107 protein-coding genes, 8 tRNA genes, 1 other RNA gene and 1 pseudogene (2 of these 117 running past the window's edge) are annotated in these 110,478 nt (G+C 71.7%); 61 read left to right on the top strand and 56 right to left on the bottom strand.

The annotated features are described in order from the left end of the window. Nucleotides 1–334 carry the 3' portion of an ATP-binding protein gene (locus tag ACF09C_RS09325; RefSeq protein ID WP_362414712.1) on the top strand. 113 nt of this gene lie to the left of the window's left edge, so 334 of the gene's 447 nt are visible here — the last part of the coding sequence; its start codon lies beyond the left edge, outside the window; the stop codon is at nt 332–334. 167 nt (nt 335–501) lie between these two features. Here ACF09C_RS09325 and ACF09C_RS09320 read toward each other — a convergent pair whose 3' ends face one another. Both ACF09C_RS09320 and ACF09C_RS09315 read right to left on the bottom strand, forming a co-directional pair. After that, complete coding sequence (locus ACF09C_RS09320; RefSeq protein WP_392090604.1) at nt 502–1,959, bottom strand: aminopeptidase P family protein; 1,458 nt, start codon at nt 1,957–1,959, stop codon at nt 502–504. 147 nt (nt 1,960–2,106) lie between these two features. Next, the gene (locus ACF09C_RS09315; RefSeq protein WP_392091374.1) at nt 2,107–3,768 is read right to left on the bottom strand and encodes a PP2C family protein-serine/threonine phosphatase; all 1,662 of its coding nucleotides are present in this window, start codon (nt 3,766–3,768) and stop codon (nt 2,107–2,109) included. Nucleotides 3,769–4,150: 382 nt separating this feature from the next. On the opposite strand from ACF09C_RS09315, the gene ACF09C_RS09310 reads away from it, so the two are divergent. Next, nucleotides 4,151–4,831, top strand: a complete 681-nt coding sequence (locus ACF09C_RS09310; RefSeq protein ID WP_392090601.1) for a bifunctional DNA primase/polymerase — start codon at nt 4,151–4,153, stop codon at nt 4,829–4,831. A 1,167-nt stretch (nt 4,832–5,998) separates the two neighbouring features. Here the strand turns inward: ACF09C_RS09310 and ACF09C_RS09305 are convergent. The 3 genes from ACF09C_RS09305 to ACF09C_RS09295 form a co-directional block, all read right to left on the bottom strand. Beyond that, entirely contained in the window at nt 5,999–6,967 is a 969-nt protein-coding gene (locus ACF09C_RS09305; RefSeq protein ID WP_392090599.1) for a DUF5926 family protein, read from the bottom strand. Between the two features lie 283 nt (nt 6,968–7,250). Continuing rightward, entirely contained in the window at nt 7,251–7,853 is a 603-nt protein-coding gene (locus ACF09C_RS09300) for an ATP-binding protein (RefSeq protein WP_392090596.1), read from the bottom strand. A gap of 128 nt (nt 7,854–7,981) precedes the next feature. Next, entirely contained in the window at nt 7,982–8,815 is an 834-nt protein-coding gene (locus tag ACF09C_RS09295) for a glycerophosphodiester phosphodiesterase (protein WP_392090594.1), read from the bottom strand. A gap of 185 nt (nt 8,816–9,000) precedes the next feature. Here ACF09C_RS09295 and ACF09C_RS09290 point away from each other — a divergent pair, with 185 nt between their 5' ends. From ACF09C_RS09290 to ACF09C_RS09280, 3 genes are all read left to right on the top strand, one after another. Beyond that, nucleotides 9,001–10,509 carry a S1C family serine protease gene (locus ACF09C_RS09290; protein ID WP_392090592.1) on the top strand — a complete coding sequence of 503 codons (1,509 nt, stop codon included), beginning with the start codon at nt 9,001–9,003 and terminating at the stop codon, nt 10,507–10,509. Between the two features lie 46 nt (nt 10,510–10,555). Continuing rightward, nucleotides 10,556–10,643, top strand: a tRNA-Ser gene (locus ACF09C_RS09285). Nucleotides 10,644–10,833: 190 nt separating this feature from the next. Next, entirely contained in the window at nt 10,834–11,229 is a 396-nt protein-coding gene (locus tag ACF09C_RS09280) for a DUF5958 family protein (RefSeq protein WP_392090590.1), read from the top strand. 502 nt (nt 11,230–11,731) lie between these two features. Here ACF09C_RS09280 and ACF09C_RS09275 read toward each other — a convergent pair. Next, nucleotides 11,732–12,544: a protein phosphatase 2C domain-containing protein gene (locus tag ACF09C_RS09275; RefSeq protein ID WP_392090587.1), complete on the bottom strand. Its 813-nt coding sequence runs from the start codon at nt 12,542–12,544 to the stop codon at nt 11,732–11,734. A gap of 1 nt (nt 12,545) precedes the next feature. Then, nucleotides 12,546–13,382 (bottom strand): sigma-70 family RNA polymerase sigma factor, encoded by an 837-nt coding sequence (locus tag ACF09C_RS09270; RefSeq protein ID WP_392090585.1) that lies wholly within the window; start codon nt 13,380–13,382, stop codon nt 12,546–12,548. 166 nt (nt 13,383–13,548) lie between these two features. On the opposite strand from ACF09C_RS09270, the gene ACF09C_RS09265 reads away from it, so the two are divergent. The 12 genes from ACF09C_RS09265 to ACF09C_RS09210 all read left to right on the top strand — a co-directional run bounded on the left by ACF09C_RS09265 (nt 13,549) and on the right by ACF09C_RS09210 (nt 20,778). Next, on the top strand, nt 13,549–13,878 hold the full coding sequence (locus ACF09C_RS09265; protein ID WP_392090582.1) for a hypothetical protein: 330 nt from the start codon (nt 13,549–13,551) through the stop codon (nt 13,876–13,878). Nucleotides 13,879–13,967: 89 nt separating this feature from the next. Next, nucleotides 13,968–15,242 (top strand): FtsK/SpoIIIE domain-containing protein, encoded by a 1,275-nt coding sequence (locus tag ACF09C_RS09260; RefSeq protein WP_392091372.1) that lies wholly within the window; start codon nt 13,968–13,970, stop codon nt 15,240–15,242. Nucleotides 15,243–15,549: 307 nt separating this feature from the next. Continuing rightward, the gene (locus ACF09C_RS09255; RefSeq protein WP_392090580.1) at nt 15,550–16,245 is read left to right on the top strand and encodes a DUF2637 domain-containing protein; all 696 of its coding nucleotides are present in this window, start codon (nt 15,550–15,552) and stop codon (nt 16,243–16,245) included. A gap of 19 nt (nt 16,246–16,264) precedes the next feature. After that, nucleotides 16,265–16,441 (top strand): hypothetical protein, encoded by a 177-nt coding sequence (locus ACF09C_RS09250; RefSeq protein ID WP_392090578.1) that lies wholly within the window; start codon nt 16,265–16,267, stop codon nt 16,439–16,441. A 3-nt stretch (nt 16,442–16,444) separates the two neighbouring features. Continuing rightward, complete coding sequence (locus ACF09C_RS09245; RefSeq protein ID WP_392090575.1) at nt 16,445–16,636, top strand: mobile element transfer protein; 192 nt, start codon at nt 16,445–16,447, stop codon at nt 16,634–16,636. 20 nt (nt 16,637–16,656) lie between these two features. Next, nucleotides 16,657–16,815: a hypothetical protein gene (locus ACF09C_RS09240; protein WP_392090574.1), complete on the top strand. Its 159-nt coding sequence runs from the start codon at nt 16,657–16,659 to the stop codon at nt 16,813–16,815. 12 nt (nt 16,816–16,827) lie between these two features. Beyond that, a complete protein-coding gene (locus tag ACF09C_RS09235; protein WP_392090571.1) occupies nt 16,828–17,148 on the top strand; it encodes a SpdD-like protein in 321 nt (106 codons plus the stop codon). A gap of 5 nt (nt 17,149–17,153) precedes the next feature. Then, nucleotides 17,154–17,702: a GGDEF domain-containing protein gene (locus tag ACF09C_RS09230; protein ID WP_392091371.1), complete on the top strand. Its 549-nt coding sequence runs from the start codon at nt 17,154–17,156 to the stop codon at nt 17,700–17,702. A gap of 94 nt (nt 17,703–17,796) precedes the next feature. After that, nucleotides 17,797–17,976: a hypothetical protein gene (locus ACF09C_RS09225; protein WP_392090569.1), complete on the top strand. Its 180-nt coding sequence runs from the start codon at nt 17,797–17,799 to the stop codon at nt 17,974–17,976. 5 nt (nt 17,977–17,981) lie between these two features. After that, nucleotides 17,982–19,388 (top strand): replication initiator protein RepSA, encoded by a 1,407-nt coding sequence (gene repSA, locus ACF09C_RS09220; protein WP_392090566.1) that lies wholly within the window; start codon nt 17,982–17,984, stop codon nt 19,386–19,388. Continuing rightward, nucleotides 19,382–19,600 carry an excisionase family DNA-binding protein gene (locus tag ACF09C_RS09215; RefSeq protein WP_392090564.1) on the top strand — a complete coding sequence of 73 codons (219 nt, stop codon included), beginning with the start codon at nt 19,382–19,384 and terminating at the stop codon, nt 19,598–19,600. Before repSA ends, ACF09C_RS09215 begins: the two co-directional genes overlap by 7 nt. Further along, nucleotides 19,600–20,778, top strand: coding sequence for a tyrosine-type recombinase/integrase (locus ACF09C_RS09210; RefSeq protein ID WP_392090561.1), 1,179 nt, complete (start codon nt 19,600–19,602; stop codon nt 20,776–20,778). Before ACF09C_RS09215 ends, ACF09C_RS09210 begins: the two co-directional genes overlap by 1 nt. 231 nt (nt 20,779–21,009) lie before the next feature. Here the strand turns inward: ACF09C_RS09210 and ACF09C_RS09205 are convergent, their stop codons facing one another. After that, a complete protein-coding gene (locus tag ACF09C_RS09205) occupies nt 21,010–21,942 on the bottom strand; it encodes a bifunctional DNA primase/polymerase (RefSeq protein ID WP_392090558.1) in 933 nt (310 codons plus the stop codon). Nucleotides 21,943–22,297: 355 nt separating this feature from the next. Here ACF09C_RS09205 and ACF09C_RS09200 point away from each other — a divergent pair, with 355 nt between their 5' ends. The 8 genes from ACF09C_RS09200 to ACF09C_RS09165 all read left to right on the top strand — a co-directional run bounded on the left by ACF09C_RS09200 (nt 22,298) and on the right by ACF09C_RS09165 (nt 30,291). Continuing rightward, entirely contained in the window at nt 22,298–22,606 is a 309-nt protein-coding gene (locus tag ACF09C_RS09200; RefSeq protein WP_362414762.1) for a hypothetical protein, read from the top strand. 200 nt (nt 22,607–22,806) lie between these two features. After that, complete coding sequence (locus ACF09C_RS09195) at nt 22,807–23,973, top strand: acyl-CoA dehydrogenase family protein (protein WP_392090555.1); 1,167 nt, start codon at nt 22,807–22,809, stop codon at nt 23,971–23,973. Continuing rightward, nucleotides 23,970–24,983 (top strand): bifunctional MaoC family dehydratase N-terminal/OB-fold nucleic acid binding domain-containing protein, encoded by a 1,014-nt coding sequence (locus tag ACF09C_RS09190; protein ID WP_392090553.1) that lies wholly within the window; start codon nt 23,970–23,972, stop codon nt 24,981–24,983. The genes ACF09C_RS09195 and ACF09C_RS09190 overlap by 4 nt, the downstream gene beginning before the upstream one ends. Before the next feature lies 1 nt (nt 24,984). Then, nucleotides 24,985–26,085 carry an acyl-CoA dehydrogenase family protein gene (locus ACF09C_RS09185; RefSeq protein ID WP_392090551.1) on the top strand — a complete coding sequence of 367 codons (1,101 nt, stop codon included), beginning with the start codon at nt 24,985–24,987 and terminating at the stop codon, nt 26,083–26,085. 68 nt (nt 26,086–26,153) lie between these two features. Then, the gene (locus ACF09C_RS09180) at nt 26,154–26,564 is read left to right on the top strand and encodes a MaoC/PaaZ C-terminal domain-containing protein (RefSeq protein ID WP_392091369.1); all 411 of its coding nucleotides are present in this window, start codon (nt 26,154–26,156) and stop codon (nt 26,562–26,564) included. Further along, a complete protein-coding gene (locus ACF09C_RS09175; protein ID WP_392090549.1) occupies nt 26,561–27,730 on the top strand; it encodes a lipid-transfer protein in 1,170 nt (389 codons plus the stop codon). Before ACF09C_RS09180 ends, ACF09C_RS09175 begins: the two co-directional genes overlap by 4 nt. A gap of 142 nt (nt 27,731–27,872) precedes the next feature. Further along, nucleotides 27,873–28,421 carry a SigE family RNA polymerase sigma factor gene (locus tag ACF09C_RS09170; protein WP_362005166.1) on the top strand — a complete coding sequence of 183 codons (549 nt, stop codon included), beginning with the start codon at nt 27,873–27,875 and terminating at the stop codon, nt 28,419–28,421. A gap of 223 nt (nt 28,422–28,644) precedes the next feature. Further along, nucleotides 28,645–30,291 carry a long-chain fatty acid--CoA ligase gene (locus tag ACF09C_RS09165; protein WP_392090545.1) on the top strand — a complete coding sequence of 549 codons (1,647 nt, stop codon included), beginning with the start codon at nt 28,645–28,647 and terminating at the stop codon, nt 30,289–30,291. A gap of 63 nt (nt 30,292–30,354) precedes the next feature. Here ACF09C_RS09165 and ACF09C_RS09160 read toward each other — a convergent pair whose 3' ends face one another. Continuing rightward, nucleotides 30,355–34,128 (bottom strand): PAS domain-containing protein, encoded by a 3,774-nt coding sequence (locus tag ACF09C_RS09160; RefSeq protein WP_392090543.1) that lies wholly within the window; start codon nt 34,126–34,128, stop codon nt 30,355–30,357. A gap of 183 nt (nt 34,129–34,311) precedes the next feature. Beyond that, on the bottom strand, nt 34,312–34,749 hold the full coding sequence (locus ACF09C_RS09155) for an SSI family serine proteinase inhibitor (protein WP_392090541.1): 438 nt from the start codon (nt 34,747–34,749) through the stop codon (nt 34,312–34,314). Nucleotides 34,750–34,969: 220 nt separating this feature from the next. Between ACF09C_RS09155 and ACF09C_RS09150 the strand changes: the two genes are divergently transcribed. Together ACF09C_RS09150 and ACF09C_RS09145 are read left to right on the top strand one after the other, a co-directional pair. Next, nucleotides 34,970–35,060 (top strand) — tRNA-Ser (locus tag ACF09C_RS09150). Between the two features lie 288 nt (nt 35,061–35,348). Further along, a tRNA-Arg gene (locus ACF09C_RS09145) sits at nt 35,349–35,421 on the top strand. Here the strand turns inward: ACF09C_RS09145 and ACF09C_RS09140 are convergent. Further along, nucleotides 35,380–35,625 (bottom strand): annotated as a pseudogene (locus tag ACF09C_RS09140) (hypothetical protein); the annotation flags it as partial. The gene ACF09C_RS09145 and the pseudogene ACF09C_RS09140 sit on opposite strands and share 42 nt — an antisense overlap. Before the next feature lie 156 nt (nt 35,626–35,781). Here ACF09C_RS09140 and ACF09C_RS09135 point away from each other — a divergent pair. After that, on the top strand, nt 35,782–36,576 hold the full coding sequence (locus ACF09C_RS09135) for a Bro-N domain-containing protein (protein ID WP_392090539.1): 795 nt from the start codon (nt 35,782–35,784) through the stop codon (nt 36,574–36,576). Here the strand turns inward: ACF09C_RS09135 and ACF09C_RS09130 are convergent. Continuing rightward, nucleotides 36,561–37,028 (bottom strand): hypothetical protein, encoded by a 468-nt coding sequence (locus ACF09C_RS09130; RefSeq protein ID WP_392090537.1) that lies wholly within the window; start codon nt 37,026–37,028, stop codon nt 36,561–36,563. The genes ACF09C_RS09135 and ACF09C_RS09130 overlap by 16 nt on opposite strands. A 55-nt stretch (nt 37,029–37,083) precedes the next feature. Between ACF09C_RS09130 and ACF09C_RS09125 the strand changes: the two genes are divergently transcribed. The 9 genes from ACF09C_RS09125 (at nt 37,084) to ACF09C_RS09085 (ending at nt 47,774) form a co-directional block, all read left to right on the top strand. After that, nucleotides 37,084–37,938 carry a DUF2797 domain-containing protein gene (locus ACF09C_RS09125; protein ID WP_392090535.1) on the top strand — a complete coding sequence of 285 codons (855 nt, stop codon included), beginning with the start codon at nt 37,084–37,086 and terminating at the stop codon, nt 37,936–37,938. A gap of 95 nt (nt 37,939–38,033) precedes the next feature. Beyond that, nucleotides 38,034–38,372 (top strand): antibiotic biosynthesis monooxygenase family protein, encoded by a 339-nt coding sequence (locus ACF09C_RS09120; protein ID WP_392090533.1) that lies wholly within the window; start codon nt 38,034–38,036, stop codon nt 38,370–38,372. 73 nt (nt 38,373–38,445) lie between these two features. After that, nucleotides 38,446–39,276 carry an amidohydrolase family protein gene (locus ACF09C_RS09115; RefSeq protein ID WP_392091368.1) on the top strand — a complete coding sequence of 277 codons (831 nt, stop codon included), beginning with the start codon at nt 38,446–38,448 and terminating at the stop codon, nt 39,274–39,276. A gap of 74 nt (nt 39,277–39,350) precedes the next feature. Continuing rightward, entirely contained in the window at nt 39,351–40,091 is a 741-nt protein-coding gene (locus ACF09C_RS09110; RefSeq protein WP_392090531.1) for a response regulator transcription factor, read from the top strand. Between the two features lie 285 nt (nt 40,092–40,376). Further along, the gene (locus tag ACF09C_RS09105; RefSeq protein WP_392090529.1) at nt 40,377–41,741 is read left to right on the top strand and encodes a sensor histidine kinase; all 1,365 of its coding nucleotides are present in this window, start codon (nt 40,377–40,379) and stop codon (nt 41,739–41,741) included. An 82-nt stretch (nt 41,742–41,823) separates the two neighbouring features. Further along, entirely contained in the window at nt 41,824–43,125 is a 1,302-nt protein-coding gene (locus ACF09C_RS09100; RefSeq protein WP_392090527.1) for a glycosyltransferase, read from the top strand. Further along, on the top strand, nt 43,122–45,296 hold the full coding sequence (locus tag ACF09C_RS09095; RefSeq protein ID WP_392090525.1) for an ArnT family glycosyltransferase: 2,175 nt from the start codon (nt 43,122–43,124) through the stop codon (nt 45,294–45,296). The genes ACF09C_RS09100 and ACF09C_RS09095 overlap by 4 nt, the downstream gene beginning before the upstream one ends. An 87-nt stretch (nt 45,297–45,383) precedes the next feature. Continuing rightward, nucleotides 45,384–46,934, top strand: a complete 1,551-nt coding sequence (locus ACF09C_RS09090) for an MFS transporter (protein WP_392090523.1) — start codon at nt 45,384–45,386, stop codon at nt 46,932–46,934. Between the two features lie 57 nt (nt 46,935–46,991). Further along, a complete protein-coding gene (locus ACF09C_RS09085; protein ID WP_392091367.1) occupies nt 46,992–47,774 on the top strand; it encodes a TetR/AcrR family transcriptional regulator in 783 nt (260 codons plus the stop codon). 97 nt (nt 47,775–47,871) lie between these two features. On the opposite strand, the gene ACF09C_RS09080 is transcribed toward ACF09C_RS09085, so the two are convergent. Next, entirely contained in the window at nt 47,872–49,461 is a 1,590-nt protein-coding gene (locus ACF09C_RS09080) for an MDR family MFS transporter (RefSeq protein WP_392090521.1), read from the bottom strand. 34 nt (nt 49,462–49,495) lie between these two features. Continuing rightward, entirely contained in the window at nt 49,496–49,954 is a 459-nt protein-coding gene (locus ACF09C_RS09075) for a MarR family winged helix-turn-helix transcriptional regulator (RefSeq protein WP_392090519.1), read from the bottom strand. A 222-nt stretch (nt 49,955–50,176) separates the two neighbouring features. On the opposite strand from ACF09C_RS09075, the gene ACF09C_RS09070 reads away from it, so the two are divergent. Continuing rightward, a complete protein-coding gene (locus ACF09C_RS09070) occupies nt 50,177–50,410 on the top strand; it encodes a hypothetical protein (protein ID WP_392090517.1) in 234 nt (77 codons plus the stop codon). Nucleotides 50,411–51,015: 605 nt separating this feature from the next. On the opposite strand, the gene ACF09C_RS09065 is transcribed toward ACF09C_RS09070, so the two are convergent. After that, complete coding sequence (locus ACF09C_RS09065; RefSeq protein ID WP_392090515.1) at nt 51,016–51,675, bottom strand: class I SAM-dependent methyltransferase; 660 nt, start codon at nt 51,673–51,675, stop codon at nt 51,016–51,018. 72 nt (nt 51,676–51,747) lie between these two features. Between ACF09C_RS09065 and ACF09C_RS09060 the strand changes: the two genes are divergently transcribed. Together ACF09C_RS09060 and ACF09C_RS09055 are read left to right on the top strand one after the other, a co-directional pair. Continuing rightward, nucleotides 51,748–52,830 carry a PP2C family protein-serine/threonine phosphatase gene (locus ACF09C_RS09060; RefSeq protein ID WP_392090513.1) on the top strand — a complete coding sequence of 361 codons (1,083 nt, stop codon included), beginning with the start codon at nt 51,748–51,750 and terminating at the stop codon, nt 52,828–52,830. Between the two features lie 82 nt (nt 52,831–52,912). Next, nucleotides 52,913–53,251 carry a DoxX family protein gene (locus tag ACF09C_RS09055; RefSeq protein ID WP_392090511.1) on the top strand — a complete coding sequence of 113 codons (339 nt, stop codon included), beginning with the start codon at nt 52,913–52,915 and terminating at the stop codon, nt 53,249–53,251. A gap of 9 nt (nt 53,252–53,260) precedes the next feature. Here ACF09C_RS09055 and ACF09C_RS09050 read toward each other — a convergent pair whose 3' ends face one another. The 11 genes from ACF09C_RS09050 to ACF09C_RS09000 form a co-directional block, all read right to left on the bottom strand. Next, nucleotides 53,261–53,650, bottom strand: coding sequence for a hypothetical protein (locus ACF09C_RS09050; RefSeq protein ID WP_392091366.1), 390 nt, complete (start codon nt 53,648–53,650; stop codon nt 53,261–53,263). A 5-nt stretch (nt 53,651–53,655) separates the two neighbouring features. Next, the gene (locus ACF09C_RS09045) at nt 53,656–53,778 is read right to left on the bottom strand and encodes a DUF397 domain-containing protein (RefSeq protein ID WP_392090509.1); all 123 of its coding nucleotides are present in this window, start codon (nt 53,776–53,778) and stop codon (nt 53,656–53,658) included. Between the two features lie 141 nt (nt 53,779–53,919). Beyond that, nucleotides 53,920–54,678 carry a hypothetical protein gene (locus ACF09C_RS09040; RefSeq protein WP_392090507.1) on the bottom strand — a complete coding sequence of 253 codons (759 nt, stop codon included), beginning with the start codon at nt 54,676–54,678 and terminating at the stop codon, nt 53,920–53,922. A gap of 65 nt (nt 54,679–54,743) precedes the next feature. Beyond that, complete coding sequence (locus tag ACF09C_RS09035) at nt 54,744–55,670, bottom strand: RNA polymerase sigma factor SigF (RefSeq protein WP_392090504.1); 927 nt, start codon at nt 55,668–55,670, stop codon at nt 54,744–54,746. A gap of 235 nt (nt 55,671–55,905) precedes the next feature. Then, complete coding sequence (locus tag ACF09C_RS09030) at nt 55,906–56,811, bottom strand: RNA polymerase sigma factor SigF (protein ID WP_392090501.1); 906 nt, start codon at nt 56,809–56,811, stop codon at nt 55,906–55,908. Nucleotides 56,812–57,035: 224 nt separating this feature from the next. After that, nucleotides 57,036–57,329 carry a Dabb family protein gene (locus ACF09C_RS09025; protein WP_392090498.1) on the bottom strand — a complete coding sequence of 98 codons (294 nt, stop codon included), beginning with the start codon at nt 57,327–57,329 and terminating at the stop codon, nt 57,036–57,038. 23 nt (nt 57,330–57,352) lie between these two features. After that, nucleotides 57,353–57,517 (bottom strand): hypothetical protein, encoded by a 165-nt coding sequence (locus tag ACF09C_RS09020; protein WP_175439350.1) that lies wholly within the window; start codon nt 57,515–57,517, stop codon nt 57,353–57,355. Nucleotides 57,518–57,949: 432 nt separating this feature from the next. Beyond that, nucleotides 57,950–58,034 (bottom strand) — tRNA-Ser (locus tag ACF09C_RS09015). 67 nt (nt 58,035–58,101) lie between these two features. Continuing rightward, a complete protein-coding gene (tadA, locus tag ACF09C_RS09010) occupies nt 58,102–58,530 on the bottom strand; it encodes a tRNA adenosine(34) deaminase TadA (protein WP_392091365.1) in 429 nt (142 codons plus the stop codon). A 95-nt stretch (nt 58,531–58,625) separates the two neighbouring features. Next, a complete protein-coding gene (locus ACF09C_RS09005; protein ID WP_392090495.1) occupies nt 58,626–59,156 on the bottom strand; it encodes a hypothetical protein in 531 nt (176 codons plus the stop codon). A gap of 229 nt (nt 59,157–59,385) precedes the next feature. Next, nucleotides 59,386–59,583 carry a hypothetical protein gene (locus tag ACF09C_RS09000; protein ID WP_392090493.1) on the bottom strand — a complete coding sequence of 66 codons (198 nt, stop codon included), beginning with the start codon at nt 59,581–59,583 and terminating at the stop codon, nt 59,386–59,388. Between the two features lie 86 nt (nt 59,584–59,669). Here ACF09C_RS09000 and upp point away from each other — a divergent pair, with 86 nt between their 5' ends. Further along, on the top strand, nt 59,670–60,305 hold the full coding sequence (gene upp / locus ACF09C_RS08995; RefSeq protein ID WP_361435637.1) for a uracil phosphoribosyltransferase: 636 nt from the start codon (nt 59,670–59,672) through the stop codon (nt 60,303–60,305). A gap of 22 nt (nt 60,306–60,327) precedes the next feature. Here the strand turns inward: upp and ACF09C_RS08990 are convergent, their stop codons facing one another. Together ACF09C_RS08990 and ACF09C_RS08985 are read right to left on the bottom strand one after the other, a co-directional pair. Next, nucleotides 60,328–60,966, bottom strand: coding sequence for a LytR C-terminal domain-containing protein (locus tag ACF09C_RS08990; RefSeq protein WP_392090490.1), 639 nt, complete (start codon nt 60,964–60,966; stop codon nt 60,328–60,330). Between the two features lie 156 nt (nt 60,967–61,122). Further along, nucleotides 61,123–61,419 carry a type II toxin-antitoxin system VapB family antitoxin gene (locus ACF09C_RS08985; protein ID WP_009067182.1) on the bottom strand — a complete coding sequence of 99 codons (297 nt, stop codon included), beginning with the start codon at nt 61,417–61,419 and terminating at the stop codon, nt 61,123–61,125. A 98-nt stretch (nt 61,420–61,517) separates the two neighbouring features. Between ACF09C_RS08985 and ACF09C_RS08980 the strand changes: the two genes are divergently transcribed. Next, the gene (locus ACF09C_RS08980; RefSeq protein ID WP_392090487.1) at nt 61,518–63,086 is read left to right on the top strand and encodes a helicase HerA-like domain-containing protein; all 1,569 of its coding nucleotides are present in this window, start codon (nt 61,518–61,520) and stop codon (nt 63,084–63,086) included. Between the two features lie 122 nt (nt 63,087–63,208). On the opposite strand, the gene ACF09C_RS08975 is transcribed toward ACF09C_RS08980, so the two are convergent. From ACF09C_RS08975 to ACF09C_RS08955, 5 genes are all read right to left on the bottom strand, one after another. Beyond that, entirely contained in the window at nt 63,209–64,771 is a 1,563-nt protein-coding gene (locus ACF09C_RS08975) for a M28 family metallopeptidase (protein WP_392090484.1), read from the bottom strand. Nucleotides 64,772–64,886: 115 nt separating this feature from the next. Beyond that, nucleotides 64,887–65,498, bottom strand: coding sequence for an HhH-GPD-type base excision DNA repair protein (locus ACF09C_RS08970; protein WP_392090481.1), 612 nt, complete (start codon nt 65,496–65,498; stop codon nt 64,887–64,889). Between the two features lie 114 nt (nt 65,499–65,612). Next, on the bottom strand, nt 65,613–66,578 hold the full coding sequence (gene pip / locus ACF09C_RS08965; protein ID WP_392090479.1) for a prolyl aminopeptidase: 966 nt from the start codon (nt 66,576–66,578) through the stop codon (nt 65,613–65,615). Nucleotides 66,579–66,588: 10 nt separating this feature from the next. Beyond that, nucleotides 66,589–67,167 carry an RBBP9/YdeN family alpha/beta hydrolase gene (locus ACF09C_RS08960; RefSeq protein WP_392090476.1) on the bottom strand — a complete coding sequence of 193 codons (579 nt, stop codon included), beginning with the start codon at nt 67,165–67,167 and terminating at the stop codon, nt 66,589–66,591. An 83-nt stretch (nt 67,168–67,250) separates the two neighbouring features. Beyond that, the gene (locus ACF09C_RS08955; RefSeq protein ID WP_392090473.1) at nt 67,251–69,521 is read right to left on the bottom strand and encodes an ATP-binding cassette domain-containing protein; all 2,271 of its coding nucleotides are present in this window, start codon (nt 69,519–69,521) and stop codon (nt 67,251–67,253) included. Between the two features lie 110 nt (nt 69,522–69,631). Here ACF09C_RS08955 and ACF09C_RS08950 point away from each other — a divergent pair, with 110 nt between their 5' ends. Continuing rightward, the gene (locus ACF09C_RS08950) at nt 69,632–70,582 is read left to right on the top strand and encodes a TetR/AcrR family transcriptional regulator C-terminal domain-containing protein (protein ID WP_392090471.1); all 951 of its coding nucleotides are present in this window, start codon (nt 69,632–69,634) and stop codon (nt 70,580–70,582) included. Here ACF09C_RS08950 and ACF09C_RS08945 read toward each other — a convergent pair. Continuing rightward, a complete protein-coding gene (locus tag ACF09C_RS08945; RefSeq protein ID WP_392091363.1) occupies nt 70,554–71,189 on the bottom strand; it encodes a TetR/AcrR family transcriptional regulator in 636 nt (211 codons plus the stop codon). The two genes, ACF09C_RS08950 and ACF09C_RS08945, sit on opposite strands and share 29 nt — an antisense overlap. A gap of 225 nt (nt 71,190–71,414) precedes the next feature. Here ACF09C_RS08945 and ACF09C_RS08940 point away from each other — a divergent pair, with 225 nt between their 5' ends. The 3 genes from ACF09C_RS08940 (at nt 71,415) to wrbA (ending at nt 74,460) form a co-directional block, all read left to right on the top strand. Then, nucleotides 71,415–72,632 carry an NAD(P)/FAD-dependent oxidoreductase gene (locus tag ACF09C_RS08940; RefSeq protein WP_392090468.1) on the top strand — a complete coding sequence of 406 codons (1,218 nt, stop codon included), beginning with the start codon at nt 71,415–71,417 and terminating at the stop codon, nt 72,630–72,632. Nucleotides 72,633–72,830: 198 nt separating this feature from the next. After that, a complete protein-coding gene (locus tag ACF09C_RS08935; protein WP_392091362.1) occupies nt 72,831–73,730 on the top strand; it encodes an RNA polymerase sigma-70 factor in 900 nt (299 codons plus the stop codon). Nucleotides 73,731–73,851: 121 nt separating this feature from the next. Next, nucleotides 73,852–74,460, top strand: coding sequence for an NAD(P)H:quinone oxidoreductase (wrbA, locus tag ACF09C_RS08930; RefSeq protein ID WP_392090465.1), 609 nt, complete (start codon nt 73,852–73,854; stop codon nt 74,458–74,460). Between the two features lie 100 nt (nt 74,461–74,560). On the opposite strand, the gene ACF09C_RS08925 is transcribed toward wrbA, so the two are convergent. From ACF09C_RS08925 to ACF09C_RS08910, 4 genes are all read right to left on the bottom strand, one after another. Beyond that, the gene (locus ACF09C_RS08925; protein ID WP_392090462.1) at nt 74,561–75,775 is read right to left on the bottom strand and encodes an RNA polymerase sigma factor; all 1,215 of its coding nucleotides are present in this window, start codon (nt 75,773–75,775) and stop codon (nt 74,561–74,563) included. 2 nt (nt 75,776–75,777) lie between these two features. Further along, nucleotides 75,778–76,215 carry a YciI family protein gene (locus ACF09C_RS08920; protein WP_392090459.1) on the bottom strand — a complete coding sequence of 146 codons (438 nt, stop codon included), beginning with the start codon at nt 76,213–76,215 and terminating at the stop codon, nt 75,778–75,780. Between the two features lie 245 nt (nt 76,216–76,460). Continuing rightward, complete coding sequence (locus tag ACF09C_RS08915; protein WP_392090456.1) at nt 76,461–77,666, bottom strand: winged helix DNA-binding domain-containing protein; 1,206 nt, start codon at nt 77,664–77,666, stop codon at nt 76,461–76,463. A gap of 27 nt (nt 77,667–77,693) precedes the next feature. Beyond that, complete coding sequence (locus ACF09C_RS08910; RefSeq protein ID WP_392090454.1) at nt 77,694–78,422, bottom strand: MerR family transcriptional regulator; 729 nt, start codon at nt 78,420–78,422, stop codon at nt 77,694–77,696. Nucleotides 78,423–78,477: 55 nt separating this feature from the next. Here ACF09C_RS08910 and ACF09C_RS08905 point away from each other — a divergent pair, with 55 nt between their 5' ends. Then, complete coding sequence (locus tag ACF09C_RS08905; RefSeq protein ID WP_392090451.1) at nt 78,478–78,792, top strand: hypothetical protein; 315 nt, start codon at nt 78,478–78,480, stop codon at nt 78,790–78,792. A 68-nt stretch (nt 78,793–78,860) separates the two neighbouring features. Here the strand turns inward: ACF09C_RS08905 and ACF09C_RS08900 are convergent, their stop codons facing one another. The 4 genes from ACF09C_RS08900 to ACF09C_RS08885 form a co-directional block, all read right to left on the bottom strand. Then, nucleotides 78,861–81,143: an FtsX-like permease family protein gene (locus ACF09C_RS08900; RefSeq protein WP_392090448.1), complete on the bottom strand. Its 2,283-nt coding sequence runs from the start codon at nt 81,141–81,143 to the stop codon at nt 78,861–78,863. Next, entirely contained in the window at nt 81,140–81,799 is a 660-nt protein-coding gene (locus tag ACF09C_RS08895; protein ID WP_392090445.1) for an ABC transporter ATP-binding protein, read from the bottom strand. Before ACF09C_RS08895 ends, ACF09C_RS08900 begins: the two co-directional genes overlap by 4 nt. Nucleotides 81,800–81,864: 65 nt before the next feature. Next, nucleotides 81,865–82,197 (bottom strand): hypothetical protein, encoded by a 333-nt coding sequence (locus ACF09C_RS08890; protein ID WP_392090442.1) that lies wholly within the window; start codon nt 82,195–82,197, stop codon nt 81,865–81,867. A gap of 329 nt (nt 82,198–82,526) precedes the next feature. Beyond that, entirely contained in the window at nt 82,527–84,035 is a 1,509-nt protein-coding gene (locus ACF09C_RS08885) for an MFS transporter (RefSeq protein ID WP_392090440.1), read from the bottom strand. A gap of 139 nt (nt 84,036–84,174) precedes the next feature. On the opposite strand from ACF09C_RS08885, the gene ACF09C_RS08880 reads away from it, so the two are divergent. Beyond that, on the top strand, nt 84,175–84,993 hold the full coding sequence (locus ACF09C_RS08880; RefSeq protein ID WP_392090437.1) for a TetR/AcrR family transcriptional regulator C-terminal domain-containing protein: 819 nt from the start codon (nt 84,175–84,177) through the stop codon (nt 84,991–84,993). A gap of 235 nt (nt 84,994–85,228) precedes the next feature. On the opposite strand, the gene ACF09C_RS08875 is transcribed toward ACF09C_RS08880, so the two are convergent. The 4 genes from ACF09C_RS08875 to ACF09C_RS08860 form a co-directional block, all read right to left on the bottom strand. After that, on the bottom strand, nt 85,229–85,651 hold the full coding sequence (locus ACF09C_RS08875) for a PIN domain nuclease (RefSeq protein ID WP_392090435.1): 423 nt from the start codon (nt 85,649–85,651) through the stop codon (nt 85,229–85,231). Continuing rightward, nucleotides 85,648–85,863: a type II toxin-antitoxin system VapB family antitoxin gene (locus tag ACF09C_RS08870; protein WP_285527918.1), complete on the bottom strand. Its 216-nt coding sequence runs from the start codon at nt 85,861–85,863 to the stop codon at nt 85,648–85,650. The genes ACF09C_RS08875 and ACF09C_RS08870 overlap by 4 nt, the downstream gene beginning before the upstream one ends. A gap of 94 nt (nt 85,864–85,957) precedes the next feature. Continuing rightward, nucleotides 85,958–88,378 carry a helicase C-terminal domain-containing protein gene (locus ACF09C_RS08865; RefSeq protein ID WP_392090432.1) on the bottom strand — a complete coding sequence of 807 codons (2,421 nt, stop codon included), beginning with the start codon at nt 88,376–88,378 and terminating at the stop codon, nt 85,958–85,960. A 280-nt stretch (nt 88,379–88,658) separates the two neighbouring features. Beyond that, nucleotides 88,659–88,743: transfer RNA gene (locus ACF09C_RS08860), tRNA-Ser, on the bottom strand. Between the two features lie 119 nt (nt 88,744–88,862). Between ACF09C_RS08860 and ffs the strand changes: the two genes are divergently transcribed. The 6 genes from ffs (at nt 88,863) to ACF09C_RS08830 (ending at nt 97,395) form a co-directional block, all read left to right on the top strand. After that, nucleotides 88,863–88,961, top strand: an RNA gene (gene ffs / locus ACF09C_RS08855) — signal recognition particle sRNA small type. Nucleotides 88,962–89,015: 54 nt separating this feature from the next. Beyond that, entirely contained in the window at nt 89,016–91,166 is a 2,151-nt protein-coding gene (locus tag ACF09C_RS08850) for a DNA polymerase III subunit gamma and tau (RefSeq protein ID WP_392090429.1), read from the top strand. Nucleotides 91,167–91,227: 61 nt separating this feature from the next. Next, complete coding sequence (gene purD, locus ACF09C_RS08845) at nt 91,228–92,478, top strand: phosphoribosylamine--glycine ligase (RefSeq protein WP_392090426.1); 1,251 nt, start codon at nt 91,228–91,230, stop codon at nt 92,476–92,478. A 217-nt stretch (nt 92,479–92,695) separates the two neighbouring features. Then, nucleotides 92,696–94,624 (top strand): hypothetical protein, encoded by a 1,929-nt coding sequence (locus ACF09C_RS08840; RefSeq protein ID WP_392090424.1) that lies wholly within the window; start codon nt 92,696–92,698, stop codon nt 94,622–94,624. A gap of 294 nt (nt 94,625–94,918) precedes the next feature. Further along, nucleotides 94,919–96,379, top strand: coding sequence for a N,N-dimethylformamidase beta subunit family domain-containing protein (locus tag ACF09C_RS08835; RefSeq protein WP_362426228.1), 1,461 nt, complete (start codon nt 94,919–94,921; stop codon nt 96,377–96,379). 104 nt (nt 96,380–96,483) lie between these two features. Continuing rightward, entirely contained in the window at nt 96,484–97,395 is a 912-nt protein-coding gene (locus ACF09C_RS08830) for a phosphoribosylaminoimidazolesuccinocarboxamide synthase (RefSeq protein ID WP_392090420.1), read from the top strand. Between the two features lie 50 nt (nt 97,396–97,445). Here the strand turns inward: ACF09C_RS08830 and ACF09C_RS08825 are convergent. The 8 genes from ACF09C_RS08825 to ACF09C_RS08790 all read right to left on the bottom strand — a co-directional run bounded on the left by ACF09C_RS08825 (nt 97,446) and on the right by ACF09C_RS08790 (nt 101,980). Next, nucleotides 97,446–97,518: transfer RNA gene (locus ACF09C_RS08825), tRNA-Gly, on the bottom strand. 22 nt (nt 97,519–97,540) lie between these two features. Beyond that, the gene (locus ACF09C_RS08820) at nt 97,541–98,149 is read right to left on the bottom strand and encodes a response regulator transcription factor (RefSeq protein ID WP_362426234.1); all 609 of its coding nucleotides are present in this window, start codon (nt 98,147–98,149) and stop codon (nt 97,541–97,543) included. After that, nucleotides 98,146–99,378, bottom strand: a complete 1,233-nt coding sequence (locus tag ACF09C_RS08815; RefSeq protein WP_392090417.1) for a sensor histidine kinase — start codon at nt 99,376–99,378, stop codon at nt 98,146–98,148. The genes ACF09C_RS08820 and ACF09C_RS08815 overlap by 4 nt, the downstream gene beginning before the upstream one ends. Nucleotides 99,379–99,397: 19 nt before the next feature. Beyond that, nucleotides 99,398–100,162, bottom strand: coding sequence for an ABC transporter permease (locus tag ACF09C_RS08810; RefSeq protein ID WP_392090413.1), 765 nt, complete (start codon nt 100,160–100,162; stop codon nt 99,398–99,400). Further along, nucleotides 100,159–101,094, bottom strand: coding sequence for an ABC transporter ATP-binding protein (locus ACF09C_RS08805; protein WP_392090410.1), 936 nt, complete (start codon nt 101,092–101,094; stop codon nt 100,159–100,161). Before ACF09C_RS08805 ends, ACF09C_RS08810 begins: the two co-directional genes overlap by 4 nt. A gap of 185 nt (nt 101,095–101,279) precedes the next feature. Next, nucleotides 101,280–101,352, bottom strand: a tRNA-Gly gene (locus tag ACF09C_RS08800). Nucleotides 101,353–101,432: 80 nt separating this feature from the next. Beyond that, nucleotides 101,433–101,504, bottom strand: a tRNA-Gly gene (locus ACF09C_RS08795). 122 nt (nt 101,505–101,626) lie between these two features. After that, nucleotides 101,627–101,980 (bottom strand): Lsr2 family protein, encoded by a 354-nt coding sequence (locus tag ACF09C_RS08790; RefSeq protein ID WP_392090407.1) that lies wholly within the window; start codon nt 101,978–101,980, stop codon nt 101,627–101,629. A gap of 333 nt (nt 101,981–102,313) precedes the next feature. Here ACF09C_RS08790 and purS point away from each other — a divergent pair, with 333 nt between their 5' ends. The 5 genes from purS to ACF09C_RS08765 all read left to right on the top strand — a co-directional run bounded on the left by purS (nt 102,314) and on the right by ACF09C_RS08765 (nt 106,998). After that, nucleotides 102,314–102,583: a phosphoribosylformylglycinamidine synthase subunit PurS gene (purS, locus tag ACF09C_RS08785; protein ID WP_260230829.1), complete on the top strand. Its 270-nt coding sequence runs from the start codon at nt 102,314–102,316 to the stop codon at nt 102,581–102,583. Beyond that, nucleotides 102,580–103,260 (top strand): phosphoribosylformylglycinamidine synthase subunit PurQ, encoded by a 681-nt coding sequence (purQ, locus tag ACF09C_RS08780; protein WP_392090404.1) that lies wholly within the window; start codon nt 102,580–102,582, stop codon nt 103,258–103,260. The genes purS and purQ overlap by 4 nt, the downstream gene beginning before the upstream one ends. After that, nucleotides 103,260–105,509 (top strand): phosphoribosylformylglycinamidine synthase subunit PurL, encoded by a 2,250-nt coding sequence (purL, locus tag ACF09C_RS08775; protein ID WP_392090401.1) that lies wholly within the window; start codon nt 103,260–103,262, stop codon nt 105,507–105,509. The genes purQ and purL overlap by 1 nt, the downstream gene beginning before the upstream one ends. 114 nt (nt 105,510–105,623) lie before the next feature. After that, complete coding sequence (locus ACF09C_RS08770) at nt 105,624–106,130, top strand: ArsR/SmtB family transcription factor (protein WP_392090399.1); 507 nt, start codon at nt 105,624–105,626, stop codon at nt 106,128–106,130. Nucleotides 106,131–106,161: 31 nt separating this feature from the next. Further along, nucleotides 106,162–106,998: a M23 family metallopeptidase gene (locus tag ACF09C_RS08765; protein ID WP_392090396.1), complete on the top strand. Its 837-nt coding sequence runs from the start codon at nt 106,162–106,164 to the stop codon at nt 106,996–106,998. On the opposite strand, the gene ACF09C_RS08760 is transcribed toward ACF09C_RS08765, so the two are convergent. After that, nucleotides 106,995–107,399: a nuclear transport factor 2 family protein gene (locus ACF09C_RS08760; RefSeq protein WP_392090394.1), complete on the bottom strand. Its 405-nt coding sequence runs from the start codon at nt 107,397–107,399 to the stop codon at nt 106,995–106,997. The two genes, ACF09C_RS08765 and ACF09C_RS08760, sit on opposite strands and share 4 nt — an antisense overlap. Nucleotides 107,400–107,492: 93 nt before the next feature. Between ACF09C_RS08760 and ACF09C_RS08755 the strand changes: the two genes are divergently transcribed. Continuing rightward, nucleotides 107,493–108,281: a sterol carrier family protein gene (locus ACF09C_RS08755; RefSeq protein WP_392090391.1), complete on the top strand. Its 789-nt coding sequence runs from the start codon at nt 107,493–107,495 to the stop codon at nt 108,279–108,281. A gap of 83 nt (nt 108,282–108,364) precedes the next feature. Then, nucleotides 108,365–109,198, top strand: coding sequence for an META domain-containing protein (locus ACF09C_RS08750; RefSeq protein WP_392090388.1), 834 nt, complete (start codon nt 108,365–108,367; stop codon nt 109,196–109,198). Here the strand turns inward: ACF09C_RS08750 and ACF09C_RS08745 are convergent. Further along, nucleotides 109,195–110,478 carry the 3' portion of a sulfatase-like hydrolase/transferase gene (locus ACF09C_RS08745; RefSeq protein WP_392090386.1) on the bottom strand. The gene runs 138 nt beyond the window's last position, so 1,284 of the gene's 1,422 nt are visible here — the last part of the coding sequence; its start codon lies beyond the right edge, outside the window — the gene reads right to left on this strand; the stop codon is at nt 109,195–109,197. The two genes, ACF09C_RS08750 and ACF09C_RS08745, sit on opposite strands and share 4 nt — an antisense overlap.

The raw sequence follows: 110,478 nt of genomic DNA, 5'->3' as shown, positions 1-110,478 counted from the left end.
CGACCTGTCGGTGGCCCTGACCGAGGCGTGTGCCAACGCCGTTGAGCACGGCGGAGACACCGGTTCCGGCCCGGCGTCGGAGGCGTACCGGGTCACGGCCTATCTGGACGGCGAGACCTGTCGTATCGAGGTGGCGGACGCGGGACCGGGCTTCGCCGGTGTGGCGCGCCCCGCTGCCGCCGTCCCTTCGGACGCGGAGAGCGGCCGCGGGCTGCGGCTGATCGAGGAGCTCGCGGACCACGTCCACTTCGGCCGTACGGGCCGAGGCGGGGCGCTGGTCAGCTTCGACAAGATCGTGAAGTGGCGCGCGGACGCGCCGCTGGCGCTGACCTGAAGCGCTGCGGAGCACGCTCGTGCAGGTGTGCAGGTGTGCAGGTGCGTAGGTGCGTGGGTGTGTAGGCGCGTGGACGTGTTCGTGTGTGCGCGTGTACGGGAAGGGCCCCCGCCGACCGTCGTCGGTGGGGGCCCTTCCCGTGGGGCGTCGTGCGCGAGCGTCCTGGCTCAGCCCTTCAGGCCGGCCATCCACGCCTCGACCTCGTCGGCGCGGCGCGGCAGCGAGTCGGAGAGGTTCCGGTTGCCGTCCTCGGTGACGAGGATGTCGTCCTCGATCCGGACGCCGATGCCCCGGTACTCCTCCGGCACGCTCAGGTCGTCGGCCTGGAAGTAGAGCCCCGGCTCTACGGTCAGGCACATGCCCGGCTCGAGCGTCGTGTCGACGTAGGCCTCGGTGCGCGCGGCGGCGCAGTCGTGGACGTCCATGCCGAGCATGTGGCCGGTGCCGTGCAGGGTCCAGCGGCGCTGCAGGCTGAGCTCGAGGACGCGGTCCACGGGGCCCTCGATGAGGCCCCACTCGACGAGCTTCTCGGCGAGCACGCGCTGGGCGGCGTCGTGGAAGTCGCGGTAGGCGGCGCCCGGCTTGACCGCCGCGATGCCCGCTTCCTGCGCCTCGTACACGGCGTCGTAGATCTTGCGCTGGATGTCGGTGTAGCGGCCGTTGATCGGCAGCGTGCGGGTCACGTCGGCGGTGTACAGCTCGGTGGTCTCTACGCCGGCGTCGAGGAGCAGCAGGTCACCGGAGCGGACCGGGCCGTTGTTGCGCACCCAGTGCAGGGTGGTGGCGTGCGGTCCCGCGGCGCAGATGGAGCCGTAGCCGACGTCGTTGCCCTCGACGCGGGCGCGCAGGAAGAACGTCCCCTCGATGTAGCGCTCGCTCGTCGCCTCCGCCTTGTCGAGGACCTTGACGACGTCCTCGAAGCCGCGGGCGGTCGAGTCGCAGGCCTTCTGTAGTTCGGCGATCTCGAACTCGTCCTTGACGAGACGGGCCTCGGAGAGGAAGACGCGCAGCTCTTCGTCGCGCTCGGCGGTGACCTTGTCGGTCAGCGCGGCCTCGATGCCGGCGTCGTGACCGCGCACGGCGCGGACCGGTCCGGTGGCCTCCTTGAGGGCGGCGGCCAGCTCGCGGACGTCCTTGGCGGGGACGCCGAGGAGCTGCTCGGCCTCGGTCAGGGAGTGCCGGCGGCCGACCCACAGCTCGCCCTGGCCGTCGAGCCAGAACTCGCCGTTCTCGCGGTTGGAGCGCGGCAGCAGGTAGATCGTCGCCCGGTGGCCGGTCTTCGTGGGCTCCAGGACGAGGACGCCGTCCTCGGTCTGGTCGCCGGTGAGGTAGGCGTACTCGGTCGAGGCGCGGAAGCTGTACTCGGTGTCGTTCGAGCGCGTCTTCAGGTTGCCCGCGGGGATCACCAGGCGCTCGCCGGGGAAGCGCGCGGACAGCGCGGCGCGACGGGCGGCGGTGTGCGCGGCCTGGGCGATCGGCCGCAGGTCGTGCAGCTCGGTGTCGGCCCAGCCGGACTTCATGTTCTCGGCGAGCTCGTCGGACACGCCCTGGTAAAGGCCGTTCTTGCGCTGCTTGATCGGCTCTTCGGTCTCGTCCGGGGTTTCCGGGGTGAGCTCGTCTGCCACGGGGGGTCTCCTTCGGTACGACGTTGAACCCAGTCCATCGTACGGTCGTACGGGAAAAGGCCCAGGGCCGGAAGACCCGTCACCGCAGCGTCACGCACCGCTCACTGACGTGGCTGACGTGGCTGACGTGTGCGAGATGGTCCTGTCTCAGTCGAAGCGGGCCGCGAGCAGGACCACGTCCTCTCCGTCGACGTCCGGGGCGGCGTCGCCGCCGCCCAGTCCCTCGGGCACCAACGTGCGCAGGATGTGGTCGGCGACGGCCCCAGGGTCTGAACGGTCCGCCTTCGGGACGCTCGCGGCGGCGGCGTGCAGCCGGGCGAAGGCCCGGTCCATGGGGTCGCCGGTCCGGCGGAGCAGTCCGTCGGTGTAGAGCAGCACCGTTTCTCCGGGGGCGGGGGCGATCTCGACGCTCGGCGCCTCCCAGCAGGCGAGCATGCCGAGCGGTGCCGAGAGTGAGGTCTCGACGAACTCGGTCCGGTGCTCGCCGATGATCAGCGGCGGGGTGTGGCCCGCCCCTGCGAGGACGAGCTTGCGCTGCTTGGGCTCGGAGTACGCGAAGAGCGCGGTGGCCGAGCGGGCCGGCTCGGTCAGCCGGAGCAGGAGTTCCAGGTCGGACAGGACGGCGACCGGGTCCTCCCCCTCCATGACCGCGTACGCCCGCAGGGAGGCGCGCAGCCGGCCCATCGCGGCGAGCGCGCTCGGGCCGGTCCCGGAGACGGAGCCGACGGCGAGGCCCAGGGCACCCTCGGGCAGCGGCAGGGCGTCGTACCAGTCGCCACCGCCCTGGGGGCCGGTGCGGTGGCGGGCGGCGAGCTGGACGCCGGGGACGCGGGGGAGGCGGCTGGGCAGCAACTCCTCGGCGACAGTGGCGACCTGGACGCGGGCGCGCTCGAGATCCAGGAGGCGGGCGAGGTGCTCGGTGGCGTAGCGGCCGTAGAGACCGACGAGATCGCGCTGGCGCTCGACGGGTTCGGCGGGCTCGTCGTAGAGCCAGACGACGGCCCCGAGCTTGCCTGCGGCCTCGGTGGCGAGGGGGAGCGCGTAGCTGGCGGCGTAGCCGAGCCGGGCGGCGACCTCGCGGTGACGCGGGTCGAGCTCGGGCTCGCTGAGCAGGTCGGGGACGGCGATGGGGTCGGGGATGGTGATCGAGCCGGGGGCGGCAGCCGTACCGGAGGGGATGCCGACAGTGGCACCGGTAGCGGAACCGGGGCGGGCCTCGGCGGTGCCGGCGGTGGCCAGTGGGTCGGCGGGGGCGGCCGGCGACCTCGGCGCGGCCGGTTCCGGGAGGCCGTCGAGGATGCGGCCGTAGGAGGTGACGCTGCGCGGAACCGTCTCGATCGTGCCGAGTTCGGCGTGGGCGAGCCCGAGCCCGATGGTGGACGCGGGGCCGCGTCCGTCGGCGGGTTCGAAGACCGCCATGCCGCGGCGCGCGCCGACGAGGGCGGCTCCGGCGCGCAGTACCTCGCGCAGTGCTTCGTCGAGCGACCCGGTCTTGATCAGGCGCTCGGTGAGTTCGTGGAGGGTGGTGAGGTCGGAGACCCAGCCGGCCAGCCGGTCCTGGATCAGCGCGCCGGGGATGCCCGGAAGGGCCGCCGAGGAGGGGTTCACGGGCGGGGCGGGCGCGGTAGTGTGCGCGGGCGAGGGAACCGTGGAATCGATTCCAGCCACTTTCGGCAGGTGTGGGGCGCTCATGTCGGACGGCTTTCCGACGGGTGCGTTTCGCTCAATAGCATCGCAAACCCCCATGTCAATCTGCGCCGCTAGCAATGCATCCACATGTACACGCACAAGAGGAGCGATGTCCAGCATTGTCCCCACGGGACTTGTGGTGTCCGTGGGGTTTGGCAGAAGGGTTGAAGTGCAGGCCAAGTTGGCTGAAAATTGCCCCCTCGGTGCACCATTTGCGGTCGACTGGCGTCGTTTGAAAGCGCGTTGATTTGAACGTGATGGGTACGTAATCGGTGATGGCCAGGGGCAGTTGGAACAGCCCCGGAACCTGGCAGGGTGCCTGGGCGTCCTCACCGCCGCAGGCCGCGCCCCCTCTAGTGGACGACGAGCCTCAGCTCGGCCCCTCCCGCCCCACCGCACGGGGTGGTGACCCGCCGACCTTGTACGCGCTGCTACGCACGGTGAAGTGATCTGCACATGGTGTGATGTGGATTCGGCGTTCAACGGAAAGGAACGAGCGCTCATGCGCGAGATCCTCGGAAGGCGACGCAGGTTCCGGCTTCGGCGCAGGGAAAGGACCGTCCAGCTCGACGCGGCGCTCGTCTGCGCCACCGAGTGGGGCTGGCCCGTCCTGCCGGGTGTCGGGCTCAAGGCGACGACCCGTACGTCCAGAGGGGCCGGCTGCGCCTGCCCCGACCCCGGGTGCGCCGTCCCCGGCGCGCACCCCTTCGACCCAGGACTGCTCGCGGCCACCACCGACGAGCGCATGGTCCGCTGGTGGTGGACCCGGCGCCCGGACGCCCCGGTCGTCCTGGCCACCGGAGGCGGCGCGCCCTGCGCGGTCAGCCTCCCGGCGGTCGCGGGGGCACGTGCCCTGACCGCCCTCGACGCGATGGGCATGCGGCTCGGTCCGGTGGTGGCGACGCCCACCCGCTGGTCGCTGCTGGTCGCCCCGTACGGGCTCGAACAGCTCGGCGACCTGCTGTACGCGAAGGACAGCGTGCCCAGTTCGCTGCGGTTCCACGGCGAGGGCGGCTATCTGCTGCTGCCTCCGTCGGTCGCGGGGACGGGCCAGGTGCGCTGGGAACGCGCCCCGCTGGAAGGCTCCGCCCGGCCCTGGCTGCCGGACGTGGAGGCGGTCGTGGACGCCCTGGTCGAGGCGAGCACGGGCGCGCCCGGGGGCGGCAGCAGACTCTCGTACTGACGGGGCGCTGGGGTGTTCGGCCTCATCCTGACGGGGTGCTGGGGCGTTCGGCCTCACCCATACGGGTGTGAGGCCGCCCGACTTGTGCGGGAAACGGGCGCGCGGCGCGCGATGCGCCGCCGGTCCGCCGATATCTTCGGCGGACCGTTCACGAAGCGTCGTAGCCAGCCGGGCAGGTGGGTCCCATGAATCTCCGCATGATCGGGCTCGGGGCCGTCGTGGCGTGTGCCACGCTCCTGCCGCTCGTCGCCCTCGCCGGCCCGGCGTCGGGCCCCGGAGGCGACGGTGACTCCACGTCGCGGGCGGGTGGTGGCGAGGGCGGACGTGCGGACGGCTCTCTGCTGCCGGGCCTCGGTGTCGGCGGGTCGGCGGCCGGGGCGGAGCGGGGACAGCAGGCGGGATCGGACTCCGGCACGGACCCCGGGGCGGCCCCTGGCGCGGACCGCGGTGCGGCATCCGGTTCGGCATCGGGCGCGGAGGCGGGGGTGCAGGCGGGCGAAGAGGCCGGCGTACGGGACGGATCGGGGGGCGCACGGGATTCCGCGCCCCCGAGCGCGCTCCTGGGCGCCCCCGGGGCTTCCTCCCCGGATCCCGCCCGCAGCGCGCACTGTGGCCCGGAACTGACCTCTCCGGACGGGATCGAGGCGCAGACCTGTGTGCTCACGGAGGGCCCGGACACCTGGGGACGTACGTACTACCGCAACGCCGGCGGTCAGCGGCTCGACGCGGTACTCACCCTGATGGGGCCTGCCGGGCGGACCGTACAAGTGCGATGTGCCGTTGTCGCGCGGGATGAACCGGGGGTGTGCGAGACGCCCAGGGAGCGTGCGCGGGGCGCGGTCTCGGCATATTCGGCCGTCGCGGAATTCGCGGGTGCGGGAGAGGGATCAAGCACGCCTCTGCTGCTCCGGGCCGGAAGCAACACGGCCGGTGCGGGCGGAAGTTGAGATTCCGGATAACTCCGTCCGGGCATGAGAAGACCCGATCGCTGGCGACGGGGGATGCACCAGCGACCGGGCTTCTAGAACGGTAACAAGAGATCTGCGGTTCGCAAATTCGATCTCGGTTATTCGGACAGGGATTTACCTGACCGCACAGGGAGTTGTGGCGGATGTCACCGACTGGTCGGTCTGTCAGTCCACACCGTCACCACACGCACCACGCGTATCAGCTGAGCGTGACCTGGCGGTTGGTGAGACCGCCGCGCGCCCGCCGCTCCTCGGGGGTGAGCGGAGCGTCGGAGGCCAGCGCCGCTGCCAGCCGCTCGGCGAACTCGGCAGCGGGCTTCTCGCAGTCCTCGGCACTCATCGACGTCGGCAGGTCCCAGACCGGGACCATGAGGCCGTGGGCCCGGAAGGAGCCGACGAGACGGGTGTTCTCGCCCAGGGAGGACGTGCCGGCGGCCTGCAGCCGGGCGAGCGCGTCGAGGAGCTTCTCCTCGGGGTGCGGCATGACCCAGCGCAGGTGGTTCTTGTCCGGGGTCTCGCACCAGTACGAGGAGTCCACGCCGGTCAGCTTGACCGTGGGGATCGCGGCGGCGTTGGCGCGCTCCAGGGAGGCGGTGACCTCGGGGTTGGAGTTGTCGGCGGACTCCGGAATCCAGAATTCGAAGCCCGTGTGCACGACCGGCGAGAAATCGCTGTTCGGGGCGAGCAGATCCTGTAGGCGGGGCCCGTCGGCCGGCACGCGGCGCGGGGTGACCGGGGAGCCCGGCTCCGTCTCCAGGGCGCGCAGCAGCGTGTCGGCGAGGTCGCGGGCGAGGTCGCCGGAGGAGGAGTCGTTCTGGAGGGCGAGGAGGACGGAGCCGTCGTCGCGGCGGAGCGCGGGCCATGCCATGGGCAGCACGGTCGCGAGCGTCACGGACGGGACGCCCTCGGGGAGGCCGTCCTTCAGCGTGAGCGGAACGGTGGCGGCGGGCACCAGCTCGCGCAGCGCGACCCAGTCGCACTCGCCGGGCAGCCCCTCGAAGGGGCGCTGGACCAGCTCGGTCACGGCGTGCGCGGCGGCCCGCCCGTGGCACGCCTTGTAGCGGCGGCCCGACCCGCAGGGGCACGGCTCGCGCGCACCGACGACCGGGATCTCCCCGTTCGTGACCTGTGCCTTGGCGGCCTTCGTCTGGGGGCGCTTCTTGGCCATGGTGTGGCTTCTCCCGATCGCGGCAGTGCTGTGGTGCAGGGCCGCACGTGGTGCACGGCTCTGTGTCGGGCGAGCCTAGCCGTACGGGACTGCCGAGGGGCTCAAGCGGGCACGTTCACCGCCCGGGAGCACGGCCTACGCGCCGGGGGCGCGGTCCACGGGCCGAGGGGCACGGCCCACGCACCGGGGAGCACGGCCTACGCGCCGAACGGGGCGCGCCCCGAGGCCGTCGTCCGGGATCGTGGCGCGCGATGCCGTCCCGGCCCGCCGATCCGGGGTGGTCTCAATCCAGGTCGTCGTACGCGTCCAGGAACTCGAAGCCCGAGCCGCCGCCGACCCGCGCGGCGAAGTCCTCGCGGCGATGGCCCTCAGTGACCAGCACCCAGACCGTCACCTCGCCGGACGCGCTGTCGCGCACCCCCCAGTCCTGGGCCAGGGCGCTGATGATGTTCAGCCCGCGCCCGCCGCGCGCGGTGACCGAGGGCGTCGACGGAACGGGCCGGGTCGGACCACCGCCGTCCGTCACCTCCACCGTCAGCCCACCGGACGGATCGACGCGCCAGGCCGCGCGGACGTCTCCGTCGCCCACGTCGGCCCGCCCCAGCGGTCTGCCGTGCCGGCAGGCATTGCTGAGCAGTTCGGAAAGGATCAGTACCGCGTCGTCGACGACCGACTCGGACATCCCGCTGCGGATCAACTGCTCCCGCATACGGTGTCTCGCTTCACCCACGCCCGCAGGGCCATGGGGTACGGCCATGCTCGACGACGTGGGCACCTCCTGTGCCACCACCAACGCCACCCCCGAGACCTCCTTTGCCCCACGCCACGGTGTGGATGCCCCAATGGCCTGGACCGGAAACCGCCCCATGAGCGTGTGGTGACGCACTCGTGACGATCGAGTACGGACCGAACGCGCCGGTGCACTCCCTGTAAGTCAGGAGACGGGTGGGGTGGAGGGGGCGGAAGGGGCCGGCGAAGAGGCCGGCGAGGGGACGGGGAAGGGACGGAGAGGGGTCAAAGACGGCCCAACTGGGACAGCACCTGCTGCGGCCGGTTGGTGATGATCGCGTCGACGCCGAGCCGCACACAGAGTTCGACGTCCTCCGGCTCGTCCACCGTCCATACATGGACCTGATGTCCGGCCTTCTGGAGGCGGAGGATCACGGCCGGGTGGTGGCGGACGATCCGGATCGACGGTCCGGCGATCACCGCACCCGCCGGCAGCCTGCCGTCGCGCAGCCGAGGGGTGACGAACTGCGAGAGCGAGACGGTGGGCAGCGTCGGCGCGGCGGCTGCGATCCGGTGCAGGGAGCGCGCCGAGAAGCTCATGACCCGTACGGGAGACTCCTCCGTGCTCGCGGGCTCCGCCAGTCCGAACCGCTTGAGCAGGTGCAGCAGCCGTTCCTCGACCTGGCCCGCCCAGCGGGTGGGGTGCTTGGTCTCGATGGCCAGCTCGACGCGGCGCCCGGCGTCGGAGACCAGCTCCAGGAGGCGTTCGAGGGTCAGTACGGAGGTGAGGCCGGGGTCCTTCCAGTCCGGGCTCTCGCCCGCCTCCTCGCGCCCCTTCCACGTGCCGAAGTCGAGGGCGGCGAGGTCGGCGAGCTCCAGGGCGGAGACGGCGCCGCGGCCGTTGGAGGTGCGGTCGACGCGCCGGTCGTGGACGCAGACGAGGTGGCCGTCGGCGGTGAGCCGGACATCGCACTCAAGGGCGTCGGCGCCGTACTCGATGGCCTTCACATAGGCGGCGAGCGTGTGCTCGGGGGCTTCTTCGGAGGCCCCGCGGTGGGCGACCACCTGGACGGGGGTGGAGTTCGGGTGCGGCCGAGGGTGCTGCCGTGCGTGGGTCACCGCGTCATGGTGCCATTGGCGGAGCGGGCTCACGGGGTCGCGTCCGTTCTGTCCGTAAATAAAGAATGGGACGCAGACGCACAGCTCCGCCTTACAGTGGCCTGACGTCCCGTGGGAAAAGCTGTTCGCAGCACCTTGCGAGGCATCCACCCACGCAGTGAACCGCAGTGAACGAGGAGAGAGCCGTGAGCACCGAGAACGAGGGCACCGAGGTTCCGGCGGACCCGAGTGCCCCGTCCGTCCCTCCCGCCCCTCCTACGCCCCCGGCGCCCACCGCGCCGCCCACCGCGCCCACCGCGCCCGCGGCGGACGTCCCGAGGTCGGATCAGCCGACGCAGGTGCAGCCGCAGGTCCACGCCCAGGCGCAGGCTGACGCGCAGCCGCAGCCGCAGGGGCAGGGGCAGGCTCACGCTCAGGCGCCGGAGCCGGCGGCGGCTCAGGCTCACGCACCGGCTGCTGCTGCGGCCGGTGCCGGTGCCGGGGGCTGGCCCCCGCCGCCCCCGGCCGTGCCGGCCTGGGGCGCGTCGGTCCCGCCCGTCCCGGAGCCCGCCGCTCCGCGCAAGCGGACCGGCGGCCTGGTGGCGGCGGTCCTCGTGGCGGCTCTCGTGGCCGGCGGTGTGGGCGGCGGCATCGGCTACTGGGCGGCCGAGCGCGGCGACGACGGCATCAGCTCGACGACGGTCTCCGCGGGCGACTCCCCGGCGTCCTTCAAGCGCGACCCGGGCACGGTCGCCGCGGTGGCCAACAAGGCGCTCCCGAGCGTGGTGACCATCCAGGCGAAGTCCGGTGGCAGCGGCGGTGGTGACAGCGAGGGCGAGGGCGGCACCGGCACCGGCTTCGTCTATGACAAGGAAGGCCACATCGTCACCAACAACCACGTGGTGGCGTCGGCGGCGGAGGGCGGCACGCTCTCGGCGACGTTCTCGAACGGCAAGACGTACGACGCGGAGGTCGTCGGCCGGGCGGAGGGCTACGACGTGGCGGTCCTGAAGCTGAAGAAGGCGCCGGACGGGCTGACTCCGCTCCCGCTGGGCGACTCGGACAAGGTGGCTGTGGGCGACTCGACGATCGCGATCGGCGCTCCCTTCGGCCTGTCCAACACGGTGACGACGGGCATCATCAGTGCCAAGAACCGCCCGGTCGCCTCGGGCGACGGCTCCGGCGGCAACAACTCGTACATGAGCGCCCTGCAGACGGACGCCTCGATCAACCCGGGCAACTCCGGCGGCCCGCTCCTCGACGCGAGCGGCGCGGTGATCGGCATCAACTCGGCGATCCAGTCGACGGGCAACGGCTTCGGCCAGTCCCAGGCGGGCTCGATCGGCCTCGGCTTCGCCATCCCGGTCAACCAGGCCAGGAACGTGGCCGAGCAGCTGATCAAGACGGGCAAGCCGGTGTACCCGGTGATCGGCGCGACGGTGAACATGACCGACAAGGGCGCGGGCGCCACGATCGCCCAGGAGGGCGCGGGCGGGACTCCGGCGATCACCCCGAACGGCCCGGCGGCGAAGGCGGGCCTCAAGCCCGGCGACGTGATCACGGCGCTCGGCGACCGCCAGATCGACAGCGGCCCGACGCTGATCAGCGAGATCTGGACCCACAAGTCCGGCGACACGATCAAGCTCACCTACGAGCGCGACGGCAAGCCGACCACGACCACAGTCACCCTCGGCGAACGCACGGGCGACAACTGACCGGCTAGGCTGTCCCCCGCGCCACCCCGAACGGGACCCGGCGCGGGGTGGGTTGCCCGAGCGGCCTAAGGGAACGGTCTTGAAAACCGTCGTGGCGCGAGTCACCGTGGGTTCAAATCCCACACCCACCGCCAGGCGAAACGGCCTCTGACCAGGATCAATGGTCAGGGGCCGTCAGCGTGTCTGGCCCCATGATTGCCTGGTGTTCCCCGTGGTTTCCCGCTCGTTCGGGCACGCAAGGGGCACGCGGGGCACCCAAAAACGGTGCTACTCGCTGGTGCCCACGGGGGTACCGTCGGCCTGGTCGCACGGGAGGGGAAGGCTGTGCTGTACGCGCACGAGGTGATCCTGAACGAACTCGCACAAGGTCTCAGATCGACAGCTGAGGGGGTCGAGTGGTTCGAGAACCTGTCAGAGGACGACAAGCGCAAGGCCGTGCATGCTCTGGTGCTCTTCTGCGGTCAGGCTCGCGCTCGTGAGGACGATGTCCCAGAGAGCATCGCGCGCTCTGGCATTCGCCCCACTCACACGCCCGCGGTCATGCTTACGAAGTGGCGCTTCGGGATGGCGCAACTTCCGGAATACGAACTCACGAAGTCATTTCGCCTGCTTGTCGCCCTCTTCAGCATCGCCGATAGCCGTAGGCGGGCGCTGTACTGCGTCGACGGATGCGGTCATGAGTGGCACAACTTGTCAGCTCAGCCACAAGATCCGACCTAGGGCGTTGCCACAGGCCGTCACCTGCGAAGACGCCCGAACGACGCGCTCCTCAGCCACGAGGAAACTGGTACCGACGCGGAGCGACCACACCGGCCCCCGCCACATCGCGGCAGCAGCTGCTCCACGCCCGCCCATTCCCGGCAGTGCGGTCGCCTCACGCTCCCGTCATCCGCGACGGCGGGGGCACGGCGCCTCGCCCTACTCGGCCCCGACAGTCGGCCGGCCATGCGCAAGAGGCCACCCCTCCCTCGCCGCTGGCTGTCTTTGGATCGCCCGTCTTGGCCGCAGTCGGCAGCGCTCGTGGCTACGCGTGCCATGTGACGGTTGCCGTGCTTGAAGGCCTGCTTTCCCATCAACCCAAGCTGTCAGGCGTGCGGACGGCGCCCGGGCTGGAGCGGGGCGCAGACAGGAGCGCAGGCCCGGGCGACGGGCCGCGCGCGCCGCGCCGTGCGCGGCGGGTGCCTTGATGAGGTAGAGAAACCTGTAACAGCTCCCCGCTCTCCTACGGGCAGATGTACGCGATCGTGGCGTCGTCGTACTGCTTGCTCCGGGGCCATCGGCTGAGATCGGGGTCGGATCGCTCCGCTTCGCGGACCTGCCGGATCACATTTTCGGGGCCGTTGCGGGCGAGTAGATCCAGACAGCCCCGCCAGTCCGTCGCGTGGAACGTGGTCACGAGTCTCGCGGCGCCATCGGTCAGCAGCGCTGCTGCCTGGACATCGGATGCGCCCTCGACACCGGTGAAAGCCTGGCTTGCTGCTGCCGGGTCGGCCGCTGCCACCCAGTACCCGCCGGGCGTGTTGCGCAGACTGCGCTCCGCACTGACGAGTGCCTGATGAGCTGCTCTCTGCGCTGCTGATCCGGGAGCGGTGCCTGCGAGAGCTTCGCGGGCGTGCGGCGCCACGAGGGCAAGACGATCGTCTGTAGTAGCCGTGACGATGCCGTGGTTGTCCACGAGGAGCGTGCAGTCTCCCAGGACCAGCCACTCGAAGACACCACGCCGTACCCGGGCGATCGCAACCGTCGCGGATGGCGAGAGTGGATCATCGACAGCGCAGGTATCCCGGTGCAGACCAGCCGTGGACTCGATGGCAGTCGCAAGACAGTCGGCGAGCGGAGACTCCTGTCGGGCGACCTCGTAGTGGAGGCGGGTGCCCAGCTCCTGTACGTACCAGGCGACCCCGTGTTTGCATCCGGACTCCATGCCGAGCGCCATGCCGGCACCGTCCAGGACCACGACCACAGCGGGGCTGGACAGTACAAAGTCCTCGTTGGGCCCATGCGGCCGCGAGCTACTGACCTGGCGAACGAGCACGTTAAGCCGTTTCGTGGATCAAGACATCGCTCAGGGCCCGGCTGCCGGTGATCGCCTTGGTGCTCGGCTCGTAGTCGGCGGTGACCACCATGGAGAACGGAGCGGTACCAGCCTCCTTGTAGATGCTGGCGATGTTCTCGGCGAGGAAGTGGGCCACACCCAACGAGCCCACGGCGTGAACCCCCGCGATCAGGAGGAACGTCCCCCGCCCGTCCGGCCTCGGCAACCGGCCGAGATAGGCGATGTCCGTGGGCGTCGGGTCTTCTGGGCTGTCGGTGGGTGAGGTGTGAACGGTGCCGCTGCTCCGCTCGATCAGAGCCCAACGACCATCGGGCAGGGTCTCGAAAGCCAACTGAGGGTCGTTGCCCAGTGCTTCGGCGGTGACAGGCGACGTCTTGGGTCCGCAGACGACGATGAGGTCGTCGCGGTTGAGGTCGATCTCGCCTGACGTCGGGATGTAGCCCAGGTCTCCTTCGAGCTGGAGCTGATGTGCCAGTCCGAGCAGCTTCTGACCCGTGGAGCTGTCTTCGAGCGCCACGTAGTCCCGCTCTCCCGGCCGCATGGGGACGAGTACCTGTACGTCCTGCGTGCCAAGGAACGCTCGCTCCGGCGGCGGGCCAGCATCACGGAGCTGTGCCACGCGTGCCCGGCTGACGCCCATCAACTTCGCTACGTCCGCCATCGAGTGCCCGTGATCACGGAGCCAAGCGATGCTCTCCTTGCGCATGCGCGAGGTCTCGACAACGGCGGCCTGGAGCTCCCCCATCAGGTCCACTGCGGCCTTCACGCGAAGCGCGTGATCTTGCATGGCGGCGACGCGCCGCACTTCGTCAATCACGGCGGACACCTCGCGAAAGCGGACGGGGGACTGTCTTCATACCCAACATGCTAAGGGGGGCTTGACACCTCGCACCAGTCGCGTGCATCTTAGGTGGTAACCCCCCCTTAACGGAGTGGGGGTTCGACGCTCGGGCTGTTAAGCCCCCCTTACCGGGAGAGTGGACATGCCGTCCTTCAAGATCGACCTTTCGACTGCCGTGGTGTTCGTCGCGACCGCCCCGACTCCGAAGCTCGTGAGCAAGCAGACCGGTGAGCGCGCGATGGATCGGGAGACCGGTGCCGGTCTGTCCACGGTGGGTCTGCTGATCTCGGACGAGGGGGAGGGCAACCTCTACCAGGTGACCGTTCCGGAGACCGGTCTCCCCGAGGGGCTGGCGCCGGGTATGCCGGTGTCGGTGATCGGGCTGAAGGCGCGGGACTGGGAGAACACGTTCAACGGCCAGACGCGGCACGGCATCTCGTTCCGTGCGGTCGCCCTCACGGTCGGGGTCTAGCCGTGGACTGGACCGCCTTAACCGTAACGCTGGCGCTGGTCGCCTCGGTCGCGCTGCTGCTGCGGTGGCAGCGTCCGGCCTGGTACTGGATGACCTTCGGCATCCTCTTCGCGGTGGTCCGGGTACTGGTCCGGTACTCGTCAGTCATGGACGCGTGCGGGTTGACGGTCCCGCCGTCCCGCTTCCGCCTCGCGCTCGCCCGGATGGCGAACCGGCCGGCCCCGGCGCCTCGGGCCCCTCGGATTCTGCGGCTCCGCCCGACGCGTACCGGGCTGGTGCTGCGGGTGAAGCTCCGGGCGGGTCAGGACGCGTTCGACTTCTCCGCCGCCTCGGACCGCCTGCGGCACTCGTTCGTCATGCAGAACGTCACCGCCCGCGAGATCAAGTCGGGTGTGGTCGAGCTGCGGATGACCGGCTACGACGTCCTCAAACGCGTCCAGATGCCCGTGATCGCCGCTGGCGGGGCGATGCGGGTTCCGGTCGCCATGCGGGAGGACGGGGAGGTCTACTACCGCGACTACCGGCAGAGCCCGCACGCGCTGAACGTCGGTGCCACGCAGTCCGGGAAGTCCGTCTATCAGCGCAACCTCGTTGCCGGTCTCGCCACGCAGGATGTCGCTCTGGTCGGGATCGACTGCAAGCAGGGGGTGGAACTGGCTCCGCTCGCGCGCCGGTTCACCGCGCTGGCCGACAATCCCGACTCCGCCGCCGAGCTGCTCGACGCGCTTGTCGGGCACATGGCCGAGGTCTATCAGCTCATCCGCCGCGAACAGCGGCTGAGCGCCGACGTCCCGGACGCGGAGATCACCGCCGACATCTGGGACCTGCCCGACCACCTGCGGCCGACGCCGGTCGTGCTCGTGGTCGATGAGGTCGCCGAACTCGCGCTGTTCGCGACGAAGGAGGAGGAGAAGCGCCGGGACCGGATCATCACCGCTCTGGTCCGGCTGGCCCAGCTCGGCCGGGCGGCCGGCGTCTATCTGGAGATCTGCGGGCAGCGCTTCGGCTCGGAACTCGGCAAGGGGATCACGATGCTCCGTGCCCAGCTCACCGGCCGGACCGCTCACCGCGTCAACGACGAGACCAGCGCGAACATGGCCTTCGGCGACGTCTCCCCGGACGCCGTCCTCGCCACGATCCAGATCCCGACCGACCGCCCCGGGACGGCTGTCGCCGGTGAGTCCTCCGGTGGCTGGGTCCGCATCCGCACCCCGCACCTCACGCTCCGGCGGGCCGTGAACATCGCCAACTCGCAGGCTCACCGCACTCCGGAGATCAAGGCCCTGGAGGCCTTCCGGCCTGTCCTGCCGAGCCTGGTCAAGGTTCCGGCCCCGGCGGTCGAACCCGCCCCCGCCCCGGCCTGACCAATCTCCGCTTCACGGTCGGCGTGACTGTCTCGCGCCAGGTCCCTACCCCGCCCATGCCTGAAGCCGGAAGGAAGTGTCCGCCATGGCCACGCGTAGGAAGCCCCACCGAAGTGCCCGGACTGCGAGGGCACCGGACTGACCACCAAGAAGTACTGGGCCGGCGTCCGCAAGCCTCCCGTCCACCCCCGGCAGGTAGCCATCTGCGGGTGCCAGTCCCGCTCCGCATGACCCGCCGGGACCGGGCGGTCGGCCACTCGTGCCCCGCCCCGTCCCGGCCCCAACCCACCAGGAAGGAGGAACACCCGTGAAGCGCTCGCCCATCCGTGTGGACGCAGTTCTCGTGCAGGCCGTGATTGCCGGGGCCCTGTCCTTCGCCCATCTCCACGACCTCGCCGAAGCTGCCGGACAGACCGGCTGGAAAGCCTGGGCCTACCCCGTCTCCGTCGACCTGCTGCTCGTCGCCGCCTGGCGTCGGCTGCGGACCCTCCGGGCTGCCGGCGCCTCTGCTCGCTCGGCCTGGACCTGGTTCACGGTCGCGCTCGCCGCATCCCTCGGTGCAAACGTGGCCACCGCCGGACTCCTCGATCTCGGCGACGTCCCCGACTGGCTGCGCATCCTCGTCGCTGGCTGGCCTGCCCTCGCCTTCCTCGGCGGCACCCTCCTTGTCCACACCCCGCCCCCGGCCGAGCAGCTGACGGCCGGGCCAGACACCGCCGAACCTGCGCCTGTTGAGGCGGTCATCGAGCGAGACGACACGGCCGAGCTGGCGCCCGAGCCCCTTCCGGCGCCTGCTCTGCCCGCTGTCGATCCGGAGCCGGTACCTGAGCCGGACCCCATACCTCCAGCGGTCGCTGTGCCGCCCGCGCTGGTGGTCCACGCCCGGAAGCTCGCCGACGAGCACCGCACCCGTACCGGCTCGCCGATCGACACCGACACCCTGCGCGCCCGCCTCGGTGTCCCGCCCGTGATGGCCGACGCCATCGCCGCCCAACTCGCCTGACAGAAAAGGAGACCCGCCCATGCGCGACTCAACCCGGCACGCGCTGGAACGTGCGGCCGAGCTGACCCGAAACAACCGCCTCGTGGAGGCCATGGCCACCGCCGAGCCGGTGATCGCCGCCGCCGACGAGTTCGAGTCGGCCGAGATCCGTCAGTGGCTCACCGACCACACCGACGACTTCACCCGGGAGGGCTGAGCAATGCCCGCCCGCGACCGCTTCCACTCCGTGATGCAGATCGGCCCCGTGCAGATCGGCACCCACCGCGACCGCCACGGACGCACCAAGCACGTAGCGGCATGCACCGCTGATGACTGCGGTTGGTCGGCCGACTACTCCTCCCAGTCCGCTGCCCAGCTCGCCGCCCGCACCCACCGCTGCCAGCCCCGCTGACCCCGTAGGAGAACCCCGTCATGGACGTTCCGCTCTGGCTCGCCCTGATCGTCGTCGGCGCCCTCGGCATCAAGCTCATCCGCCCGCCCTGGTGGCTCGTCGCCGTGATCCTCCTCGGCGGCTACCTCCTCGCCGACAGCATCCTCGCCCCGCTCATCGACAGCACGATCACCAAGTAGGGAGACCCCGTCATGCTCCGACCGCGCATCCCGGTCAACCCGCTCCCGACCGGCATCGTCACCCCGCTCGCCCAGCCCACACCGACCAGCGCCGTAGAGCCGACGGCCTGCCACCACGACCACACCCCGGCCCCGGTCGCCCCGGCCCGTACGACGGTCCAGCTCACCCCCGGCAGCGCGGCCGCCCTCGCCGCTGGAGCTGGTGCCGTGGTCCTGGTCGTCGGCACGGTTCTCGTCTCGCTGCTCCTGGCGGTCGCCGTTACCGGCGTCACCGTCGCTGTGGTCGCGGTCGTCCTGCGGCTGCTCGTCAAGGACATGCAGAGGGGCCGGTGACGATCGTGGACACGCACACGATCGCCGCGGCCGGGTTACCGGCCCTCGGCTGGGCCCTGCACGGCGGGCTCCTCCTGCGGCGTCTGGCCACCGCACGCCGCGACCCCCTGACCGGCCTCCACACCCGCGCCGGCTGGACCGCACGAGCCGAAGACCTCATGAAGAAGCACGCCAACGCCCTCGTGCTCCTGATCGACCTTGACGACTTCAAGGCCATCAACGACACCCACGGCCACGCCGCAGGGGACAAGGTCCTCACCGAAACCGCCGCCCGCCTCACCGACTGGTGCGGGCGCCACGGCATCGCCGCCCGCCTCGGCGGAGACGAGTTCGCCGCCATCGTCACGGATCCCGGCCACACCCCCGGCCTGCCCGCGCTCCACACCGCGCTGGACCAGGCGGTCACCCACCACGGACACGTCCTGCGGGTGTCGGCCTCGCTCGGCCACTGCCACCGCGAGCACCTGCCCGTACCGGTCCTCACCGACGCCCTCTCGGCCGCCGACGCGTCGATGTACGCGGCCAAGGGCCACGGCAGGCGCAACACACGCTGAGCGGCTCCCGGAGCGGCCTCGGTCGCCAAACTTCCGCCGCCCCGGGCGCCTCAACCCCACTTCAGATCCAACGGACCCTAAAGGGAAACCCATGATGCCCCAGCACCCGACCCCGCGCGTCTGCTCCCACTGCGACGGCTTCCCCGTCGTGCACATCACCACGGGCACGGCCACCCCGCAGGGGAACCGCCACACGCTCCCGGCCACCTGCCCGGCCTGCAAGGGCACCGGCACCCGCAGCATGCCCGCCGCCCTCGTCCGTGCCGGGAAGTGACCACCTTGACCGACACCGCCACTGCGGCGGGCCTGGACCCGGCCACCCTGAGCGACCTGCTCCGGGTGGCCGGGTCCCCCGGCTTCGATCGCCTCAACGAGCAGCTCCGCCGCACCGGAGGATGCGCCGCCCCCATCCGGCTGTCCGGCGGCACCAAGCTCCTCGATACGAACACGCGGACCGTGCTCCACGCCTACACCACCGATGCCGAGCCCGGGGGCGTCCTCCGGGTTGCCTGCGGAAACCGCCGGGCCTCCCGCTGCCCCGCCTGCGCCTGGACCTACGCGGGCGACACCTACCACCTGATCCGCGCCGGACTCGTCGGCGCCGCCGACAAGGGCACCCCCGACACCATCCGCGACCACCCCCGTGTCTTCGCCACCCTCACCGCGCCCTCCTTCGGCCCCGTCCACAACCGCCCCGGCACCCGGCCCTGCCGCTGCGGCACCCGGCACGCCGAGGACGCACCCGAACTCGGTACCCCGCTCGACCCGGTCACGTACGACTACGCGGGCGCCGTGCTGTGGAACAACCACGCCTCGGAGCTGTGGCGGTACTTCACGATCTACCTCCGTCGAGAGATCGCCGCCCGCGCCGGCCTCACTCAGAAGGCCGCCCGCGAGCAGTCCCGGGTCTCTTTCGGCAAGGTCGCCGAGTACCAGAAGCGAGGTGCCGTGCACTTCCACGCCGTCATCCGCTTCGACGGCCCGGAAGGCCCCCACGCCCCGCCCCCGGCTTGGGCCACCCTCGACCTCCTCACCAACGCCATCCGGGCCGCCGCCGCCCGAGTACGCATCGTGGTCCCCGCCAACGAGGACCACGGCCACGTGAAGGACTGGGTGCTGCGATGGGGGGATCAGCTCGACGTGCAGCCCATCGGCGCCTTCGGTAACGGCGAGGACCTCACCGAACAGGCGGTCGCCGCCTACGTCGCCAAGTACGCCACCAAGGCAGCCGAAACGACCGGGACCGTGGACCACCCGGTGGGCAACAAGGAAGCGCTCATCCTCCTCGGCGTCCCCGACCACCCCCGGCGGCTCATGGAAGCCTGCATGGACCTCGACGCGGCCTACCCCGACCGACGTCTCCGGGCCTGGGCCCACATGCTCGGCTTCCGGGGCCACTTCTCCACCAAGTCGCGCCGCTACTCGACCACCCTCGGCGCCTTACGCCAGGTCCGCGCCGACTACCGCGCCGCACAGCAACGCGCCTCCCTCGGCCTGCCCGACCCCGACGACAACCCCGAGGCAACCGTCCTCGTCGTCGCCCACTGGGCCTACGCCGGCCACGGCTCCACCCCGGGAGAGTCCTGGCTCGCCGCCAACATCCGCCGCGACATCCAACACAACCGCGAACACGCCCGCGAGATCCGCGCCGAACTCGAAGACGCCGACACAAACGGGGAATGGTGACCATGGACCGACTCTTGAACGTTGATCAGGTGGCCGAACTCCTGGGCACCACAGTCCGGTTTCCCCGGCGGCTCATCGAGGAGCGCCGAATCACCTTCGTCAAGGTCGGCCGGCACGTCCGGATCCCTGAGAGCGCAGTTTTGGCGTTCGTCGTGGCCAACACCGTGGAGCCGATGACGCTTCGGCCCGCCGTACTCAGGAGGGCTGCGTAGTGGCTCGGAAGCGGAAGGCCCGCCGTAGCTTCGGGCGCGTGCGCAAGCTGCCCTCAGGGCGCTACCAGGCTCGCTACCCCGGGCCGGACGGGCTTCTGAGGCCTGCTGACCGGACCTTTGCCACCTCGACCGACGCGGATCTCTGGCTCGCGAAGAAGCGCGTGGAGATCGAAGACGGCCGTTGGATCGACCCGGCAGAGGGAGCGACTACCGTCCGGGACTGGTCGGCTCGTTGGCTCGCCGCCGTCGCTCCTCAACTCAAGCACAAGACCCAGGCGACGTACCGGTCGCTGATCAACTCCCGGATCAACCCCGCGCTCGGCGAGCGAGAGCTGGCCAGTCTGCGGCCGATCACGGTGACTGAGTGGGTCGCGGACATGAAGGGCGCTGGACTCAGTTCCTCGCGCATCCGACAGGCGTACCGGGTGCTGTCTCAGATCATGGCGTCGGCGGTCGACAACGACCTGATCGCTCAGACTCCCTGCCGTGGCGTGCGCCTTCCCCGGATGCCCCAGACGGAGCCGCACATCCTCACGCAGGTGGAGGCGTCCAGGATCGTCCGCTCGGCCGAGAAGCCGCATGACCTCCTGATCGCCCTTCTCGCCTTCGCGGGGCTCCGGGTGGGGGAGGCATTTGCTCTGCGGCGGATGGACGTCGACGTGGCCTCCTGCCTCCTGGTCGTGGACGAGAACCTCGCTGAGGCGAACGGCACCCTGGTCTTCGATACTCCCAAGTCGCATCAGAAGCGGGTCCTGACGCTGGCGCCCTCGCTGGTGAAGCGGCTCGGGGCGTACCTCGAATCGCTGCCCGGCGGTGACGAGGCTCTGCTGTTCACGAACCGGTCCGGCCGGCCCCTTCGCTACAACCAGTGGCGCAAGGCCCACTTCGACCCGGCGGTCTCTGCGGCTGGGCTGACCGACGTGACTCCGCATGATCTCCGGGCTTCGCACGGAACGTGGGTCGCTGATCGGTACGGCGTCATGACTGCCGCCCACCGCCTCGGCCACTCCAATGCGAGCGTGACCACCCGGCACTACGCGCGTCCTGTCGCCGGCCGTGACGCGGAAGTCGCGACCGCCTCCGATGCCTGGCTGGAGGGGCACACGGAGACCGATGGGGCACGTACGGGGCACGGCGACGATGGCGACGGCTCTGCTGGCATCCCCGCACGCGTCTGACCTGCGGCGGAGCGTTCCCCGGCCCTGATCGCCGAAAGGTCTTGAAAACCGTCGTGGCGCGAGTCACCGTGGGTTCAAATCCCACACCCACCGCCAGATGAACGGCCCCTGACCAGGAACATCGGTCGGGGGCCGTTGCTGTGATCTCGTCCTGCGAGTGATCGCTCTCCCCGTGCGTCCGTGTTCGATCGGGCACGGACGGGCTTCTCGCCGCTGACACCGGTGTAGGGGTCAGAGCGCGCGTTCCCGGGGCGGGGGCGGTGCGGATTCGGGGGGCTGGGTCAGGCGGGCTGCTGACTGGATGGTCGTGCGGGCCTCGTGTTCGGTCAGGCCCGTGTGGACGGCCGCTGTGGTGAGCGCTTCGGTGAGGGCGTCGCCGAGGCCGTTCTCGTAGGCGCGGCAGGCCGCCCAGAAGAGGCGGGTGTTGCGCTGGCCCTCGTGGGCCGTGCGGACGAAGTGGACCAGGCCCCTGCCGTGGCCGTGGGTCTGGGCAGGGGGTGTGCCGGGCGTTTGGGCCGGGCGGGATCTTGGGGGCGCTGGGGGCGGCGCGATCAGGGCCAGTAGCGGGCGGGGGCATGGCGCCGGGTCGAGGTGTTCGCTGCCCGGGGCCAGCCGGTACGCGCCCCTGGCGGTGACCGAGCCCGGTCCCACGAGGTAGCCGCCGGCGCCGCGGATGTCGATGCCGGGGGCGAGGCGGCTCGCCGAGTTCGGGACGACGACGTCCGGCGGGCCCGTCAGCCACAGGTGCCGGCCTCCGCTCGGGGTGAGCACGGTGACCGTGGGCGGCAGCGTGAAGAGGTGCTCGAGCGCCAGGTGGCGCAGCTCGGCCGTGACGTCCGCGGGCGCGTCCGCGTGCTTGACGTCGAGGTCGACCCCGATCAGGTGGAACGGCGGGCGTCCGCACGCGATGCCGTAGCCGGTGGCCCAGGGGGCGGCGGCGAACAGCGCCCGGACCTCCGCGAGGTCGGTGGTCGCGTCGTGCACGCCGTGCCCGGGGCGGCCGCACTCCCCGTGGCAGCCGACGGGGTGAGGGTCGTCCCGGTGCGGGGAGCGGATGGCGGGGAGCTTGGTGGTGGACAGGGGGATGACGGGGAGCCCGCGCTCTGCCGCTGACAGCGCGTGGGCGAGGGCCAGGGTGGCGGAGCGCCGGTCGGAGGTGGCCATACGAATAGTTTCGTACATGCGTTCGAGTAAGGGAAGGGGGAGGGAGGGGAGGGGTCGGGAGGATTGGCTGAAAATCTGCCGGAACGCTTCCTCCCTTGCTGTGCCTCGCTTCCGGTGGCGTGCGGCCGCCATCACCCGCGTGAGCTGCGCCTTTCGGGGTGCGAAGGTGGTTTATCGACTTGTCATCACGCTTGAGGGGGAATTGGCCGCTGAGGGGTGGTTCGCCGGGGATTGTGTGGGCAACTCTGGAGTCGCGACGTCGAGCACAACGACCGAGGCGGTCGGCCAACTGCCTTGGAATAAGCCGTACTTCACAACTTCAGTTCAGTTCAGCTCTGCTCACGGAGGAAATGACATGGCAAGCATCCGTACCGCCCGCGTTCTCGCCGCCGCCGCCGCGCTGCCCCTGGCCGCCGCACTCTTCACCGGCGTGGCCCAGGCCGACAACGGCGGCTTCGCGGACGACGGATCGAACACGAGCGTCGCCTCCATCATCGGCAGCGGCGTGGGTGGCGACAACTTCGGCAACTCGACCACCACGCAGCAGGTGGCCACCGGCTCCGGTGCCTCCAATCAGAACAACACCGCGAGCGTGAACGGCTCGGCGTTCACGAACATCGAGCAGTCGAACGCCACGGTCAACTTCTATCCCTGGTGGTTCTAGTCCCACAGCTGGGGTCCGGCCCGACGGGGGGAACGACGGCGGAGTGAAGGCGGCCCGCGTGACGGTGCTTCGGCACCGGCGCGCGGGCCGCTGTCGTGTGGGGATGTTGCGGGTACCCGAAGCGGGCCGTGACCTTGACAGGGTCCCGGGATCTGACGGACAGTCAGAAACCTTAGTCGTACCCCCGGGAGGCCGTCGCCGTGCACCTCGCCCCGACCGAGCGGCAGCTCCGGCTGCGCGCCGAACTCCGCGCGTACTTCCGTGACGTGATGCCCGACGGGCCGCCGCCCCCCGCCGACACCACCGCACAGCACGCCCTGCTGCGGCGCATCGGCCGAGACGGCATGCTCGGGCTCGGCTGGCCGGAGGAGTACGGAGGTCAGGGCCGCGGCCCGGACGAGCAGTTCGTCTTCTTCGACGAGGCGTACCGTGCCGGTGCGCCCGTCTCCATGGTCACGCTCAACACCGTCGGCCCGACCCTGATGAAGTACGGGACCGAGCGGCAGAAGACGTACTTCCTTCCCCGGATCCTGCGCGGCGAGACCGTGTTCGCCATCGGGTACAGCGAGCCCGAGGCCGGTACCGACCTGGCCTCGCTCCGTACGAAGGCCGTACGGGACGGCGACTCCTGGCTGATCGACGGGCAGAAGATCTTCACCTCGAACGCCCAGAACGCCGACTGGATCTGGCTCGCCTGCCGCACCGACCCCGACGCCCCGCAGCACCGGGGCATCTCCATCGTCCTGGTCCCGACGGACGCCCCCGGTTTCTCCTGGACCCCGATCGAGACCGTCGGCGGGCTGACGACGACCGCGACGTACTACGACGGCATCCGCGTCCCGGCGGGGAACCTCGTCGGGGAGGAGAACGGCGGCTGGGGGCTGATCACCAACCAGCTCAACCACGAACGGGTCGCCCTCGCGGCGATCGGCATGCAGGCCGAGGACTTCTACGCCGCCGCGCTCCGTCGGGCGCGCACACCCGATCCGGTGACGGGGCGGCGGCGCGTTGACGAGTCGTGGGTGCGGATTCGGGCCGCCGAGGCGCATGCCCGTCTCGCGGCAACACGCCTGCTCAACTGGCGTTTGGTGGGTGATGTGGGGGCGGGCCGGCTGGCCCCTGGGGACGCCAGCGGGGTGAAGTTCGCGGGAACCGAATCGGCGGTGGAGGTGTACCGAATATGTCAGGAGATCGCGGGCGGAGCGGGACTGGTGAGGGCGGGGTCGCCGGGAGAGTTCGACGGCGGTGAGCTCGAGCGGATGAACCGCGCCGCGCAGATCAACACCTTCGGGGGAGGGGTGAGCGAGGTGCAGCGCGAGATCGTCGCGACGATGCGACTCGGCATGAAGGGGAGGGGGCGGCGATGAACGACGGTCCCGAGCACACCGACGGTACTGAGCACACCGACGGTCCCGAGCGCGTCGCTGGGCACAGCCGTCCGGCTGGTCACGGGCCGGCGCGTCACGAGCCGGACGGCTTCCACGAGCTGCTCAAGGGGTACGAAGGGCAGCCCGCCGCCACCGCGGGCGTGGGCAAGGACCTGGTCAACGAGCCGATGATCAGGCACTGGTGCGAGGCGATGGGCGACACCGACCCGGCGTACCGGGGCCCGGATGCCGTCGCGCCGCCGACGATGCTCCAGGCGTGGACGATGGGCGGTCTGTCCGGCCACAGCGACCGTTCCGGGGCCTACGACGAGCTGCTCGCGCTCCTGGACGAGGCGGGCTGCACGTCCGTCGTCGCCACCGATTGCGAGCAGGAGTACGTGCGGCCGCTGCGGCCGGGCGACGCGATCACCTTCGACGCGGTCATCGAGTCGGTGTCGGCACGCAAGACCACCAAGCTCGGGACCGGGCACTTCGTGACGACCCGCATGGACATTCATGCCGACGGCGAACTGGCGGGCACCCACCGGTTCCGGATCCTCAAGTACGCGCCGACGCAGCCGCAGCGCAGTGGCGCGCCGGCCGCCCGTCGGCCCCGGCCGGTGATCAACCGGGACAACGCGGGGTTCTGGGAGGGCGTGGCGGCGCACCGGCTGCTGATCCAGCGCTGCGCCGGCTGCGCGACGCTCCGCTTCCCCTGGCTGCCGGGATGCAACGGCTGCGGCTCGCAGGAGTGGGACACCGTCGAGGCGAGCGGGGCCGGGACTGTCTTCTCGTACGTGGTGATGCACCACCCGCCCTTCCCGGCCTTCGACCCGCCCTATGCCGTGGGTCTGATCGAACTGGCCGAAGGCGTACGGATGATCAGCAACGTGGTCGGGGTGCCGTACGACAAGGTCCGGATCGGGATGCCGGTCCGGCTGGAGTTCCTCCGCGTGGACGAGGAGCTGGAGCTGCCCGTGTTCCGGGCGCAGGACGGCGGGGAGGGCTGACATGGACTTCACACCCACGGAGGAGCAGGGCGCGGCCCAGGAGCTGGCGGCACGGATCTTCGGCGATCTCGCCACGCACGAGCGGCTGGCCGCGGCCGGCACGGGCACGGACGGTGAGCTGTGGAAGGCCCTGTGCGCGGCCGGACTGCCCGGGGCGGTCGAGGAGATCGGGCTGGTCGGCCTGGTGCTGCTCGCCGAGGAGCAGGGACGGGTGACGGCGCAGGTGCCGTTCGCCGCGAGCTGCGTCTTCGGCCTCCTTGCCGTCGCCCGGCACGGTACCGACGAGCAGCGGGCGCGGCTGCTCCCGGACCTCCGGGACGGTACGGCGGTGGCGACCGGGGCCTTCCCGCCCACCGGACACGTGCGGGTGGGGGCGGACGGCCTGCTCACGGGGACGGTGGCGTGGGTGCCCTGGCTCAGGGACGCCACGCACGTCCTCGTACCCGACCAGGAGGCGGCGCTCTGGCTCGTGCCTGTGCCTGGGCCCGCGTCCGGGCCGGCGTCCGGGGCCGTGTCCGGGGCCGTGTCCACGGTGGACGCCCCCGTGGGCGCCGCGGTCGTGGTGGAGCCCGTCGAGCTCACCGCGCCCTGGGCGGCCGGCCGGCTCGTCCTCGACGGCGCGCGCGGGGAGCGCATCGGGGGTACGGACGCGTGCGCGGACGTCCTGGCGATGGCCAGGATCGTGTGCGCGGGGCTCCAGGCGGGCGTGTGCGCCGGGTCGCTCGCCCGGGCCGTGGCGTACACCTCGGTGCGGGAGCAGTTCGGCCGACCGCTCTCCACCCACCAGGCCGTCCAGCTCCGGGCCGCCGACGCCCACATGGACACCGAGGCGATCAGGGTGACCGCCTACGAGGCCGCCTGGCGCCACGACGAGGGCCTGCCGGCGGTGGAGCACGCGCTGACCGCCGCCTGGTGGGCGTCGGAGGCGGGAAAGCGGGTCGTGCACGCGGGCCAGCATCTGCACGGCGGCATGGGGGCCGATCTGGACCACCCCGTCCACCGGCACTTCCTCTGGGGCCGCCAGCTCGACGCGTACCTCGGCTGCGGCGCCGAACTCCTCGCCGAACTGGGCGACCTGATCGCGAACGGAGAGCCCTCATGAAGCCAGTGGGGTCGGTGGAGTCGGTGGAGTCGGTGGAGTCGGTCGAGTCGGTGGGGTCCGTGGAGTCCATGGTGCCCAAGGAGTCCGTGCGGCCCGGGTACGCCTTGGCACCGCTGGTCGTACCGATCACTCGCACTCTGATCGTCGCCGGGGCCGTCGCCTCCCGCGACTACCAGGACGTGCACCACGACGCCGAGTTGGCCAGGGCGAAGGGTTCCCCCGACATCTTCATGAACATCCTGACGACCAACGGCCTGGTGGGGCGGTACATCACCGACCGGCTCGGCCCGGGCGCGGTGTTGCGCAAGGTCGCGATACGGCTCGGCGCGCCCAACTACCCCGGAGACACGATGACGTTGACCGGGACGGTCACCGAGGTCGACGGTGCCACGGCGCAGGTTCGGGTGGTCGGTGCCAACGGGCTCGGGCACCACGTCACCGGCACGGTGACGGTCACGCTGCCGGAGGTGGGGGCATGAGCATCCGGAAGCCCGACCTGCTCGGGGGCCGGGCCGCCGTCGCGGGGATCGGCGCGACCGAGTTCTCCAAGGACTCCGGCCGCAGCGAGCTCAAACTGGCCGTGGAGGCCGTGGGCGCGGCCCTCGACGACGCCGGTCTCACCCCTGCGGACGTCGACGGCATGGTCACCTTCACCATGGACACCAACCCGGAGATCACCGTCGCCCAGGCGGCCGGCATCGGCGAGCTGTCCTTCTTCTCCCGCATCCACTACGGAGGCGGCGCCGCCTGCGCCACGGTCCAGCAGGCCGCCCTCGCCGTCGCCACCGGGGTCGCCGAAGTCGTCGTCTGCTACCGGGCGTTCAACGAGCGCTCGGGGCGCCGCTTCGGCTCGGGGGTCCAGCAGCGCGAGCCCTCCGCCGAGGGCGCCGCGCTCGGCTGGCAGCTCCCGTTCGGGCTGCTCACCCCGGCCTCCTGGGTCGCGATGATCGCCCAGCGGTACCTCCACACGTACGGTCTGACGCCGGACGCCTTCGGGCATGTCGCCGTCACGGACCGCCGGTGGGCGGCCACCAACCCCGCCGCGTACTTCCACGGCAAACCGATCACCCTGGCCGATCACGCGGCCTCACGCTGGATCGTCGAGCCGCTTCGGCTCCTCGACTGCTGCCAGGAGACCGACGGCGGCCAGGCGATCGTCGTCACCTCCGCCGAGCGCGCCCGCGACCTGCGCCACCCGCCCGCCGTGATCGTCGCCGCCGCGCAGGGCGCCGGCCGCGCCCAGGAGGCGATGACCAGCTTCTACCGGGACGACTTGACCGGCCTGCCCGAGATGGGCGTGGTGGCCAGGCAGCTGTGGCAGACCTCCGGTCTGGCGCCCGGTGACATCGACGTCGGCATCCTCTACGACCACTTCACCCCGTTCGTACTCATGCAGCTGGAGGAATTCGGGTTCTGCGGACCGGGGGAGGCGGCCGACTTCGTCGCGGCGGACGCCCTTCCGCTGAACACGCACGGCGGGCAGCTGGGGGAGGCGTACCTCCACGGGATGAACGGCATCGCGGAGGCCGTACGCCAGGTGCGGGGCACGTCCGTGAACCAGATACCCGGCGCCGCCAGGACGCTGGTCACGGCGGGCACCGGGGTCCCGACCTCCGGCCTGATCCTGGCGGCGGACGAGCGCTGATCCCGGACGGACCCCTACTGGGGCGTCGCCCGCCCTCCACCTTCAGGAGGTCCAGCTGTCCCCACCCCTACAACCTGAGGGGGAGTGCGGTTCGGGACCTGGGGCCGATCCGTCGCCAGGTGCCCGCTCCTAGCGTGGAGTCATGACTCCGCCACCTTCCGGCCCCGTCTGCGTCGGCGCCTCCACGGCCGCCGCCGGCTACCCGTCGTTCTCGTCCTACGTACGGGCTCGGGGGCCCGTGCTGCTCCGTACCGCCCGCTCGCTGACCGCGAACCCGGCGGACGCCGAGGACCTGCTGCAGACCGCGCTGACCAAGACGTTCGTCGCCTGGGAGCGGATCGAGGACCATCGCGCCCTGGACGGCTACGTGCGGCGCGCGCTGGTGAACACCCGTACGTCCCAGTGGCGCAAGCGCAAGGTCGACGAGTTCGCGTGCGAGGAACTGCCGGAGCCGGCCGGGCTGCCCGAGCCCGACCCGGCCGAGCGGCAGGTGCTGCACGACGCCATGTGGCGTGCGGTGATGAAGCTCCCCGACCGCCAGCGGGCGATGGTCGTCCTGCGGTACTACGAGGACCTCAGCGAGGCGCAGACGGCCGAGGTGCTCGGCGTCTCGATCGGCACGGTCAAGAGCGCGGTCTCGCGCGCGCTCGGCAAGCTCCGCGAGGACCCGGAGCTGGCCCCGGTGCGGTGACGATCGTCACCGGGCGCCTGTCGAGCCCCCGCCGGACTCCCGCCGGACTCCCGCCGGGCCCCGCCGGACTCCCGCCGGGCCCCGCCGGACTCCCGCCGGACTCCCGCCTCTGCCAGTGATCGCTGGCAATTTACGTACTCCCGGGTAGTGACATACCGCGTGGTATGTGCGCAGAATCTGCACACCCTTACCACTGCCACGTAGCGCCCACCGGGAGGACGCCGTGCTGAGCACCATGCAGGACGTACAGCTGACTGTGAGCCGCATCCTGAACCACGGGATGACGATCCACGGGAAGTCCGTCATCACCACCTGGACCGGGGAGCCCGAGCCGCACCGTCAGACCTTCGCGGAGACGGGGGCACGCGCGACCCAGCTGGCGAACGCCCTGCGCGACGAGCTCGGAGTCACCGGCGACCAGCGTGTCGCGACACTCATGTGGAACAACGCCCAGCATGTCGAGGCGTACTTCGCGATCCCCTCCATGGGCGCAGTCCTGCACACCCTCAACCTGCGGCTTCCCCCGGAGCAGTTGGTCTTCATCGTCAACCACGCGGTCGACCGGGTCGTCATCGTCAACGGCACGCTGCTCCCGCTGCTCGCCCCCCTCCTCCCGCACCTGCCGACCATCGAGCACATCGTGGTCGCGGGCCCCGGCGACCGTTCCGTCCTCGACGGCGTGACGCCCCGCGTGCACGACTACGAAGAGCTGATCGCGGGCCGCCCCACCACCTTCGACTGGCCCGAGCTCGACGAGCGTTCGGCCGCCGCCATGTGCTACACCTCCGGCACCACCGGCGACCCCAAGGGCGTCGTCTACTCCCACCGTTCGATCTACCTGCACTCCATGCAGGTCAACATGGCCGAGTCGATGGGTCTGACGGACCGCGACACGACGCTCGTCGTCGTCCCGCAGTTCCACGTCAACGCCTGGGGCCTGCCGCACGCCACGTTCATGACCGGCATCAACATGCTCATGCCGGACCGCTTCCTCCAGCCCGCCCCGCTCGCCGACATGATCGAGCGCGAGAAGCCGAGCCACGCCGCCGCCGTCCCCACCATCTGGCAGGGCCTGCTCGCCGAGGTCACCGCCAACCCCCGCGACCTCACTTCCATGCGGCAGGTCACCATCGGCGGCGCCGCCTGTCCGCCCTCCCTCATGGAGGCGTACGACCGGCTCGGCGTCCGGCTCTTCCACGCCTGGGGCATGACGGAGACCTCCCCGCTCGGCACGATGGCCCACCCGCCGGCCGGCCTGTCCGCCGAGGAGGAGTGGCCGTACCGCATCACGCAGGGCCGCTTCCCCGCGGGCGTCGAGGCCCGCCTGGTCGGCCCCGCCGGCGAACGGCTGCCCTGGGACGGCGAGTCGGCCGGTGAGCTGGAGGTGCGCGGTACCTGGATCGCGGGCGCGTACTTCGGCGGGATCGACGGCGAGCCGGACCGTCCGGCCGACAAGTTCAGCGCGGACGGCTGGCTGAAGACCGGCGACGTCGGCGTGATCAGCCCGGACGGCTACCTCACCCTCACCGACCGCGCCAAGGACGTCATCAAGTCCGGCGGCGAGTGGATTTCGTCGGTCGACCTGGAGAACGCGATCATGGCGCACCCCGAGGTCGCCGAAGCAGCCGTCGTCGCCGTCCCGGACGAGAAGTGGGGCGAGCGGCCGCTGGCGACCGTCGTCCTCAAGGAGGGATCGACGGCGACGTACGAGTCGCTCAAGGAGTTCCTCGCCGAGTCGATCGCCAAATGGCAGCTGCCGGAGCGCTGGGCGCTGGTCCCGGCGGTGCCGAAGACGAGCGTCGGCAAGTTCGACAAGAAGGTGATCCGCAGGCAGTACGCGGACGGCGAGCTGGCCGTCACCGAGGTGTAGTACCGCGCGAGCGGTAGAGGGGGTGAGGGGGAGGGGAGCGGTCCACGGGCCGCTCCCCTCCTCTCAGTTGGTGCCGATCTTCGCCAGCAGATCGACGATCCGCGACTGGACCTCCGCGCTCGTCGACCGCTCGGCCAGGAAGAGAACCGTCTCGCCCGACGACAGCTTCGGCAGCTCCTCCTCGTCGAGGCCGGTGGAGGTGTAGACGACCAGCGGGGTGTGGTTCAGCTGTCCGTTCGCGCGCAGCCAGTCGATGATTCCGGCCCGGCGGCGGCGCACCTGCATCAGGTCCATCACCACCAGGTTCGGCCGGATCTGCGTGGCCAGCGTGACCGCGTCGGTGTCCGCTGACGCCCGTGCCACCTGCATCCCGCGCCGCTCCAGGGTCGCGGCGAGCGCCTGCGCGATGTCCTCGTTCTCCTCGATGACCAGCACGCGCGACGGGTGCTGCTCGCTGTCGCGGGGCGCCAGCGCCTTGAGGAGTACGGCGGGATCGGCGCCGTACGCCGCCTCCCGCGTCGCCTGCCCGAGCCCGGCCGCCAGCAGCACGGGCACCTCGGCGGCGACCGCGGCCTGGCGGAGGGACTGGAGCGCGGTACGGGTGATCGGCCCGGTCAGCGGGTCGACGAAGAGCGCGGCCGGGAAGGCGGCGATCTGGGCGTCGACCTCCTCGCGGGAGTGGACGATCACGGGGCGGTAGCCCCGGTCGCTCAGCGCCTGCTGGGTCTGGACGTCCGGGGCGGGCCAGACGAGGAGCCGGCGCGGGTTGTCCAGGGGCTCGGGGGGCAGCTCGTCGTCGACGGGCCGGGGCGGCGGCTGGTTGGAGACCTCGACCGCGCCGCCGGGGCCGTCGAGCGGCTCGGGGCCTTCGGCGGAGCCCTCGGCGGGGGCTCCTATCGCGTACGCGCGCCCTTCGGGCGCCGCGGGGGCCAGCTTGGGCTGCGGGTGCGGCTTGGCCGCGGGCTCCGCGGCGGGCGCCTCGGCCACGGCCGCGGGCGCGCGGTCGCCCTCGGGCGGGGTGGCGAGCTTGCGGCGCCGCCCGGAGCCGTTGGCGGCGCCGGTCGCTCCGGTCGCTCCGCTCGCGCCGTTCTGGCTGGTCTGGCCGCTTTGCCCGCTCTGGCCGTTCGGCTGGGCGCCTGCCTGCTGGGCGAACGGCACCCCCTGCCCGAGCGTCCGCACACTGAACGCCCGCCCCCCCAGCGACCCGTCCTTCGGCGCAGCGGGCGGGGCGGCCGGAGCAGCCGGCGCGGCCGGGGCAATGGCGGCGGGTGCGGCGGGCGCGGGCATCTCCGGCGGCAGCGGTACGGATCCGGTCCCCGTGCTGGTGGCTGCAGGGGTGTCCTGGGGCGCGTTCGTGTTGCGGCGGCGGCCGGTCGGTTCCGGCAGCGGGTGGGGCTGCGGCGGTGTGTGGTCGGCGTCGGGCTCGGACCGTACGGCGTCGTGGCGCCCCTCGTCGTCCACGGCGAGCGGCATGGGCGCGGGCATCGGCGCCGCACCGGGCATCGGCAGGGCCATGGGCATCGGCATCGGCATCGGAGTGGACGCCTGGGGCTCCGGGGCGCGGTCGGCCTCGGCCGGGGGCAGGGCGAACGGCGTCCGCGGACCGGCCTCGGCGGCCGTGTTCCGCTCCTGGGCCGCCAGCGCGCGGCGGGCCCGCCGCCCGGTGGGCTGCTGGGCCGCGTCCTCGCCACCCGGCGCGGCGGGCAGGGCCCGGGCGAGTGCGGGAGCCTCGGCGGGGGCGCCCTGCGCCGGTACCGGTACCCCCTGCGGGGGTACGGTGTCGCCGAGCGCGGCCCGGCCCTGGGCGCCCTCCGACGCGGTCACCACGGCGCCCTCGGCGGGCCGCCCGCGCCGACGCCCGGTCGGTTCGAGGGCGGCGGGCGCGCCGGCGTTCTGTGCGGGGATCAGTTCGGCGGGGCCGGCCGCGGCCTCCTCCGTACGCCCACGGCGCCGCCCGGTCGGTTCGACGGCCGTACCGGTACCGACGGCTGTACCGGCAGCGACGGCCGTACCGGTACCGGCGGCCGTACCGGCAGCGGCGGGCGTCGAATCGGCTCCCCCGCCCATCGGGCTCTCCAGGAACGCGTCCGTGGAGGCTCGTCGGGCGCGGCGCCGTCCGCCGCCGTTGGTGTCCGAGGCCTGCGCGGGCAGCGCGAGCGCGCCCCCTTCGGCCGAAGCGGCCGGAGACGAAGCCGAAGCCTGCACCGGCGGGGCGGGCGGAGGCGTGATCGTGCCCTTGCCGGCGCCGAGCGGCACCTCCAGGACGTACGCGCTGCCGCTCATCCCCGGCACCTCGTGCGTCTGCACGACGCCGTCGTGGGCGCCCACGATGCCGCGCACGATGGGCTGGTGGACCGGGTCGCCACCGGCGTACGGCCCCCGGACCTCGATGCGGACGACGTCACCGCGCTGCGCGGCGGCGACCACGATCGTCGAGTCGGTGTACCCGGCGCCCGGTACGACCCGGGCCTTGCCGGTCGAGTCGACCCCGGCGACGTCCGCGACGAGATGCGCGAGCGCGGTCGCGAGGCGACCCGCGTCCACCTCGGCCTCGATCGGCGGGGCGTGCACGGCGAACTGGGCTCGGCCGGGACCGATGAGTTCCACGGCCCCGTCGACGCCGGCCGTGACGACCCCGTCGAGGAGGACGACGGACTTGGCGAGCGACTCCGTGCCGGAGTCCAGCCGCTGGTAGCCGAGGACGTTGTCGACGAGCGTGGTCATCCGGGCGTAGCCGGCGGCGAGGTGGTGCAGGAGCTGGTTCGCCTCGGGCCACAGCTGCCCTGCGTCGTCGGCGGCGAGGGAGGACAGCTCCGTACGCAGCTCCTCCAGCGGCCCGCGCAGGGACTCGCCGAGGACGGCCGTCAGCTGCTCGTTGCGCGCGGCGAGGGATTCGTACCGGGCGACGAGGGACTCGTACCGCTCCTCGTCGTCCTTCGCCCGCTCCTCGTGGCTCTGCTTCAGCTCGGCGAGTTCGGCGGTGTGCTGCTCGGTGAGCGTGGTGAGCGCGCTCGTGTGCTCGTCGGTGAGCTGCTCGTACGGCCGGCGGTCGGTGAAGGTCATCACCGCGCCGACGAGCTGGTCCCCGTCGCGTACCGGCGCGGTGGTGAGGTCGACCGGGACCTGGGAGCCGTTCTTCGCCCACAGCACCTGCCCGCGGACCCGGTGCTTGCGCCCGGACTTGAGGGTGTCGGCGAGCGGGGAGCCCTCGTACGGGAACGGCTCGCCGTCCGCGCGCGAGTGCAGGATCAGCGTGTGCAGCTCCTTGCCGCCCAGGTCGCTGGCGCGGTAGCCGAGGATCTGCGCGGCGGCGGGGTTGACGAGGACGACCCGCCCGTCGGTGTCGGTGCCGACGACACCCTCGGCGGCCGCGCGCAGGATCATCTCGGTCTGGCGCTGGGAGCGGGCGAGTTCGGCCTCGGTGTCGAGCGTGCCGGTGAGATCGCGGACGACGAGCATGAGCAGCTCGTCGCCGGTGTAGGAGGTGTACGAGTCGTAGGCCTCGCGGCCGTCCTCCAGGCTGGCGCTGGTCACCTCGACCGCGAACTCGCCGCCGTCGGTCCTGCGGGCGATCATCCGGGTGGGCTTCGTCCGGCCGTGCTCGTCGGCGCCCTCGGGGCGCCGCATGGAGCCGGGGATCAGCCGCGAGTCGAACCCGGGGAGCAGGTCGAGCAGCCCGCGTCCGACGAGTGCGGTGCCGGGGGTCTCGAACATGCCGAGGGCGATGGTGTTGGCGTTGACGACCGTGCCGTTGCAGTTGACGAGCACGAGGCCGTCGGGGAGGGCGTCAAGTATGGCTGCGAGGCGAGCAGCGCCTCGGGATGGCCTGCTGCTCACGACGACGCTTCCTCCCTGACCCACTGCACCTTGCTCACTGCGCCTTGCCCGGCCGGTGGCCGGCCGCCGGCCCCATCTTGCCCGCCGGGCCGCAGCCTGTCACTGAGGGGAGTCTAAGGGCAGGCCCGGCGGGCTCGGGGGACGGTCGCATGCCGGGGGCAACATCCGAACGGCATCCTCACGTCATCCCCGCACGTGGGAGAGGCGGGGCAGCACGGGCGTGAGGTTGTCCCACCGCTCGATCTCGCAGCCGTCGGCGCGGGAGAAACGGGCGTCGACGGTACGTCCCCGCCATTCGCCGGTGATGTGCGCGACGGCGTCCCCGCCGTACTGGAGGGAGCAGATCCGGTCCTTCGCCACGGGCGCGAACGGGTCCGTCCCCGCCCTGGCGTGCTCGGCGAGCCGTGTGCAGGCCCCGGTGGCGGCGGGGTGGTCCCCGCCGGCCTTGTCCCCGCACTCGAGGCGGAAGGTGCCGTCGGCGCTCCGGTGCCCGCTCTTGGAGATCGTCACGGTGAGCGCGTCGGACGGCGAGGAGAGCAGCGGCAGGGGCGGCAGGGGCCCGAGCGCACCGGCGCCGGCGGCGGAGGTGACGAGGGAGGCGAGGACGAGACGTCGCAGCATGGGAACTCCAGGGGTCGGGCGTGCGAGCCGGGCGGGCCGTGGCCCGCACCCTCTAACGCTCCGTACGGCCGTACGTTGCGCAAGCGGGGTGGGCCGACGGGGGCGGGCGGGCTTTGCTCTCCGCCCCGGAGGACTAGTACGGTGAGAAGCGATTGGTGACAGCAGGCTTGCCTGTGTCATCATCTGCACGCACCACTCGCGCCCGCGCGAAGGTGCGGATGGAGGCGTCGCCTAGTCCGGTCTATGGCGCCGCACTGCTAATGCGGTTTGGGCCTTAAAGCCCATCGAGGGTTCAAATCCCTCCGCCTCCGCACCACCCCCGAAGCCCCGGCCCACACGGCCGGGGCTTCGGCCGTTCTCCGCCGCGGTTCTCGCCGCGGCGCCGTGCTCGGTTCCGTTCCCGTTCTCCGCCGCGGTTCCGTGCTCGCGCCCCCGGAAGCGCTCCGTCCGCCGCACGCTCCGCGGATCAACCAGGACGGCCCAGGATCACGTTTCCGCAGGTCAGGAGGGGTCTGGCTAATGGATTTCGCGCTACGCCGCAGGTCATGTAATGTTGTCCACGCAACGCCGACCGGCAAGAAAAAAGCCGAGAAGCACAAGCACTCGTAGCTTAACGGATAGAGCATCTGACTACGGATCAGAAGGTTGCAGGTTCGAATCCTGCCGAGTGCACACAGGTGAGAGGCCCGGACGAGAGTCCGGGCCTCTTGCGTTTCCGGGGGCGTGCAGCAGCGTCGTCATCGCGATCTGTGAGTGCCGCAGGATGCGCTGTGCCGCCTTCGGGTGGACTTTGAGGGTCACCAGGAGCGAGCTGGACGTGTGCCGGGTGTTCCGGAGTGGGGTGGTCCGGAGGCCGGCGTGACGGGCTCGGCGCCCAGCGCTTCGCCCGACCGGCCGGGGACGTCGGTCCCGACCAGGCCTGGAGCCGGGCCTGGTTCCAGTGGAGCCCGTCTTCTTTCGGGTGAACGTCCGCTCATTCCATGACAATTGAATATGCCATCGGCCTAGCGTCCCTGGTGGAGGTGGTGCTCGATGGAGGAGCAGAGGCACGTGGGTGGGGGCGCGGAGGCGGACTCGGACGCGATCGACATCGGGGACTTCGTGCTCGCCGCTACCGGTGCGCGGGTGCGGAGGCTGACGATGCCGGACGGGACGCACTGGTTTCCCGCCGTCGACGCCGCCGGGCAGTTGGGGTACGTCAACACGCGGCAGGCGGTGCTCGTCCATGTGGCGGCGGCGCGGCAGCGGGTGCTCGGTGAGCTGGTGCGCGAGGTGCGCGGGGACGAGGTCGCGCGCGTGCTCGCGGGGAGCGGGCTGCGCAAGTCGATGAAGATGCTCGACCTCCAGGGGCTCGTCCAGCTCGTCATCGCCGGCACCAAGCCCGCGTGCACGCCCTTCAAGGCCTGGGTGTCCGAAGTCGTCGCCTGCATCCAGCGCGACGGCTCGTACGGCCTCGAACCCTCGACCGCGCACTGGGGGTACGTCATGCCGCCCCAGCTCGTCGACATCGTCGTACGCGCCGAGACGGACGCCGGGTTCCACCACGTTCCCGTCCAGCGTTCACGGCACGCCGTCTCGCCGCAGGAGCTCCTCGACTCCTGGCAGGCCGACCATCGCGCGGTCACCGGTGACGTGCGGGCCGTCGCCGCCTGCCTCGCCCCCGCCCTCGTCCGCGGCGGCGCCCGCTACCGCCTGGAGGAGATCGCCCGGCGCACCGGGCTCGCGGTGGAGCGCGTACGGGACTGCGTCGGGCTGCTCGTCGAGCGCGGGTGCGTCCGCGAGAGCGCCGTCTCCGCCGACGGGGCGCGGATCTATCTGCTGCCGTAGGAGGTTGCGCGCGGGGGCGGGACCGCCACCACCTGGTCCGCGTCCGCGTAGACGATCCGGCCCGGCGCGGGGGTCTCCAGGCGTACGCAGGGGATCCCGTGCGCGGACAGGATCTCCAGGTACGGAGCCACCCGTGCCAGCAGGCCCGTCGCCGTGGCGCGGAACCAGGCCGCCGCCCCCGGGTTCAGCGCCGGGTCGTAGACCGTCGGGTCGACCGTCGTCGGGTTCGTGACGTGGGTGTCGTACCAGTCGTTCGACGCCCGCCACACCGCGTGCTGGGACGCCGACAGTCTGCCCTCCCGCGCCAGGCCGTTCGTCAGGGCGAAGACGCCCGGGAAATGGCCCCGCCCGCTTCTCGTCGGGGACTGGAAACGGACGTAGCCGGACTCGGGGAGGTCGGGGAGGCCAGCGAGGCCAGGGAGGTCGGGAGGACCGGGGAGACTGGAGGGCACAGACACCTTCATCAGACCAGGACGGGGACTGCGCGTGGTGTGGCGGTGTGCCGGGATGCGGTGGAGCGGTGGTGTGCCCGGGCTGCGCTGGGAGGGCGGGCGGGTGTCCGCGCTCGCTCACGGGCAGACGGTCGCCTTCCGCGCCGTCGGGCCCCGGCTCTGCCCCGGCGCCCGCGCGAACCCCTGCCCGCTCGCCGCGACCGTCCCCGCCCGTGCCACCGGCGGCCAGTGCCCCGAGTGCGCGCGGCTCGACCGGGCCCGCTCGGTCGCCGCCGACACCCTCGCCGACGACCCGCGGACGTACCGCGTCTACCTCGCCTGGTTCGGGCCCGGCATGACCAAGGTCGGGATCACCGCCGAGGAGCGCGGCGACGCCCGCCTCCTGGAGCAGGGCGCCGTCGCCTTCAGCTGGCTCGGGCGCGGCCCGCTCATGGCCGCCCGGCGGACCGAGGAACTGCTGCGGCACGCCCTGAAGGTGCCGGACCGGATTCCGTACGACCGCAAGCGCGCCGTGCGGCACCAGCTGCCAGGACCCGACGCGCGCCGCCGCGAGATCGAGGAGCTGTACGGGCGGGCCACCGCCCTCGCCACCTGGACCGAGACTCTGGAACCGCTGGAGTTCCGGGCGTACGACCACGGTGACGTCTTCGGGATCGACGAGCTGCCTCCGCTCACCGGCACCGTCACCGAGCTGATCGACGGCGGGGTCGTCGCCGGCCGCCTCCTCGCCGCCGCCGGGCCCGACCTGCACCTGCTCGACGTCGCCGGGCGCTGCCTCGCGCTCGACACCCGGCTCGTGCGGGGGTGGGCGCTCGTGACGCCGAGTACGCCCACGGCCTCCGTCACGGTTCCGGTGAGGCCGGTGCGGGGCGTGGACCTCGATGTGCAGGACAGTCTGTTCCCGTCCTGACCGCCTCGTGCCCATGACCTCCGGGAGTAAAGACTTGGATCCCTTCCGGCGGCCCTTATGGACATGCCCACCCCGCCCGGCGGAGGGTGATCCACATGACCCCGAACCTGGTGGCGGGCCTTGAACCGCCTTACTACACCGCTGTCTTCACCTCGGTCCGTCCCGACGCCGCCGAGCTGGAGGGGTATGCCGAGACCAGTGACCGTATGCAGGAGATCGTCGCCGGACTCCCCGGATTCCTCGGCTACGAGTCCGCCCGCACTCCTGGCGGCATCGGCATCACCGTCGCGTACTTCCGCGACCTGCCCTCCCTCGACGCGTGGCGGGACAACGCCGAGCACCTCGCCGCGAAGCGGCGCGGCCGGGAGCAGTGGTACGAGAGCTACAGCGTCCACATCGGGAAGGTCGAGCGGAGTTACGGTTTTGAGCGCTGACGAGACGGGGCGGGAGGACGAGGCGGCGAGGGAGGAGGGCGAGAGCCCGCGGGAGTTCGCCGCGCGGCTCGGGATCCCCGGGTTCGTCGACGTCCACACCCACTTCATGCCCCAGAACGTCCTCGACAAGGTCTGGGCCTACTTCGACGCCGTCGGTCCGCTGACCGGCGTGGAGTGGCCCATCACCTACCGCGAGGAGGAGGACCGCCGCGTCGCGCTCCTCCGGGAGTTCGGGGTCCTCGCCTTCACCTCGATGCTCTATCCGCACAAGCCGGGCATGGCCGAATGGCTCAACAGCTGGGCCGCCGCCTTCGCCGCCCGTACGCCCGACTGCCTGCACACCGCCACCCTCTACGCCGAACCCGGCGCGACCGCGTACGTCCGCCGGGCGCTCGAATCCGGCGCCCGGGTCTTCAAGGTGCACCTCCAGGTCGGCGACTTCGATCCCAACGACTCGCTGATCGAGGAGAGTTGGGGGCTGCTCGCCGACGCCCACGTGCCCGTCGTCGTGCACTGCGGCTCCGGGCCCGTCCCCGGCAAGTTCACCGGGCCCGGGCCGATGGGGCAGCTCCTCGCCCGGCACCCCCGACTGCGGGCGATCGTCGCGCACATGGGGATGCCCGAGTACGCCGACTTCCTCGACCTCGCCGAGCGGTACGACGGCGTCCACCTGGACACCACCATGGCCTTCACCGACTTCAGCGAACGCCTCGCGCCCTTCCCCGTCGCCGAGCTGCCCCGGCTGCGCGACCTGCGGGACCGCATCCTCCTCGGCACCGACTTCCCCAACATCCCCTACCCCTACGTCCACCAGCTCCACGCCCTCGAACGCCTCGGCCTCGGCGACGACTGGCTGCGGCGGGTGCTGTACGGGAACGGCGCCGCGCTCCTCCGCCTGCCGTAAGGCCCCGGCGCTTTCTCAGGGAATTCACAGGGAACGGAAAGAGAGATCTCAGTACGCCCCTCCAACGTGGTCCCATGACCTCCGCGACCAAGCCCCAGGGGCGTACCGACATGCTCCGGCCCGACGGTTCCGCCGTCCGCGTCCTCGTCGTCGACGACGAGGCCTCGCTCGCCGAGCTGCTCTCCATGGCCCTGCGCTACGAGGGCTGGCAGGTCGACAGCGCGGGCGACGGCGCCTCGGCGCTGCGCGCGGCCCGGGCCTTCCGGCCCGACGCCGTGGTCCTCGACGTCATGCTCCCCGACATGGACGGGCTCTCCCTCCTCGGCCGGCTCCGGCGCGATCTGCCCGACGTCCCGGTGCTCTTCCTGACCGCCAAGGACGCCGTCGAGGACCGGATCGCCGGGCTCACGGCCGGCGGCGACGACTACGTCACCAAGCCGTTCAGCCTGGAGGAGGTCGTGGCACGGCTGCGCGGGCTCATTCGGCGGTCCGGCGCCGCGCAGGCGCGCAGCGAGTCGGTGCTCGCCGTCGGCGACCTGACCCTGGACGAGGACAGCCACGAGGTCACGCGCGGCGGCGAATCGATCCACCTCACCGCGACCGAGTTCGAGCTGCTCCGCTACCTGATGCGCAATCCGCGCCGGGTGCTCAGCAAGGCACAGATCCTCGACCGGGTGTGGTCGTACGACTTCGGCGGTCAGGCCAACGTCGTCGAGCTGTACATCTCCTACCTCCGCAGGAAGATCGACGCCGGCCGCGCGCCCATGATCCACACCCGGCGCGGGGCCGGCTATCTGATCAAGCCGGGGGAGTAGGACCGGCCCATGCTCCGCTCGCCTCGGTCACGGTCGCCTCGGTCACGGTCGCTTCGGTCGCGGTCGCTTCGGACGTGGTCGCCCCGGTCGTGGTCGCGCCGGTCGTGGCCGCTCCGGACGTGGTCTCTCCGTACCCGGCTCGTCGTCTCCGCCGTCACCCTCATCGCGATCGTCGCCGCCGTCATCGGGACGGTCACGACGATAGCTTTCCGGTCGTACCTCTACGACCAGGCCGACGACCAGCTGCGGAACGTCGCCAACCGTGCCCAGGGCCCGCCGCCCTCGATGCGTCTCTCCGGCGACCCGGGCGCCCGCGACCCGCTCGCGTTCGTCCTCGGGCCGGGCGCCCCGCTCGGCACGGTCGGCGCGGTGGTCGGGGAGGGCGGCGGGCTCGGCTCGGCCGACCGCTCCGTGGAGGTCGAGCAGGCCGGGTACGGGCCGGAGACCACCATCCGTCCGCTCGACGAGGCGCAGCGCGCCGCGCTCGCCGGGGCGTCCCGCGACGGCCGGCCGCACACCGTCGAGCTGCCGGGGCTCGGCGACTACCGGGTCTCGTACGTCTCCGGGCCCTCCGCCGACGTGCTCGTCGGGCTGCCGCTCGACGAACTCCAGGGCTCCCTCTCCACCCTGATCCTCGTCGAGGTGAGCGTCACCGGAGCCGGTCTCGTCGCCGCCTCGCTCGCCGGCAGCGCGGTCGTCGGGATCGCCCTGCGCCCGCTCCGGAGAGTCGCCGCGACCGCCACCCAGGTCTCCGAACTGCCCCTCCACAGCGGCGAACCCGCGCTCCACCACCGGGTCCCCGAGGCAGATCCGCGGACCGAGGTCGGGCAGGTCGGCGCGGCCATCAACCGGATGCTCGACCACGTCCACGGGGCGCTCCACGCGCGCCAGCAGAGCGAGACGCGGGTACGGCAGTTCGTCGCCGACGCCAGCCACGAGCTGCGCACCCCGCTGGCCTCGATCCGCGGCTACGCGGAGCTGACCCGGCGCGGCCGCGAGGAGTGCGGGCCCGACACCCGGCACGCGCTCGGCCGGATCGAGTCCGAGGCGACCCGGATGACCGGGCTCGTCGAGGACCTGCTGCTGCTCGCCCGGCTGGACGCCGGACGCCCGCTCTCGTACGAGCGCACGGATCTGGCGCCGCTGGTCGTGGACGCCCTCTCCGACGCCCGCGTGGCCGGCCAGGACCACAAGTGGCGGCTCGAACTGCCCGACGGGACGGACCGTGCCGGGGGTGCGGTGACCGTACGAGGTGACGGTGCGCGGCTCCACCAGGTGCTGCTCAACCTCCTCGGCAACGCCCGTACCCACACCCCGCCCGGCACGACCGTGACCGCCCGCGTGCGCGCCGAGGGGGACGCCTGGGCGCTCGTCGAGGTCGAGGACGACGGGCCCGGCATCCCGCCCGAGCTGCTGCCCTCGGTCTTCGAACGGTTCGCGCGCGGCGACGCCGCCAGGACCCGGCACGGGCGCGGCGACGGCGCGGGCAGCACCGGGCTCGGCCTCGCCATCGTCCGCGCGGTCGCGGTGGCGCACGGCGGGGACGTCGAGGTCAGCAGCAGGCCCGGGCGGACCGCCTTCGTCGTACGGCTGCCGCGCGGGACACAGGGCCTCGAGACCCAGGGCCTTTCGGGCGGCGCTCCCCGGTAGCCCGGCGCCCCGGCGCCGACTCACAGCCGGGCCACAGGCTCATCACACAGCCGTGACAGCCGCCCTGGCGAGGGTCTGTGCCATGCGAACCCAAACGATCGCGGACCCCGCCTCCGATGCGGGCACCCTCCCCGCCCGGGAGCACCTCCCCGCCCAGGAGCACCTCCCCGTCGGCGCGGCCGGGCGTCCCGTCCTCGACGTGGTCGTCCCCGTCTACAACGAGGAGAAGGACCTGGAGCCGTGCGTCCTGCGGCTCCACGACCACCTCACCCGCACCTTCCCGTACGGCTTCCGCGTCACGATCGCCGACAACGCCTCCACCGACCGGACCCCCGAGGTCGCGGCCGCCCTCGCGGAGAAGCTGCCGGAGGTGCGGTCCGTACGGCTGGAGCAGAAGGGACGCGGCCGGGCGCTGCGCACGGTGTGGTCGCGGTCGGACGCGCCCGTCCTCGCCTACATGGACGTGGACCTGTCCACCGACCTCAACGCGCTCCTCCCGCTCGTCGCCCCGCTCATCTCGGGCCACTCCGACCTCGCGATCGGCTCCCGGCTCGCCCGCTCCTCGCGGGTCGTGCGCGGGCCGAAGCGCGAGTTCATCTCGCGCGCCTACAACCTGATCCTGCGCGGCTCGCTCGCCGCCCGGTTCTCCGACGCGCAGTGCGGGTTCAAGGCCATCCGGGGCGAGGTCGCCGAACGGCTGCTGCCGCTGGTCGAGGACACCGGCTGGTTCTTCGACACCGAGATGCTCGTCCTCGCCGAGCGCGCCGGGCTGCGGATCCACGAGGTGCCCGTCGACTGGGTCGACGACCCCGACTCCACCGTCCACATCGTGAAGACGGCGACCGACGACCTGAAGGGCGTCTGGCGGGTCGGCCGGGCGCTCGCCACCGGCTCCCTTCCGCTCGACCGCCTCGCCCGCCCCTTCGGCGACGACCCGCGCGACCGCCGACTGACCGGCGTACCGGGCGGGCTTGCGCGACAGCTCGTCGGCTTCTGCGTGGTCGGCGCCCTGTCCACGCTGTTCTACCTCGCGCTGTACTCGGCCTTCCGGCTCGGCGTCGGCTCCCAACTCGCCAACGCCGCCGCCCTGCTGGTGTCCGCCGTCGCCAACACGGCCGCCAACCGCCGCCTCACCTTCGGCGTACGGGGCCGGGACCGGGCCGTCCGCCACCAGGCGCAGGGGCTCGTCGTCTTCGGCATCGGCCTCGCCCTGACGAGCGGCTCCCTCGCCGCGCTCGGCGCGGCCACCGGCGACCCGGCGCACTCCACCGAACTCGCCGTCCTGATCGTCGCCAACCTCGCCGCGACCGTCCTGCGCTTCCTCCTCTTCCGGCTCTGGGTCTTCCCGGACGCCTCCGCCTCCGCCGACAGGAACAGCCGATGACCACGGCCACCACACCTCCCACGCACCCGGCTCCGGCGGCGTCCGGCAGCCGCGCCGCCCGGCTCGGCCTCCGCCTCTGGCGCGGCAGGACCGACGACGCGCCCTGGGTACGCCCCGCGTTCCTGGCCCTCCTCGTCGTCACCACCGCGCTCTACCTCTGGAACCTGAGCGCCTCCGGCTACGCCAACTCCTTCTACTCCGCCGCCGTCCAGGCGGGCAGCGAGAGCTGGAAGGCCTTCTTCTTCGGCTCGCTCGACGCGGCCAACGCCATCACCGTCGACAAGCCGCCCGCCGCGCTCTGGCCGATGGCCCTGTCCGTGCGCCTCTTCGGGCTCGGCTCCTGGCAGATCCTGCTGCCGGAGGTGCTGATGGGGGTGGCGACGGTCGCGGTCCTGTACGCGGCGGTACGGCGCCGGTTCGGCGCGGGCGCCGGGCTGATCGCGGGCGCGGTCCTCGCGCTCACCCCGGTCGCGGCGCTGATGTTCCGCTTCAACAACCCGGACGCGCTGCTCGCGCTGCTGATGACGGTCGCCGTGTACTGCGTCCTGCGCGCCCTGGAGGACGCGAGGAGCGGGACGAAGTGGCTGGTGTGGGCCGGGGTCGCGTTCGGCGTCGCGTTCCTCGCCAAGACGCTCCAGGCGTTCCTGATCCTGCCGCCGCTCGCCGTCGTGTATGCGGTGTGCGCGCCGGCCGGGTTCGGCCGACGGATGGGCCAACTGGCGCTCGGCGGGCTCGCGATGATCGTCTCGGCCGGTTGGTGGGTGGCGCTCGTCGAGCTCTGGCCGACCGGCTCCCGCCCGTACATCGGCGGCTCGCAGAACAACAGCTTCCTCGAACTCACCTTCGGCTACAACGGCCTGGGCCGGATCAACGGCAACGAGGTCGGAAGCGTGGGCGGCGGGGGCCGTGGTGGCGGTCCCGGCGGTGGCGGCGGCTGGGGCGAGACCGGCGTCGGGCGGATGTTCAACGACGCCGTCGGCGGCCAGATCTCCTGGCTGCTGCCCGCCGCGCTGATCCTGCTCGTGGCCGGTCTCGTCGTCACCTGGCGCTCGTCCCGTACGGACACGGCCAGGTCCGCGTTCCTGGTCTGGGGCGGTTCGCTGCTGATGACGCTGGCCGTGTTCAGCTTCATGGCCGGCATCTTCCACGAGTACTACACGGTGGCCCTCGCCCCGTACGTCGCCGCCCTGGTCGGCATGGGCGCGAGCGTGCTGTGGGAGGAGCGCGGCCGGTTCCTCGCCTCCGCCGCGCTCGCGGTGACGGTCGCGGCGACGGCCGTCTGGGCGTACGTCCTGCTCGGCCGGACGCCCGACTGGCTGCCGTGGCTGCGCTGGACGGTCCTGGTCGCGGGTTCGCTCGCCGCGCTCGGGCTGCTGCTCGCCGGTCGGCTCGACCGGCGCGTGGGGCTCGGGCTCGCGGGCCTGGGGCTCGCGGCGGGGCTCGCGGGGCCGTTCGCGTACACCCTGGCGACGCTGAGCACCGGCCACCAGGGCTCGATCGTGACCGCAGGACCGGCCGGCGGTCGTGGCATGGGTCCGGGTGGCATGGGGATGGGCGGTCGGATGCCGGGCGGCGACGACGGTGGCATGCGGATGGACGGCGGCGGGCGCGGCATGGGTCAGGGCCAGGGGCAGAACCAGGGCCAGGGCCAGGGCCAGGGGCAGCCTGGTGGCACTCCGCCGCAGGGCGCGGGCCAGTTCCCCGGCGGCGCGGGCCAGTTGCCCACCCCGCCGCAGGGCGCCATGGAGCGCGGTGGCCAGGGAGGATTCGGTGGCGGCGGCATGGGCGGTCTCCTCAACGGAGCCTCGGTCGGCGCGAAGGCCAAGGCCGCCCTCCTTGCCGACGCCGACGACTACACCTGGGTCGCGGCCGCCATCGGCGCGCAGAACGCCGCCAGCTACCAACTCGCGACCGAGAAGCCGGTGATGGCCATCGGCGGCTTCAACGGCAGCGACCCGTCCCCGACGCTCGCCCAGTTCAAGCAGTACGTGGCCCAGGGCAAGATCCACTACTTCATCGCCGGAGGCGGCATGGGCGGCGGCACGGAAGGCGGCCCGGGCGGCGGCGGCATGGGCGGCGGCTCGGAGATCTCCAGCTGGGTCTCGGCCACCTTCGAGGAGGTCACCGTCGACGGCGCCACGCTCTACGACCTCACGGCCCCCAAGGAGTAGCCCGGAAATAACCGCTATACAGCGTACGAGAAATCCTTGTACGGTGTACGAGTCCAGCCCCCGTACACCGTACAAGGAGTGCCGCCCATGACGGCGACGACGACCACCGAGTCCTCACCACCCGCTGCCACCGGCGGCCATCCGCAGCGCTGGCTGATCCTCGGCGTCATCTGTCTGGCCCAGCTCACCGTGCTGCTCGACAACACCGTCCTCGGCGTCGCCATCCCCTCGCTGACCTCGGAGCTCCACGCCTCCACCAGCGACATCCAGTGGATGATCAACGCCTACTCGCTGGTCCAGTCCGGCCTGCTGCTCACCGCGGGCAACGCGGCCGACCGCTACGGCCGCAAGAAGCTCCTCGCCGTCGGCCTCGCGCTCTTCGGCCTCGGCTCGCTCGCCGCCGGACTCGCCGAGTCCACCGGCCAGCTGATCGCCGCCCGGGCCGGCATGGGCGTCGGCGGCGCCCTGCTCATGACCACCACGCTCGCCGTCGTCATGCAGATCTTCGACGACTCCGAGCGGGTCAAGGCCATCGCCCTCTGGTCCACCGTCAGCTCGCTCGGCTTCGCCGCAGGACCGCTGATCGGCGGCGTCATCCTCAACCACTACTGGTGGGGAATGATCTTCCTCATCAACATCCCGGTGGCGCTCATCGGCCTGGTCGCCGTCCTCAAGCTCGTACCGGAGTCGAAGAACCCGCAGGGCGAGCGCCCCGACCTGCTCGGCGCGCTGCTCTCCACCATCGGCATGGTGGCGGTCGTGTACGCGATCATCACCGGCCCCGAGCACGGCTGGACCTCGGCGGAGGTACTGGTCCCGGCCGCCATCGGCGTGCTCGTCCTCGGTGCCTTCGCGCTGTGGGAGCTGCGCATCCCGTACCCCATGCTCGACATGCACTTCTTCCGGAACCAGAAGTTCATCGGCGCCATCGGCGGTTCGCTGCTCGTCGTCTTCGGCATGGGCGGCTCGCTCTTCCTGCTCACCCAGCACCTGCAGTTCGTCCTCGGCTACGAGCCGCTCGAAGCCGGTCTGCGGATGGCCCCGCTCGCCCTGACGATCGTCGGACTCAACCTGACCGGCCTCGGCCCGCGCCTCGTCATGAAGATCGGCACCCCGCTCGCGGTCCTGCTCGGCATGACGCTGGTCTCCGGCGGTCTGCTGTCGATCGCCGTGCTCGGCGGCGGTACGGACGGCAGCTACTGGGGCATGCTGGTCGGCCTCGTCCTGATGGGCGCGGGCATCGCGGTCTCCTCGCCGGCCATGGCCAACGCGATCATGAGCGCCATCCCGCCGGAGAAGGCGGGCGTCGGCGCCGGGATCAACGGCACCCTCGCCGAGTTCGGCAACGGCCTGGGTGTCGCCGTCCTCGGCGCCGTCCTCAATGCCCGGTTCGCGGCACTCGTCGCGGTCACCGCGACCTCGCTGCCCGCGGCGCTCGCGGCGGCGGGCAGCGACGCCGAGCGGGCGCAGATCAGTGACGCCTTCGCCTCCGGGCTCCAGACCAGCCAACTGGTCGGCGCGGTCTCCGTCTTCGCCGGCGGTCTGCTGGCGGCGGCGCTGCTCAAGCGTGCGGAGCGCTCGGAGAGCAAGGCGGAGAGCAAGGCGGAGGGCTCGGAGATGAAGGCGGTGGCTGAATAGCATGGGGACGAAAGACGCGGTGACGGGCCGCTGAACGTGAGCACACGGAGGAACGCGATGGTCAAGGCCGCCGACCGGGCCAAGAACCCGGCGCGTTCCAGTGTGTGGCTCGAGCAGCGCACCCCGCGCACCGGAGGCGGCCCGGCCGGCCTCGACCGCGAACGGATCGTGACGACCGCGATCCGGATGCTGGACGAGGAGGGCCTGGCCGGCCTCTCCATGCGCAAGCTGGCGACCGAACTGGGCGTCACGGCCATGTCCCTGTACTGGTACGTGGACACCAAGGACGACATCATCGAGTTCGCCGTCGACTCCGTGTACGGCGAGATCGACCTCGCCGCCGTCGACGCCGCGGGGGAGTGGAAGAACCGGATCCGCGTCCTCGCCCTGGACTACCGGCGGATGCTGGTGCGCCACCCGTGGATGTCGCCGATCGCCGGCCAGTACCTGAACATCGGCCCGCACGCCATCGCCGTCGGAGCCAAGATCCAGGAGGCGGTCCGGGACACCGGCCTGACCCTCGACCGGCAGCCGAGCGCCATGTCGGCCATCTTCCAGTTCGTGTACGGCTACGGGACGATGGAGTCCCAGTTCGCGCGGCGGGCGGACGAGGCGGGCATGTCGCAGGACGACTTCTACGGCGAGGCGATCACCGCCTTCCGCGACGACCCGAACTTCGTCGAGGCGCTCGAACCGATGGCGGAGCTGCTCGACGAGCGGGCCTCGCACGGCAGCGTCAGCGCGATCTGGGACCGCGACTTCGACTACGCCCTGGACGTGCTGGTCGCGGGCATCGAGGTCATGGTCGGCAGGGAAGCCCGCGAGTCCGGGGCCTCCTGAAGCGCCGCGGGAAACGACGGAGCGGCGGGCCGTCCCCTGCCCGCCGCTCCGTACCCGACCCGGCCGCGCCTCCGCTCGGAGCGCGGCCGGGAGTCTTTCAGCCTTCCTTCGTCGTCGTGGTGTTGCTCTTCAGGGCGACCTCCTTGATGAAGAGCGTCACCACGAAGGCGAGCAGCGCGAACGGCGCCGAGTAGAGGAAGACGTCCGCGACACCGTGCCCGTACGCGCTCTCCATGACCGTACGGATCGGGGCCGGCAGCTTGTCCATGTCCGGGATCGCGCCGGAGCCCGCCCCGCCGCCCTGGCCCATCGCCGCCGCGGCCTTGGGGCCGAGTTCGGCCATACCGTCCTTGACGTAGTCGGTGACCCGGTGGGCCATGACCGCGCCGAGCGCCGAGACGCCGACCGCACCGCCGAGGGAGCGGAAAAAGGTGACGACGGAGGAGGCGGCGCCGAGGTCGGAGGGGGCCACCTGGTTCTGCGTGCAGAGGACCAGGTTCTGCATCATCATGCCGAGGCCGAGGCCGAGGACCGCCATGAAGAGCGCGATGTGCCAGTACTCCGTGTCGTAACGGATGGTGCCGAGCAGTCCGAGCCCGCCGGCGGCCAGGGCGCCACCGCTGACCAGCCACGCCTTCCAGCGGCCGGTCTTGGTGATGACCATGCCGGAGACGGTCGAGGAGACGAACAGACCGGCGATCATCGGGATGGTCAGGACGCCGGACATCGTCGGCGACTCGTTCCGGGCCAGCTGGAAGTACTGGCTGAAGAAGACCGTGCCGGCGAACATCGCGACGCCCACGAAGAGCGAGGCGAGCGAGGCGAGGGTGATGGTCCGGTTGCGGAAGAGGCGCAGCGGGATGATCGGCTCGCTGGCCTTGGACTCGATGAGCAGGAAGAGCGCGCCGAGGACGACGGAACCGCCGACCATGGCGGCCGTCTGCCAGGACATCCAGTCGTACTTGTCGCCCGCGAAGGTCACCCAGATGAGGATCAGGGACACGGCGGCGCTGATCATGAACGCGCCCGCCCAGTCGACTTTGACCTCGCGCTTCACGACCGGGAGCTTCAGCGTCTTCTGGAGGACCAGGAGCGCGATGATCGCGAAGGGCACGCCGACGTAGAAGCACCAGCGCCAGCCGAGCCAGTCGGTGTCGGTGATGACACCGCCGAGCAGCGGGCCGCCGACGGTGGCGACGGCGAAGGTGGCGCCGAGGTAGCCGCTGTACCGGCCACGCTCACGCGGGGCGATCATCGCGGCCAGGATGATCTGGGAGAGCGCGGTCAGCCCGCCGACGCCGATGCCCTGGACGACACGGCAGGCGATGAGCATGCCGGTGCTCTGGGAGAGACCGGCGACGACCGAGCCGGCGACGTAGATGACCAGGGCTATCTGGACCAGCAGCTTCTTCGAGAAGAGGTCCGCGAGCTTGCCCCAGAGGGGGGTGGTCGCGGTCATCGAGAGCAGCGCGGCGGTGACGACCCAGGTGTAGGCGGACTGGCCGCCGCCGAGGTCCTTGATGATCTCCGGCAGGGCGTTGGAGACGATCGTCGAGGACAGGATGGCGACGAACATGCCGAGCAGCAGCCCGGAGAGCGCCTCCATGATCTGGCGGTGCGACATGGGCGCACCGCCGGTGGAGTGGCCGCCCGCCTGCGTCGGCGGGGCTGGCGTGGTCGTGGCCATGAACGTCCTTTGCTCTTACGGCGCTGTGCGGCGCTTACGCGTGGTGGGCCCGGCAGTCGCCGAAGGAGTCGCGGAGACGGGCGAGGAGGTGGGTGAGGAGTTCGACGTCGTCGTCGGACCAGTCCGCGAGGTTGCGGGTGAGCATCGCGGTCAGCCTGCGGTCGAGTTCGTCGAGCTTCGCCCTGCCCTCGGCGGTGAGGTGCAGGATGCGGGAGCGTTTGTCGGCGGGGTCGGGAAGTCGTTCGACCCAGCCGCGCTCGACGGTGTGGGAGACGTGCCGGCTGCTGACGGACATGTCGACGGCCATCCGCTCCGAGATCCGGCTCATCCGCATGTCCCCGTCGTGCTTGAGGAGGGCGAGGACGATCGCGGATCCGCTGGGGCAGTCGGCGGGCAGGGACCGGGCCATGCCGCGCTTGACGGCGCCGATGGCGCTCACCTGGCGGGCGAGGTTCTCGTACCGGTTCGGCTTGTCCACCACACGACCCCACATGACGTCACGCATCTTGTTGCTTAGGGCAACGATAGAGATGGATGGTTGCTTCAGGCAAACTAAATCGGTCAAACCGCGCTAAAGAATCGGCAAAGGCGGGGGAGAGTGTCCGGAGGAGAGTGTGGCGAGAGGGCGGGGACCGGTGCCGGACCCGTGCCGGAAGGGGAGTGGTCGGGGCCGGGGCTTGGGGGCGGGAGCCGGGGTTCGCTAGGGTCCAGGCTCATGGCACACAACCCCCAAGCACCGTACGGCCAGGGCCCCGGCCCCGAGGGCAACTACGACCCGGCCGGCAGCACCCAGATGTTCCGCGCCTTCGTCGACGAGGGCCCGCAGGGCGGCGCCGGCGGCCGTCAGACCGCGGCACCCCAGTCCTCCGGCCCCCGCGTGGGCCTCATCGTCGGCGTGATCGCCGCGATCGCGATCCTGGCGGCCGTGGGCTGGCTGGCCCTGGCCTGACGGGGGCTTCCCGGTCTGGCCCTGGCCCGACGGGGTTTCCCAGCCGGTCGTGCCCAGAGCCCCCGCGGGCCTCTGGCTCGGCCGCCCTCGTTCCGAGTGTGGGCGACCGGAGGCGGCGCCTCAAGGGCGCTCCTCCGTCGCGTCGGCTCCGCCGATTCCGCTCCGCTCCACCCTTGACCCGCCACCTCCGGTCGCCTCTTCACACCTCGGAGGGCGGCCGGGGCGTGGCCACGCGAGAGCTCCCTCGTTCCTGGGCCGGGCCCGGCGCCTGCGGGCGCGTGGGTGGTACGCGCGGCAGGTGAGTGGGGCAGCGGCTCGGCGGCAGCGGCTTGGCGGCAGCGGTTCGCAGGCCGCGCTTCACCGGCCGCGGTTCGGCGGCCGCGGTTCGGCGGCCGGCCGTCGGTGGGTGGCTGTCTGGCGCTCGAAGGTCGGCCGTCAGAGGTCGGCCCGGAGGCCGGCCGTCGGATGTTGGCCCGGGAGGCAGGCCCTCGAAGGTCGGCCGTTCGGCGATCGGCCGCGCCGGTCACCCCGGGGATGTGTACGTAACTGCACCGGACTTGGGCCAACTCGGCCCACCGGACGGCGATACCGGGCAAACCGCACCACTATCCAGGAGTTCGGGCGAGAAACGTCCCGTACCGCCTCCTGGACCCCTCCCCGGGCTCCTGCGTCAGTCGCGCGTCGACGACGAAGCCCGCCCGCTCCAGGAGGTCGCCGATCCGGCCGGGCGGCAGCAGGTAGGAGGCGTACGACACCGGCAGCCCGCCGTACGCCTCCGTCGGCCGGACCACCTCACCGTCCCCCACATGCCCCGCGAGCATCAGATGGCCGCCGGGCGCGAGCGCGCGACGGAACTCCCCGAAGACGACGGGCAGCGCCTCCGGCGGCGTGTGGTGCGTGGAGTAGTAGGCGAGTACGCCCCCCAGGGCGTGGTCCGCGACCGGCAGCGCGGTCATCGACCCGACGACGAACGGCAGCTCCGGGTACGCCTGACGGGCCTCCCGGACCATCGCGGGCGACAGATCGACGCCGAACACGTCCGCGACCCCGCGCTCGGCCAGGTACGCCGCGACCTTGCCGGGCCCGCACCCCACATCCGCGACCGGCCCGAGCCGAGCCGTCCCAGCCGCCATCTCGGCGAAGGCGTCCAGCATCCGGCGCGACAGGGGATCCAGCCCCGCCGGCGGCGGAACCATGCCGACGTACGCGGCGGCCACGGTGTCGTACGACTCCCGGACAGCGGTGAGGTGCGAGGGATCGGGCATGCCGACGACTCTAGGCAGTGGCGCGTCCTGCTCCGGCTCGCGCGCCCGAGCAGCCCTTTTTATCCTGAGGCGATGAGACGGCACCGGGCCAGGACCCTGGCCAGGTCACCGAGCACGCTGCCCCTGGCCGTCATGCTGGGCGTCGCGGTGGTCGACGCGGCCACAGGGCCGGAGTACAACCTGCTCCCCGTGTACGCCGCGGGCCCGGCGCTCGCGTCCGCGCGCGGAACCGTGCGCACCGTCATGGCCATGGGCGCGGTGGCCGTCGTCCTCTGTCTCCTCTTCGCCTGGAAGGCCGACCGCTTCGGCGAGCTGCGCATGCAGGTCGCGCTGCTCGCCATCGTGTACGTCACGCTGGCCGCCGTCTACGCGACCCATGCCCGGCGGAAGACCGAACGCCGCCTCGTCGACGTGCAGGAAGTCGCCAAGACCCTGGAGGACGTGCTCTTCGCCCCCGTGCCCCCGGCGATCGGTCCTGTCCGTATCGGGGCCTCCTACATCTCCGCGAGCCGCGCCACCCGCGTCGGCGGGGACCTGTACGAGGCGATGCCCACGCCCGACGGCGTCCGCCTGCTCGTCGCCGACGTCCAGGGCAAGGGCCTGGACACCGTGCGCGTCGCCGCCGTCGTCCTGAACGCCTTCCGGGAGGCCGGCCCCGAACTCGACGCCCTCGCGGACGTCGGCCACCGCATCGAAACCGCCCTGGATCGCCGAACGGACGGCCAACGCTTCGTGACCGGCATCCTCGCCCAGATCAGCCCGACCGGACAGCTCGTCCTGCTGAACCGCGGCCACCCGGCGCCCCTGCTGCTCACCCGCGACGGCGACGTCGACTTCGTCGACTCGATCGAGCCGGCACCGCCGTTCGGACTCACCGCGCTGGCAGGCTCGGACGACCAGCAGGACGGCGTCACCCGGCGGACGCTCCACCCGGGCGACCGGCTGCTCTTCTACACCGACGGCCTGAGCGAGGCACGGGACGGCGAAGGCCGGTTCTACCCGGTGGGCGAGCGCGCGGCACCGCTGCTGACCCGAGGCAGCCCCGACGAAGCCCTCGCCCGGCTGCGTACGGACGTGGCGGCGTTCACCGGCACGCCCCCCGACGACGACTCCGCGCTGCTCCTGATTGAGTTCGCCGAAGAGTCTGCCGACTGACCCGTCACACCCGCGCCCCTCGCTCCGTCAGTGCGGTGAGCGAGCGAACAGCGCTCGCGGCCCACCGACCGAGGAGCCCGCCATGACCACCACGTACATCGTCGTCACCGCCGTCGCCGCGTTCATGGTCGGCTTCTCCGCGCTCTCGATCTTCATCAAGGCCCCGTGGGTCACCCAGCCCCTCACGGCGTACGGCGTCCCCACCACCTGGTGGCCCTGGCTGGGCCTGGCAAAGGCGGCGGGCGCGGCAGGGCTCGTCGCGGGCCTGTGGATCCCCGCGATCGGCCTCGCGGCGGGCATCGGCGTGGCCCTGTACTTCACCGGCGCCCTCGTCACCGTGATCCGCGCCCGCTCGTACGCGCACGTCGTCTGGCCGACGTTGTACGCGGCCCCGGCGGTCGCCGCGCTGTTCCTCGCCTGAGGCGGTGCGTCAGCTCTCGATCCAGCGACGCAGCGCGTCGATCGTGGTCTCCGGCGAGGAGTTGAAGCTGAGCCGGATGCCGGGCGCGCGCTCCAGGAGGACGTTCACCACCCGCTCGAACACGAGGGTGTTCTCGGGAATCATCCGTACGCCCCCGCCGATCATCGCCAGCCCGATCTCGTGACCGCCGAGCGCCTCCGCGACCGCCGCCCCGGCGGTCTCGGGGTCGGGGTCGACCAGGCACGTGACGATGTCGAACCCGGCGCCCTGGAGGGCGGCGTTCGCCGCCTCGATGCGCGCGGTGAGCGACTCTCTGGTGACGCCCTCGGGCATCGTGCGGTAGTCGAGCGACCGGGGGTGCAGGCCGATGGACAACACCTTGGTGCCCTTGGGCAGCATCCCGCTCACAGCGACCTCACGAACGAGACGATGCCGGGGAATCCGGGGGCGACGTCGAGGCAGTTGGCGCCGTCGCCGCTGTGGCTGCTTCTGATCCACGTCGCGGGCTGTACATCGTGCCTCTCCATGACACCCGTACCCTTCGATCAAGTCGCTTGTCAGCGCGGCGGTTTGGCAGGCCGGCAGTGCATACGCCCTCGGCCATCATAGGTCTGGGTGTGGCCGCCGACGTGTTGCTCCGGCGGCCCCGAGCGAGTGTCACCCGCCGGTCACTTCCACGTCGCCGTGACCTTCTGGGTGTCGACGCGCATGCCGAGCGGGACGCGCCAGGAGTCCACGCAGACCGTGTACGTGTGGGTCCGCGCCGCTCCCGGGGCGATCGGGGCCGGCAGGGGCTGGGCGGAGTCGATGGTCGCCCAGTCGACGCCAAGCGCGCCGATGATGTGCGTCGCGAAGGTGACCGTTCCCGAAGTGGCCGCGGTACCACCGGTGTTGCGGAAGGTCATCGTGACCTTCTCGCACCAGCGCTTGTCGGCGTCCGCGAGCAGCGGGGCCGAGAGCGTCAGGGTGGCGGGTGTCGCCGGTGGGGCCGGGGTCGTCGGTGGGGGTGGGGTGGTCGTGCCCGGGGGTGGGGCGGTCGCGGTGTTCGGCGGGCGCGTGGGGCGGGCGGGGGGCGAGGTCGTCCCGGGGGGCGCGCTCGTCGTCCCACCCGTACCGGTACCCGTACCCGTACCCGTGTCCGAGCCTGTGGCCGCGCTTCCCCGAGCCGTGCCGCCAGGTGCCGGAGTCGTGCCCGGGGTCTGGGGTGACGGGGACGTCGTACTCGATGTCGTCCCGCTCGTGGAGGGGGACGGGGAGCCGTCGAGGGGGATCAGGGTGACCGATCCCGAGGGGGCGATCGGGCCCTTGGGTGAGGAGCCCGCGCCGACGGCCGCGTAGCCCTCGTCGTCGCTGCCGCTGCCGCACGCGGTCAGCGCTCCGCCCAGGCAGAGCGCGACCACTGTCAGGAGTGACCTCTGTCGCCGCATGGCGGCAGTCTTGCTGACGGAGTGTCAGTTGGGAATGCGATTGCCGAATTTGCTCCGGGCGAGGGTCAGTCGGCGATCAGGCCCTGGCGGAGCTGGGCGAGGGTCCGGGTGAGGAGGCGCGAGACGTGCATCTGGGAGATGCCGACCTCCTCGCCGATCTGCGACTGGGTCATGTTGGCGAAGAAGCGCAGCATGATGATCTGCCGCTCGCGGGGCGGGAGTTTGGCGAGGAGGGGCTTCAGGGACTCGCGGTACTCGACGCCCTCCAGGGCCGTGTCCTCGTAGCCGAGGCGGTCCGCGAGGGAGCCCTCGCCGCCGTCGTCCTCCGGGGAGGGGGAGTCGAGCGAGGAGGCGGTGTACGCGTTGCCGACGGCGAGGCCGTCGACGACGTCCTCCTCGGACACGCCGAGCACGGCGGCGAGTTCGGGGACGGTCGGCGAGCGGTCGAGCTTCTGGGCGAGTTCGTCGCTGGCCTTGGTGAGGGCGAGGCGCAGCTCCTGGAGCCGGCGCGGGACGCGGACCGACCAGGAGGTGTCGCGGAAGAAGCGCTTGATCTCGCCGACGACGGTCGGCATCGCGAACGTCGGGAACTCCACGCCGCGTTCGCAGTCGAAGCGGTCGATCGCCTTGATCAGACCGATGGTGCCGACCTGGACGATGTCCTCCATCGGCTCGTTGCGGGAGCGGAAGCGGGCCGCCGCGTACCGGACGAGGGGGAGGTTGAGCTCGATCAGGGTGTCGCGGACGTACGTCCGCTCGGGGCTGTCCGCGGCGGCGCCTTCGTCGTCCAGGGCGCGCAGGCGGAGGAAGAGGGAGCGGGAGAGCGTGCGGGTGTCGATGGCTTCCGGCGTGACAACAAGCGGCGCGGGGGCTTCCACGGTCTCCGCCGACGGCTGGACCGGCATCGTCACCGATGCCAGCTCCGATGCCGTCTCCGGCGTCGCCTCGGGCGTGAGCGTGAGCACCTTCGAGCTGCCCTGTTCTGCGGACATGCCACCCCCTTGAGGTCGCGGACGGTCGCGGCGGCCACGACCATCGGAGGAACGCAGCCTCCACCTGAATACCGGAGGCGGGGCTGCGGCAAACGCGGTTCCAGCAGAATGTCACATGTCGGCAACACGCTGTAGTGACTTGTCGACATGGTGTGGGTGAATATCCGCAGGAAACAAGGGGTGTACGGCATTTGGGGCGCCGTAGAACTGCTCCGAACCGGTCTACCCGTTCCGGTTACGCCTCGATCCTGTTTGCGGATCTCAATCGGGCGAAGCTCCGGGCGAGGAGCCTTGACACATGCATCTGCGAGACGCCGAGTTCCTGGCTGATCTGAGACTGGGTCAAGTTGCTGTAGTAGCGCAGCATCAGGATGCGCTGCTCGCGCTCGGGCAGCTGCACGAGCAGATGCCGTACGAGGTCGCGGTGTTCGACGCCGGCGAGGGCCGGGTCCTCGTAGCCGAGCCGGTCGAGGAGGCCGGGCAGCCCGTCGCCCTCCTGGGCGGCCTCCAGGGAGGTGGCGTGGTACGAGCGGCCCGCCTCGATGCAGGCCAGCACCTCGTCCTCGCCGATCTTCAGGCGCTCCGCGATCTCGGCGGTGGTGGGGGAGCGGCCGTGGGCGGTGGTGAGGTCCTCGGTGGCGCCGTTGACCTGGACCCAGAGTTCGTGGAGCCGGCGCGGTACGTGCACGGTGCGGACGTTGTCGCGGAAGTACCGCTTGATCTCGCCGACGACCGTGGGCATCGCGAAGGTCGGGAACTGCACGCCCCGGTCCGGGTCGAAGCGGTCGATGGCGTTGATGAGCCCGATGGTGCCGACCTGGACGACGTCCTCCATCGGCTCGTTGCGGGAGCGGAAGCGGGCCGCCGCGTACCGGACGAGCGGGAGGTTGGCCTCGATCAGCGCCCCGCGTACGCGGTCGTGTTCGGGGGTGCCCGGCTCAAGGTCCTTGAGCTGTCCGAAGAGCACCTGGGTCAGGGCCCGGGTGTCGGCGCCGCGGCTGCTCGGGGCGCGGGTGCTCTGGGGTCGGTGGGGCTGGGTGCTCGTCGGCCGGTCGGGCTGTGGCCGGGGGTGTGAGGTCTCCGGCCCGCCGGCCTCGTTCTGGGGCGGGACCTGAGGCGCTGTACTGGCCGGCACGTTCACGCCACCCCTTTTGCTGGTCAACTACGGTCAACTCATCCGTCAAAAGCGGTCATAGCATCACAAGACATGTCCACTGTGTGCAAGCACCGCATAGCGACGTGTTGGGGGCGTCGCGGCGGACGGCAACACCCGGAAGGCCCCCCGCCGTGACGGCGAGGGGCCTTCGGAAATCGGGGCCGGAGGCGGACCGCAGGCGGACCCGTGGGGCCGCCGGGGCCGGCGCTCTAGTACGTGTAGTCCGCGACCACCCACGTGGCGATCTCACGCCACAGGGCGACACCCGCCTGGTGGGCGGGGTGCTCCAGATAGCGCTGGAGCGCATCGGGGTCCTCGACCGCCGAGTTGATGGCGAAGTCGTACGCGATCGGGCGGTTGCTGATGTTCCAGCCGCACTCCCAGAACGCGAGCTCCGGGATCTCCTTCTCCAGCCCGTCGAACGCCTGGGCGGCGGCCAGCGCGCGCGGGTCGTCCTTCGCGATGCCCTCGTTGAGCTTGAACAGGACCAGATGGCGGATCACAGCAGGACTCCTCGTCGGTGGTTCTAGTTGACGAGTTCGGTCATGAACTCGCCGACGCCCTGTGCGGCGGACGATATGCCCTCGAACCCTACCTGGACGAGATCGGCGGCCCTGTCCGGGGAATTGATGATCGTGTACAGCACGAAGACCACCAGCGCGTACAGCGCGACCTTCTTTGCTTGCGCCATCTGCCGCGCCCTCCCCTGTCTGCGACCCCTGTGTGGACGCGTGAGTCTAACGGAGCCACTTCAGCCACTTCACCGGACCTTTATGGACCAAGGGCCCGGGGATCGGGGCCTTTTGCCGCCCCCCGGAAGGGTGACGGCAGAGCAGTATGGATGTCGAGCCCGGCGGATCTGGCAGGAATCCGAAGGGCCGAGGAACCGGCCCTCACTGCGGGGTCCGCGCCGCGAGCTTCCCCCCTGACTGCGGTACGGACTTGCAGGACCGGTTCTCATCGGGGGGAGCGGCTTGTCCCCCCGATGCCGCTCCCCCCGTCCGACGAAGAAGGCCCCGGCCGCGCGGCGAAGCGCGGGCCGGGGCCTTCTGCCGTCCGCCCACACATCGTCGCCGGACACGCCGAAGGGCCCGGTGCGATGCACCGGGCCCTTCGATCGAAGCGGTAGCGGAGGGATTTGAACCCTCGGTGACTTGCGCCACACTCGCTTTCGAGGCGAGCTCCTTCGGCCGCTCGGACACGCTACCGAGAGAGAGCTTAGCCCAAACATGCCCTGCGATGAAATCCGTATCGATCCGCAGGTCGGAGCGGGGGTCAGCGGGCCCGGAAGAAGGCTGTCAGCTGTGCCGAGCACTCCTCGCCGAGGACGCCCTGGATCACCTCGGGGCGGTGGTTGAGGCGTCGGTCGCGGACGAGGTCCCAGAGGGAGCCGGTCGCGCCCGCCTTCTCGTCGAGCGCGCCGAACACCAGCCGGTCGACCCTGGACTGCACGAGCGCGCCGGCGCACATCACGCAGGGCTCCAGGGTCACGACGAGCGTGCAGCCGGTCAGCCGCCACTCGCCGACAGCCGCCGCGGCCCGGCGCAGGGCCAGGACCTCGGCGTGGGCGGTCGGGTCACCGGTCGCCTCGCGCTCGTTGTGGCCGACGGCGAGGACCGTGCCGTCCGGGGACAGCACGACCGCGCCCACCGGTACGTCACCGGCCAGCGCGGCGCGGTCGGCCTCGGCGAGCGCGCGCCGCATGGGCTCCCGCCAGGGATCCCGCACCGGATCGGCGGCGGGGGTCGGAGTGGGTACGGGGTCGGGGACGGGTACCGGGTCGGGTACTGCTTCGGTCACTAGCGGACGGTCTCCAGCACGTCCGAGGCGCCCAGCGCGTCCGCGATCTCGCCGAGCGCGTCGCTGTCGAGCTCCTGCAGCTGGCTCTCGGACATGCCGAGGTCCGCGAGGAGCAGCCGGTCGCCCACCGGTTCGGCGGGCACGCCGTCGGCGGAGGCGGTGGCCTCGTCGTCCTCGTCGTCCCGGTCGAGCGGCTCGCCGTCCTCGGTGCCGTCGAGGTTCAGGTCGTCCAGGGTGTCGGCGTCGTCCTGGTCGTCCCCGAGGATCTCCTTGGTCAGGATCTCCCCGTACGAGGAGCGGGCGGCGGCCGCCCCGTCCGAGACGTAGATACGAGGGTCGTCCTCGCCCTCGATCCTGAGCACGCCGAACCAGGCGTCCTCCTGTTCGATGAAGACGATGACCGTGTCGTCGTCGACCGAGGCCTCGCGGGCCAGGTCGACCAGATCCGACAGGGTCTCCACGTCGTCGAGCTCCGTATCGCTCGCTTCCCACCCGTCTTCGGTGCGCGCGAGCAGTGCGGCGAAGTACACCGTGACTCTCCCACTGATCAGAGGATTTTCGATCCGGCGGTGCCCTCCTGAGTGCCCCGCCCAATCGGCATCGTGGCAGAAACAGCGGCTTCAGGAGAGGTCTTCGGCTCTTGCGTCGTGCATCAGTCTGAACGACACGCCGACGGTGGGCGCGCGTACCCGGCGCACTTTCCCGGCGCACGGCCCCGGCGCACGGGCGGCGCGCGCGTGGCGCCGGGCGCCCTCGCCGTCACCAGCGGAAGGTCCTCATCCGCATCTGCTGGCGCATCCGGGCAGCCCGCGCGCGCCGGGGCTGCACGCGGTCGCGCAGCGCCTTCGCCTCGTGCAGTTCGCGCAGGAACTGGGCGCGGCGCCTGCGGCGCTCCGCGTCCGTCTCGGGCGGCGTCTCACCGCCCCGTACGTCCGCCGGGTCTTCCGGTCTCGGCATGGGCCACACCACCCCACGACTCGGTCCTTGCCCCCACCTTCCCTCCCCGGCGTGGGTTGATGCCAGTGCGGGCTACTGTTGGAGTCATGCGTCTCCACGTCGTCGATCACCCGCTGGTCGCCCACAAGCTCACCACGCTGCGCGACAAGCGCACCGACTCCCCGACCTTCCGCCGGCTCGCCGACGAGCTGGTCACCCTGCTCGCCTACGAGGCCACCAGGGACGTGCGCACCGAGCAGGTCGACATCGAGACCCCCGTCACGCCGACGACCGGTGTGAAGCTGTCGTACCCGCGGCCGCTGGTGGTCCCGATCCTGCGCGCCGGTCTCGGCATGCTCGACGGCATGGTCCGGCTCCTGCCGACCGCCGAGGTCGGCTTCCTCGGCATGATCCGCAACGAGGAGACGCTGGAGGCGTCGACCTACGCGACGCGGATGCCGGAGGACCTCTCGGGCCGCCAGGTGTACGTCCTCGACCCGATGCTGGCGACCGGCGGCACGCTCGTCGCCGCGATCCGTGAGCTGATCAAGCGCGGCGCGGACGATGTCACCGCCGTCGTGCTGCTCGCCGCCCCGGAGGGTGTCGAGATCATGGAGCGCGAGCTGGCGGGCACGCCGGTGACCGTCGTGACGGCCTCGGTCGACGAGCGCCTGAACGAGCACGGCTACATCGTGCCGGGGCTCGGTGACGCGGGCGACCGGATGTACGGCACCGCCGACTAGCGGATCGTCGGGCGGCGGTACCTCAGCACTTCGCGGCGGGCGCGGGCTTGGGCTTGTTCAGAGCGACCAGGGCCGCGTCCGCCGTCGTCTTGGCGTCCAGGGACTTGAACGCCGTACCGATGATCAGGTCCACGTCCGCCGTCGCGCGCGGGTCCGTCTTCGTCGTGGCGCCCTTCAGCTGGGTGCCGAGGACGGGGAACGCGCCCTTCGTCGCCGTCGGGCCGCCGAGCAGGACCGCGGCGCCGGGGACCTTCTTGTCGTACGCGGCGGGGGCGTTGCCGACCTTGCCGATGACGAAGCCGCGCTTCTTCAGCTCGTCGGCGGTCGACTTCGCGAGGCCGCTGCGCGGGGTCGCGTTGTAGACGTTCACGGTGATCTGCGAGGGCTTGGGGAGGGCGGCCACGGGCGTGCCCGTCGCCTTCGGCACGACTGGCTTGCAGTCGGCGCCCCGGCCGGCGGTGGTCTTCGTGTCGTCCGTGCTTCCGCCCGAGAACACGTCGACGAGCTGCAGCGTCCCCCACCCGGCGGCGCCGAGCACGACCACGGCGGCTCCGGCCGCCAGGACGATCCTGCGCCGGTGGCGGGGGCGGCGCATACGCGGGTACTTGTCGCCCGTGATGCGGTACTTTCCGCCCATTCCGGGGGGAGTGAGCATGCTCATGGACGCAGCGTAATGCCGCTGCCCAGGGTTGGATACCGGAAGATCATGTGATCGCGTCCGGATGGGCGCGTGGAGTCCCCGAAAGGATCAGCCGGGCGCCGTCCCGGGGGGAGGGGCCGAGGCCGGTCCCGGGGGAACGACCGAGGTCGGTCCGGGTCAGTCCATCTCCAGGACGCGGGCGTGCAGCACCTGTCGCTGCTGGAGCGCCGCGCGCACGGCGCGGTGCAGCCCGTCCTCGAGGTAGAGGTCGCCCCGCCACTTCACGACGTGCGCGAAGAGGTCGCCGTAGAAGGTGGAGTCCTCGGCGAGCAGCGTCTCCAGGTCCAGCTGGCCCTTGGTGGTGACCAGCTGATCGAGGCGGACCGGGCGCGGGGCGACGTCCGCCCACTGCCGGGTGCTTTCCCGGCCGTGGTCGGGGTACGGCCGGCCGTTTCCGATGCGCTTGAAGATCACACGGAAAGCCTACCGGGCGAGCGGCTCCCGGCGCAGCCACGCGGAGCCGATGGGATGCTGGGGCAAACCGTGGTAATTCGGGAACTAGGGGTCCTGTCATGAGCGTGAGCGAGCAGTCTCCGACCGGCGAGATCGCGGCGGGGTACGCCTTCTCGGGGCCCGCGCTCGAACTGGGCGCCCTGCTGTGGAACGGCGAATGTCACCCGGACGCGCGTATCAGGATCCCGCTGCCGATGCTCAACCGGCACGGTCTGGTCGCGGGCGCGACCGGCACCGGCAAGACGAAGACGCTCCAACTCGTCGCCGAGCAGCTGTCGGCGAACGGGGTGCCGGTCTTCCTCGCGGACATCAAGGGGGACGTCTCGGGGATCTCGGCACCGGGCGCTGAGGGCGAGAAGGTCCGGGAGCGCGCCGGCCAGGTGGGGCAGGAGTGGGCGGCGACCGGGTTCCCGTGCGAGTTCTACGGGCTCGGCGGGGTCGGTCCGGGGATTCCCGTACGGGCCACGGTGACCAGCTTCGGTCCCGTGCTCCTGTCGAAGGTGCTCCAGCTCAACCAGACGCAGGAGCAGTCGCTCGGGCTGATCTTCCACTACGCGGACCAGAAGGGTCTGGAGCTGGTGGACCTGAAGGACCTGCGCGCGGTGGTGGCCTTCCTCGTCTCGGACGTGGGCAAGCCGGAGCTGAAGGGCATCGGCGGGCTCTCGACGGTGACGGCCGGGGTGATCCTGCGGGCCATCACGGCGTTCGAGCAGGCGGGCGCGGGTGGGTTCTTCGGCGAGCCGGAGTTCGACACGAGCGAGTTCCTCCGCACGGCGGCGGACGGGCGCGGTGTCGTCTCCGTACTGGAGCTGCCGGCGGTGCAGGACAAGCCGCAGCTGTTCTCGACGTTCCTGATGTGGATGCTGGCGGATCTGTACGGGGACCTGCCGGAGGTCGGCGACCTGGAGAAGCCGAAGCTGGTCTTCTTCTTCGACGAGGCCCATCTGCTGTTCAACGGGGCCTCGAAGGCGTTCCTGGAGGCGATCACGCAGACCGTGCGGCTGATCCGCTCGAAGGGGGTCGGGGTCTTCTTCGTGACGCAGACCCCGAAGGACGTGCCGGGGGACGTGCTCGCGCAGTTGGGCAACCGGGTGCAGCACGCGCTGCGGGCGTTCACCCCGGACGACGCGAAGGCGCTGAAGGCGACGGTACGGACGTTCCCCCACTCCGCCTACGACCTGGAGGAGGTCCTGACCGGCCTCGGGACGGGCGAGGCAGTGATCACCGTGCTGAGCGAGACGGGCGCGCCGACGCCGGTGGCGGCGACCCGGCTGCGGGCACCGGAGTCGCTGATGGGGCCGATCGACGCGGCCGCTCTGGACGCGGCGGTGAAGGGCTCGCTGCTGTGGGGGCGGTACGCGGAGGCGGTGGACCGGGAGTCGGCGTACGAGAAGCTCACGGCGGAGCAGCAGGCCGCGGAGGCGGCGGCGGTCCGGGCCGCCGAGGAGGCCGAGGCGGCGAAGGCGGCGGAGAAGGCGACCCGGGCCGCCCCGAAGAAGGAGGACGCGTCGCTCGCCGAACAGGTGGTGGGCAGCGGGATCTTCACGTCGCTCGCGCGGTCGATCGGGACGCAGCTGGGGCGGGAGATCAGCCGGTCGATCTTCGGGACGGCGCGGCGGAAGCGGTAGTGCGGAAGCGGTAGGGCGGCAGGCGGTAGGGCGGAAGCGGTAGTGCGGAAGCGGTAGGGCGGCAGCCGAAAGGCCCGCCCCCGGAGGGGCGGGCCTTCACGCGAGTCGTCGCTCCGGAGTGGTTACTCCGTCACCTCGTGGTCGTGGCCGTCGTGCAGGCCGCCGCCGCTGCCCGCGTCGCCGTCCGTGGGGACGGTGGTGACCGGACGCTTGAGGGAGCTGATGTCGTGGGCGTAGGTGCCCACGGCGTTGGCGATGATGTCGATGTTGGCGTCGAAGGCCTTCATGTTGATGTTCGACAGGTTGTCGCCGGCCGCGTGGTAGTTCACGTCGTACGCGACACCGGCCGTGCCGCCGAACTTCGCCGCCTGCGCCGCCGTCTTGATGCCCTCGGCGCCGGTGAACGTGCCGCCGGAGGGGATGCCGATCTCGATGAACGGGCCGTAGTCCGAGCGGCCCGTGAAGTCGGTGCCCTCGTGCGGGAGGCCGCGCTTGTCCATGAAGTCGGTGATGTCCCGCTCCAGTTGGGCGGAGCCCTCCGGGCCGGCGCCCGCGCCGACGCCGTCGGAGTTGTCGCCGTCGTAGACGAACAGGCCGTAGTTCGGCGAGGCGATCATGTCGAAGTTGAGGTAGAGCTTGACTTCCTTCTTGTCCAGCTCGCTCATGTTCGCGACGTAGTGCTCCGAGCCGAGCAGCCCGTTCTCCTCCGCGGACCACCAGGCGAAGCGGACCTTGTTGCGGACCTTGTCCTTCGACTCGGCGAGCTCGAGGGCGGCCTGGAGGAGGCCGGCGGAGCCGGAGCCGTTGTCGTTGATGCCGGGTCCCGCCGTCACCGAGTCGAGGTGCGCGCCGAGCATCACGGTGTTGGCGGCGTTGCCGCCCTTGGTCTCCGCGATGACGTTGTTGGTGGTGCGGTTCTCCTGGAGCTGGCGGATCTCGAAGGAGAGGTTCACCGGGCCCTTGGCCAGGTCGGCGGCGAGCTTCTCGCCCTCGGCCTGGGTGACGCCACCGGTCGGGATCTTGCCCGCGGCCGGGTCGCCGAGGGTGCCGGAGAGCGCGCCGTCGGTGTTGTTGTAGATGATCGCGCCGGCGGCGCCGGCCGCGGCCGCGTTCTCCTGCTTGGCGGCGAAGGTGCAGCCACCGCGCTTGATCAGCGCGATCTTGCCGGTGAAGGCGCCGGCCGCGAAGTCGCCCGGCTCGCAACCGTTCGTGCCGTCCGCGTCGACGGGGGCGGCCGCGAGGTCGGCCTTGATGCCGCCGACCGGGGTCGACTTCGTGTACGTCATCGCGGAGATGGTGACGTCACGCGGGGCCGGGGAGATCACCGAGGCCTTCTCGGCCAGGGTCTGCGTGTAGAGGAAGCTGAACTTCTGGTACGAGACGTTGTAGCCGGCCTTCTTCAGCTGCTGGTACACGTACGCCGCGGAGGCGTCGTGCCCGAGCGAGCCGGCCGCGCGGTGACCGCCGGCCGAGTCGGCTATCGCCTGGAACTTCTGCAGGTGCTTGTAGGCACCCTGCGCCGAGGTCTCGCGGACGAGCTTCTTCGCCAGCTGCGCGGCGTCCCGTGCGGGCTTGGCCGCGGGGTCGTGCTTGGCGGTGGCGGGGGAGGCAGCTGCCAGCAGGAGCGGGGTAGCGAGTGCGGCTGCGGCCAGGGTGGCCGCGGCTCTGCGAGAGGATGCGTTCACAGAGGTCCTTCCCGGTGCGAACGAGGTTGAAGGGAAGTTAGCGATCTCCGGCGGCTTCTGTGAACAGGTACGGCACAATTCATGTCTCATTTAGCAGGATTGACATCCGGAACGATCAATTCCCGGACGATTTGCTGCCCTTCGTCGCTTTGGCCTCCTTCGCCGCCCGCTTGGCCTCCTGCTTGAAGGCCCGTACCTTCGCCAGCGACTCGGGCCCCGTGATGTCGGCCGCCGAGCGGTAGGAGCCCTGGTCGCCGTAGGCCCCCGCCGCCTCCCGCCAGCCCTCGGGCCGTACGCCGTACTGCTTGCCGAGCAGCGCCAGGAAGATCTGCGCCTTCTGCACCCCGAAGCCGGGCAGTGCCTTCAGCCGGGAGAGCAGCTCCTTGCCGCTCTTCGCGTCCGCCCAGACGGCCTCGGCGTCACCGCCGTACTCGTCGACGAGGAACTGGCAGAGCTGCTGGATCCGCTTGGCCATCGACCCCGGGTAGCGGTGCACGGCCGGCTTCTCGGAGAGCAGCGCCCCGAAGGCCTCGGGGTCGTACGCGGCGATCTGCCCGGCGTCGAGATCCTCCGCGCCGAGGCGCTGCGCGATCGTGTAGGGCCCGGAGAACGCCCACTCCATGGGCACCTGCTGGTCGAGCAGCATCCCGACGAGCGCGGCGAGCGGGGAACGGCCGAGGAGTTCGTCGGCCTCCGGCTGCTGGGCGAGGTGGATCTCGGTGGTCATGCCCCGATGATCGCGCCGCGCGCGGGGCACCGCACGGCCGTTCACCCGCCTGCCGCTCTGGGAGAGTGACGGTCGGCGGTCGGCGGTCAGGGGTCGGCGGTCAGCGGTCGGCGGTCAGCGGTCGGCGAAGCGGGCGAGGGCCGAGAGGATGAGGGCGCGGGTCTGTTCGCCGCCGAGGTGGCCGGCGCCTTCGATCACGTGGAGTTCCGCGTCCGGCCAGGCGCGGGCGAGTTCCCAGGCCGTGGTCAGCGGGCCGCCCATGTCCTGGCGGCCGTGGATCAGGACGCCCGGGATGCCGGCGAGCCGGTGGGCGTCGCGGATCAGGGCGCCCTCCTCCAGCCAGGCCCCGTGCGCGAAGTAGTGGGCGCAGATCCGGACGAAGGCGAGCCGGGGGTCGTCGACGCGGTCGCTGTACGGGGTGCCCATGCCCTCCATGGACAGCACCGCGTCCTCCCAGGCGCACCAGTCGGCCGCCGCCTTCTCCCGTACGGAACGGTCGGGGTCCTCCATCCGGCGGGCGTACGCGGCGACGAGTTCGGCCGCCCCGGGCGCCGCGGCGGGTTCGCCAGCCTCCCCCTCGACCCCCGCTCGGAAGCGTTCGTGCGCCTCGGGGAAGAACGCCCCGGCGCCCTCGTACAGCCAGGCGATCTCCGAGCGGCGGGTCGTCGTGACGGAGACGATCACGATCTCGGAGACGCGCTCCGGGTGGGCCTCGGCGTACGCCAGGATCAGGGTGGAACCCCAGGAACCCCCGTAGAGGAGCCAGCGGTCGATCCCGAGGTGCTCGCGCAGCCGCTCCATGTCCGCGACGAGGTGCGCGGTGGTGTTCACGGACATGTCGGCGGCCGGGTCGCTCGCGTGCGGGAGCGAGCGACCGCAGCCGCGCTGGTCGAAGAGGACGATCCGGTACTTCTCCGGGTCGAAGACCCGGCGGTTGCTCGGGCGCGCCCCCGCGCCCGGGCCGCCGTGGACGTACAGGGCGGGCTTCCCGGCCGGGTTGCCGGCGACCGAGTAGTGGACGCGGTTGCCGTCACCGACGTCGAGCAGGCCCTCTTCGTGCGCTTCGGTCTCCGGGAACATCCGGCCGACCCTACCGGGGCGTGAGCCTCGTCGTCGGGGTCTCGCACCACTGGAGGAGCGAGGGCCACTCCCCGTACCCCGAGTCCGGCGTCAGGTGCGCGCCGCCCGGGATCACGTCCATGTCGAGGCCGAGCGGGGTGCCGTAGGGGACGTCGGCACCCTCGGGGCAGTACGGGTCCCCGGCGGCGTACACCAGCCGGGCCGGTGCCTTGAGCCGTACGGCTCCGAGGTCGAGCCCCTCCGCGAAGGCCGCGATCTCCGGGATGGACGCGGTCACGGCGGGCGACGGCGGGGCGACGAGCAGGACCCGGTCGACGTCGAGCCCTTCCGGGTCGAGGGCGGCGGCCCGCAGCCAGAGGACGACGGAGAGACTGTGGGCGACGACGACGAACTCGCCGCCGTCGGCCGGGCGGCGCAGGTTCTCCCGTAGGGCCTCCAGCCACTCCGCCAGGACCGGAGCGTCGGGTTCCGGCAGCTGGGGATAGCGGACCTCGTGCCCGCGCTCGGCGAGCCGCCCGGCGAGCCAGTGGTGCCAGTGGCCGGGCGGACGGTGGTTCTGGAAGCCGTGGAGGAGAAGGAAGGTCGCCATGGGTCGATGGTGTGGGGTGGGGGCGGGGCCGGTCCAGGGGATTCCGGGGAATGGACGCCGGGACCGGACCCTCACGTGGGCGCTCAGCCGCCCACGTACTCCCGCAGGTGGCGGGCTGTCAGGGTCTCGCCCTTCTCGACCAGGTCGGACGGCGTGCCCTCGAAGACGATCAGGCCGCCGTCGTGGCCCGCGCTCGGGCCGAGGTCGATCAGCCAGTCGGCGTGGGCCATGACCGCCTGGTGGTGCTCGATGACGACGACCGTGTTGCCGGCCTCGACCAGGCGGTCGAGGAGGGCGAGGAGCTGGTCGACGTCGGCCAGGTGGAGGCCGGTCGTCGGCTCGTCGAGGACGTAGACCGCGGCCTTCTCCGCCATGTGGATCGCCAGCTTCAGACGCTGCCGCTCGCCGCCCGAGAGGGTGTTGAGGGGCTGGCCGAGGCGGAGGTAGCCGAGGCCGACGTCCTTCAGGCGGCCGAGGATCGTCCGCGCCTGCCCCTTGGCGGTGAAGAAGTCGTACGCCTCCTCGATCGACATCGACAGGACCTCGTGGATGTTCCTGCCGTCCAGGGTGTAGGCGAGCACCTCGGCGGTGAACCGCTTCCCCTCGCACTCCTCGCAGACCGACGCGACGCCCGCCATCATCGCCAGGTCGGTGTAGACGAGGCCGAGTCCGTTGCACTTGGGGCAGGCGCCCTCCGAGTTGGCGCTGAAGAGCGCCGCCTTGACGCCGTTGGCTTTGGCGAAGGCGGTACGGATCGGGTTGAGCAGGCCCGTGTACGTCGCCGGGTTGGAGCGGCGCGAGCCGCGGATCGGGGACTGGTCGGCGACGACGACCCCCTCGCGGCCGGGCAGGTTGCCGTGGATGAGGGAGGACTTCCCGGAGCCGGCGACGCCCGTGACGACGGTCAGGACACCGGTCGGGATCTCGACGCTCACGTTCCGGAGGTTGTGCTGGGTCGCGCCCGTGATGGAGAGCGCGCCGGTCCGCGGGCGTACCTCGGGGCGGAGCTTGGCCCGGTGGGAGAGGTGGGCGCCGGTGAGCGTCCCGGAGGCGCGCAGCCCCGGCACGTCACCGGAGTAGCAGATCTCGCCGCCGTTCGTGCCGGCGCGCGGGCCGAGGTCGACGACGTGGTCGGCGATCTCGATGACCTCCGGCTTGTGCTCGACGACCAGGACGGTGTTGCCCTTGTCGCGCAGCCGCAGGAGCAGGTCGTTCATGCGGCGGATGTCGTGCGGGTGGAGCCCGATGGTCGGCTCGTCGAAGACGTACGTCACGTCGGTGAGGGAGGAGCCGAGGTGGCGCACCATCTTCACGCGCTGTGCCTCGCCGCCGGAGAGCGTGCCGGAGGCCCGGTCCAGGCTGAGATAGCCGAGGCCGATCTCGACGAGGGATTCGAGCAGTTCGCGCAGGCCGGCGAGGAGCGGGGCGACGGAGGGGTCCTCGATCCGGCGGACGAACCCGGCCAGGTCGCTGATCTGCATGGCCGAGCACTCGGCGATGTTGACCCCGTCGATACGGGAGGACAGCGCGGCCTCGGTGAGGCGGGTGCCCTCGCACGTGGGGCAGGTGCGGAAGACGACGGCGCGGTCGACGAAGGCGCGGATGTGCGCCTGCATGGCGTCGCGGTCCTTGACGAGGACGGTCCGCTGGAGCTTCACCACGAGGCCCTCGTAGGTGAAGTTGTTGCTGCCGACCTTCACCTTGCAGGAGGGCCGGTGGAGGAAGTCCTCCCACTCCTGCTCGGTGAAGTCGGCGAGCTTCTTGTCGGGGTCGTAGAACCCGGAGCCGGCCATGATCTGCCACATCCAGGAGTCGACGGCGTAGCCCGGGACGGTGATCGCGCCCTCGTTGAGGGACTTGGTGCGGTCGACGAGCTCGTCCACGTCGACGTCGGAGATCTCGCCGGCGCCCTCGCAGCGCGGGCACATGCCCTCGGGCAGGTTGAAGCTGAAGGCGCCCGAGGTGCCGACGTGCGGGGTGCCGAGGCGGCTGAAGACGATGCGGAGCATCGTGTACGCGTCGGTCGCCGTGCCCACCGTGGAGCGGGAGTTGGCGCCCATCCGCTCCTGGTCGACGACGATCGCGGCGCTGAGGTTGTGCAGCCCGTCGACGTCGGGGCGGCCGAGGGCCGGCATGAAGGACTGGAGGAAGGCGCTGTAGGTCTCGTTGATCAGGCGCTGAGACTCGGCGGCGATGGTGCCGAAGACGAGCGAGGACTTTCCGGAGCCGGACACCCCGGTGAAGACGGTGAGGCGGCGCTTGGGGAGGTCGACGTCGACGTTCCGCAGGTTGTTCTCGCGGGCTCCGCGGACCTGGATGACGTGGTGGTTGTCCGCTGCGGCGGGGGTGGTCATGGGGTGCGCCCTCCGATGGTGGTCCCGTGTTCCGTACGTACCCCGACCACGTTACTCTATACAGCGTACAAAGTAATGAGAAAAACGTCTGACCTGCGAGAATGGGTGCCATGGCGAAGGAACGGAGCAGCGGCGCGGGGGATCCCGCGCGCACGCTCGAACTGCTGTGGCGGGACGCCGGGAGCGCCCTGGCGGGCGGTGGCGGCCGCCGGGGGCCGCGCCAGGGGCTGACGGTCGACGCCGTCGTGGACGCGGCCGTGGCCCTCGCCGACGGGGGCGGCCTCGACGCGCTCTCGATGCGCGCGGTGGCGCAGCGGCTCGGCGTGACGCCGATGACGCTGTACACGTACGTCCCCGGCAAGGCCGAGCTGCTCGACCTGATGCTGGACCAGGTCCTCCTGGCGATGGAACGGGCCCCCTTCCGGCCGGAGGTGCCGTGGCGGGCGCGGGTGACGGCGGTCGCCGACGCGAACCGCGCGCTCTACCTCGGGCACCCCTGGCTGGCGGAGCTGCGCGTCCACCGGCCGCCGCTCGGGCCGGGGGTGATGGCGAAGTACGAGCACGAGCTGGGCGCTTTCGAGGGCCTCGGGCTCGACGACGTGGCGATGGACTCGGCGCTGACGCACCTGCTCGGCTTCGTCCAGTCCGCCGCCCGTACGGAGCTGGACGCGCGGGCGGTGGACCTGGAGAGCGCGATGTCCGACCACGAGTGGTGGGACGCCCACGCGCCGCTGCTCGAACGGGTCTTCGACGCGGAACGGTTCCCGCTGGCGTCGCGGGTGGGGGAGGCGGCGGCGGTGGCCTACCAGGGCATGTACGACCCGGAGTACGCATACGGGTTCGGCCTGGCGCGGGTACTGGATGGGGTGGCGGCGCTGGTGACGGCTGCGGGGGGCGCTGCGGTGGGTCCGGGGTCTGCGGGGTCTGAGGGTTCTGCGGGGTCTCCGGGTTCTGCGGGCCGTGCGGGCTCTACCGGCCGTACGGGTTCTCCGGGTCCTGCGGGCTCTGCGGGTCCTACGGGCCGTACGGGTCCTACGGGTTCTGCGGGTTCCCCAGGTTGAGGAGGGCGTCGACACCGGCCTTGAGCTGGTCGGCGGTCAGCTCCCGCTCGGTGGTGAGGTGGTTGACGAGGCTCGGGGTGAACGGCGCGAGCAGCATGTGGGCGAGGAGCGCGCTGTCGGTCCCGGGCCTGAGCCGGCCGAGCAGCATGGCCACGTGGGTGTGCATGGCGAGGTACGCGCCGCTGGTGTAGGTCGCGCTGGGGGCGGCGGCCTGCGCGGCGAGCAGGAGTTCGCGCTGCTCGATGACCCGGTCGACGAGCGCGTCGAGGAAGGCGCGCAGCCGCTCGTCGGCGGGGGCGCCGGGCCCGAGGGGTGGCGGGCCGCCCATGTACGCCTCCTGGAACTGCACCTCCCGGTCGTCGAGGAGCGCCCACAGGAGCTGGGAGACGTCGCCGAAGCGGCGGTAGACGGTACCGACGCCGATGCCGCTGGCGTGGGCGACCTGGTTCATGGTGACCCCGCCGGGTCCGACCTCGGCGACGATCCGGGCGGCGGCGTCCAGGATCTTCCGGCGGTTCCGCGCGGCGTCGGCGCGCTCGGGCACGGCCCGGCCGACGGTGGGCAGCAGGGGGACGTCGGCCGCCGCCCTGGAGTCCTTCGCGCTCATCATGCCCGTCCGCCCTTCCGCTCCGACCTGCCCCCACACGCCGCGATTCGCTACGACCCCCCCTGGTCCGCCCCCGCTCACGAGCATAACGGAGCGCTATCCGGTTACCGGATCGGTGCGCGGAGTCACGTGATCCGGCTCACATCCACCCGCGCATGTCACATTCGCCGACCCGCCGGTGTCTAGAGGGTGAAGCGGCTTTCGAGGCTCACCGAGGGAGACATCATGGCTGGGAACACGGCAGTGGTTGTGATCGGTGGCGGGTACGCCGGAGTCATGGCGGCCAACCGGCTCACCAAGCGCGAGGGCGTGGAGGTCACGCTGGTCAACCCGAGGCCGTCGTTCGTCGACCGGATCCGGCTGCACCAGTTCGTGGGTGGCTCGCACGACGGTGTCACGGAGTACGGCAGGCTGCTGGCCTCCGGGGTCCGGCTGGTCGTGGACACCGTCGCGGAGATCGACGCGCCCGGGCGGAGCCTGGCGCTCGCCTCCGGTGACACGCTCGCCTACGACTACCTGATCTACGCGGTGGGCAGCATGAGCGCCGAGGTGCGGGTGCCGGGCGGGGCGGAGTTCGCCTACCCGCTCGGCGGGTGGGAGCAGGCCCGACGCCTGAAGGACGCGGTCGAGGCCGCGCCCGCCTCGGCCCCGCTCACCGTCGTGGGCAGCGGGACGACCGGCCTGGAGACGGCCGCCGAACTCGCGGAGGCCGGCCGGAAGGTGACCCTGGTCTGCGGCGCCCTCCTCGCCCCGTCCCTGCACCCGAGCGCGCGGCGCGCCGTCGCCAAGCGGCTGGCAGGGCTGGGTGTGACGGTCGTCGAGGGCCCCGGCGCGAAGGTGGCCGAGGTGACCCGGGACGCGGTGCGCCTCGCCGACGGGCGCGAGCTGGCGAGCACGGTGACCGTGTGGACCGCCGGGTTCACCGTGCCCGACCTGGCCGTGCGCAGCGGTCTGAGCACCGACTCCCTGGGCCGGCTGCTCACGGACGAGACCCTCACCAGCGTGGACGACGAGCGCGTCGTGGCGGCGGGCGACGCGGCGGCGCCGTCGGGGCTGCCGTACCGGATGAGCTGCCAGGCGGCGGTCCAGCTCGGCCCGCAGGCGGCGGAGACGGTCCTCAGCCGGATCGCGGACGAGCGGCCTGCGCGGGTCGAGGTGGGCTTCGCGGCCCAGTGCCTGAGCCTAGGCCGGCGCGCGGGGCTCCTTCAGCTCGCCGAGAAGGACGACACGGTCAAGAAGCAGTACGTGGCCGGTCGTGCGGGCGCGCTCGTCAAGGAGATGATCTGCCGGGGCATTCCGTGGCAGCTGCGGTACGAGGCGCGGAAGCCGGGGGTGCGCAGGTGGTGGTCCAAGGACGCAGGGCGCGAGCGGCTGGTGGCGATGGGCGGACGCCCGGACACCCGGCGCGCCGAAGCGCCCGCGGTCGCCGAACAGGTCGCGTGACGTGGGCCGGGGGAGAGCGAGTCGGCGGGTACACGTGCGGGAAGGGACAGTGCTGTGACTGATCCGGCGACGGACCCGAGGATCGAGGCGGCGACCAAGGCTCCTGTGGCCGAGGGGGCTGCCGGGCTGGACGCTCCCGCGACGGGGGCTGCCGGGCTGGACGCTCCCGCGACGGGGGCTGCCGCGGGCGGCGGTCTTGTGGCCGACGCCCCCGGGACCGACCCCGCGACCGAGACCTTCGTCGCCCATCGCAACCTGCTCTTCACCGTGGCGTACGAGATGCTCGGCTCCGCGGCCGACGCGGAGGACGTCCTCCAGGAGACCTGGATGCGGTGGGTCCAGGTCGACCTGGCGGAGGTGCGTGAGCACCGCGCGTACCTGGTCAGGATCACCACCCGCCAGGCCCTCAACCGGCTGCGCACCCTGTCGCGCCGGAAGGAGGCGTACGTCGGCCCCTGGCTGCCCGAGCCGCTGCTCACCGCGCCCGACGTGGCCCAGGACGCCGAGCTCGCCGAGAGCGTGTCGATGGCGCTGATGCTCGTCCTGGAGACGCTGTCGCCGACCGAGCGCGCGGTCTTCGTGCTGCGGGAGGTGTTCGACCTCGGCTACGACGAGATCGCTGCCGCCGTCGACAAGACCCCGGCCGCGGTGCGCCAGATCGCGCACCGCGCGCGCCGGCACGTCGACGCGCGCCGTCCGCGCGCGGTGGTGTCCGCGAGCGAGACCCGGGCGGCCCTGGAGTCCTTCCAGCACGCGCTCGCGACGGGGGACATCCAGGGCCTGCTGGACGTCCTCGCCCCGGAGGTCGTCCTGCTGAGCGACGGCGGCGGCATCAAGCAGGCGGCGCGCCGGCCGGTCCTCGGCTCCGACAAGGTGGCCCGTTACATCCTGGGCGGCGCGGGCAGGCACCCGGGCGCGGTCGCCACCGGCCTGACCGTGGTCAACGGCAACCCGGCGCTGGTCATGTACCTGGACGGTGAGATGGACGGCGTCATGGCGGTCCGGCTGGAGGACGCCCGGATCACGGGCCTGTACTACGTCCGCAACCCGGAGAAGCTGACCCGCGTCGGGTCCGAGACGGCGCTCGCGCTGCGGTGAGGGGGTGTGCAAGGGGAGCCGCCGCACGGGGGACGGCGGCTCCCCTTGCAAAGTGGATGAGTATCCGTTTAACTTCGGGGAAGGTTGAAACGGAACTGAATCCGCTTAAGGGGAGCTCGTCATGTCCGTGAACGTCGCCGTCATCTACTACTCCTCGACCGGGAGCGTGCACCAGCTCGCCCAGGCCGTCGCCGAAGGCGCCGAGAAGGCCGGTGCGCAGGTACGGCTGCGCCGCGTGACCGAGCTCGCCCCGGACGCCGCGATCGACGGCAACCCCGCCTGGCGCGCCCATGTGGACGCCGCCGCGGGCGTCGAGGTCGCCACGCTGGACGACCTGGAGTGGGCCGACGCGTACGCGCTCGGCTCGCCGACCCGGTACGGCAACATCGCCGCCCAGCTGAAGCAGTTCATCGACACGACGGGCGGCCTGTGGCAGCGCGGCGTGTTCGCGGACAAGCCGGCCACCGCCTTCACCAGCGCCCACAACGTGCACGGTGGCAACGAGTCCACCCTGCTCGCCCTCTACAACACCTTCCACCACTGGGGCTCGGTCATCGTCTCCCCCGGCTACACCGACGGCGCCGTCTACGCGGCCGGCGGCAACCCCTACGGCACCTCGCACGCCGGCGGCAACGGCGCCCCGGAGGAGAACGTCCTCGAAGCCGCCCGCTACCAGGGCCGCCGCCTCACCCACATCGCGAAGCGCCTGAAGGGCCTCGCGACGGACTGACCGAACGAACCACACGCGCGTGCCGTCCCCCGGGGCAGGCCGCACAAGCCGATGGGCCCGCACGCCCACTGAGCGACCACGGAACGCTCACTCGGCACGCTCACTCGGCCAGCCGGGCGGCCTTTATCCGGAGGTAGTGGCGTTCGGGGAGGCTGAGGGTGAGGGCGGCGGCCTCGGAGTAGGCCGCGCGGGCCGCCGCGCGGTCGCCGGCGCGTTCGAGGAGGTGGGCGCGGACGGCGGAGAGGCGGTGGTGGTCCTTCAGACGGGGTTCCAGGGCAGCGAGTTCGGCGAGGCCCGACTCCGGGCCGTGGACCATCGCGACGGCGACCACGCGCCCCAGCTCGGCCATCGGATGGGGCCAGTCGGCGACCAGGAGGTCGTACAGGGCGAGGATCTGCGGCCAGTCCGTGTCCTCGACCCGGCCGGCCTCGTCGTGCAGCGCGGCGATCGCCGCCTGCAGCTGGTACGGGCCCGGCGGGCCCGCGGTCAGGGCCTCCTCCACCAGCGCCGTGCCCTCCTCGATCGCGGCCCGGTCCCAGCGCGTCCGGTCCTGTTCGTCGAGCGGGATCAGCTCGCCGTGCGGGCCCGTGCGGGCGGCGCTGCGGGCCTCCGTGAGCAGCATCAGGGCCAGCAGCCCGGTCACCGTGACCTCCTCCGGGAGCAGCCGGCGGACGGCCCGGGTCAGCCGGATGGCCTCGCGGGCCAGGTCGGCGCGGAGCAGGGCGGGGCCGGAGGTCGCGGTGTACCCCTCGTTGAAGATCAGGTACAGCACCTGGAGCACGGCGGCGAGCCGGGCGTCCCGGTCGTCGGGTCCCGGCGTCTGGAAATGGTGGTTCCGCAGCTTCGCCTTCGCCCGGCTGATCCGCTGCGCGATCGTCGCCTCCGGTACGAGGTGGGCCCGGGCGATCTCCGCCGTCGTCAGGCCGCCGACCGCGCGCAGCGTCAGCGCGACCCGTCCGGCGGGCGGGAGCGAGGGGTCGCAGCAGAGGAAGAGAAGCGTCAGGGTGTCGTCGTCGGACGGCGCCGCGCGGGTCTCGCGCGGTTCCAGGCGCGCGGCGGTCTCCTCCCGCCGGGCCCGTGCCGCGTCCGCGCGCAGCTGGTCCGTGAGCCGGCGCGAGGCGACCCGGATGAGCCAGCCGCGCGGGTTGTCGGGCGTACCGGACGCGGGCCACTGCCCGGCGGCGGCCAGCAGGGCTTCTTGTACGGCGTCCTCGGCGGCGTCGAAGTGCCCGTACCGGCGGACGAGCGCGCCGAGGACCTGCGGCGCGTGCCGGCGCAGCAGCTCCTCGACGCTCTCTTCCGCTTCGGGGTCCACGCTCAGTTCGTGCTCCAGTCCTCGGCCAGGTCGGCCTCGGACCGCTGGTCGATCTGGCGGATCACGATCGGGTACTCCGGCGCCCCTTCGGGCTGCGGGCAGCGGGCGACGCGCGCGGCGATCTCGGTGACCCGTTCCAGGCTCGCGCAGTCGAGAATCCAATAGCCGGCCAGCAGTTCCTTCGTCTCGCTGTACGGCCCGTCGGTGATCACCGGCTGCCCGGCCTTGTCGACGCTCACGTGACGGGTGAGCCGGGGCTCGACGAGCCCCTGCGCGTCGACGAGCTCGCCCGACTCGGCGAGGTCGTTGTTGATGGACCCCATGTGCTCGAACATCGCCTGCAGGTCCTTCTCGCTCCAGGCGGGGCCCTGACCGGGGCGCTTGCCGGACATGGTGTCGTAGTCGGCCTGGGATCCCTGCACCATGACGAGGTACTTCATGACGTACTCCTTGGTCGGTTCGTTTCCTTCACAGGGGACGTCGGAGCGGGGATCCGATTCTCGACACCTCGCCGAGGCTCCGCAGGAATTTCCCGGGGATTCCACCCAGGGGAACCAGAAGGGGCGAACCGGCGGGCACCGGGCGGCGGGGCTCAGAGCCCGGAAGGCTCGCGCGCTCGGGGCTCAGGATCCGGTGAGCTCGCGCGCTCGGGGCTCAGGATCCGGACAGCTCGCGCGCTCGGGGCTCAGGGCCCGGACAGCTCCCGCTCCAGGGGCGTACGGAAGCGGGGCGTGACCCGGACGTCCCCCACCCAGCCGCGCAGCCGTTCCGCCTCGGCCTCGGCGGCGGCCCTGGCGTCGGCGCCCCCGTCGTCGCCGAGGAACCGGAGCGCGATCTCGCCGTCGGGCCGCTGGGCCCAGCCGCCGACGACGCGTCCGTTCCACCACACCGTCGGGCCGATGTTGCCGTTGCGGTCGAAGAGCGCGGCCTTGTGCGCGGGGTCGGTGTACCAGTCGCGGTACTGCCAGCCCATCGCCGTGGGGTCGAGCGCGGGCAGCAACGCGGCCCAGGGGTCCAGGTCGGCTGCCCGTACGGGTTCGAGGTCGTCCGGCAGGACGTGGCCGGTGCCCTCGGCCAGTTCCACCGGTACCGCGCCGATCGCCGCGAGCGCCTTGCGGACGTCGGTGACCTTCCACCCGGTCCACCACTTCAGGTCTGCCTCGGTCGCCGGACCGCAGGCGGCGAGCCACTGCCGTACGAGATCGGCGTGGGCGAACTCGTCGGAGGGGTCGGGGCGTTCGGTCGTCGGAGCCCACCGGAACTGGCTGGAGGTCCACATCCCCTGCGGGCGGCCGCGCGCGATCCGCCCCTCCATGCCGAGGACCCGCAGCAGGCGGCTGGAGAGCGACTGCGGCCCCTCCTGGCGGGTGCCGACCCCGTACATGTACTGCGAGCGAAGGCGTGGCACGGCCCTGCCGAGCTCGGCCCCGGTGGCCTCGCCCCGTACGGCCAGCTCGTCGAGCACCAACCGCTCGGTCTCGGCCAGCCAACCTTCGTCGTACTCACTCCCCTTGGCGAGGTCCTTGAGGAGCATGGCGCGCTCGCGGGTGGCGACATCGCGGGTGGTGGAGGCGTGCACGGTGGGAACGAGGGCAGTCGGGAAGACGAAGATCGTGTGCCGCATGCCGTGCATCCGGGTCAGCGTCCGGTCCTCGTACAGGGCCTTCTCCAGCCCCGCGACCGGCCCCTCGACGCCCTGCTTCCCGCCCAGCCGGGCCCCGACGGCGAGGAAGACGCTGGCGGGGTCGGTCGCGTGCAGCGCCACGAGCGACCCGGCCACCTCCGCCACGTCCGCCGCCCGCGCCGCTCCGGCCAGCCGATGCCGTACGGCGAGCCGGGCCCTGCGTTCGTCCGCGTCGATACGGCGGGTCCGCCCCGCGTCGTTCCCCATGCGCCAAGCATGGCCCAGCCGACGTGGTCAGGAGCCGGTTCCCCGCAGGAGCGTGTCGATCCGCCGCCAGGCGGGGGAGGAGGCGTTCACATCGTCCTGGACGAGGGCGGGGATGGGGGAGGCGGCGTCGACCTGGGCCGGAGCGGAAGACCCGTAACGCTCCTGGGTGGCGGCGCGGATGCGGCGGGCGAGGTCGGGGAGGGTGGGATCGTCGGCGTCGAGATCGTGGGCGCGGTCGTACGCGAGGAAGAGCTGCCGGAACTCGGGGCGGGCGAGGCTCTGCGCCTGGTCGCGGAAGAGGGCGTCGGCGCTCTCGGGATGGGTGGCGAAGACGAGGATCCAGAGGTCGCGCTGCAGGTCGACCCAGCGATCCGTGAACCCCCAGCGGCCCAGCTGCTCCAGATGGTCGACGACCTCGGCGGGCAGGGGCGCGAGCCGCCCGGCGGAGAGCTTCCGCAGGCGCTTCTGCGTGGCCCGCAGGTCCCGGATGCGCGCGACGAGCGCGTCGTCGATCTCGCGGAGCGCCTGCTGGAACTCTGTGTCGGAAGCGGTCAGCAGCTCCCGGATCCGGACCAGCGGGACACCGGCCTCGGCGAGCGTCCGGATCTTGATGAGCGCGATGGCGTCGCCGGCGCTGTAGCGGCGGTATCCGGAGGCATCGCGCTCGGGCTCGGGGAGGAGCCCCTTGGCGTGATAGACGCGGACGGTCTTGACGGAAACACCGACGTAGGAGGCCAGCTGCCCGATGGTGATCACGGTCCGATCGTCCCACTTGACCCTGCCCCAGGGGCAGGCTCGCACCATGGATGCCATGACGACGAACCCCCGAGAGACCCCCGACACACCGGCCGGCCCGCCCAGCCCGCCCAGGCCGGACAGAGCGACCCTCCGCGACCTGGCCGACGAGGGCAACGAGACGGCCCTGGACCGCCTGGCAGACCTGGCCGACGAGGCCGACGACGTCGACGAACTGAGCGAGCTCCTGGACGAGGGCTCCATGCACGCAGGCGCCCTCCTGACCCGCCGCGCGACAAAGGCGGCCGACCTGCGCGAACTCCAGCGCATCGCCGACGCGGGCTACGAGGCGGCGAGGGACGAACTGGAGAGCCTCCTCAGAAGGCCGTAGGCCGTGCCCGGCGGAACAGGGTCGGACGGGTCAGGCAGGTGGTACAGGTCGCACAGGTCGTACGGTCCCTAGTCCCGCCGGATGTGCTCGGGGTCGACGTGCCGACGCACGAGGGGCAGCGCGGAGAGCCCGGCGGCGAGCAACACCCCGAGACAACAGGCGAGCAGCAGCGGCAACCCACTCCAGTCCCAGTGCACGGCCCCGCCCCCGGTGATCAGATAACTCGACTCCGCGAGCCACCCGGTCACCACGGCGGCCCCCAACCCCACCCCGAGCGGCACGACCACCTGCACACACTGCACCACCCGCAACGTCCCGGCCCGAGCCCCGAGCAACACGAGCGCGGCCACCTGCCCCCGCCGCTCCATGGCCCGATCCGCCACGGACACGACGAACGCGGCCACACTGATCACCAGCCCGAGCACCATCCCGGCCCCGAGCAGGCTACGAATGACGGTGAGCTGAGCAAGCGACTCGACGACGACCCCGACGGGCTGGACCTCGGCGGTGGGCGCGATGGCCCCGATGCCGTCGAGGACGGTACGGACGGTTCCCGGATCGGAGGCCGAGGCGAGAACGAGGTGCCCTTGGGCGGGGAGGGTGCCGGGCGGGAGGTGGGAGGGCGGGATGAGGACGTCCACGTTCCCGAAGTCGTACGTCTCGTATGTGTGAACCGTGAGCCTCTCGTGGGGAACGACGACCGGGACCTTCTGGCCGTTGTCCAGGAGTACTGGGTACGTCCTGCCTGGTCGGGCATCCTCGTTGGCCGTGTAGCCGGGATGGAACAGGTGAAGCGGCTTTCCGTCGACACAGCCGCGGGACGACTCGCTGAACGCGGCGAGCTGGGCGCAGGTTGCCACGGCTACATCGATCCCGTGGTGAAAGCCGCCGTCGGTGGGACTCCAGGAATCGGCGGCGATCCCGTGGGCTGTCACTCCCGGCACCTGCGTCATCCTCTTCCGCTGCTGCGGGGTCAGCTCGGCGAGGCCGATCCTGTACTCCTGCACGGGCGCGGTGTTCCGGCTCACCTGGCTGAGCTCCACGAGGACGCCCTGGGTGAGGGACGTCGCGTAGACGAGCAAGACGAGTCCCGTGACGACGCGCAGCGACGCACCCGGCTCGACCTCGGTGCGGCGCATCGCGAGCGACAGGGGCAGCGACCGTGCGGTGGCGGCCAGTCTGCGGGCGAGCCAGGCCGTGATCGGCGGCAACCCGAGTACCAGCCCCGCGCCCGTCAGTAGGACAGCGGCGGGGATGAGGACGGTGTTGGAGGAGCCGCCGGACGGATCGCGCCCCAGCACGCTGAGGGCGCAGTAGCCACCGATGATGCCGAGCCCCGGCACGAGCAGCAGCGTTCCGTACATCTTCGGAGGCTTGCGCTCGGCAGTGCGCCGGACGTTGAGGGGGGTCCGCGCGGCCGCTCGGGCGCTGTGGCGTCCGACGAACCAGGCGAGTGCCGGACAGAGGACCAGGCAGGCGACGAGTGTGCTGCCCTCGGGGCGCCCGTCCGCTGGGTACCAATGAAGACCGGGCAGTCCGACCCTCGCCATGATCTCGTTGACGACGAGGTATCCGCCGATACCGAGCAGCGCTCCGATGAAGGCCGCCGACACGGTCTCGCCGGCGTTGACCCGCAAGGTGTCCTTCATGCTCAGGCCCACGAGCCGCAGCGCGGCGAGCCTGCGTGCGCGTGACTCCGCCGAGAGCCGGGCGCACACCGACAGGAACACCACGAGAGGCAGCAGGACCACACAGGCCAGCGTGAACCTCAGAATGTCGAGGGTGGACTGCTCGACCACTTCGTGGGCGGCATAGCGCGAGCCGAAGGAGTCCACGCGTTGCGCGCCCTCTTCCGGAATCTGGGTGTGCGTTGTGCCGATGTAGGCGAACAGATCGTCGGGCCCGGCGAGCCCGTCCGGCCTGATCGTGCCGCTCAGCCGTCCCGGCAGGAGCCCGGCGACTCCTGGCGATTCCGCCAGAACCTCCCGCAGACGCGGGGAGACGATCACTTCTCCGGCGGCGGGCAGCCTGTCGATGCCCGGAGGAACCGGCGCCGGTCCGGTCTCCGGGCGGGCGACGAACAGCCGGTGGAGCGGCTGCGACCCGTAGGCGTCGGCACGGCTGATCGCGAGCGTGTCGGCTGCAGACCAGCCCTCTTCCAGCTCGTAGTTGGTCCGCGGCTGTCGAGCGGCCGACCGCTCGTCATGAGCGGCGAGGATCGCCGGAATGGTGAGTACGGCGGCGAGGCAGGCCACGCCGAGCGAGCAGCCGAACGTCATGAGCAGGAACCGGACTCGGCCTCGGCGTCCGCCACGCCACAGCAGCCGCATGCCGAGCAGGAAGGGATTCACTTCAAGGTCCCGTCCGTCATGGTGTACCGGCTGTCGGCGTGCTCGGCCACGGTCGCGTCGTGCGTCACGATGACCACGGCGGTTCCCTGATCCCGGGCCAGCCGAAGGAACTCCTCCAGCACGGCCGAGGCGTTGACGCTGTCGAGCGCACCCGTCGGCTCGTCCGCGAACACGACGTCGGGCCGGTGCACGAGAGCCCGGGCGACGGCGACCCGCTGGCTCTGCCCGCCGGACAGCTGCGAAGTCCTGCGCTGCAGCAGCTCGGTCATGCCCAGCCGTCCGAGCACCTCGCCGGCCGCCGCGTGCGCAGGAGCCTTCCGCTGGCCGGCGAGGCGCAGCGGGAGCGCGGCGTTCTCCTCCACGGTCAGTTCGGGCAGCAACTCCCCGTACTGGAAGACGAACCCGAACCGCTCGCGGCGCAGTCTGCTCAGCTCGTCGTCGGAGAGGCTCGCGAGGGAGACCCCGTCGAACGACACGGTTCCGTTGGACGGTGCGAGCACCCCCGCGAGGCAGTACAGGAGAGATGACTTCCCCGAGCCGCTGCTTCCCATGATGGCCGCCACCTCCCCGCGCTTCAGCGAGAAGTCGGCGCCGCTGACAGCTTGCTGCGGCCCGTAGAAGAGATCCACGCCCTTGGCGCGGAGGATGGCGTCCATCGTGGTGCGAACTCCCTTGCTGAGAAGGCCGCCACCCGAGCGGCCTCCGTATCCCTCGGCTGCGGTTATCGGCGTGCTGCATCCGAGCGGTGGTAACGCAAGGTCTGAGCGCAGTTGTCCGGGCGAAGGGACCCGCGGTCGCGGCAGGCGCGAAGCCATGCCTCGTTCGTGTACTGGGCGGCACCGTCATAGATCACCTTGTCCAGGCGGACGGACTTCCGCTGTACGCCGTAGATGCGGCTCCAGCTGTACCCCTCGACCTTGGTCTCCACGTAGACGTTGTGTCCGTCCGCGGGATCGGCATCCGTGAGCGTCAACTTGAAGTGGAACCCGCCGTGGTTCTGCCCCCGGGGCTCCCACTTGTAGTCGCCCCCGGCGGTGAGACCGGGGGTTTCCATGGCCGGCAGCTTGTGCCACGAATCCGCCACCGCTGCCCCCACTCCCCCCAGGAACAGCCCCGCCGCAACCGCAACCGTCGTCAACTTCCGCACGTTTCCTCCGCCTTGAGAGCAAGCAGCACACCCCCACCGGGTGTAGCGGAAAGTGTTCCAGCGATCACAGAACGAAGTGTCGGGCGGAACGTCACTGCCTGGTGGGACCCCTCGAACCGGTGACATCACCACATCAGTACGCCTCCGCGTCGGTGCTCGGCGCTCCGTACGGCGAAGGCCCCGACCGGTTCCCCGGTCGGGGCCTTCCACCGTGTGCTGCCCGCGCAGGGCTGTCGTCAGGCGGCGAGTTCCTGGTCTGCCGTGAGGGCGTCCTTCGCCTCGTCGTTCGGCTTCGCGTCCCGCATCACGACCGCCGCCAGTACCGCCGCCGCGAGGACGCCGATCGCGCTGATCGTGAACGTCGCCGACATGGAGGTCGTGAAGGCCTCCCGGGCCGCGTTCGCCAGGGTGCCGTCCCCGCCCGCCGCCGCGAGGGCGCCGCCGATGGAGTGCTTGGCCTGCTCCGGGGCGTCGGAGGGCATCTCCGAGGCGAAGCGGCTGGAGAGGAGGGAGCCGAGGATCGCGATGCCGAGGGCCGTGCCGGCCTGCTGGATCGTGTCGTTGAGGGCCGAGCCCACGCCCGCCTTCTCCTCCGGGATCGTGCCCATCAGCGCGCCGACCGCCGCCGGCATCGCGAGGCCCGCGCCGAGGCCGAGGAGGCCCAGGCCGATCGCCGGGACCGTGAAGCCCGAGGTCGCGTCGACGGTGGTCAGGAGGCCGAACGAGCCGGCCATCACCAGCAGGCCGCCCACGATCAGCGGCCGGTAGCCGATCTTCGCGGAGAGTCCGGCGCCGGCCCCGTTGCCGATCAGGGCGGCGAGGGCGAGCGGCACGAAGGCGAGGCCCGCCTTGACGGGGGAGTAGCCGAGCACGAACTGCAGGTACTGGGTGAGGACCAGCAGCAGACCGCCGTTGCCGATCTGGACCAGGGTCAGCGAGAGCGAACCGCCGCTGAAGTTCCGGTGCTTGAAGAGGACCAGCGGGACCATCGGCGAGTCGGTGACGTTCTCCCAGATCACGAACCCGGCGAGGGTGACGACCGCGACCACCAGCGTGATGAGCCCCCGGCCCTCGAAGGCGCCGTGCTGCGGGATCTCGATGATCCACCAGATGAGCGCGGTCATGCCGACCGCCGACAGGATCGCGCCGAGCGGGTCGGCCTTCTGCCAGGGGCCCTTGGACTCCGGCATGAGGGTGAGCGCGGCGACGACGGCGAGGATCACGACCGGCACGTTGATGAGGAAGATGGACTGCCACGAGAAGTGGTCGATGAGGACGCCGCCGAGTACCGGGCTGCCGACCAGGCCGAGCATCGACACCGAACCCCAGGCCGCCATCGCCTTGCTGCGCTCGTCCTCCTCGAAGACGGTGATGAGGATCGACAGGGTCGACGGCATGATCAGCGCGCCGCCGACACCCATCGCGATGCGTACGGCGATGACCTCACCGGGCTCGTCGGAGAAGGTCGCCGCGAGTGAGGCGAGTCCGAAGAGCAGCAGGCCGATGATCATGACCTTCCGGCGCCCGAACCGGTCGCCGAGGCTTCCGGAGGTCAGCAGCAGTCCGGCGAAGACCAGGATGTAGGAGTCGAGGATCCACTGGATGTCGGTGGCGCTCGCGCCGATGTCGGCGGTCATCGAGGGGACCGCGACGGTGAGCGCCATGCTGTCGACGACCAGGACCAGCGTGCTGAGGCACAGCACGACGAGGATCCACCAGCGGCGTGGATTGCGGACGGTTTCCATGGGGGTTCCTCGTGTTCCTCTTGGCTGCGCACGGTGTTCCTTCGGTGCGAACACTGTACGCAGACGCGTACACCGTGCGCAAGCCCTCGCTCCTGTACGCTGAATGCGCACGCTGTACGCAGCCATCGCGGAGGTTCACATGGCCGAGAAGACGAACCCGCCCCAGCCGACGAAGGCGAAGGTGAAGGCGAAGGAGGTCAAGGCGCCGACCAGGGCGGCGAACGCCCCGTCCAAGGCGAACAGCCCGGCGAACCCCATCCCGTCCGTATGGGCCCGGCAGCAGTCGCCCGCCGAACAGCCCGCGCTCAGCCGCGCCTCGATCGTCCGCGAGGCGATCGTCATGCTGGACGCCGACGGGATCGAGGCGCTGAGCATGCGCAAGCTCGGCGCCCGCCTCAACGCCGGCGCGACCTCTCTCTACCGGCACGTCGCCACCAAGGACGAGCTGATGGAGCTGGCCGTCGACGAGGTCTTCGGCGAGATCTCCGTACCGCCCGCCGACAGCCCGGACTGGCGCGCCGCCGCCGCGGAGGCCGCCGGGTCGTTCCGTGCGGCGGCCCTGCGCCACCCCTGGCTGTCCTCGGTGCTCGGGCAGGCGGGCCTCGCCTACCTGGGCCCCAATCTCATGGCGTACTCGGAGCGGCTGGCGGCCCTCTTCACCAACGTCGGGTTCCCCGAGCCGAGCCGCGCGATCGAGGCCCTCCTGGGGTACGTCATCGGCATGAGCACGACGGAGGCCGCCTGGCTCACGACGGTCGCGCGATCCGGCGAGACGGAGATCGACTTCATCGCCCGCCTCACCCCCGCCGCCCAGCAGGCCGCGTCCGACCACGAACACCTGGTCGAGGCCTACGAGTCGGCGGCCCTCACGGCGGATCCGGTCGCCAACCGCGACGCCAAGTTCGCGTACGGCCTCGACGTCATCCTCGACGGCCTCGCCCTGCGCCTCGCTCCCTAGGGCGCAGGGCAAACGCCAGAGGGCCGGACCGCTGATGCGGTCCGGCCCTCTGGGCTGGCGGAGGATACGAGATTCGAACTCGTGAGGGGTTGCCCCCAACACGCTTTCCAAATGTTCGTGCGGCGGTCCGGCCGGGGTTGTACTCGTCCTGACCTGGGGTGGAGTGACTGGAGCGCTACCTGGCGGACGGCCCCGCACGGGGGCGAATGCAACCAGAACTGCAACGACCGCTCGACTACGTACGCCCCTCGGGGCCGTACCACTGGAGGGGTTGGCCGGTTACTGCGGCGATGCACTCGAAGTCGTGGTCACAGTGCAGGAGTGTGAGTCCCTGCAACTCGGCGGTCGCGGCGACGACGAGATCCACTGCACCGGCGCTGCGGTGCTTGCCTTGTTTGGTGAGGGCCTCCTGGACCTGCCAGGCCCGGTCGTAGGCGCGGTCGTCAACAGGGACCCAGCCGAAGATCAGGCGGACGTCCTCGATGCCGCGTGCCCGGTCGGCGGCCGATCGGGCGCTGTAGAAGAACTCCAGCTCCGTGATGGGGCACGTGGCGATGAGGCCGGCGGCTGCCGCCTGGTCCCAGCCGTACTGCTCCGCGTCGCCCCGCATGAACCGGACGAGGGCGCTGGTGTCGATCAGGTAGAGCGCGGCGTTCACCGTCGGTAGTTTCGCTTGTCCTCGAAGAGTGTCAGATCGAACGCGCCTTCGGTGGCGGCTGCGCGCAGGCGGGTCAGAGCCAGGGCGCGCCGCCTGTTCTCCAGTACCTCGCGCAGGGCCGTGTTGACCGTCTCCTTCTTGGTGCTGGTCCCCAGGGCCTTGGCTACATCTGCCACCAGCTCGTCATCGAGGTCGATCACCGTCCGACTCACTGTACACCTCCTTTATATCAACTATGGAGACAACTATACCTCCCATGGGTCACTGGTGTCATGGGAGGTACGGGATCGGGCCGAGTCCGCGGGGCTATGGCGACATGACGCTGTGGATGCGGGCGAGAGTGAAAACGCGCTCGGCGTCCCGAAGGTGGCACCAGGCTTCGAGGTAGGGCGGATCGAGTTCGAGATGGCTGAGGGTGCGCACGGTCCGGTTGCCCGAGGTGGCGACGTACTCGACGGTGATGGCCTGACCGGTGTCGATGGCATGGGCGAGCTGGCGGATGTCGCTGTACGGCAGGCGCTTCGCCCACCCTGCGACGATCTCCTCGGTGTCCGTGGCGAAGGGTGCTCCGCCGTCGAGTGGCGATGGTTCGGGAGCCGGGGCGGCCAGCAGCCGGGCCGCCAAGGTGCTCGGGTCGAAGGCGGCGGATTCCTTCGCCGTGCTCGTGGCTGCGGTCCGGCCGACGCCCCTGGCCCTGGGGCCGCGCGGCGCCGGAACGGCAGCGGCGGCCCGCCGAGGCCGGGCCTTCTCGATGCGTACTGTGCCGTCTGCGGTCTCGGCGACGGGAGCGTATCCCTCGGCTCGGAGCGTGGCGAGGGTCGTGTCGAGCGGGCTGCGGCTGATCAGTACCGTCGGCGCCAGCTGCCGTAGTCCGAGCTTGGCGAGCCTGCGGTGGGCGGCGAGTTCGGCCAGGAGGGCGGGCTCGTCGCCGTGGAGGACGCAGGAGGCGGGGGCGACGCGTACCCGCCCGTGGCCTCGTGTGGTGTCGGCGATCAGGTACGCCAGCGGCTGGGGCAGTGGCCCGGCGGTGATGGCGGCCAGGTCGGCCGTGATGTCCTCGGGGACGCGGCCCGCGTCCAAGGCCCGGCGGATGCTGCCGGTGCTGAACCGCCACACCGATGCCGTGCTGCTGGTCTCCCGGTCGGCGACGGAGTCCAGGAGTGCGGCCAGCCGCGTGGACGGTGTGCCGGTGACGACGGCGGTGAGGTCGGCGCCGATCCGGGCCGTAGTAGTGGCCGAGGGCAGCAGCCGCCGGCACTCGACACCCAGCCCCTCCGCGTCGCTGGTCAGCAGGTGGATGCCGATGGCGGAAAGGGCGCCTCGCGCGAGTACGCCGAGGATTTCGGCCTCGCGGATCACAGTGGCGAACGGCGGTCCGTCCGGCGACGAGTCGGCGAGGGGGCGGTGCCAGGCGATCAGGGGCCCTAGATCCGACGCGACCCGCACGCCCTGCCCTGCCGGGAGCCGCGCGGCCGCGTCCAGCAGCCCATGGCGGGCCTGTGGACAGCCGCTGCAAGGCGGTGCGCCGGCGAGAGCGGGGAGAGCCTTGTTGTCCTCGTCGCGCGCCTGGGTGGGGGTGAGCGGCAGGTTCCGCCATGCCTGGAGCAGTACGGCGAACTGCTCCGGGGGTTCCTGCCTCGCCCAGGTGTCGTAAGCCCCGGTGGGGGCCACGCGGTCGCCGTCCCGGGCCAGCAGCCCGGCGGCGTGCGCGGTCTCCAGGGCGAGGCGTACGACGGCGTCGTCGGCCTGGGCGGCCTTGCCGATCCGGGCCAGTTCACGCGCACCGATCCCGCCGGACTTCAGCAGGGCCGGTGCGGTCGTCGAGCAGGCCGACAGGACCGAGGCGGCCTGGGTGGCGAACGCCGTGGCTGCGGCCGACGCCTCGCGGTCCAACTCACGCGGGGTGATGGACGCCAGTCCCACGGAAGGCGGGACGGGTTGGAACGGGGCGTGCCAGCCAGGCCCGCGCAGCGCGAGCGCCACCTCGGTGGGCATACGGGCCGGGCCGTAGCGGTGGCGGTCCTGGATCAGGAGTCCCCGGTCCAGTGCCCATCGAGCGCCCGGTTCGAGATCGGGTCCCGGACTCCCGAACGTGATGAACCGCGCGGGCCCCGCCGGCCCGGCCTCCGCACGTCCTTCGAGCAGCTTCCGGGCCGCCGCAGGGGCCTTGGCGACCAAGGAGCGGACCCGCTCCGTGTCGCTGTGGTGTTCCACCAGCGCGGTCAGGCGCTGCGACTTGGTGCCCGGCGGCTTGACGCCCAGTGCCACAAGCATGCCGCGCAGTTCGTCGGAGGTCGTGCCCGCGAGCAGTTCCGCCAGCGGGGCATCCAGTCCCAGAGGCGCGTCCCACGCCTGCCGCAGCGGCCCGGCCATGCGGAACTTCTCCGCGCCGTCCGGCCAGACCAGGGCCTGGTCGGCCAGAGCTTCCAGTACAGCCTCCAGCTCGCGGGCGCTGTCGCCGTCGGCCGCTCCCAGCAGCTCCGTCAGGGCATCTCGCGACGCGGGCACACGCAGCGCCGCCAGCGCTTCGGCGACCTGGAGATGCGGCAGCGCGAGCTGCGGCAGGGCAAGCGCCACCGATCCCGGGCGCTGAAGACGGTCGGCCAGTTCCCCCACCGAGCGCGGCTCCGGAGGGGCCACGGCGTCCCTCCGTGTCTCCAGCACGCGTGCCAGACGGCAGCCGTCGAGGTTGCTCAGCCACGTCGCCAGCGTTGATCGGGACTTCATGCTGTCGCACCTCGCGGGATCGGGACCGTGGCAGCGTGCGGACTCGCCGCAGGCTTCAAGGATGTGCTGCCGCTGGGATCCGCAGATGCCGTACGGGTGAAGACTCCCCTTTGGTGGGCGCCGACATCCGGCGGGGTGCGGCGGGAGCGGGGCTACCCAGTTGCCCGGAACATCCGAATTGGGGCGTGTGTAAACGCAACCAGAAATGCAACCAGAGTACGACGAGAAGCCGAGCCGCAGATTGCGGCTCGGCTTCTCGTTTCGCCTGTTCAGGCGGCTGCGGAGGATACGAGATTCGAACTCGTGAGGGGTTGCCCCCAACACGCTTTCCAAGCGTGCGCCCTAGGCCTCTAGGCGAATCCTCCGCGGCAAACAATACAAGACGCTGAGGGGTGCTCGCGAACGTGATCCAGAACGAGGTGCCCGAGGGGTGATCGAGGTCGGAAGCGGGGGCCGCGGGGGGTCTGGGATCAGGTACCCTTGGCGGAGCCCCTCACGTGGCGCTATCTGACTGAACTCCCCCAGGGCCGGAAGGCAGCAAGGGTAGGTCGGCTCTGGCGGGTGCGTGGGGGGCGCTTGCGTTCCCGGGCTTCCCAGGTTTCCCGGGTTGTCGGTGGGCGCCTATAACCTCGTATACGTGTCGTCTCTCGCGCTGTACCGCCGCTACCGCCCCGAGTCCTTCGCCGAGGTCATCGGGCAGGAGCATGTCACCGACCCGCTGCAGCAGGCCCTGCGGAACAACCGGGTCAATCACGCGTACCTGTTCAGCGGGCCCCGCGGCTGTGGCAAGACGACCAGTGCGCGCATCCTCGCGCGCTGTCTGAACTGTGAGCAGGGTCCCACTCCCACGCCCTGCGGCGAGTGCCAGTCCTGCCGCGACCTCGCGCGGAACGGGCCGGGGTCGATCGATGTCATCGAGATCGACGCCGCCTCCCACGGTGGTGTGGACGACGCCCGTGACCTGCGGGAGAAGGCCTTCTTCGGGCCCGCCTCCAGCCGGTACAAGATCTACATCATCGACGAGGCGCACATGGTCACCTCGGCGGGCTTCAACGCCCTGCTGAAGGTGGTCGAGGAGCCGCCGGAGCACCTCAAGTTCATCTTCGCCACCACCGAGCCCGAGAAGGTCATCGGGACCATCCGGTCGCGGACCCACCACTACCCCTTCCGGCTCGTGCCGCCCGGCACGCTCCGGGACTATCTCGGGGAGGTGTGCGGGCGCGAGGGGATTCCCGTCGAGGACGGCGTGCTGCCGCTCGTCGTGCGCGCCGGCGCCGGTTCCGTGCGTGACTCGATGTCCGTCATGGACCAGCTGCTCGCCGGTGCCGCCGACGACGGTGTGACATACGCCATGGCGACCTCTCTTCTCGGGTACACGGACGGGTCCCTGCTCGACTCCGTCGTCGACGCCTTCGCCGCCGGCGACGGTGCCGCGGCCTTCGAGGTCGTCGACCGGGTCATCGAGGGCGGCAACGACCCCCGGCGGTTCGTCGCCGACCTCCTGGAGCGGCTGCGCGACCTGGTGATCCTCGCCGCCGTCCCGGACGCCGCCGAGAAGGGGCTCATCGACGCCCCGGTCGACGTCGTCGAGCGCATGCGGGCGCAGGCGTCCGTGTTCGGCGCGGCCGAGCTCAGCCGCGCCGCCGACCTCGTCAACGCGGGTCTCACCGAGATGCGCGGCGCCACCTCTCCCCGGCTCCAGCTGGAGCTGATCTGCGCGCGCGTGCTGCTGCCCGCCGCCTTCGACGACGAGCGGTCCCTGCAGGCCCGCATCGACCGCCTCGAGCGCGGTGCCGCCGCCATGCCCGCGCCCGCCGCCGTCTTCACGGCCGGTTCGCCCGCGCCCGCCATGGGGTACGTCCCCGGTCCCGACGCCCATACGCCGATGGCGCCGCCTCCGCCGCCTGTACAGCACGCGCCCGTGCAGCCCGCGCCCGCGCAGCCCGCGCCCGCGCCTGTGCAGCAGGCCCCCGCCCCGGTTCAGCAAGCCCCGGCCACGGCCCCGGCCCCCGCCCCCGCACAGCCCGAGAGCGGGCCACGGCCCGGTGCCTGGCCCGGTGCGGCCACGCCCGGTGCGCCCGCCCCCGGCGCATGGCCGGGCGCCTCGGCGCCCGCGGCCCAGGCCCCCGCGCCTGTCGCGCCCGCCCCGGTCGCCCAGGCCCCCGCCGCCCCCGCTCCCTCCGGTGACATGGCCCAAGGTGCCGCCCAGGTGCGGAACATGTGGCCGTCGATCCTCGACGCCGTCAAGAACCGGCGCCGCTTCACCTGGATCCTGCTCAGCCAGAACGCCCAGGTCGCCGGGTTCGACGGCACCACCCTCCAGCTCGGCTTCCTCAACGCGGGCGCGCGGGACAACTTCGCCAGCAGCGGCAGCGAGGACGTCCTGCGCCAGGTCCTGGCCGACCAGTTCAACGTGCAGTGGAAGATCGAGGCGATCATCGACCCCTCGGGCGGTGCCAACCCGCCGCCCGCCGCGACCGGCTTCGGCGGTGGCCGTCCGGCCGCTTCCGCGCCGTTCTCCGCGCCGGCACCCGCCGCGCCCCCGCAGCCGCAGTGGGCCCCCTCCCAGCCCGCCCAGGCGTCACCCGCGGCCCCGCCAGCCCAGCAGGCGCCCGCGCCCGCCCCGGTGTCGCAGCCCCAGGCCGCCCCCGCTCCCGCGCCCGTCGCGCCCGAGGACGACGTGCCGGAGGAGGACGACCCGGACCTCGTGGACTCCGCGCTCTCCGGTCACGACCTGATCGTCCGCGAGCTCGGGGCGACCGTTGTGGAGGAATACACGAACGAGTAGGGGCGTCTCGCTCGGTGGCCCGCACAAGGGGCATCCGGCCACGCGGGCTACCCTGGCTGGCGTGAAGGTCCTCGTCATCGGCGGCGGCGCCCGCGAACACGCCCTGTGCCGCTCTCTCTCCCTCGATCCCGACGTCACCGCTCTGCACTGCGCGCCCGGCAACGCCGGAATCGCGGAGGTCGCCGAGCTGCACCCCGTCGACCAGCTGGACGGCGCGGCCGTCGCGCGGCTGGCCGCCGACCTCCAGGCGGACCTGGTCGTCGTCGGCCCGGAGGCCCCGCTCGTCGCGGGCGTCGCCGACGCCGTCCGCTCGGCCGGCATCCCCTGCTTCGGCCCGTCCGAGGAGGCGGCGCAGCTGGAGGGCTCCAAGGCGTTCGCCAAGGACGTCATGGCCGGGGCCGGCGTCCCGACCGCCCGTAGCTACGTCTGCACCACCGCCGAGGAGATCGACGAGGCGCTCGACGCCTTTGGCGCTCCCTACGTCGTCAAGGACGACGGTCTCGCGGCCGGCAAGGGCGTCGTCGTCACCGGCGACCTCGCCGAGGCCAGGGCCCACGCCCTCGCCTGCGGCCGGGTAGTCATCGAGGAGTACCTCGACGGCCCCGAGGTCTCCCTCTTCGCGATCACCGACGGTGTCACCGTCCTGCCCCTCCAGCCCGCGCAGGACTTCAAGCGCGCGCTCGACGGCGACGAGGGCCCCAACACCGGCGGCATGGGCGCCTACTCCCCGCTGCCCTGGGCCGACCCCAAGCTGGTCGACGAGGTCATGGACACCGTCCTCCAGCCGACCGTCGACGAGCTGCGCCGCCGCGGCACCCCGTTCCAGGGTCTGCTGTACGCGGGTCTTGCGATCACCAGCCGTGGCGTACGGGTCATCGAGTTCAACGCCCGCTTCGGCGACCCGGAGACCCAGGTCGTCCTCGCCCGCCTGCGCACCCCGCTGGCCAGCGTCCTGCTGAACGCCGCCCAGGGCACCCTCGACAACGAGCCCCCGCTGAACTGGCACGACGACGCGGCCGTGACCGTCGTCATCGCCTCGCACAACTACCCCGCGACCCCGCGCACCGGCGACCCGATCGAGGGCCTGGCCGAGGTGGCGGCGGAGGATGCCCCGCACGCGTACGTCCTGCACGCCGGGACCAAGCGGGACGGCGACGCGATCGTGAGCGCCGGCGGCCGCGTCCTCTCCGTCACCGCGACCGGAAAGGATCTGGCGCGGGCCCGCGAGCGGGCGTACAAGGCGGTCGGCCGCATCCGTCTGGACGGCTCGCAACACCGTACGGACATCGCACGCAAGGCCGCGGGGGAGTGAACCCCTAACCGCCCCGGACCGTCATCACCTTTGCCCAAAGCCATTCCATCGAGTGACGGCTGAGCCATCCGGATGACGCCCGCCGAAGCCCCAACTAGGGTGCGGCGAAGGCGTTCCGGCACTTGGCCCACCGGCATTGCGATGTCAGTGACGGGTGCCACAGTGGGGGAGTGACCAACACCGCCACAGGCAGTCCCGACGAGGGCAGGAGGGGGTGATGAACGGCGTGTCCGGTAGCGGCTCCGGTTCCGTTGTCGGCGAGGAGATGGGTGTGCGCGCCGCGCACACCCGGGCGCTCGCCGTGCTCCGCGTCCGCTCCAGGGCGCTCGCCGTCGCACTGCTCCCCGCCGCCGCGGCCGTGATCCTGTACGCGGGTGGGGTCACCGGTCACATGACCGGGCCCGGCTGGGACGCCGCCCGCGGCTTCACCACCGCGCTCGCGCTGGTCGTCCTCCTCGCGGCGGCGGCCGTCGCCCTGGTGATCGCGCGCTCCCGGCCGGCCGTCACGCCGACGGTCGAGCTCTCCGAGCGGGCCGCCCCCGATCTGTACCGGATGGTGCGGGACCTGGCCGACCGGCTCGGCGTCCCCGCGCCCTCCGCGATAGCCCTGACCCCGGACTGCGACAGCTGGCTCGAGGACCGTACGCACCCGGCGCACGACACGGGTCGTACGGCCGGCCTGCGCCGCTCCACCGACGCGCCGGTCCTGGTCATAGGCTCGCCCTTCCTGTGGTGGATGCGCGTCGGCGAGCTGCGCGCGGTCCTCGCCCCCGTCGTCGCGGGTACGGCTCCGGCGGCGCAGCCCGACATAGCGGCGGCCCGCCGCTTCGTGCAGGGCCTCGACGCCGCCGTCGCCGCTCCCCGCAGCCCCGGGCTCGGTCCGGTGGCCAGGCTGGGCGCGCACGGGATCGCCCGGGTCGCCCGGGTGCTGCTGCGGATGTGCCGAGGCCACGCCGCCGAGATGGAGCGCGGCGTCGCCGTGGCCGGCTCCGAGCGCGCACAGGCTGTGGACTACGGCATCCGGATCGTCGCCCAGGAGCAGGTCGGCCTCGCCTACGCCGGCTGGGACCGGCTGCTCACGCGCGTGGCGCTGCCCGCGTGGCGAATGGGCCGCTGGCCGGCCAGCCTCGATGTGGGCGTGGTCGCGGCCCTCACGGAACTCTCCCGCCGGGACCGTCTCGCGGACAGCTTCGCCTCCCGGCTCGGCGAGCGCCCGGCCTGCGACCTGCTCGAAGAGCCCGGCGCCGTGGACGAGGCCGCCTCGCTGCTCGCGGCCCGGCTCTTCCACGGCGGCCCCGCGGAGCCCGGCCCCGACTGGTCCCCGGTGGAGTGGAGCCAGTACCCCGAGGAGGTCGTGGACCGGAAGTGGCGCAGCGACGCGGCCCGCCTCCACCAGGTCCTTGACGACATGGGCGTCCTCCCGGCCACGTCCGCCGGTACGGGTACGGGTACGGCTACGGGTATGGGTACGGACGCGAGTACGAGTACGAGTACGAGCAGGGGTACCGGCAGCGGAAGCGGGTCCGGCACGGCGGACGTGGACGGCCCGACGCTGACCCGCGTGCTGGCCCACCTCTCGGCCCACCCGGCGCCCGAGCCCGGAGCCGAGCCCGAGCCCAGCCCCCAGGCCGAGTCGCAGCCCGACCCCCACCCGGCTCCCCATCCCGAGGCCCCGCCCGCCGCCACCGCACCGCTCACCGAGCCCGCCGCCCCGCCTGCCCCCGACGACCTGGACCCCGAGCAGCCGCTCGCCGCGAACCCCGCCGCCGACGCCCTCGCGGCCGCCCTCACCGCCCACGTGGCGCGCGAGGAGGCCGCACGGCCGGTGGTCGTCGAGCCCGCGCCGCACACGGGCGCCGTCGGCGGCGACGCGCTGCCGCTCTTTCCGCTGCAGCCGCCCCGGACCGGCCGCGACCTGCTCGCCGACCACGTCACGGCGATGGTCTGCTGCGCCGCCGTGGACACCGCGGGTGCCGCCCCCGGCCTCGACTGGCTCGACGGGCCCGCCCTGCTCGTCGGCGGCGTGCGGAGCACGGACCTGGCCGCTCGCGTGCTCGCCCTCGTCGAGGAGGGCGACCCCGACCCGCTCAGCGCCTGGCTCGCGGAGACCGGTGTGCGCCCGGAGAAGCCCGTCCGCCTCGTCTGAGCCCCCCGGAAGCCCCAGGCCCACAGAGGCCCCCGGACCCCCGGAAGCCGCCGGCCCCACAGGTCCCCCGGATGCCCCGGCCCCCCGGAAGCCCTCCGGAAGCCCCCGGAACCCCCGGCCCCCAGAAGCCCCCCGAGCCACCCCGACAGCCCTCCTGGCCGGAACCGCACCTTCCGTTTCGCGTCAATTCGCGACGAACGGTGACGGAGTGCGTGCGTTATGTGATGTGCTGGAGACCGGCACTGACAGCAGCACATGACACGGCGCACGGGGGAGTCGAGGGAGGGGCGCGACATGGGGGCGGATCAGATCAGGCGGTGGGAGTCGGGCGCGCTCGCCCACGCCGTCACGGACCCGTTCGGCCAGGGCCCCCTGCCCTGGCTGCGCGGCTCGGAGAACTACTTCGACGACACCGGCCAGGTCGTCCCCTGGTACGCCGACGAGACCCTGGCCCGCGGCGGTGGCGGAGGCCCGCGCACCGCCGACGACGTCCGGAGTCAGATCAAGGGGTTCGTCTCCAACGGGGCGGTGGCCCCCGGCGAGGCGATCGATTTCCACATCACCGTGGACCCGCCGCAGCAGTTCTCGGTCGACATCTACCGGATCGGTCACTACGCGGGCGAGGGCGCCACCAAGATCACCACCAGTCCCCGGCTCTCCGGCATCGTCCAGCCGGCCCCGCTCACCGCCGACCGCACGGTCTCCTGCCACCACTGGTGGCAGTCCTGGCGGCTCCAGATCCCGTCCCACTGGTCGATCGGCGCGTACGTGGCCGTGCTCACCACCGTCGGCGGCTACCGCTCCCACATCCCCTTCACCGTCCGCGACGACCACCCCGCCGACCTACTCCTCGTCCTTCCCGACATCACCTGGCAGGCGTACAACCTCTACCCGGAGGACGGCCGGACCGGCGCGAGCCTCTACCACGCGTGGGACGAGCAGGGCCGGCTCCTCGGCGAGGAGGACGCGGCGATCACCGTCTCCTTCGACCGCCCCTACGCGGGCGCGGGCCTGCCCCTGCACGTCGGGCACGCCTACGACTTCATCCGCTGGGCCGAGCGGTACGGCTACGACCTCGCCTACGCCGAGACCCGCGATCTGCACGCGGGCCGCGTCGACCCCACCCGCTACCGCGGCCTGGTCTTCCCCGGCCACGACGAGTACTGGTCCGTCCCCATGCGCCGGACCGTCGAACTCGCCCGCGAGCAGGGCACCTCGCTCGTCTTCCTCTCCGCCAACACCATGTACTGGCAGGTGGAGCTGGGCCCCTCCCCGTCCGGAGTGCCCGACCGGCTGCTCACCTGCCGCAAGCGCCGCGGCCCCGGCCGCTCCGCGCTCTGGCGCGAGATCGACCGCCCGGAGCAGCAGCTGCTCGGGATCCAGTACGCGGGCCGGGTGCCGGAGCCGCACCCGCTGGTCGTGCGGAACGCGGACCACTGGCTCTGGGAGGCCACCGGCGCCGGGGACGGCGACGAGATCCCCGGCCTGGTCGCGGGCGAGGCGGACCGCTACTTCCCGCGCACCGCGCTCCCCGAGCACGAGGGCCGGATCCTGCTCGCCCACTCGCCGTACCGGGACAGCGAGGGCGCGCTGCGCCACCAGGAGACCTCGCTCTACCGCGCCCCGTCCGGCGCCTGGGTCTTCGCCTCGGGCACCTTCGCCTGGTCGCCCGCCCTGGACCGGCCGGGCCATGTCGACCAGCGGATCCAGCGCGCCACGGCCAACCTCCTCGACCGCATCTGCAAACGCGACTGATCGACGAGCGGTACTGACCAGCGCCTTCGAGGGGCCGATGGTCCGGCGGCCGGGCGAGTGCGAGAGAATCGACCCGTTCCTGGATCAACCTACGCGGAGGAACCGTGTCCGGATTCGTAGAAAAGCCCGAGCCCGTTCAGGTCCCCGGCCTGACCCACCTCCACACGGGCAAGGTGCGCGACCTCTACCAGAACGAGGCCGGCGAGCTCGTGATGGTGGCCAGTGACCGCATGTCCGCGTACGACTGGGTCCTGCCGACCGAGATCCCCGACAAGGGGCGGGTGCTCACCCGGCTCTCCCTGTGGTGGTTCGACCGGCTCGCCGACCTCGTCCCCCACCACGTCATCTCCACCGACGTCCCGGCCGGCGCCCCCGCCGACTGGGCGGGCCGCACCCTGGTCTGCAAGTCCCTGACGATGGTCCCGGTCGAATGCGTGGCCCGCGGCTATCTGACCGGCTCCGGCCTGGCCGAGTACAAGCAGTCCCGTACGGTCTGCGGCCTCGCGCTCCCCGAGGGCCTCAGCGACGGCTCCGAGCTGCCCGCGCCGATCTTCACCCCGGCCACCAAGGCCGACGTCGGCGACCACGACGAGAACGTGTCGTACGAGGAGGTCGCCCGTCAGGTCGGCGCGGAGACCGCGGCCCTGCTGCGCCAGACGACCCTCGCGGTCTACGGCCGGGCCCGGGACATCGCCCGCGAGCGCGGGATCATCCTCGCCGACACCAAGTTCGAGTTCGGCTTCGCGGCGACCGAGGAGGGCGAGCGGCTCGTCCTCGCCGACGAGGTGCTCACCCCGGACTCGTCCCGCTTCTGGCCGGCCGACCAGTGGCAGCCGGGCCGCGCCCAGCCCTCGTACGACAAGCAGTTCGTGCGCGACTGGCTGACCTCCCCGGCCTCCGGCTGGGACCGCACGAGCGAGCAGCCGCCGCCCGCGCTCCCGCAGGAGGTCGTGGACGCGACCCGCGCCAAGTACATCGAGGCGTACGAGCTGCTGACCGGCACGAGCTGGCAGTAGAGCACACGAAGAAGCCCCCGGTCCGAGAGGACCGGGGGCTTCTTTCACTGAGCGGACGACGAGATTCGAACTCGCGACCCTCACCTTGGCAAGGTGATGCTCTACCAACTGAGCCACGTCCGCATGCGCCGTAGCGCGGAGCCAACTATACCCAACCTTTCTCGCGTGCGAGACGCACCGCCGTGTGACGGTTCTCGGCACCCAGCTTCGCGGCGGCCGAGGAGAGGTAGTTCCGGACCGTTCCCTGGGAGAGCGAGGCCCGCTCGGCGATCTCCGCGACGGGCGCGCCGTCCGCCGCGAGTTCCAGGACCTCGGCCTCGCGCGCGGTCAGCGGGGAGTCCCCGGCGGCGATCGCGTCGGCCGCCAACTCCGGGTCCACGTAACGGTTTCCGGCGTGCACGGCACGGATGAGCTCGGCGAGCCGCTGGGCGCTGACGGTCTTCGGGACGAAGCCCCGTACGCCGGCCGCCAGCGCCCGCTTGAGATGGCCGGGGCGGCCGTGACTGGTGACGATCATGGTGCGGCAGTCGGGGAGTTCGTCCCGGAGGGCTGTGGCGACCCTCACACCGTCGAGCCCCGGCATCTGCAGATCGAGGACGGCGACATCGGGCCGGTGGGCGCGGGCCATGGCGAGCGCCTCGGGTCCGGTGGCGGCCTCGGCGACGACCGCGAGATCGTCCTCGAGGGCGAGCAGCGCGGCGAGCGCGCCCCGGATCAGATGCTCGTCGTCGGCGAGCAGTACGCGTACGGTCATGCCCCCGCCCCCTTCTCCGACCGCGGTACGGGGACGAGAGCCGTCACCCGGAACGTACCGCCGTCGTCCGGCCCCGCCTCCAGGGTCCCGTCCACCGCGGCGAGCCGCTCCCGCAGCCCCGCGAGGCCCGAGCCGCGCTCCATCACCGCCCCTTCCCGTACGCCGTCGTTCCGTACCGTCAGCAGCACCGAACCGTCCTTCTCCCGCAGCGAGATCGCGCACCGCCGCGCGTCGCCGTGCCGCAGCACGTTGGTCGTCGTCTCCCGGACCACCCAGCCGAGCACCGACTGGACACCGGTCGGGAGTTCCATGGACACCGGGTCGATCGCGCAGTCGATGCCCGCGGCCCCGAGCACCCCGCGCGCGCCCTCCAGTTCGACGCGCAGGTCCGCCTCCCGGTAGCCACGCACCACGTCCCGTACCTCCCGCTGGGACTCCTGCGCGATCCGCTGCACCTCGATCATCTGGTCGACGGCCTCGGGCCGTTCGCGCCGCGCGAGCTGCACGGCGAGCTCGCTCTTGAGGGCGATCACCGAGAGGTTGCGGCCCATGACGTCGTGCAGGTCGCGGCCGAAGCGGAGCCGTTCCTCGGCGACGGCGAGCCGGGCCTTCAGATCGCGGGAGCGCTCCAGCTCCCAGACCATCTTCATCAGCCAGGCGGAGAACCCGCAGGCGGCGACGATGCCCGCCCCGCCCAGCAGGATGCCGACGGCGTACCCGGTGCCCTCTCCCGGGTGGCCGCCCATCGCCACGACCGCGCCGCCGGTGCCGATCGCGGCGGCCGGGACGCCGTACATCATGCGCCGGGGGCGGCGCAGGCACAGGACGAGAGCGCCCAGGGCGAAGGTGACGAGTCCCGTGGCGACGGCCGACGTGACCGCGACGTCCGCGAGCACCCCCGTGGCCCGCAGCGCGAGCACGGCCAGTGTGATGACCGCCGTCAGGACGGTCAGCGCGGTGGCGAGCCGGACCGGCTGGTCGCGCCTGTCGAGCGCCCAGTCCAGGGCGCGGGAGGAGAGCACGGCGGTCAGCACGGCGTGGGCGCAGACCAGCAGCGTCAGGGTGAGGGCGAGGGGTGCGGCGATCCGGGTCTCCTCGGCTCGCGCGAGCGGTACGAGCCCGATGGCGCCGATCTCGATCAGCGCGAAGAAGTGGAAGGTCCACCGTGTGTACAGCTCGACCTTGGCCGCCGTGCCGCGGCCGCTCCACCACCTCGTCAGCCTGGACACGTGCCCGGCCCCCCTCTTCCTAACGCCGCGGTTCCCAGCGGAACCACCGGCGGACAGCAAACACGGTCAGAGCGCCCCAGATCAACGTGTTCCGTCCGGCGGCCAGCACGTCCATGGCGTCGGGTGCGCCCAGCCAGCCGGCGCGGACGAGTTCCATGACGCCGCTGAACGGCAGGTAGCCGCAGACGTCGGCGACGACGTCGGGCAGGACGTCGGTCGGGACCATCAGCCCCGAGCCCATCGCGGAGATCAGGAAGAACGGCAGGGTGGTGAGGCCCGCGCTCTCGACGTTGCGGGTGAAGGCCGTGGTCAGGGCGGCAAGTCCGGCGAGCAGGGCGACGGCCGCGAGAAGGCCGAGCACGAGCAGGTCGGGCCTGCGCGGGGCCGGGACGTCGAGGGCGAGGGCGCCGCCGACGGTGAGGACGGCGCACTGCAGCAGCGCGATGGCGGCGGAGGGCAGGGCGGCGCCGCCGAGGATCTCCACGTCGCGGATCTCCCCGGTGCGCAGCCGCTTGAGCACCAGCTCTTCGCGGCGGCCGACGAGGGCGGACGTCAGGCCCATGTAGACGACGAGGATCAGGACCAGGCCGGTGCCGCCGATGAGGGTGGCGCCCGCCATCCCGCCGGGCAGGTCGTCCGTGGACATCTTCGTGAGCGAGGACCGCAGCACGAAGATCATCAGGAGCGGCATGAGGAGGGCGATGAAGAGGTTGTTCTTGTTCCGCCCGAGGAGGGTGAGTTCGGCCCGCCCCAGTGAGCTCATGCGGCGTGCGGTCGCGTTCATCGGGCGTTCTCCAGATCCAGGTCCAGGTCGGCGGAGTCGGTGCGGGAGGCGATCTCCAGGAAGGCCTCTTCGAGGGAGGCGGACCGGGCGTCGAGCCCGTCGAGCCGGACGCCCGTGTCGGCCGCCCAGCGGAGCAGGTCTCCCAGCGCGTCCTGCAGTTCGTATGTACGGATCTCCACGCGTCCGCCCTCGGCGGCGGCCTTGAGGTGGAGGGGGAGCCGCTCGGGGCCGACGCCCTCGGGGAGCTTGAAGCGGATCCGGGAGGGGCGGGAGGCGGTGACCTCGGCGGGGGTGCCCGCGGTGACGATCCGGCCGCGGTGCATGATCGCCAGCCGGTCGGCGAGGGATTCGGCCTCTTCCAGGTAGTGCGTGGTGAGCAGCACGGTGGCGCCGGTGTCGCGCAGCCGGCGGACCAGCTCCCAGGTGTCGCGGCGGCCCTCGGCGTCCAGGCCGGTGCTGGGCTCGTCGAGGAAGAGGACCTCGGGGCGGCCGAGCAGGGCGAGAGCGAGGTCGAGGCGGCGGCGCTCGCCGCCGGAGAGCTGCTTGATCCGGACCTTGGCCCGGTGGGCGAGCCCGACCAGGTCGAGGGCTTCGCCGGTCGGCCGTGCCCCGGTGGTGCACCCCGCCCACATCCGTACGGTCTCGGCCACGGTCAGGTCGGACGGGAAGCCGCCCTCCTGGAGCATCACCCCGATCCGGGGCCGGACGGCGGCCCGTTCGCGGTACGGGTCGTGGCCGAGGACCCGGACGGTGCCGCCGCTCGGAGCGGTGAGGCCCTCCAGGAGTTCGACGGTGGAGGTCTTGCCGGCCCCGTTGGTGCCGAGGAGGGCGAAGATCTCGCCGCGGGGGACGGTGAAGGAGATTCCGGCGACGGCTTCGTAGCCGCCGGAGTAGCGCCGGCGGAGGCCCTCCGCCACGATCACATCGGTCATGGTTCAAGGTTCGGGGCGGGGCGGGCCGCTCGGCAGTGCACGCTGTCATCACTGCGCATGACAAATGTCAGGGGGCGCGATCGTGTGTCAGGGGAGGGATCGTGTGTCGTACGCGGGATCGTGGAGGGATCGTGCGGAGAACACGACGAAGGCCCGGTTCCTGAGAACCGGGCCTTCGATCAACGAGCGGACGACGAGATTCGAACTCGCGACCCTCACCTTGGCAAGGTGATGCTCTACCAACTGAGCCACGTCCGCATTGCTGCCGCTCAGCTCTCACTGGGCGGTGCGAGCACCACTGTACCTGATGCACCGGAGTGCTCGGTAATGCGATGCAGAGCGGGTGACAGGAATTGCACACTGCGCCTTCCCCCTGGAAGGGGGATGTTCTACTACTGAACTACACCCGCACGCTGCGTGAGGTTCGGCCCTGCGGCCTCGCCCCTCGGCGTGATCCAGACTCTAGCCGATCAGCGGGGGTGGAGCGCAACTCGGTTCCCGGCGCGCGGCCGGGGCGGACCGGGTCGCGGGCTCAACTGGCCTCGCGGAACGCCTCGTAGACCCGCTTCGGGATGCGGCCGCGGGCGGGCACGTCCATCTTGTTGGACTGGGCCCAGGCGCGGACCGCCGCAGGATCGGGGGCGAGGGCGGTGTGCTTGTACGAAGCCACGGGGGCGGGCGCGCCGCCGGCGCGGGCGGCGGCGGCCTTGCCGGTCAGCTTCCGGCCGGCCGCGAGGTAGGGCGCCAGCGCCTTGCGCAGTTTCTTTGCATTGGCGGGATTCAGGTCGATCTCGTACGTCTTCCCGTCCAGGCCGAACGCGACCGTTTCCGCCGCTTCTCCGCCGTCGATGTCGTCGAAGAGAGTGACCACTACTCGCTGCGCCACGGATATCGGTCCTTTCCTGCGGAGCGCCGTGATCGTCTTGGCGTGAGCAACGCCTCTGACGTGCGGCGACACCGGCTTTACGGCTACCCCGGGCCAATGCTGCTTTCCTCTGTATTCCTTTGTACAGCGGTTGGCCTCACATCGGGAAGCCCAGCCAATTGCATCAGCGTGTCTCCCCGCAATGGCCCGTGCAATATTTCACTTGAATTTTCCGTGGGGATCTTCGGAGATCTTCGGGAGGCTTTGTAGGGTCCTCCAGTTCTCTACCCGCGTAGAATTTGGAGGCAGGTACGCTGAGGGAACCGCCCACGCAACACACCACCGGGAGTGCCAGTGGCACGCGTCGTAGTCGACGTCATGCTCAAGCCGGAGATCCTCGACCCCCAGGGGCAGGCGGTGCAGCGTGCACTGCCCCGCCTCGGATTCGAGGGCATCGCCGACGTCCGTCAGGGAAAGCGCTTCGAGCTCGAGGTGGAGGGACCGGTCGACGAGGCCGCCCTCGCCCGCATCCATGAGATGGCCGAAACCTTCCTCGCCAACACCGTGATCGAGGACTTCACCGTCAAGGTCGAGTCCACGGAGACCGCCGGGGCCTCGTCGTGACCGCACGCATCGGCGTCGTCACGTTCCCCGGAACGCTCGACGACCAGGACGCGCTGCGCGCCGTCCGACTGGCGGGCGCCGAGCCCGTCTCGCTCTGGCACCGCGACAAGGACCTCAAGCAGGTCGACGCCGTGGTCCTGGCCGGTGGCTTCTCCTACGGCGACTATCTGCGGGCCGGAGCCATCTCCCGCTTCTCGCCGGTCATGGAGCCGCTCATCGAGCAGGCGAAGGCGGGCATGCCCGTCCTCGGCATCTGCAACGGCTTCCAGATCCTCACCGAGGCCCATCTGTTGCCGGGCGCGATGCTGCGCAACAACCACCTGCACTTCATCTGCCGCGACCAGAAGCTGCGGGTGGAGAACGCGGGCACCGCGTGGACGTCCGACTACGAGCAGGGCCAGGAGATCCAGGTCCCGCTCAAGAACATGGACGGCCGCTACGTCGCCGACGAGCGCGTGCTCGACGAGCTGGAGGCCGAGGGGCGGGTGGCCTTCCGCTACCTGGACATGAACCCCAACGGCTCGCTCCGCGACATCGCGGGCATCACCAACGCCGCGGGCAACGTGGTCGGCCTCATGCCGCACCCCGAGCACGCCGTCGAGCCGCTGATCGGTACGGGCCGTACCGACGGCCTCGGTTTCTTCACCTCGATCCTCAAGAAGCTGGTCAACGCCTGATGAGCCTCGACACCGTCAAGCACGCCACCGAGACCCCGGACAGCGAGCAGCCCTGGAAGGAGCTCGGCCTCAAGGAGGACGAGTACGCGCGCATCCGCGAGATCCTCGGCCGCCGTCCCACGGGTGCCGAGCTGGCCATGTACTCGGTCATGTGGTCCGAGCACTGCTCGTACAAGAGCAGCAAGGTCCATCTGAAGCAGTTCGGCGAGAAGGTCCCCGAGAACGACGCCATGCTCGTCGGCATCGGCGAGAACGCGGGCGTCGTGGACGTCGGCCAGGGGTACGCGGTCACCTTCAAGGTCGAGTCGCACAACCACCCCTCGTACATCGAGCCCTACCAGGGCGCGGCCACCGGCGTCGGCGGCATCGTCCGCGACATCCTCGCCATGGGCGCCCGCCCGGTCGCGGTCGTGGACCCGCTGCGCTTCGGCGCGGCCGACCACCCCGACACCAAGCGCGTGCTGCCCGGTGTCGTCGCGGGCATCGGCGGCTACGGCAACTGCCTGGGCCTGGCGAACATCGGCGGCGAGGTCGTCTTCGACGAGTGCTACCAGGGCAACCCGCTGGTCAACGCCGGCTGCATCGGGGTCATGAAGCACGAGGACATCCACCTCGCCAAGGCCTCGGGCCCCGGCAACAAGGTGATCCTCTACGGCGCCCGCACCGGCGGCGACGGCATCGGCGGCGTCTCGGTCCTCGCGTCCGAGACCTTCGACGACAGCAAGCCGACGAAGCGCCCGGCGGTCCAGGTCGGCGACCCGTTCCAGGAGAAGCTCCTCATCGAGTGCACCCTGGAGATCTTCAAGGAGAAGCTGGTCGCGGGCATCCAGGACCTGGGTGGCGCCGGACTCTCCTGCGCGACCTCCGAGCTGGCCTCGGCCGGCTCCGGCGGCATGCGGGTCGACCTCGACCGGGTCCACCTGCGCGACGCGACGCTCTCGCCCGAGGAGATCCTCATGAGCGAGTCGCAGGAGCGCATGTGCGCGATCGTCGAGCCGCAGCACGTCGACCGCTTCCTGGAGATCTGCGAGAAGTGGGACGTCATCGCGGTCGTCATCGGTGAGGTGACCGACGGCGAGCGTCTGGAGATCTTCTGGCACGGCGAGCAGATCGTGGACGTGCCGCCGCGCACGGTCGCCCACGAGGGCCCGGTCTACCACCGGCCGTTCGCCCGCCCGGAGTGGCAGGACGCGCTCCAGGCCGACGACGCCGGCAAGCTGCCCCGGCCGCAGAACGGCGAGGAGCTGAAGGACCAGGTCCTGAAGCTGGTCTCCTCCCCGAACCAGGCGTCGAAGTCCTGGATCACGGACCAGTACGACCGGTTCGTGCAGGGCAACACCGTGCTCGCGCAGCCCGAGGACGCGGGCATGGTCCGCATCGACGAGGAGACCAACCTCGGCGTGGCCATGGCCACCGACGGCAACGGCCGGTACGCGAAGCTCGACCCGTACGCGGGCGCGCAGCTCGCGCTCGCGGAGTCGTACCGCAACGTGGCCGCCTCCGGCGCCAAGCCGCTGGCGATCTCCAACTGCCTGAACTTCGGTTCTCCCGAGGACCCGGCCGTGATGTGGCAGTTCGCCGAGGCCACCCGTGGTCTCGCGGACGGCTGCCTGCAGCTGGGCACCCCGGTGACCGGCGGCAACGTCTCGCTGTACAACCAGACGGGCGAGGTCGCCATCCACCCGACGCCGGTCGTGGCCGTGCTCGGTGTGATCGACGACGTCAACCGCCGCACGCCGATCGCCTTCGCGGAAGAGGGCCAGCTCCTCTACCTGCTCGGCGACACGCGTGAGGAGTTCGGCGGCTCTGCCTGGTCCGAGGTGATCCACCAGCACCTCGGCGGTCTGCCGCCGGCCGTGGACCTCGACCGGGAGAAGCTGCTCGGCGAGATCCTGATCTCGGCCTCCCGCGACGGCATGATCGACGCGGCGCACGACCTGTCCGACGGCGGTCTGGTGCAGGCGGTCGTCGAGTCCTGCCTGCGCGGCGGCAACGGCGCGCGCCTGGTCGTCCCGGAGGGCCTGGACGCCTTCACGTTCCTCTTCAGCGAGTCGGCCGGCCGTGCGGTCGTCGCCGTCCCGCGCAGCGAGGAGCTCCGCTTCACCGACATGTGCGGCGCCCGGGGTCTCCCGGCGACGCGGATCGGTGTCGTGGACGGCGAAGAGGTCGATGTGCAGGGCGAGTTCAGCATCGCGCTGAGCGAGCTGCGCACCGCGCACGAGGCGACGATCCCGGGCCTGCTGGCCTGACGGACGCACGCGACGGGGGAGCCCCCGTCCGGACCTTCGGGTCCGGGCGGGGGCTCTTTCGTTCTCCTCTTGTGGCGCTTGCGCGAGATTACGTAATTACGTAATCTCAACAGCATGGAGCTGGAAGAGCGGGTCGCCGAGCTGGAACGCCGTATGACGGCGCTTGAGGGCGCGGAACGTCCCGCGCCCGAGATCACCGACGGGACCTTCTGGGCCCTGGAGGGGCTCAAGGCGGAGATCGCCGGGGCGGGCGCACCGGGCGAGGCCGGCGCGGTGCTGTTCACGGGCGCGGTCCGGCTGCCGACCGAGGAGCGGTACGAGTGGCAGTTCGGCGCCTTCACCGAGCGGCTGCTCGACGAGGACTGGGCCGAGGCCGCCGACTCCTTCGCCGCGCTCGGTCATCCCGTACGGCTGCGGCTGCTGCGGGAGATCCTCGGCGGCCGGCGCACCGCCGCCGAACTGGCGGAACTCGCGGAGATCGGCACGACCGGCCAGATCTACCACCACCTGCGCCAACTGACCGGCGCGGGCTGGCTCCACACCACCGGCCGGGGCCGCTACGAGGTGCCGGCGGCGCGGGTCGTCCCGCTCCTGGTGGTCCTCACCGCGGCCCGTCCGTAACGTCGATCTTCAGCGTTCAGGGGGAACGTTCATGTCCGCACGGAAACTCGCGCTGGTCGTCCACCGGCTGCTCTGGCTGGTGTTCGCCGTCCAGGCGCTCGCCTCGGTCTTCGTCGAGCCGCCCTACCCGTACTGGATGGGCTGGCTGCCCGCGCTCGCCGCCATGGCGGTCGGCGTCACGCTCGCCGGGACCGCCCGCCGGCCGAACGCCGACGAGCGCCCCGCCGTCGAGGTGGACCCGCCCGTCACGGGCCGCTGGTCGGCGCTGAACAGCCCCGCGGACCGCACGCCCAGCCACGGCACGCACCAGTACGGACAGACCTACGCCATCGACATCGTCGAGGAGGACGAGGAGCGGCCGCGGCCTGCGTTCGCCCGCCTCTGGCCCGTGGTCCGCCGGAGCGAGGAGTTCCCCGCCTTCGGCGCCCCGCTGTTCGCGGTCGCCGACGCGACCGTCGTGCACGCCGAGGACCGCCAGCGGGACCACCTCAGCCGCAACTCGCTGCCCGCCCTGGCATATCTCCTGCTGATCGAGTCGGCCGCCCGCGCCCTCGCCGGGCCCCGCCGCGTCACCGGCAACCACCTGGTCCTCGACCTAGGCGACGGTACGTACGCGATGTACGCGCACCTCCGGCGCGGCTCGCTCGCCGTCCGCGCGGGCGACCGGGTGCGCGCGGGACAGGAACTCGCCCGGTGCGGCAACTCCGGCAACTCCACGGAACCGCACGTGCACTTCCAGTTGATGGACGGCCCCGACCTGGACACGGCGCGGGGCGTCCCGTTCACCTGGCGGGGCGTGGGCGTGCCGAGGAACGGCGAGACGTTCGAGGCGGCCCCTGCGGTCCGCTCGGCGGTCTCCTGGGCCTAGGCCTCCTGACCCCAGAAGGCGTCGGCCTCGTCGATGTCCTCGACGCACTCGTCGATGTCGGTGACCTTGCCGCCCATGATGGTGAAGAAGAGGCCGCCCTTCATCTCGATGCCCCGGTCGCCGCGGTCTCCGTGCCACTTGTGGACCGCCATCACATGGCCCCGGCCGTCCGGGTACATACCCAGCATCTCGGCGGTGAACGTGTTGTGGGTGAGCTCCATGCACTTGGCGTACATGCCGAAGATGGCGTCGCGGCCCTTGAAGTGCCCCGAAATCTGGCTGCTGCCGGGCACGTGGTGCGTGCAGTCGGCCGTCATCATGCCGGCCAGCGCTTCCATGTCTCCTCGGTTGAACGCCTCGTAGCCCGCGCGTACGAGCGTCACGTCAGGGTGTTCGGCCATGGTCCTTTTCGCCCCTCTCGGAAGCCCTCTTCCAGTCTCCGCCGGGGCCTGGGGCCGTGCCACACGGCACCGGCGGAGACTACGCTCGCCCCCATGCCACCGGCCAGGAAACGCACCCGCAGCTACGACTCCGCCAAGACCCGGGCCGCCGTGCTCGCCCAGTTCGGGAACGTGCGGACGGCGGTGGAGGCGCTCACGCCCGAGCAGCTCGACGGGCCGACGCGGCTGGGGCAGTGGACCGTACGGGACCTGGCGGCACACATGACGATGGCGGTCGGCGCCGTCGCCCGCGCGCTGGGCGAGCCCGAGCCGACCGGGCCGGAACTCACGCTGCTCGACTGGCCCCCGGCGACCGCGACGGCCGCCGCGCGGATCGACGAGGACACCCGGGCGATCGACTCGGCCGACCTGCCGGGCCTGTTCGCGCGGACGGCCGCGCTGTACGAGGAGTCCGTCGCCGGAGTCCCCGACGAGCGGCTCGTCCCGATGCGCTTCGGCGCGATGCGGCTCGCGGACTTCCTCGTCACCCGTGCCGTCGAACTCGTCGTCCACACCGACGACCTGAACGCGGCGACCGGCCTGGACGTGCCGATCGACCGGCATGCCCTGGCCACCTGCACACGGCTGCTCGCCGACGCGCTCGCGGTCAAGGCGCCCGGCGGCGCGGTCGAGGTGCGGATCCCGCCCTTCGCGGTCGTCCAGTGCGTGGAGGGCCCCCGGCACACCCGGGGCACTCCGCCCAACGTCGTGGAGACCGACCCGCTGACCTGGCTCCGGCTCGCGACCGGCCGCGCGCGGTGGGCCGAGGAACTGGACGCGGCGCGCGTCGGCGCGAGCGGGGAACGGGCGGACCTCGGCGGCCTGCTGCCGCTGATGGGCTGACTCCACGGAGGTTCCCCGGAGACTCGTGGGGCACTCCCCGGAGCCGTACGGAACCGTCCGTACCGTTCGCCCGTCCCATCCCCATGCTGAAGACACGCACCACCGCAGCCGCAGCCGTCCTGGCCTCGCTCGTCGTGCTCTCGGCGTGCGGCACCCAGAAGTCCGGCTCCGATCCCGGCTCGGGCGCCGGTGCCGGAACCGTCGCCCCCGACGTGCCCGTCACCGGAGTCCACTGGAAGTTCGAGACCGTGACGACGGCGGGCGAGGAGAGCCGGGCGCCCGACGGCGCCCACATCGAGATCACCAAGGACGGCAAGGCGTCGGGCAACAGCGGCTGCAACGGCTTCGGCGCCGAGGTGTCGGTCCAGGGGGACACGGTCACCGTGAAGCAGGGCCTGGGCACCGAGATGGCGTGCTCCGGTGAGCGCGGAGCCTTCGAGGCGGTGCTCCAGAAGGTGCTCACGGGTTCGATGAAGGCCAAGCTCGACGGCGACCGGCTCACCCTCACCTCGCCCGACGGCAGGAACACCGTCGCGCTGACCTCCGAACCGCCGGCCCCGCTGACCGGCACGACCTGGACCGTGGACTCCCTGCTCTCCGGCGAGACGGCCACCTCGCTGCCCCAGGGCAGCGAGGGCAAGGCCACGTTCGTCATCGACAAGGACGGCCGGGTCCGCGGCAACCTGGGCTGCAACCGGTTCACGGCCACCGCGAAGGTCACCCCCGACACCCTCACGGTCACCGGACCGGTCGCGACCACGCGCATGATCTGCACGGGCCCGCAGATGCAGCTGGAGACGAAGCTGTACGAGCTGCTCGACGGATCGCTCTCGTACGAGCTCGGTCACCGCTCGCTGACCCTCACGGGCGCCGACGGCGAGGGCTTCTCGGCGACGACGGCCCCGAAGAAGGGTTAGCCCGGGTACGGGAGCAGTCCCGCGTCCGTCCGTTCCCACGCCGCCCGCAGCTCGGCCAGCCGCTCCCGCTCGATCGGGGCCCGGTCCGCCTGCTCGCGGACGTCCTCGGCGAGGTGGAACAGCTGGTCACGGCCGCTCTTGCCGCGGTAGTACTTCCACTCCCCGCGGCGCAGCGCCCGCTCGCCCCGCACCCGCCAGAACAGGTCCCGCTCGCGGACCCGCTCGCCGCGCAGCAGGTACCCGGCGAGGCTCGTCCCGTCCAGCGGGTACGCCGGGTGGGGGCGGGCGCCGCCCAGTTCGAGGAGGGTCGCCGTCCAGTCGGGGCTGTACACGGGCAGGTGGCTGACCTGGCCGCCGTCGATCCGGGCCGGCCAGCGCAGGATCGACGGGACGCGGATGCCGCCCTCCTGGAGCGAGCCCTTGTTGCCGGCCAGCGGCCAGTTGTAGGAGAAGCGCTCACCGCCGTTGTCGCTGGCGAAGAAGACGAGGGTGTCCTCCTCCTGCCCGGACCGCTTCAGGGCGGTGAGGACCTTGCCGATCGAGCGGTCGAGATCCTCGACCATCTCCTTGTACTTGGCTATGGACCCGCCGTCCTGGTGCCAGAGCGCGCTCCGGTCGCCGGCCTTGATCCGCCGCACGATCTCGGCGCTCGCCTCCTCGTCGCCGTCGGCGATCCAGGGCCAGTGCGGGGTGGTGAAGTTCAGGTTGAGCAGCCAGGGGCGGTCATGGTCCCGGGAGACGTACTCGCTCGCCCGCTCGGTCAGGATCCGGGTGTAGTAGCGCAGGTCCTTGTACTGGGCGTCGCCCTCGTAGAGGTCGTACTCGCCGCCGAGGCCGAGCTTGGAGTAGTACTCCAGGGCTCCGCCGAAGTTGCCGAAGAACTCGTCCCAGCCGGACCGGGTGGGGGAGTAGTCGGGCAGGTAGCCGCAGTGCCACTTGCCGATCAGCGCGGTGGCGTAGCCGGTCTCGCGCAGCCGCGAGGCGAGCGTGGGGTGGGTGGGCTCCAGGCCGACGGACTTGTCGGCGATCGGCTCGGCGAGCCCGCCCTTCGTACGGCCGGGGAAGCGGCCCGTGTAGAGGGAGAACCGGGTCGGGGAGCAGGTCGCGGAGCCGGAGTAGGCGTCGGTGAAGCGGACGCCCTGGCGGGCGAGCCGGTCGAGGTGGGGGGTGCGGATGTGGGGGGAGCCGTACGAGGAGAGGTCGGCCCAGCCGAGGTCGTCGCCGAGGATGAACAGGATGTTCGGCCGCCGGGAGCGCCGCCCGGCCGCGGCACGGAACTC

The sequence above is a fragment of the Streptomyces sp. NPDC014870 genome, from assembly GCF_043081505.1.
Lineage (GTDB): Bacteria > Actinomycetota > Actinomycetes > Streptomycetales > Streptomycetaceae > Streptomyces.
Note: the sequence above shows the minus strand (reverse complement) of the source record. Positions and strands in the feature narration are given on the sequence as shown.

Excerpts from the sequence above, each read along its gene's own strand:
- ACF09C_RS08905 (WP_392090451.1), top strand. The coding sequence starts at position 78,478 with ATGACGACGAACCCCCGAGAGACCCCCGACACACCGGCCGGCCCGCCC.
- ACF09C_RS09060 (WP_392090513.1), top strand. The coding sequence starts at position 51,748 with ATGAGACGGCACCGGGCCAGGACCCTGGCCAGGTCACCGAGCACGCTG.
- ACF09C_RS09170 (WP_362005166.1), top strand. The coding sequence starts at position 27,873 with ATGACTCCGCCACCTTCCGGCCCCGTCTGCGTCGGCGCCTCCACGGCC.
- ACF09C_RS09065 (WP_392090515.1), bottom strand. The coding sequence starts at position 51,675 with ATGCCCGATCCCTCGCACCTCACCGCTGTCCGGGAGTCGTACGACACC.
- ACF09C_RS08895 (WP_392090445.1), bottom strand. The coding sequence starts at position 81,799 with ATGGACGCCATCCTCCGCGCCAAGGGCGTGGATCTCTTCTACGGGCCG.
- ACF09C_RS09095 (WP_392090525.1), top strand. The coding sequence starts at position 43,122 with ATGACCACGGCCACCACACCTCCCACGCACCCGGCTCCGGCGGCGTCC.
- ACF09C_RS09085 (WP_392091367.1), top strand. The coding sequence starts at position 46,992 with ATGGTCAAGGCCGCCGACCGGGCCAAGAACCCGGCGCGTTCCAGTGTG.
- ACF09C_RS08805 (WP_392090410.1), bottom strand. The coding sequence starts at position 101,094 with ATGACCGATGTGATCGTGGCGGAGGGCCTCCGCCGGCGCTACTCCGGC.
- ACF09C_RS08840 (WP_392090424.1), top strand. The coding sequence starts at position 92,696 with ATGAACGGCGTGTCCGGTAGCGGCTCCGGTTCCGTTGTCGGCGAGGAG.
- ACF09C_RS09100 (WP_392090527.1), top strand. The coding sequence starts at position 41,824 with ATGCGAACCCAAACGATCGCGGACCCCGCCTCCGATGCGGGCACCCTC.
- ACF09C_RS09260 (WP_392091372.1), top strand. The coding sequence starts at position 13,968 with ATGACCTTCGGCATCCTCTTCGCGGTGGTCCGGGTACTGGTCCGGTAC.
- ACF09C_RS09200 (WP_362414762.1), top strand. The coding sequence starts at position 22,298 with ATGGCAAGCATCCGTACCGCCCGCGTTCTCGCCGCCGCCGCCGCGCTG.
- ACF09C_RS08755 (WP_392090391.1), top strand. The coding sequence starts at position 107,493 with ATGCCACCGGCCAGGAAACGCACCCGCAGCTACGACTCCGCCAAGACC.
- ACF09C_RS08765 (WP_392090396.1), top strand. The coding sequence starts at position 106,162 with ATGTCCGCACGGAAACTCGCGCTGGTCGTCCACCGGCTGCTCTGGCTG.
- ACF09C_RS09315 (WP_392091374.1), bottom strand. The coding sequence starts at position 3,768 with ATGCTGGACATCGCTCCTCTTGTGCGTGTACATGTGGATGCATTGCTA.
- ACF09C_RS08750 (WP_392090388.1), top strand. The coding sequence starts at position 108,365 with ATGCTGAAGACACGCACCACCGCAGCCGCAGCCGTCCTGGCCTCGCTC.
- ACF09C_RS09265 (WP_392090582.1), top strand. The coding sequence starts at position 13,549 with ATGCCGTCCTTCAAGATCGACCTTTCGACTGCCGTGGTGTTCGTCGCG.
- upp (WP_361435637.1), top strand. The coding sequence starts at position 59,670 with ATGCGTCTCCACGTCGTCGATCACCCGCTGGTCGCCCACAAGCTCACC.
- ACF09C_RS09120 (WP_392090533.1), top strand. The coding sequence starts at position 38,034 with ATGACCCCGAACCTGGTGGCGGGCCTTGAACCGCCTTACTACACCGCT.
- ACF09C_RS08915 (WP_392090456.1), bottom strand. The coding sequence starts at position 77,666 with ATGGGGAACGACGCGGGGCGGACCCGCCGTATCGACGCGGACGAACGC.
- ACF09C_RS09205 (WP_392090558.1), bottom strand. The coding sequence starts at position 21,942 with ATGGCCACCTCCGACCGGCGCTCCGCCACCCTGGCCCTCGCCCACGCG.
- ACF09C_RS08945 (WP_392091363.1), bottom strand. The coding sequence starts at position 71,189 with ATGAGCGCGAAGGACTCCAGGGCGGCGGCCGACGTCCCCCTGCTGCCC.
- ACF09C_RS09110 (WP_392090531.1), top strand. The coding sequence starts at position 39,351 with ATGACCTCCGCGACCAAGCCCCAGGGGCGTACCGACATGCTCCGGCCC.
- ACF09C_RS08835 (WP_362426228.1), top strand. The coding sequence starts at position 94,919 with ATGGGGGCGGATCAGATCAGGCGGTGGGAGTCGGGCGCGCTCGCCCAC.
- ACF09C_RS09080 (WP_392090521.1), bottom strand. The coding sequence starts at position 49,461 with ATGGCCACGACCACGCCAGCCCCGCCGACGCAGGCGGGCGGCCACTCC.
- ACF09C_RS08940 (WP_392090468.1), top strand. The coding sequence starts at position 71,415 with ATGGCTGGGAACACGGCAGTGGTTGTGATCGGTGGCGGGTACGCCGGA.
- ACF09C_RS09240 (WP_392090574.1), top strand. The coding sequence starts at position 16,657 with ATGGACGTTCCGCTCTGGCTCGCCCTGATCGTCGTCGGCGCCCTCGGC.
- ACF09C_RS09225 (WP_392090569.1), top strand. The coding sequence starts at position 17,797 with ATGCCCCAGCACCCGACCCCGCGCGTCTGCTCCCACTGCGACGGCTTC.
- ACF09C_RS09155 (WP_392090541.1), bottom strand. The coding sequence starts at position 34,749 with ATGCTGCGACGTCTCGTCCTCGCCTCCCTCGTCACCTCCGCCGCCGGC.
- ACF09C_RS09250 (WP_392090578.1), top strand. The coding sequence starts at position 16,265 with ATGCGCGACTCAACCCGGCACGCGCTGGAACGTGCGGCCGAGCTGACC.
- ACF09C_RS09215 (WP_392090564.1), top strand. The coding sequence starts at position 19,382 with ATGGTGACCATGGACCGACTCTTGAACGTTGATCAGGTGGCCGAACTC.
- ACF09C_RS09245 (WP_392090575.1), top strand. The coding sequence starts at position 16,445 with ATGCCCGCCCGCGACCGCTTCCACTCCGTGATGCAGATCGGCCCCGTG.
- ACF09C_RS09045 (WP_392090509.1), bottom strand. The coding sequence starts at position 53,778 with ATGGAGAGGCACGATGTACAGCCCGCGACGTGGATCAGAAGCAGCCAC.
- ACF09C_RS08810 (WP_392090413.1), bottom strand. The coding sequence starts at position 100,162 with ATGAACGCGACCGCACGCCGCATGAGCTCACTGGGGCGGGCCGAACTC.
- ACF09C_RS08760 (WP_392090394.1), bottom strand. The coding sequence starts at position 107,399 with ATGGCCGAACACCCTGACGTGACGCTCGTACGCGCGGGCTACGAGGCG.
- ACF09C_RS09020 (WP_175439350.1), bottom strand. The coding sequence starts at position 57,517 with ATGGCGCAAGCAAAGAAGGTCGCGCTGTACGCGCTGGTGGTCTTCGTG.
- ACF09C_RS09305 (WP_392090599.1), bottom strand. The coding sequence starts at position 6,967 with ATGGCCAAGAAGCGCCCCCAGACGAAGGCCGCCAAGGCACAGGTCACG.
- ACF09C_RS08865 (WP_392090432.1), bottom strand. The coding sequence starts at position 88,378 with ATGAAGTCCCGATCAACGCTGGCGACGTGGCTGAGCAACCTCGACGGC.
- ACF09C_RS09035 (WP_392090504.1), bottom strand. The coding sequence starts at position 55,670 with ATGTCCGCAGAACAGGGCAGCTCGAAGGTGCTCACGCTCACGCCCGAG.
- wrbA (WP_392090465.1), top strand. The coding sequence starts at position 73,852 with ATGTCCGTGAACGTCGCCGTCATCTACTACTCCTCGACCGGGAGCGTG.
- ACF09C_RS08770 (WP_392090399.1), top strand. The coding sequence starts at position 105,624 with ATGGAGCTGGAAGAGCGGGTCGCCGAGCTGGAACGCCGTATGACGGCG.
- ACF09C_RS09125 (WP_392090535.1), top strand. The coding sequence starts at position 37,084 with ATGCGGTGGAGCGGTGGTGTGCCCGGGCTGCGCTGGGAGGGCGGGCGG.
- ACF09C_RS09185 (WP_392090551.1), top strand. The coding sequence starts at position 24,985 with ATGGACTTCACACCCACGGAGGAGCAGGGCGCGGCCCAGGAGCTGGCG.
- ACF09C_RS09070 (WP_392090517.1), top strand. The coding sequence starts at position 50,177 with ATGGCACACAACCCCCAAGCACCGTACGGCCAGGGCCCCGGCCCCGAG.
- ACF09C_RS09175 (WP_392090549.1), top strand. The coding sequence starts at position 26,561 with ATGAGCATCCGGAAGCCCGACCTGCTCGGGGGCCGGGCCGCCGTCGCG.
- ACF09C_RS08820 (WP_362426234.1), bottom strand. The coding sequence starts at position 98,149 with ATGACCGTACGCGTACTGCTCGCCGACGACGAGCATCTGATCCGGGGC.
- ACF09C_RS09135 (WP_392090539.1), top strand. The coding sequence starts at position 35,782 with ATGGAGGAGCAGAGGCACGTGGGTGGGGGCGCGGAGGCGGACTCGGAC.
- ACF09C_RS09180 (WP_392091369.1), top strand. The coding sequence starts at position 26,154 with ATGGTGCCCAAGGAGTCCGTGCGGCCCGGGTACGCCTTGGCACCGCTG.
- ACF09C_RS08990 (WP_392090490.1), bottom strand. The coding sequence starts at position 60,966 with ATGAGCATGCTCACTCCCCCCGGAATGGGCGGAAAGTACCGCATCACG.
- ACF09C_RS08955 (WP_392090473.1), bottom strand. The coding sequence starts at position 69,521 with ATGACCACCCCCGCCGCAGCGGACAACCACCACGTCATCCAGGTCCGC.
- ACF09C_RS08980 (WP_392090487.1), top strand. The coding sequence starts at position 61,518 with ATGAGCGTGAGCGAGCAGTCTCCGACCGGCGAGATCGCGGCGGGGTAC.
- ACF09C_RS09050 (WP_392091366.1), bottom strand. The coding sequence starts at position 53,650 with ATGCTGCCCAAGGGCACCAAGGTGTTGTCCATCGGCCTGCACCCCCGG.
- purL (WP_392090401.1), top strand. The coding sequence starts at position 103,260 with ATGAGCCTCGACACCGTCAAGCACGCCACCGAGACCCCGGACAGCGAG.
- ACF09C_RS08880 (WP_392090437.1), top strand. The coding sequence starts at position 84,175 with ATGGCCGAGAAGACGAACCCGCCCCAGCCGACGAAGGCGAAGGTGAAG.
- ACF09C_RS09190 (WP_392090553.1), top strand. The coding sequence starts at position 23,970 with ATGAACGACGGTCCCGAGCACACCGACGGTACTGAGCACACCGACGGT.
- ACF09C_RS08890 (WP_392090442.1), bottom strand. The coding sequence starts at position 82,197 with ATGGAAACCCCCGGTCTCACCGCCGGGGGCGACTACAAGTGGGAGCCC.
- ACF09C_RS09310 (WP_392090601.1), top strand. The coding sequence starts at position 4,151 with ATGCGCGAGATCCTCGGAAGGCGACGCAGGTTCCGGCTTCGGCGCAGG.
- ACF09C_RS08970 (WP_392090481.1), bottom strand. The coding sequence starts at position 65,498 with ATGACCACCGAGATCCACCTCGCCCAGCAGCCGGAGGCCGACGAACTC.
- ACF09C_RS09075 (WP_392090519.1), bottom strand. The coding sequence starts at position 49,954 with ATGTGGGGTCGTGTGGTGGACAAGCCGAACCGGTACGAGAACCTCGCC.
- tadA (WP_392091365.1), bottom strand. The coding sequence starts at position 58,530 with ATGCGGCGCGCGCTCGCCGAGGCCGACCGCGCCGCGCTGGCCGGTGAC.
- ACF09C_RS08960 (WP_392090476.1), bottom strand. The coding sequence starts at position 67,167 with ATGGCGACCTTCCTTCTCCTCCACGGCTTCCAGAACCACCGTCCGCCC.
- ACF09C_RS09040 (WP_392090507.1), bottom strand. The coding sequence starts at position 54,678 with ATGCGGCGACAGAGGTCACTCCTGACAGTGGTCGCGCTCTGCCTGGGC.
- ACF09C_RS08885 (WP_392090440.1), bottom strand. The coding sequence starts at position 84,035 with ATGGAAACCGTCCGCAATCCACGCCGCTGGTGGATCCTCGTCGTGCTG.
- ACF09C_RS09000 (WP_392090493.1), bottom strand. The coding sequence starts at position 59,583 with ATGCCGAGACCGGAAGACCCGGCGGACGTACGGGGCGGTGAGACGCCG.
- ACF09C_RS09090 (WP_392090523.1), top strand. The coding sequence starts at position 45,384 with ATGACGGCGACGACGACCACCGAGTCCTCACCACCCGCTGCCACCGGC.
- ACF09C_RS09235 (WP_392090571.1), top strand. The coding sequence starts at position 16,828 with ATGCTCCGACCGCGCATCCCGGTCAACCCGCTCCCGACCGGCATCGTC.
- ACF09C_RS08920 (WP_392090459.1), bottom strand. The coding sequence starts at position 76,215 with ATGAAGTACCTCGTCATGGTGCAGGGATCCCAGGCCGACTACGACACC.
- ACF09C_RS09105 (WP_392090529.1), top strand. The coding sequence starts at position 40,377 with ATGCGTCTCTCCGGCGACCCGGGCGCCCGCGACCCGCTCGCGTTCGTC.
- ACF09C_RS08950 (WP_392090471.1), top strand. The coding sequence starts at position 69,632 with ATGGCGAAGGAACGGAGCAGCGGCGCGGGGGATCCCGCGCGCACGCTC.
- pip (WP_392090479.1), bottom strand. The coding sequence starts at position 66,578 with ATGTTCCCGGAGACCGAAGCGCACGAAGAGGGCCTGCTCGACGTCGGT.
- ACF09C_RS09055 (WP_392090511.1), top strand. The coding sequence starts at position 52,913 with ATGACCACCACGTACATCGTCGTCACCGCCGTCGCCGCGTTCATGGTC.